Origin of the sequence: Halopseudomonas laoshanensis (assembly GCF_008365385.1) — a bacterium.
GTDB classification, from domain to species: Bacteria; Pseudomonadota; Gammaproteobacteria; order Pseudomonadales; family Pseudomonadaceae; genus Halopseudomonas; species Halopseudomonas laoshanensis.
In genome coordinates, this window is the sequence record NZ_QOVF01000007.1 from 1 (window position 1) to 115,343 (window position 115,343).

Annotated in this window: 92 protein-coding genes, 2 tRNA genes and 2 pseudogenes (1 of these 96 running past the window's edge); 26 read left to right on the forward strand and 70 right to left on the reverse strand. The window is 58.4% G+C overall.

Features of this window, described 5'->3' with window-relative positions; translation table 11 throughout:
* Positions 1–325: 325 nt before the first annotated feature.
* The 5 genes from DT594_RS16235 to DT594_RS16255 form a co-directional block, all read right to left on the reverse strand.
* Positions 326–589, reverse strand: coding sequence for a BPSL0761 family protein (locus tag DT594_RS16235; RefSeq protein WP_096346831.1), 264 nt, complete (start codon positions 587–589; stop codon positions 326–328).
* A gap of 75 nt (positions 590–664) precedes the next feature.
* Positions 665–1,939: a TniQ family protein gene (locus DT594_RS16240; RefSeq protein WP_096346832.1), complete on the reverse strand. Its 1,275-nt coding sequence runs from the start codon at positions 1,937–1,939 to the stop codon at positions 665–667.
* On the reverse strand, positions 1,936–2,994 hold the full coding sequence (locus DT594_RS16245; protein ID WP_149333868.1) for an ATP-binding protein: 1,059 nt from the start codon (positions 2,992–2,994) through the stop codon (positions 1,936–1,938). The genes DT594_RS16240 and DT594_RS16245 overlap by 4 nt, the downstream gene beginning before the upstream one ends.
* On the reverse strand, positions 2,987–5,389 hold the full coding sequence (locus tag DT594_RS16250; protein WP_149333870.1) for a DDE-type integrase/transposase/recombinase: 2,403 nt from the start codon (positions 5,387–5,389) through the stop codon (positions 2,987–2,989). The genes DT594_RS16245 and DT594_RS16250 overlap by 8 nt, the downstream gene beginning before the upstream one ends.
* Before the next feature lie 180 nt (positions 5,390–5,569).
* Positions 5,570–5,827, reverse strand: a complete 258-nt coding sequence (locus tag DT594_RS16255; RefSeq protein WP_149333872.1) for a hypothetical protein — start codon at positions 5,825–5,827, stop codon at positions 5,570–5,572.
* A gap of 275 nt (positions 5,828–6,102) precedes the next feature.
* On the opposite strand from DT594_RS16255, the gene DT594_RS16260 reads away from it, so the two are divergent.
* The gene (locus DT594_RS16260) at positions 6,103–6,981 is read left to right on the forward strand and encodes a hypothetical protein (RefSeq protein ID WP_149333874.1); all 879 of its coding nucleotides are present in this window, start codon (positions 6,103–6,105) and stop codon (positions 6,979–6,981) included.
* A gap of 139 nt (positions 6,982–7,120) precedes the next feature.
* Here the strand turns inward: DT594_RS16260 and DT594_RS16265 are convergent, their stop codons facing one another.
* The 12 genes and pseudogenes from DT594_RS16265 to ilvA form a co-directional block, all read right to left on the reverse strand.
* Positions 7,121–10,213: an efflux RND transporter permease subunit gene (locus tag DT594_RS16265; protein ID WP_149333876.1), complete on the reverse strand. Its 3,093-nt coding sequence runs from the start codon at positions 10,211–10,213 to the stop codon at positions 7,121–7,123.
* On the reverse strand, positions 10,210–11,367 hold the full coding sequence (locus DT594_RS16270) for an efflux RND transporter periplasmic adaptor subunit (RefSeq protein ID WP_218574546.1): 1,158 nt from the start codon (positions 11,365–11,367) through the stop codon (positions 10,210–10,212). Before DT594_RS16270 ends, DT594_RS16265 begins: the two co-directional genes overlap by 4 nt.
* A gap of 157 nt (positions 11,368–11,524) precedes the next feature.
* A complete protein-coding gene (locus DT594_RS16275) occupies positions 11,525–12,934 on the reverse strand; it encodes an efflux transporter outer membrane subunit (protein ID WP_149333878.1) in 1,410 nt (469 codons plus the stop codon).
* Entirely contained in the window at positions 12,927–16,100 is a 3,174-nt protein-coding gene (locus DT594_RS16280) for a multidrug efflux RND transporter permease subunit (RefSeq protein WP_149333880.1), read from the reverse strand. The genes DT594_RS16275 and DT594_RS16280 overlap by 8 nt, the downstream gene beginning before the upstream one ends.
* A complete protein-coding gene (locus DT594_RS16285; protein WP_149333882.1) occupies positions 16,097–17,320 on the reverse strand; it encodes an efflux RND transporter periplasmic adaptor subunit in 1,224 nt (407 codons plus the stop codon). The genes DT594_RS16280 and DT594_RS16285 overlap by 4 nt, the downstream gene beginning before the upstream one ends.
* A 194-nt stretch (positions 17,321–17,514) precedes the next feature.
* Positions 17,515–18,957, reverse strand: coding sequence for a PepSY domain-containing protein (locus DT594_RS16290; protein ID WP_149333884.1), 1,443 nt, complete (start codon positions 18,955–18,957; stop codon positions 17,515–17,517).
* Positions 18,954–20,921, reverse strand: coding sequence for a TonB-dependent receptor family protein (locus tag DT594_RS16295; protein ID WP_246164669.1), 1,968 nt, complete (start codon positions 20,919–20,921; stop codon positions 18,954–18,956). Before DT594_RS16295 ends, DT594_RS16290 begins: the two co-directional genes overlap by 4 nt.
* A gap of 205 nt (positions 20,922–21,126) precedes the next feature.
* Positions 21,127–21,513, reverse strand: coding sequence for a DUF2946 family protein (locus DT594_RS16300; protein ID WP_149333888.1), 387 nt, complete (start codon positions 21,511–21,513; stop codon positions 21,127–21,129).
* A gap of 134 nt (positions 21,514–21,647) precedes the next feature.
* Positions 21,648–21,950, reverse strand: a complete 303-nt coding sequence (locus DT594_RS16305) for a hypothetical protein (protein WP_149333890.1) — start codon at positions 21,948–21,950, stop codon at positions 21,648–21,650.
* A 112-nt stretch (positions 21,951–22,062) separates the two neighbouring features.
* Positions 22,063–22,884, reverse strand: coding sequence for a hypothetical protein (locus tag DT594_RS16310; RefSeq protein ID WP_149333892.1), 822 nt, complete (start codon positions 22,882–22,884; stop codon positions 22,063–22,065).
* A gap of 203 nt (positions 22,885–23,087) precedes the next feature.
* A complete protein-coding gene (locus tag DT594_RS16315) occupies positions 23,088–23,429 on the reverse strand; it encodes an FKBP-type peptidyl-prolyl cis-trans isomerase (RefSeq protein ID WP_149333894.1) in 342 nt (113 codons plus the stop codon).
* Positions 23,430–23,555: 126 nt separating this feature from the next.
* Positions 23,556–24,524 (reverse strand): annotated as a pseudogene (ilvA, locus tag DT594_RS16320) (threonine ammonia-lyase, biosynthetic); the annotation flags it as partial.
* A gap of 340 nt (positions 24,525–24,864) precedes the next feature.
* Here ilvA and DT594_RS16325 point away from each other — a divergent pair.
* Positions 24,865–25,611: an SDR family oxidoreductase gene (locus DT594_RS16325; RefSeq protein WP_149333898.1), complete on the forward strand. Its 747-nt coding sequence runs from the start codon at positions 24,865–24,867 to the stop codon at positions 25,609–25,611.
* Between the two features lie 53 nt (positions 25,612–25,664).
* On the opposite strand, the gene DT594_RS16330 is transcribed toward DT594_RS16325, so the two are convergent.
* From DT594_RS16330 to DT594_RS16345, 4 genes are read right to left on the reverse strand one after another with little or no spacing between them, the layout of a single operon-like run.
* Positions 25,665–26,762: a lipocalin-like domain-containing protein gene (locus DT594_RS16330; RefSeq protein ID WP_149333900.1), complete on the reverse strand. Its 1,098-nt coding sequence runs from the start codon at positions 26,760–26,762 to the stop codon at positions 25,665–25,667.
* A complete protein-coding gene (locus tag DT594_RS16335) occupies positions 26,752–29,238 on the reverse strand; it encodes an ABC transporter permease (protein WP_246164671.1) in 2,487 nt (828 codons plus the stop codon). Before DT594_RS16335 ends, DT594_RS16330 begins: the two co-directional genes overlap by 11 nt.
* Positions 29,235–29,900: an ABC transporter ATP-binding protein gene (locus DT594_RS16340; protein ID WP_149334085.1), complete on the reverse strand. Its 666-nt coding sequence runs from the start codon at positions 29,898–29,900 to the stop codon at positions 29,235–29,237. Before DT594_RS16340 ends, DT594_RS16335 begins: the two co-directional genes overlap by 4 nt.
* An 11-nt stretch (positions 29,901–29,911) precedes the next feature.
* On the reverse strand, positions 29,912–30,979 hold the full coding sequence (locus tag DT594_RS16345) for an AraC family transcriptional regulator (protein ID WP_149333902.1): 1,068 nt from the start codon (positions 30,977–30,979) through the stop codon (positions 29,912–29,914).
* 132 nt (positions 30,980–31,111) lie between these two features.
* On the opposite strand from DT594_RS16345, the gene DT594_RS16350 reads away from it, so the two are divergent.
* Positions 31,112–32,020, forward strand: coding sequence for a TauD/TfdA dioxygenase family protein (locus DT594_RS16350; protein ID WP_149333904.1), 909 nt, complete (start codon positions 31,112–31,114; stop codon positions 32,018–32,020).
* Complete coding sequence (locus tag DT594_RS16355) at positions 32,017–32,805, forward strand: 2-keto-4-pentenoate hydratase (protein ID WP_149333906.1); 789 nt, start codon at positions 32,017–32,019, stop codon at positions 32,803–32,805. The genes DT594_RS16350 and DT594_RS16355 overlap by 4 nt, the downstream gene beginning before the upstream one ends.
* 317 nt (positions 32,806–33,122) lie before the next feature.
* Here DT594_RS16355 and DT594_RS16360 read toward each other — a convergent pair whose 3' ends face one another.
* The gene (locus DT594_RS16360) at positions 33,123–34,910 is read right to left on the reverse strand and encodes an acyl-CoA dehydrogenase C-terminal domain-containing protein (RefSeq protein WP_149333908.1); all 1,788 of its coding nucleotides are present in this window, start codon (positions 34,908–34,910) and stop codon (positions 33,123–33,125) included.
* Between the two features lie 402 nt (positions 34,911–35,312).
* On the reverse strand, positions 35,313–37,103 hold the full coding sequence (locus DT594_RS16365) for an acyl-CoA dehydrogenase C-terminal domain-containing protein (protein ID WP_149333909.1): 1,791 nt from the start codon (positions 37,101–37,103) through the stop codon (positions 35,313–35,315).
* 441 nt (positions 37,104–37,544) lie between these two features.
* On the opposite strand from DT594_RS16365, the gene DT594_RS16370 reads away from it, so the two are divergent.
* A complete protein-coding gene (locus tag DT594_RS16370) occupies positions 37,545–39,341 on the forward strand; it encodes an SLC13 family permease (protein WP_149333911.1) in 1,797 nt (598 codons plus the stop codon).
* 90 nt (positions 39,342–39,431) lie between these two features.
* On the opposite strand, the pseudogene DT594_RS16375 reads toward DT594_RS16370, so the two are convergent.
* Positions 39,432–39,599, reverse strand: a pseudogene (locus DT594_RS16375) (PLP-dependent transferase); the annotation flags it as partial.
* Between the two features lie 155 nt (positions 39,600–39,754).
* Between DT594_RS16375 and DT594_RS16380 the strand changes: the two are divergent.
* The gene (locus tag DT594_RS16380; protein ID WP_178091555.1) at positions 39,755–40,588 is read left to right on the forward strand and encodes a universal stress protein; all 834 of its coding nucleotides are present in this window, start codon (positions 39,755–39,757) and stop codon (positions 40,586–40,588) included.
* 6 nt (positions 40,589–40,594) lie between these two features.
* Here DT594_RS16380 and DT594_RS16385 read toward each other — a convergent pair whose 3' ends face one another.
* The 12 genes from DT594_RS16385 to DT594_RS16440 all read right to left on the reverse strand — a co-directional run bounded on the left by DT594_RS16385 (position 40,595) and on the right by DT594_RS16440 (position 57,177).
* On the reverse strand, positions 40,595–41,365 hold the full coding sequence (locus DT594_RS16385; RefSeq protein WP_149333915.1) for a ParA family protein: 771 nt from the start codon (positions 41,363–41,365) through the stop codon (positions 40,595–40,597).
* A 33-nt stretch (positions 41,366–41,398) separates the two neighbouring features.
* Positions 41,399–42,481 carry a uroporphyrinogen decarboxylase gene (hemE, locus tag DT594_RS16390; RefSeq protein WP_149333917.1) on the reverse strand — a complete coding sequence of 361 codons (1,083 nt, stop codon included), beginning with the start codon at positions 42,479–42,481 and terminating at the stop codon, positions 41,399–41,401.
* Positions 42,482–42,751: 270 nt separating this feature from the next.
* Positions 42,752–44,170 (reverse strand): FAD-dependent oxidoreductase, encoded by a 1,419-nt coding sequence (locus DT594_RS16395; protein ID WP_149333919.1) that lies wholly within the window; start codon positions 44,168–44,170, stop codon positions 42,752–42,754.
* Between the two features lie 102 nt (positions 44,171–44,272).
* The gene (gene gltB, locus DT594_RS16400; protein WP_149333921.1) at positions 44,273–48,721 is read right to left on the reverse strand and encodes a glutamate synthase large subunit; all 4,449 of its coding nucleotides are present in this window, start codon (positions 48,719–48,721) and stop codon (positions 44,273–44,275) included.
* A 263-nt stretch (positions 48,722–48,984) separates the two neighbouring features.
* Complete coding sequence (locus DT594_RS16405) at positions 48,985–50,529, reverse strand: AAA family ATPase (protein ID WP_149333923.1); 1,545 nt, start codon at positions 50,527–50,529, stop codon at positions 48,985–48,987.
* On the reverse strand, positions 50,526–51,605 hold the full coding sequence (gene aroB, locus DT594_RS16410) for a 3-dehydroquinate synthase (protein WP_149333925.1): 1,080 nt from the start codon (positions 51,603–51,605) through the stop codon (positions 50,526–50,528). Before aroB ends, DT594_RS16405 begins: the two co-directional genes overlap by 4 nt.
* Before the next feature lie 99 nt (positions 51,606–51,704).
* Complete coding sequence (gene aroK, locus DT594_RS16415; RefSeq protein WP_096346861.1) at positions 51,705–52,220, reverse strand: shikimate kinase AroK; 516 nt, start codon at positions 52,218–52,220, stop codon at positions 51,705–51,707.
* A 5-nt stretch (positions 52,221–52,225) separates the two neighbouring features.
* Positions 52,226–54,334, reverse strand: coding sequence for a type IV pilus secretin PilQ (locus tag DT594_RS16420; RefSeq protein WP_149333927.1), 2,109 nt, complete (start codon positions 54,332–54,334; stop codon positions 52,226–52,228).
* 56 nt (positions 54,335–54,390) lie between these two features.
* Positions 54,391–54,915 carry a pilus assembly protein PilP gene (locus tag DT594_RS16425; protein WP_149334087.1) on the reverse strand — a complete coding sequence of 175 codons (525 nt, stop codon included), beginning with the start codon at positions 54,913–54,915 and terminating at the stop codon, positions 54,391–54,393.
* 5 nt (positions 54,916–54,920) lie between these two features.
* The gene (locus tag DT594_RS16430) at positions 54,921–55,541 is read right to left on the reverse strand and encodes a type IV pilus inner membrane component PilO (protein WP_149333929.1); all 621 of its coding nucleotides are present in this window, start codon (positions 55,539–55,541) and stop codon (positions 54,921–54,923) included.
* Positions 55,538–56,113 carry a PilN domain-containing protein gene (locus DT594_RS16435; RefSeq protein ID WP_149333931.1) on the reverse strand — a complete coding sequence of 192 codons (576 nt, stop codon included), beginning with the start codon at positions 56,111–56,113 and terminating at the stop codon, positions 55,538–55,540. Before DT594_RS16435 ends, DT594_RS16430 begins: the two co-directional genes overlap by 4 nt.
* Entirely contained in the window at positions 56,113–57,177 is a 1,065-nt protein-coding gene (locus DT594_RS16440; protein ID WP_096346864.1) for a pilus assembly protein PilM, read from the reverse strand. The genes DT594_RS16435 and DT594_RS16440 overlap by 1 nt, the downstream gene beginning before the upstream one ends.
* A gap of 185 nt (positions 57,178–57,362) precedes the next feature.
* On the opposite strand from DT594_RS16440, the gene DT594_RS16445 reads away from it, so the two are divergent.
* The 3 genes from DT594_RS16445 (at position 57,363) to DT594_RS16455 (ending at position 65,009) form a co-directional block, all read left to right on the forward strand.
* The gene (locus DT594_RS16445) at positions 57,363–59,774 is read left to right on the forward strand and encodes a penicillin-binding protein 1A (protein WP_149333933.1); all 2,412 of its coding nucleotides are present in this window, start codon (positions 57,363–57,365) and stop codon (positions 59,772–59,774) included.
* Positions 59,775–60,006: 232 nt separating this feature from the next.
* Positions 60,007–61,698 carry an AMP-binding protein gene (locus DT594_RS16450; RefSeq protein WP_149333935.1) on the forward strand — a complete coding sequence of 564 codons (1,692 nt, stop codon included), beginning with the start codon at positions 60,007–60,009 and terminating at the stop codon, positions 61,696–61,698.
* Positions 61,698–65,009: a carboxyl transferase domain-containing protein gene (locus DT594_RS16455; protein WP_149333936.1), complete on the forward strand. Its 3,312-nt coding sequence runs from the start codon at positions 61,698–61,700 to the stop codon at positions 65,007–65,009. Before DT594_RS16450 ends, DT594_RS16455 begins: the two co-directional genes overlap by 1 nt.
* Positions 65,010–65,042: 33 nt before the next feature.
* Here DT594_RS16455 and cydC read toward each other — a convergent pair whose 3' ends face one another.
* The 9 genes from cydC to DT594_RS16500 all read right to left on the reverse strand — a co-directional run bounded on the left by cydC (position 65,043) and on the right by DT594_RS16500 (position 75,910).
* Positions 65,043–66,692 (reverse strand): thiol reductant ABC exporter subunit CydC, encoded by a 1,650-nt coding sequence (gene cydC, locus DT594_RS16460; RefSeq protein WP_149333938.1) that lies wholly within the window; start codon positions 66,690–66,692, stop codon positions 65,043–65,045.
* Positions 66,685–68,364 (reverse strand): thiol reductant ABC exporter subunit CydD, encoded by a 1,680-nt coding sequence (gene cydD, locus DT594_RS16465; RefSeq protein ID WP_218574547.1) that lies wholly within the window; start codon positions 68,362–68,364, stop codon positions 66,685–66,687. Before cydD ends, cydC begins: the two co-directional genes overlap by 8 nt.
* Positions 68,348–69,349, reverse strand: a complete 1,002-nt coding sequence (cydB, locus tag DT594_RS16470; RefSeq protein ID WP_149334091.1) for a cytochrome d ubiquinol oxidase subunit II — start codon at positions 69,347–69,349, stop codon at positions 68,348–68,350. Before cydB ends, cydD begins: the two co-directional genes overlap by 17 nt.
* Positions 69,350–69,357: 8 nt before the next feature.
* Entirely contained in the window at positions 69,358–70,761 is a 1,404-nt protein-coding gene (locus DT594_RS16475) for a cytochrome ubiquinol oxidase subunit I (RefSeq protein WP_149333940.1), read from the reverse strand.
* A gap of 203 nt (positions 70,762–70,964) precedes the next feature.
* Positions 70,965–71,687, reverse strand: a complete 723-nt coding sequence (locus DT594_RS16480) for an LrgB family protein (protein WP_149333942.1) — start codon at positions 71,685–71,687, stop codon at positions 70,965–70,967.
* Positions 71,684–72,046 (reverse strand): CidA/LrgA family protein, encoded by a 363-nt coding sequence (locus DT594_RS16485; RefSeq protein ID WP_149333944.1) that lies wholly within the window; start codon positions 72,044–72,046, stop codon positions 71,684–71,686. Before DT594_RS16485 ends, DT594_RS16480 begins: the two co-directional genes overlap by 4 nt.
* Positions 72,047–72,182: 136 nt before the next feature.
* A complete protein-coding gene (locus DT594_RS16490) occupies positions 72,183–73,325 on the reverse strand; it encodes an acyl-CoA dehydrogenase family protein (RefSeq protein ID WP_149333946.1) in 1,143 nt (380 codons plus the stop codon).
* Positions 73,326–73,344: 19 nt separating this feature from the next.
* Complete coding sequence (locus tag DT594_RS16495; RefSeq protein ID WP_149333948.1) at positions 73,345–74,523, reverse strand: acyl-CoA dehydrogenase family protein; 1,179 nt, start codon at positions 74,521–74,523, stop codon at positions 73,345–73,347.
* A 211-nt stretch (positions 74,524–74,734) separates the two neighbouring features.
* Positions 74,735–75,910, reverse strand: coding sequence for an ABC1 kinase family protein (locus tag DT594_RS16500; protein WP_246164672.1), 1,176 nt, complete (start codon positions 75,908–75,910; stop codon positions 74,735–74,737).
* A 433-nt stretch (positions 75,911–76,343) separates the two neighbouring features.
* Here DT594_RS16500 and DT594_RS16505 point away from each other — a divergent pair, with 433 nt between their 5' ends.
* On the forward strand, positions 76,344–77,981 hold the full coding sequence (locus DT594_RS16505; protein WP_149333952.1) for a methyl-accepting chemotaxis protein: 1,638 nt from the start codon (positions 76,344–76,346) through the stop codon (positions 77,979–77,981).
* 2 nt (positions 77,982–77,983) lie between these two features.
* Here the strand turns inward: DT594_RS16505 and DT594_RS16510 are convergent, their stop codons facing one another.
* Positions 77,984–78,670: a nitroreductase gene (locus tag DT594_RS16510; protein WP_149333954.1), complete on the reverse strand. Its 687-nt coding sequence runs from the start codon at positions 78,668–78,670 to the stop codon at positions 77,984–77,986.
* A 198-nt stretch (positions 78,671–78,868) separates the two neighbouring features.
* Between DT594_RS16510 and DT594_RS16515 the strand changes: the two genes are divergently transcribed.
* Positions 78,869–79,726 (forward strand): acyl-CoA thioesterase, encoded by an 858-nt coding sequence (locus tag DT594_RS16515; RefSeq protein ID WP_149333956.1) that lies wholly within the window; start codon positions 78,869–78,871, stop codon positions 79,724–79,726.
* A gap of 47 nt (positions 79,727–79,773) precedes the next feature.
* On the opposite strand, the gene DT594_RS16520 is transcribed toward DT594_RS16515, so the two are convergent.
* The 3 genes from DT594_RS16520 to DT594_RS16530 all read right to left on the reverse strand — a co-directional run bounded on the left by DT594_RS16520 (position 79,774) and on the right by DT594_RS16530 (position 81,947).
* On the reverse strand, positions 79,774–80,553 hold the full coding sequence (locus DT594_RS16520; RefSeq protein ID WP_149333958.1) for a DUF4394 domain-containing protein: 780 nt from the start codon (positions 80,551–80,553) through the stop codon (positions 79,774–79,776).
* A 123-nt stretch (positions 80,554–80,676) separates the two neighbouring features.
* Positions 80,677–81,402 (reverse strand): anti-sigma factor, encoded by a 726-nt coding sequence (locus DT594_RS16525; RefSeq protein WP_149333960.1) that lies wholly within the window; start codon positions 81,400–81,402, stop codon positions 80,677–80,679.
* Positions 81,399–81,947, reverse strand: a complete 549-nt coding sequence (locus tag DT594_RS16530; protein WP_149333962.1) for a sigma-70 family RNA polymerase sigma factor — start codon at positions 81,945–81,947, stop codon at positions 81,399–81,401. The genes DT594_RS16525 and DT594_RS16530 overlap by 4 nt, the downstream gene beginning before the upstream one ends.
* Positions 81,948–82,244: 297 nt before the next feature.
* Between DT594_RS16530 and DT594_RS16535 the strand changes: the two genes are divergently transcribed.
* From DT594_RS16535 to DT594_RS19030, 10 genes are all read left to right on the forward strand, one after another.
* Entirely contained in the window at positions 82,245–82,763 is a 519-nt protein-coding gene (locus DT594_RS16535; protein WP_149334093.1) for a Na+/H+ antiporter subunit E, read from the forward strand.
* Positions 82,760–83,008 carry an MrpF/PhaF family protein gene (locus tag DT594_RS16540; protein WP_149333964.1) on the forward strand — a complete coding sequence of 83 codons (249 nt, stop codon included), beginning with the start codon at positions 82,760–82,762 and terminating at the stop codon, positions 83,006–83,008. The genes DT594_RS16535 and DT594_RS16540 overlap by 4 nt, the downstream gene beginning before the upstream one ends.
* On the forward strand, positions 83,001–83,345 hold the full coding sequence (locus DT594_RS16545; RefSeq protein WP_149333965.1) for a cation:proton antiporter: 345 nt from the start codon (positions 83,001–83,003) through the stop codon (positions 83,343–83,345). Before DT594_RS16540 ends, DT594_RS16545 begins: the two co-directional genes overlap by 8 nt.
* Positions 83,332–84,243 carry a hydrogenase subunit MbhD domain-containing protein gene (locus DT594_RS16550; RefSeq protein ID WP_149333967.1) on the forward strand — a complete coding sequence of 304 codons (912 nt, stop codon included), beginning with the start codon at positions 83,332–83,334 and terminating at the stop codon, positions 84,241–84,243. The genes DT594_RS16545 and DT594_RS16550 overlap by 14 nt, the downstream gene beginning before the upstream one ends.
* Positions 84,240–84,524 (forward strand): NADH-quinone oxidoreductase subunit K, encoded by a 285-nt coding sequence (locus DT594_RS16555; protein ID WP_149333969.1) that lies wholly within the window; start codon positions 84,240–84,242, stop codon positions 84,522–84,524. The genes DT594_RS16550 and DT594_RS16555 overlap by 4 nt, the downstream gene beginning before the upstream one ends.
* Positions 84,521–85,945, forward strand: coding sequence for a complex I subunit 5 family protein (locus DT594_RS16560; RefSeq protein ID WP_149333971.1), 1,425 nt, complete (start codon positions 84,521–84,523; stop codon positions 85,943–85,945). Before DT594_RS16555 ends, DT594_RS16560 begins: the two co-directional genes overlap by 4 nt.
* A complete protein-coding gene (locus DT594_RS16565) occupies positions 85,942–87,459 on the forward strand; it encodes a proton-conducting transporter transmembrane domain-containing protein (RefSeq protein ID WP_246164673.1) in 1,518 nt (505 codons plus the stop codon). The genes DT594_RS16560 and DT594_RS16565 overlap by 4 nt, the downstream gene beginning before the upstream one ends.
* A complete protein-coding gene (locus tag DT594_RS16570; RefSeq protein WP_149333972.1) occupies positions 87,456–89,108 on the forward strand; it encodes a complex I subunit 5 family protein in 1,653 nt (550 codons plus the stop codon). Before DT594_RS16565 ends, DT594_RS16570 begins: the two co-directional genes overlap by 4 nt.
* 319 nt (positions 89,109–89,427) lie before the next feature.
* On the forward strand, positions 89,428–91,080 hold the full coding sequence (locus tag DT594_RS16575) for a sodium:solute symporter family protein (RefSeq protein WP_149333974.1): 1,653 nt from the start codon (positions 89,428–89,430) through the stop codon (positions 91,078–91,080).
* A gap of 58 nt (positions 91,081–91,138) precedes the next feature.
* Entirely contained in the window at positions 91,139–91,270 is a 132-nt protein-coding gene (locus tag DT594_RS19030; RefSeq protein WP_218574548.1) for a putative transporter small subunit, read from the forward strand.
* 42 nt (positions 91,271–91,312) lie between these two features.
* Here the strand turns inward: DT594_RS19030 and DT594_RS16580 are convergent, their stop codons facing one another.
* From DT594_RS16580 to DT594_RS16590, 3 genes are all read right to left on the reverse strand, one after another.
* Entirely contained in the window at positions 91,313–92,338 is a 1,026-nt protein-coding gene (locus tag DT594_RS16580; protein WP_246164675.1) for an alpha/beta fold hydrolase, read from the reverse strand.
* A 144-nt stretch (positions 92,339–92,482) separates the two neighbouring features.
* Positions 92,483–92,743, reverse strand: a complete 261-nt coding sequence (locus DT594_RS16585) for a DUF1145 domain-containing protein (protein ID WP_149333976.1) — start codon at positions 92,741–92,743, stop codon at positions 92,483–92,485.
* 27 nt (positions 92,744–92,770) lie between these two features.
* Positions 92,771–94,519: a sulfatase family protein gene (locus DT594_RS16590; RefSeq protein ID WP_149333978.1), complete on the reverse strand. Its 1,749-nt coding sequence runs from the start codon at positions 94,517–94,519 to the stop codon at positions 92,771–92,773.
* 456 nt (positions 94,520–94,975) lie between these two features.
* Here DT594_RS16590 and DT594_RS16595 point away from each other — a divergent pair, with 456 nt between their 5' ends.
* Complete coding sequence (locus DT594_RS16595; RefSeq protein WP_149333980.1) at positions 94,976–96,040, forward strand: glycosyltransferase family 2 protein; 1,065 nt, start codon at positions 94,976–94,978, stop codon at positions 96,038–96,040.
* On the opposite strand, the gene rfbC is transcribed toward DT594_RS16595, so the two are convergent.
* Genes rfbC through DT594_RS16615 form a run of 4 tightly spaced genes read right to left on the reverse strand, consistent with a single transcriptional unit; the run spans position 95,984 to position 99,763 of the window.
* A complete protein-coding gene (gene rfbC, locus DT594_RS16600) occupies positions 95,984–96,532 on the reverse strand; it encodes a dTDP-4-dehydrorhamnose 3,5-epimerase (protein WP_149333981.1) in 549 nt (182 codons plus the stop codon). The genes DT594_RS16595 and rfbC overlap by 57 nt on opposite strands.
* A gap of 33 nt (positions 96,533–96,565) precedes the next feature.
* Positions 96,566–97,873 (reverse strand): NAD(P)H-dependent oxidoreductase, encoded by a 1,308-nt coding sequence (locus DT594_RS16605; RefSeq protein WP_149333982.1) that lies wholly within the window; start codon positions 97,871–97,873, stop codon positions 96,566–96,568.
* 30 nt (positions 97,874–97,903) lie between these two features.
* Positions 97,904–98,677, reverse strand: coding sequence for a glucose-1-phosphate cytidylyltransferase (rfbF, locus tag DT594_RS16610; RefSeq protein ID WP_149333984.1), 774 nt, complete (start codon positions 98,675–98,677; stop codon positions 97,904–97,906).
* A 39-nt stretch (positions 98,678–98,716) separates the two neighbouring features.
* Complete coding sequence (locus DT594_RS16615) at positions 98,717–99,763, reverse strand: NAD-dependent epimerase/dehydratase family protein (protein ID WP_149333986.1); 1,047 nt, start codon at positions 99,761–99,763, stop codon at positions 98,717–98,719.
* A gap of 33 nt (positions 99,764–99,796) precedes the next feature.
* On the opposite strand from DT594_RS16615, the gene DT594_RS16620 reads away from it, so the two are divergent.
* Together DT594_RS16620 and DT594_RS16625 are read left to right on the forward strand one after the other, a co-directional pair.
* A complete protein-coding gene (locus tag DT594_RS16620; RefSeq protein ID WP_149333988.1) occupies positions 99,797–100,009 on the forward strand; it encodes a hypothetical protein in 213 nt (70 codons plus the stop codon).
* Positions 100,010–100,027: 18 nt separating this feature from the next.
* Entirely contained in the window at positions 100,028–100,924 is an 897-nt protein-coding gene (locus DT594_RS16625; RefSeq protein WP_149333990.1) for a LysR family transcriptional regulator, read from the forward strand.
* Between the two features lie 103 nt (positions 100,925–101,027).
* Here DT594_RS16625 and DT594_RS16630 read toward each other — a convergent pair whose 3' ends face one another.
* Positions 101,028–101,405 (reverse strand): hypothetical protein, encoded by a 378-nt coding sequence (locus tag DT594_RS16630; protein WP_149333992.1) that lies wholly within the window; start codon positions 101,403–101,405, stop codon positions 101,028–101,030.
* Positions 101,406–101,978: 573 nt separating this feature from the next.
* On the opposite strand from DT594_RS16630, the gene rnk reads away from it, so the two are divergent.
* A complete protein-coding gene (gene rnk, locus DT594_RS16635; RefSeq protein ID WP_149333994.1) occupies positions 101,979–102,383 on the forward strand; it encodes a nucleoside diphosphate kinase regulator in 405 nt (134 codons plus the stop codon).
* A 56-nt stretch (positions 102,384–102,439) separates the two neighbouring features.
* On the opposite strand, the gene DT594_RS16640 is transcribed toward rnk, so the two are convergent.
* From DT594_RS16640 to DT594_RS16650, 3 genes are all read right to left on the reverse strand, one after another.
* Complete coding sequence (locus tag DT594_RS16640; protein ID WP_149333996.1) at positions 102,440–103,810, reverse strand: DUF1329 domain-containing protein; 1,371 nt, start codon at positions 103,808–103,810, stop codon at positions 102,440–102,442.
* Between the two features lie 132 nt (positions 103,811–103,942).
* Positions 103,943–105,262 carry an amidohydrolase gene (locus DT594_RS16645; RefSeq protein WP_149333998.1) on the reverse strand — a complete coding sequence of 440 codons (1,320 nt, stop codon included), beginning with the start codon at positions 105,260–105,262 and terminating at the stop codon, positions 103,943–103,945.
* A 15-nt stretch (positions 105,263–105,277) separates the two neighbouring features.
* Entirely contained in the window at positions 105,278–106,261 is a 984-nt protein-coding gene (locus DT594_RS16650; protein WP_178091557.1) for an AraC family transcriptional regulator, read from the reverse strand.
* Positions 106,262–106,969: 708 nt separating this feature from the next.
* Between DT594_RS16650 and DT594_RS16655 the strand changes: the two genes are divergently transcribed.
* Positions 106,970–107,341 carry a GreA/GreB family elongation factor gene (locus DT594_RS16655; protein ID WP_149334002.1) on the forward strand — a complete coding sequence of 124 codons (372 nt, stop codon included), beginning with the start codon at positions 106,970–106,972 and terminating at the stop codon, positions 107,339–107,341.
* Between the two features lie 172 nt (positions 107,342–107,513).
* Here the strand turns inward: DT594_RS16655 and DT594_RS16660 are convergent.
* The 10 genes from DT594_RS16660 to DT594_RS16705 all read right to left on the reverse strand — a co-directional run.
* Positions 107,514–107,589: transfer RNA gene (locus DT594_RS16660), tRNA-Thr, on the reverse strand.
* 316 nt (positions 107,590–107,905) lie between these two features.
* Positions 107,906–109,129: a methyltransferase gene (locus DT594_RS16665; protein ID WP_149334004.1), complete on the reverse strand. Its 1,224-nt coding sequence runs from the start codon at positions 109,127–109,129 to the stop codon at positions 107,906–107,908.
* Between the two features lie 8 nt (positions 109,130–109,137).
* Positions 109,138–109,815: an ABC transporter permease gene (locus DT594_RS16670; protein ID WP_149334098.1), complete on the reverse strand. Its 678-nt coding sequence runs from the start codon at positions 109,813–109,815 to the stop codon at positions 109,138–109,140.
* A gap of 20 nt (positions 109,816–109,835) precedes the next feature.
* Positions 109,836–110,528, reverse strand: a complete 693-nt coding sequence (locus DT594_RS16675; RefSeq protein WP_149334006.1) for an ABC transporter permease — start codon at positions 110,526–110,528, stop codon at positions 109,836–109,838.
* 44 nt (positions 110,529–110,572) lie between these two features.
* Positions 110,573–111,322, reverse strand: coding sequence for an ABC transporter substrate-binding protein (locus DT594_RS16680; RefSeq protein WP_149334007.1), 750 nt, complete (start codon positions 111,320–111,322; stop codon positions 110,573–110,575).
* A 12-nt stretch (positions 111,323–111,334) separates the two neighbouring features.
* Positions 111,335–112,102: an ABC transporter ATP-binding protein gene (locus DT594_RS16685; RefSeq protein ID WP_149334009.1), complete on the reverse strand. Its 768-nt coding sequence runs from the start codon at positions 112,100–112,102 to the stop codon at positions 111,335–111,337.
* Positions 112,103–112,398: 296 nt separating this feature from the next.
* Positions 112,399–112,474 (reverse strand) — tRNA-Phe (locus DT594_RS16690).
* 88 nt (positions 112,475–112,562) lie between these two features.
* Positions 112,563–112,835 carry an oxidative damage protection protein gene (locus tag DT594_RS16695; RefSeq protein WP_149334011.1) on the reverse strand — a complete coding sequence of 91 codons (273 nt, stop codon included), beginning with the start codon at positions 112,833–112,835 and terminating at the stop codon, positions 112,563–112,565.
* A 35-nt stretch (positions 112,836–112,870) separates the two neighbouring features.
* Positions 112,871–113,920, reverse strand: coding sequence for an A/G-specific adenine glycosylase (gene mutY / locus DT594_RS16700; RefSeq protein ID WP_149334012.1), 1,050 nt, complete (start codon positions 113,918–113,920; stop codon positions 112,871–112,873).
* Positions 113,917–115,343: the 3' portion of an AsmA family protein gene (locus DT594_RS16705; protein WP_149334014.1), read on the reverse strand. It continues 751 nt past the right edge of the window; the window shows 1,427 of its 2,178 coding nt (coding positions 752–2,178); its start codon lies beyond the right edge, outside the window — the gene reads right to left on this strand; the stop codon is at positions 113,917–113,919. Before DT594_RS16705 ends, mutY begins: the two co-directional genes overlap by 4 nt.

Here is a 115,343-nt window from a genome sequence, read left to right on the forward strand (position 1 = left end):
CTACAACTGGCTGAGACCACATCAATTCAATGATGGTTTAGCACCTGCCAGGGCAGAGGAAAAACTTTATCCACTGTCCGGAATCAGTTGACCACTACAATCCGCGAAAGTACCCGATTCACTGAGCTAGGTTCCCCCTCTTTAGCGAAAAGCGAACCAACGAAAGGTTTCCCCTTCTGCATATGCTTGACGCGGCGGGAAATTCTTTGCCCGATTGTCATAGCAAAACTCTTATCTGGGCGGAAACTGCCTCCTCAATCAATGCGCGGGGATGGCCCGCCTCTGGCGGAAACGATCGCGAGTTCCGAAGCCCAATGCGACCTGTCTAGCTCCCACTGTCGCCACCGCTTCCAAACCTCGGATGGTAGATCGCCATAAAGAGATCCCTCGCCTTGTCATCATGCTGTTCACTAAACAAATAATCTTCCAGCTGCCCGACTCTCAGCACATCTTCGGCAGAGGGATAGTGGCGCAGCAGACGCTTTGCTTCCCTCTTAATTTCCTCCGGCATGCATGGATTCCGAACTAATTCCTGTAGGAATTCTCCGGTTTGCTTGACGCTGCGACTACGTTCACTTGGCAAGGTCATACGGACTCCTTTTTTAGCTCGGACCCTTATGCCAGAGCGATTATTGTTCCGGTAATAATTTTCAATAATTGGGGCTCAGCCGTGTAGCGCCGAATATGCGTCCTGGATCGCGTTCTTCAGCACCCATTTGGGGAGGCCAGTTACGCTTCGTAGCTGTCGATATGCCTGCTTACGAGAAAGCGAGCAACCTCCTGTCAATTCGTCGGCGAAATGCGCAACTGCTGCGTTTCGGGCGGTCAACAGCATCCTTTCTCTTTCTTTCCTTAACAAGTCCCTCCTGACGGCTCGCAGCCTCGCTACAATCGGAGCATACCGATACTCGAGATAGCCGACCGAGACCCATAACCGACTTGCTAATTCTGGAATGGTTGGAGGCAACGCTTCGCTCGCTAGCGCCCGCTTCAATGCACGAAGAATCCTAGGGTGGTCGGTTTGGCTCCTTCGGCGCGTGAGCATGAAGCTTGGCTTTAGCTCGCATACCCAGGCAGCACTCAAAATCCCTGAACAGAGATGCGCTTCCCCAGCCAGCAAAGGGAAGAGAGGGATCCCGAGCATATATGCGAAGCGCCTAGCGCTCTGGAAACTCATCTTTGTTTCTGAATGCAAAGCACTGAGCAGCACGTCTCGTGATAGAAGGTCATATAGCTCCTGCTCCATGTCATATCTCCAGTAGTGATCGAAGATCTTTTCCAAGGAGATTCGTGGCCCTGAATCCGGCAAACTATTCGGGCGACAAGTCGCCAGGTCGATGAAAAGCTGGATGACGTCGTGATCCTCTCGATCAAAATTGGTACCGCAGCTTAAGGCGGGTCGAGACACGGCATGCGCCCAGAGCGAGACGCCACAGAGCTGGCAATGATCCAGAGGCCATTGCTTTCGATAGGTTTCCTGCGGTTCAGCACAGGAAGGGCATGTTTGTTCAAAAGGGGTTTTGTGAGTCGGGCAAGCTACAACGGAAGCCATATGCCATAGGAGCTTGAAATAGGGAGGGATACCAAACGTAGCCATTTCAGAAAAGCAATGGGGGCACCAACGGAACCCAGCGATGACTTCGTCCCCAGAAAGGCTCAATGGCCCGTTCATAAACCACAAAGTACCCTCCGTTAGAGTTACAGACGCAGCCGACTCAAACGCTGCCACCAAAGCTGTCGTCGCCAAACTTGGCCTGACGAGTTCTTGAGGTTTCCTGTAAAAGAACATCGGTTTACGCTCCCCGTCTGTGCGAGTCACGTAGCGAATAATTTCTCCTACATAAACGCCATGCTCTAGAGCTGTACGATGCACATAAGAAGCGAACGATTCGACATCCGGGGAGCCGACGCCCTCCAAAGCCATTCGAAACAAGCTCATACCGCACCCCCGCCGCCAGATCGGTTTCCCTTTTCGTAGCGTTTAGGGTTGCGATTGAATGGCTTCCCTACAGGTTTTTTTGGCGCCGCGGGACTGCTGGTGACAATTTTTGAAGGACTGCGAGGCGAGCTGTAGAGAAGTCTTTCGCCCTCGGCTATTTCCTTTGAGATTTCAAGCAAATCCGAATCAGACATCATGGTTTGTTCGAGCAACCGCAGATCTAACTGGCAGTCGTTGAGATGCGCCAGCGTCAACGCATGCTTCAACCAGCTTTTTAGTAAACCAATGCACCCGCACGTTCGCTCGTGCAAATATTGGGTGTGCGATACGAGCAAATTTGATAGCACACTGTCGCCCATCGCTTGTTCGAAAGCCCGGCAGATTTTCGCAAATTCTAATATCTCTTCTTCTGCTGCCCCGTAGCGTGAGAGGTGGATTTGTTTTTTTCTCCCAAGCATGTGCGGCGAGTTCCGCAACACTTCCAAGATGGGATATGCCCCGACAACCACCAGAACGAGACCAGCAGTCTGTGCCAGGCATTTCCACGAATCCATGACGGCGCAGGGAGCCTGGCTTTGCTTGCTGGCGTATCGGACATGCTGTGCTTCATCAATGAATAAGTATCGTACGCCACGATGTTTTAAAGCCCGTTCTAGCGCTTGCCTGAGTATGCTTTCAGTCGAACGCTCAATCTTGTTGGCGGCGGTTAAGGTTAGGGCGTCGTCTCCGTCCATGCTCAGCATCGGATGCCGCACCGCTTCTAACAATCGCAGAGTGAACGCTTTTGTAGAAAAGGCGCCATTGGGTCCGGCGTTTACTGCTTCCACGCATATCACCGGCAGCAGGCCAGTCTCGGTGAAAGCGTTTCCATTCTCAAGCTGCCGTCTCAGCTCGTGAATCAGCCTAGACTTTCCTGCTCTAGAAGGCCCGACAATACAGACGACGTCACCTGCACTGGCCATGGTAAGAACGGCGAACGCTTCTTTAAAAGCGTTGGTCCATTGCCTGTGGCTAATTTTCATTTCCAGAACATTACCAGCGGGAGGCCTAGTCATAGGAAGCACTCCAGCTATCAACCTCAAGATCGTCAATCGACTCGGAAAGCAGGCTGTCCAGGTCTAGGGGTGCGTCCTCGTGTTGCTCAAAATCGACGCTAACTGCTGGCTCAACCGGAGCGCCGACATCTACGGAATATGAGCGAATAATTCGACAGAGGTCTTCGTCGTCCATCATTCGTATTTTGTTCTTAAGCCCATAGGTCTCGAGTTTGACTAGTCCCTCGCCTAGCTGCTGGGACCCGGATTTGACGTTGTATACTCGCATTCCGGTGCTTTCACAGGTAACCCACCGTTGGTTAATGCACGCATACACTACGTGTGGGTTTTCGGGGTCCAGCCTAACCTGGAGAGAGGACTTTCTTCCGCGGACAGATGCTAGCTCAGGTGCGTAATACCAATCGGTCCCTACATGAATCCCACGTGTCTGATCGACCTTGAAAGCTTTGTAATCCACCGCCGTCATCATCATGAACTCAAGGTCATAGTTGATCTCGCGCGCAACGAACGGGTACAAGGCTTGGCGGCGCTTGAATTCTGTGTCCGCTGCGACAAGCTCACCGCCTCTGAGCTTCCCGTTCCTCCAATTGCAGAAAGCCTTTAGCTCTTCAAATGCCCGAGCTGGAAACATAATGGCTCGCTTCTTTGGCGCACATTTACCGTCAACGCTCCTGGCCTCCTTGTAGTCAGCTAGATTCCCGGGACGCTGCGACAACCATTGTTGTTTGAATTCGCCGAAGAACCGCTCAACCTGAGAGCCAAAACGCGGATGCGAAGCTGGCCTCAGCGTGTAAGTAATTCCGTAGTGAGCCGTGAGAGATGCCATGTACGTCGAGCGGAATTCAGCACCTCGGTCAACTATAACCTCGGCCGGTAGGCGCCGGTGTAGCCGAACGCACTCCCGGAAAATCTTGCTAACGGCACGAGAGGAAGGAGAAAGAAACGAGATGGTTATCGCGAGTACGTAAGAACTGTAGAGATCGATCATGGCAGTAACCCAAGGCCGCTCCACATACACTGTGCCGTCGGACGAGTAGACGACGACATAAATGTCTGCAAGGTAGTGGTCTATGGCGGCACGCTCCCAGGGCAAGCGGGAACGCAAAACACGCTTTTCCGGGTCGGTGGGATCTGCCACCGCGTTGGCCGCGCGTTTGCCCCCCCGCTTCAGGGCGGCGTAGCGAGCAGGCATTTGCCCCAACCTGGTATCGAACGTTTTCTGGCTTACCGGATCCAGCCCTGGATGCACCTCCGCCGCCATGACCCTGTACCTGACGTATGATCGGTACTTCGACAGCCCGGCACTATTCGCATGTTCTCCAGACAGGTATTGCGCTAAAAACTCTTCAACTTCGCGCCCCAGCCGCCGCCTACGGTTACCGCTTTGATAATATTTTGGCAGTAGTGACTGAAACGGGGAGAGACCGCAAACGGCGCCATCCGAAACGGTCTTCTTCGATCGTCTTGTAGACCGATTTTGCGGTCCGTCTTCCAAATCGCTCAGCCTTTTCAGGGCATGTTCTGCATCCCTCAGAGTCGGCACCCTTGTTATGCTGACACTTCGCTGGCTAACCGGCCCCGTCACTTGACCCGCTTTGAGTAGTTCACGTCCCTCTCTTAACAACCTTGAATCGCGCGCCACCACGCAGCCCTCTGCCTCCGAGAGAAGCGCACCGCGCAGATCCGCTACTATTTCACCCTCGTCAATCAGCTTTACGAGTGGTGCGAAGGTGTCTAAACCGACTGCACGACGCAACTCGTCTAGAGTCCAAGCGAACTGCTCTTCCAAAGCCGACACCACTTTCGCTCTAACATGAGCAGGCACCGGAGGACTCGATCGCGCTTGCAGCATGAGTTCGGTATTTGCTACCTGATAGGCCATATCCGTCGAATATACGAACACCTCGAACCGGATGCCTATCTCACTGAATGCTGTTTCCGCTGGAAGATAACCAACTACACCATTGGACCGGCGAACCCAGTCCGAAGGATAGCGACTTACAAGCTCATCGATGCTTTCAGAAGTCTTAACCTCCACGACTAACGGGCCATCCGTAGTCAGCAGCAGGAAGTCCGGATTGTACTGGCATCGGATTTTCCGGCCGTTCTTATCATGCCGCTCAACTTTTCTCGGCTCCGGCTGGTCCCAAAGCTCCAATACGCGGCTGTCATACTCGCTTAGAATGAAAAAGGCCGTTTCCGCCGATCGACTCTCTATCGAAACGGATCGATTAATCTTGGACGAAACCCTCCAACTTACGAGGTTGGATATAGCGTGAGTCCCCACCATTCGTGAAGCTTCGGATTCGCGCGTATTTTGGATGTACTGTTTTGCGTTTCTCGACAGGTTAAAGCTAATGCTCTGGTAGTGAAGCATCTCTATTTCTGTAAGCATAAAACTCCCCCTTGGACGGAGGCCTCGCTAAAAGCGCACGTGCGAGCCTCCGAACCCATTTATTCGGATAGATGGGCTTGACGCGGCTTTAAAGAGGGAGAGATACTGTGGCTACCACACCGGAGCATGTCTCCTTCAAAGAGCCGAGGCCAAGCGATAGCTTGCTTCGGTTTTTTGTTTTTACGTCATACCTTCCCCCTCTTCTTCGTTTGGCTGCTCACGCAGCGAGGCTAGCCAGCGCGCAATGTCTCTGGCTAGAGCATATTTTCCTCTCCGACGCGGTATCTCAAAAATCTCCACGGGCAGCGTTTTCTGTTCGACCGCTTTTCGGAATGCGTGACGCGAAGGGTATCCGAGGCTCCGTATTAGCAAATCGCCAGAAATAAGCGGTCCACCCTCTTTCATCAAAGCGGCTTCGAGCTCTGCAGCAAGTGACATGAGACCCTCCTCAGCATGCGCCGGCCATACTCGCATTCTACCGACAGGCTTTAAGATGAACTAGACTGTCATTTCGCCCGCCAAATCTAATGGAAAAAATTCAAATAATGCAATTAATTCAATCACATAGATTTCCGCGCAACTAGACCGGCATGCTTTTTCGAAGCCGCGCATCCTCTTCGGATTCGCACACAAGATCCCTCCAGACTCGGACTTGGTGCGCCGCGCTCCAAGCTGCGTCACGAATCAAAAGTGGCTGTGGTTTAGAGGCTTTGATGTCAGCTTCATGCATCAAAGCCCGAGAGGACGGCACGACATCCGGATCTGGTCGGTGGCACAAATATCTGCGAGGAGAGATCTATCCTTCTAGACGTACTATTCTTCTTGTAGAAAGTCGTTTCCCAAATACTTCTTTTTGGATTGAAGCGCCGCTATGGCGGTTAATCAGCGACGATCATGTTGAAGAAGAGGTGCTCGCGAACGTGATCGTCAATGCCAGGCCTCACCTAGCGACACATATCAAGCCGCGAGACGCGTCTCTGTCTTCGCCAATAACGATCAACTCTTTGTGGAAGCAGGGCGATTTACCCGCTTTCGAAGCGCTTTTAGGCTTGATTAGGCATGCTGAACTGACCTCGGACCTGGGGCAATACGTTGAAGCATCGTGGGCTGGGCTACATGTAGCATCCTTCTTGAGTATCAGCACTCCATTGGAAGCAGTGCGGGACGAGTTCCTACAACTGTTGTGGAGAAGATTCTTTCGAACTCTTCGGGACATCTTATCGCCACTTGGCGTCGACTATCAGCTCCAAGCAGAAGCGACCCGCCTTAAACGGATCCTTGAAACAGCGACGCGAAACGGCGTAATAACCGGACGCCGCAAAGAGAAAGCTCGCTTCGCATATTGGATAGCCAAGCAAATCCATCAAGCCAAAAATGGTAGTTCGCCATGTGAGACAGACGATCTCTTGGCTCTGTACCTGCAGAAGGGAGCGGCCAAAGCCGCGCTTGGCTCCCAAACGAATTTTATTGACGCGCTTCGTTTGTTCGAATTTAGCAGTTCATTTTCGCTCAACGATGATCGTGACTTAATGGCCATGATCAAGGAAGACGGAAGACACATTTCCAATCACGCTAGGTGTCTTTCCGGCTAAGCCGTGACCTCTTCGGGCGATCGATGTCGACGCCGCCCTGGCTAGGCGTCAAGAGAGAGGCCAAACTATGGTATTAATTTCTGGCCAGACTATGGGTGTAAGAACACTATCAGCAGCATCCTTCCCGCTTTATCGCCACTCATACATCAGCCACCGCCGACTTCTTCGTACGCCTGGCCTGAAGCCATGCGCGGGTATTGTCGCCCAGCACCAGCATGCACGGCGTAATAAACAGCGTCAGTACGGTGGCTATGGTCAGCCCACCGGCAATGGCACTGGAGAGCTGGGTCCACCATTGGGTTGACGGTGCGCCGAAGCCCAGGCTCGGCTCCAGCAGGTTCACGTTGACGGCTAGTACCATCGGCATCAGGCCCAGCACTGTGGTGATGGAGGTGAGCAACACCGGGCGCAGCCTCAGGCAGCCGGTTTCATGCGCGGCCTCGATTGCCGAGGCGCCTGCGGCCCTGATCTGGTTGTAGGTATCGATCAATACAATGTTGTTGTTCACCACAATGCCCGAAAGACCAATGATGCCCATGCCGACCATGACGATACCGAAAGGCTGGCTGTTGATCAGTAGCCCCAGCAGTACGCCCGCGGTAGAAAACACGATAGCCGACATCACCAGCATGGCCTGATACCAGCTATTGAACTGAATCAGCAGAATCAGCAGCATGAGGAAAATTGCGGTCACGAAGGCGGTGGCGAGGAAGCTGGCAGCCTCCTGCTGATCTGCGCCCTCACCCGCCGTGTTCACACGCACCCCGGCTGGAAACTCCAGACCACTATTGAGCAGCGCATTGAGACGTTCGCCCACCTGAGCGCCATCAGCCAGATCAGACTTGATGGTTACTGCGCGGTTGCCATCGATCCGATTGATCACACTGGTTTTAGGCGCAGGCTCCACGGTGACAAAGTTACTGATGGGCACCTGCCCCCTGGGCGTCTGCACGGTTAACCGGGTCAACTCCTCGATGGAGCGCCAGTTTTCCGGGAAACGCACACGTATATCCACTTCATCACTGGCGTATTCCGGGCGGTACTTCGCCAGCAACAGGCCGTTGGTGACCATTTGCACGGCGTTACCCACTGTGAGCACATCGGCACCGAATCGGGCTGCTGCGGCACGATCCACGTTCACCCGCCATTCAATACCGGGAAGACTGCGGTCATCTTCGATATCGACAAAACCGCCAAGGCTGTTCATTTTCGTAACCAGGAGCTCGACCGCTTCGTCGATGGAATCCTGGTCCACTCCCGTCACCTGCAATTCGATCGGCTTACCCGCTGCCGGTCCGCCTTCCTGCTCGCGAAACTCGAGAATGATCCCGGGAATATCTTCGGTCAGAACGCGCATATCATTTAGGATCTCAGCCGCGCGGCGCCGTTCGTGCCACTCGGTGAACTGGAACTGTACGGTCCCAACGACATCCGGAGGCAGCTCACTGTTGGCAGTCGCCAGCGACCGCGCATAAAGCGCCTTGACCTCAGACAAGCCCAGCAAGCGCTGCTCTACCCGCTGCAACAACTCATCGCGCTCATATATGGATAGATCTCCCCTGGCCCGTACCAGTACCTGCGCAGACTCAGGCTCCACTGACGGAAAGAACTCTACCCCGTGGTTGAAGCTGCCATAGGCGATAAAAATGACCACCATCGCCAACAGCATGCCGACAAAGGTCTTGCCCGGCCGCCGCAGAAACTTCGCCAAAAGGTTGCCATAGGCTTTGCCCGCACGGCTGACACCTGCGTCCGTCACCGCTGGCTTGTGCCGTTTGAGTGAGCCCAGCACCGGCAGGAATATCAGCGCCATGACCAGCGAGGCAAGCAGCGCGATAATCACGGTCGCAGGCAGGTAGCGCATGAATTCGCCGACCATCCCGGGCCAGAACAGCAAAGGCCCGAACACCACAATGGTGGTGGCGGTGGAGGCGATAATCGGCCAGGCCATACGCTCTGCAGCGTGGCCCCAGGCCTGCCGGGGGGATTGACCTTCGGCGATATTCCGGTCAGCCAGCTCGCTGACTACGATGGCTCCATCCACCAGCATGCCGGCCACCAGAATCAGCGCAAACAGCACGATCACATTCATGGTGAAACCGATCAGATAAATCACCAGAATCGCCGCGAGAAAGGCGCCGGGAATGGTAATACCCACGAGCAGCGCGGAACGCACGCCCATGGTGGCGACAATCAGAATCAGCACTAGCACTACGGCGGTCAGTACGTTGTTCAGCAGATCAGACAACATGCTTTCGACTTGCGTGGACTCGTCCATGATGTAGTGCACTTCCAGGCCCTCTGGAAAGTACTCCTTGGCTTCATCGATCAATGCGCGGGTCTGTTCGGTAGTCGAGATAATGTTCGCGCCAGCGCGCTTTTTGACTTCCAGCACCATGGCCGGTTGTCCGTTAATCCGGGCAAAGCCCAACGGGTCCTTGAAGCTACGGTTGAGAGTAGCCACGTCAGCAAAGGTCACCACCGTATCGCCATCAACCTTGACCGGCATATTCAACATGTCGTCCAGGTCCTCGACCACGCCCGGCACCTTGATTGACATGCGGCCCTCACCGGTATCCAAGCTGCCAGCCGCCACCAGGCGGTTGTTGTTGGACACCAGGTTGAACAGCTCCATATAGTCCAGGCCATAGGTTTCGAGGGCCTGGGGGTCAACCACGATCTCGAGCAGATCTTCCCGGTCGCCGCCGATTTCCACTTCCAGCACTTCCGGAATACCTTCGATTTCTTCCTGCAGCTGGCGCGCAATAAATACCAACTCACTCTGCGAAACCGGTCCCGCCAAACCCACAGACATCACCGGAAACAGCGCAACGTTGATTTCGTTTACGGTGGGCTCGTCGGCTTCGCTGGGCAGCTTGCTGCGCGCTGCATCGACCTTCTCCCGCACATCGGTCAGTGCCTTGTCAGCGTCGAAACCGGCGTCGAATTCCAGCATCACTGACGCGTGGCCTTCGCTGGAGACCGAGGTCATCTTCTTGACCCCTTCCAATGAGCGCAACTCATGCTCCATCGGCCTTACCAGCAGGCGCTCGGCATCTTCCGGACTGATACCGTCCAGTGTCAGTGACACGTACATCATCGGGATGGCGACGTCGGGATTGGCTTCCTTGGGGATGGCGTTATAGGCAACCAGCCCGCCGATGAACAGAAATACCAACAAGGTAATCACAGCGCGGCTGCGATCAATCGCGGCGTGGATCACTCTACTCATTCAGCGGCACCCATACCGGGCCGAGCAAGGGGCGACACCGCCTCCGATTCCGCGTCCGAGGCGGACACTAGCTTGGTTTCCACTTGCTGCCCAGGCTCTACAAATCCCGCGCCCTGGGTAATCACCTGCAGCTTTTCAGGCAAACCTTCCACCGTGGCGCCGTCATTGGTGATAGCTACTACCCGGACCGGGTAATTGATGACCTGCCCACTCTCGTCCACCGCATGCACGCCCAGCTGGCCGTCCGGGCCGAGCCGGAGCAGCGCCGGTGAAAACTGGTGCGCCAGTACCGGCGGCAACTGAATGCGCAAGGTAGCGCTGCCACCGGCCACGCGCCAAAGCTCGGGGTTCTGCGCCTCGATCTCAACGTAGAAACTGCGGGTTTGCGGATCGGCAGCCAAGCTGATAAAGCGGACCACCCCCTGGAGTTGCCGCCCGCCAGTCACCTCCAGAGTGACCTTTTGCCCCACGGCGACCCTGCTGGCGTCCTGTTGCGGTATGTGCGCGGTGGCCTTCAAGCGCTTCACATTCACCACGGACATAAGCTCGGCACCAGACTGCACCAGCTCACCCACATCGACGTGGCGCCGATCAACCACCCCATCAAACGGAGCAACCGGCCGGTTGTACTGCACGGCCAATTCCGCCGCCTCAAGCTCGGCTCCGGCTCTGGCCAGCTCGCCCTCAAGCCGCACTATTTCCGTTTCGGTGGCATAGTTGGAGGCGCGCAGTTTGCGAGTGCTTTCAAGCTCGGTCTGACGCAGCCGGTAATTGGCTCTGGCCTGGGTCAATTGCATACTGCGCCCTTCATCGGACAGCTCCAGCAACACCTCACCTGCCGACACCTGATCGCCCTGTTGCCTGGACAGTTGTTCCACCCGGCCGGACACTTGGGCCATCACCTCAACCTGCTGCCATGGCTGCAACTGCCCTTGCAGCACTTGCTCTCTGGCCAAGGGCTGAGCCACTGACCAGCGGGTTTCAACCTGATGCAAGGTCTCCTCGGCAGGGGCTTCAACCAATGGAGCCTCGTCCTGCGCGCTGCGCTTCTCGCCCAGCAGCAACCACAGACCCAGCACCAGCGCCATCAGAACGGCGAGCCAAACAGGTGAAATCCGGCGGGAAAACGTGTTCTTGTTGAGAGCAGCACTCACGGAAAATTCCTTACAAAAAAGTCAAACCAGATTGAGCGGCGGCATCCAGGGGCATACAACCCCATCCAACAGGCATGGCGGCGTCAAGCTCATCGGCCGGTATCAAAACGCACTTTTCCTGCGCCCACAACCCCGATAATTAACTGCCGGTAAAGCATCATTGCTCCAAAGTCCCGCCGCCCAGTGCCACGTAGAGATCCACCAGATTCTGCACTTCAGCCCGCCGGGTCTGGATAAACGCCTGCTCTGCGTCGAACAGACTCCGCTCGGCATCCAGCACCTCGATATAGTTGACCACGCCTTCCTGATAACGCTTGCGCGCAAGATTGACCACGCGCTGCAAGGTCTCGGTATTGCGGCGCTGGGCGTCGACCTGCTCGGCCAGATAACGCCGACCTGCGAGCGCATCGGCGACCTCATTGAAGGCGGTCTGAATGGTGCTTTCATATTCGGCAATGGCGATATTGTCGCGCGCCTGGGCGACCGTCAGGTTGCCGCGGTTACGACCAAAATCGAAGATCGGCAGCGTAATACTCGGCCCGATGCTCCAGGTTTCATCACTGCTGCTGATCAGGTTGTCCAACTCGCTGGAGGCATAGCCAAAACTGCCGATCAGCGAGACCTGGGGAAAGAAGGCTGCGCGCGCAATACCGATATTGGCCTTGGCCGCGATCAGCCGCTGTTCGGCGGCGAGAATATCCGGACGGTTGACTAGCAAACTGGATGATAAACCCGCATCCAAGGCCGGCGGGCTGGACTGCTGCTCCAGCGATAACGGCTCTGGCAGAGGTTCTGCAACCACACCCCCGGTCAATACCGCCAGCAGATTCTGATTTTCTGCGCGGGCCAGCATGATACTCGCCAGTTGCGTTTCGGCCTGTGTCAGCAGAGCTTCTGCCTGATTAAAGTCCAGGGCCGACGTGATACCTGCATCCAGGCGTACCTTGGCGATGCGCAACCCTTCGCGCCGGCTGATCACGGTAGCCTCAGCCAGCGCGATACGCTCCACTGCCTCTCGCAGCCCCAGGTAGGTGGTGGCCACATCACGGATCAGCGAAAGACGGAAAGCGCGTTGTGCTTCGATGCTGGCAAAGTATTCGGCGCGGGCGGCGGTGGACAGATTGGCCACTCGACCCCAAAAATCCAGCTCGAATGCCGAGATCGTGGCGCTGACCGAATAGGTTTCGCTGATCGAACCGCCACTGCCTGCTACGCCGGCCGCGGTGCCCTGGTTGAAACGCCCACGGGTGGCATCGGCGCCAATACCGAGCGAGGGAAAGCGCTCGGCGTTCTGTACCCGATAAAGCCCGCGCGTCTCTTCGATACGGTACACCGCGGCCTGCAGATCGCGATTGTTTTCCAGCGCCTGGCCAATCAGCACCTGCAACTGTGGATCAGCAAAAAAATCTTGCCAGGGTAGCTCTGCGGCGACAAATCCGCGCTCGTCCGTTAAAGACTCAGCGTCCGGATAGGACTCCAGAACCGGCGAATCAGGACGCTGATATTCCGGAGCCAATTGACAGCCAGCCAGCGCCAGCGTCAGCACACAGGGAATGAACTTATGCATGCCGTGGCTCCTTTTCATCAGCCGGGCCCGGCTCGTCTTCATCCATCTCGGCGCCTGGTGGCTTCTTGCGGGTCAGCCAACGGCGGACCGCAAGGTAGAACAACGGCGTAAAGAACACGCCCAACACCGTGGCCATAATCATGCCTCCCATTACCCCGGTGCCCACTGCAATACGACTTGCCGCACCAGGGCCGGTGGCGACAATCAATGGCAGCATGCCGAGAATAAAGGTCAGCGAGGTCATCAGGATCGGTCGCAAACGCAGTTTCACGGCGGCCATGGTGGCGTCCATCAGCGACTTGCCCTTGCCTTCCTCCTCAATGGCGAACTCGATGATCAGAATGGCGTTCTTGGCTGACAAGCCGATCACCGTGATCAAGCCGACATTGAAGTAGACGTCCGATGGCAGCCCACGCGTCATCGAAAACAGCACCGCGCCGAGCACGCCCAAGGGCACAACCAGCAACACCGCCAGTGGAATAGTCCAGCTCTCGTACAGCGCCGCCAATACCAGTAGAACGATCAGAATCGACAACCCCATCAAGGCGCCAACCTGACCAGATGCCTGCTGCTCCTCGTAGGACAATCCAGTCCATTCAAAGCCAAAGCCTTCCGGCAGATCCGCCGCCAATCGCTCCATTTCGTCCATCGCCTCGCCGGAAGAGCGCCCGGGCGCCGCGCTGCCGGAAATGGTCGTGGCCGGGTAGCCGTTATAGCGCTGCAACTGAGGCGAGCCCGCCGTCCAGGAAACAGAGGTAAAGGCGCCAAAGGGGACTATATCGCCCTCATCGGTACGCACGGTGAGATCCAGCACATCTTCCGGGGTCATGCGGAAGGGCGCGTCAGCCTGAAGCATCACCCGGTGAATGCGGCCTTCCCGACTGAAATCGTTAGCGTAGGCACTGCCGAAGGTAATGCTCAGCGTGGAATTGATATCACTGATCGACAACCCCAGTGCTCGTGCCTTGATCCGATCCACATCGACGCGCAGGCGCGGGGCAGTTTCTTCACCCTCAGGTCGGACCCCGGTGAGCAGTTCGCTCTGACTGGCCGCAGCGAGCAACTGATTGCGTGCATCCAGTAATGCGTCGGTGCCGGCACCGGAGCGGTCCTGCAACTTGAAGGTAAAACCTCCAGCCACACCCAGAGAGGGAATCGACGGCGGATTCAACACAAAGACAGTGGCATTCTTGATAGTGCTCAACGCCCCCATGGCTTTCTGCACCAGAGTCTGGGCGCTGTTTTCCACGCCTGGCCGTTCATCCCAGGGCAGCAGACTGACAAATGCCATGGCGTGTGCCTGGCCTTGGCCAAAGAAGCTGAAACCCTTGATAAACACCACGTTATCGACCTGGGGTAACTGGTCGTAATAGGCTTTAACCTCTTCCACGACCAAGTCAGTACGGTCGCCGGTAGAACCGGAAGGGCCCTGCACCGCAGTAATCATCGAGCCCTGATCCTCGGCGGGGATGAAACTGCCCGGCAAGCGCAAGAACAGCAGACCGGCGATCACCACCAAGGCTACGAAAAGCAGAAGAAAGCGCAGAGGTCGCACCAGGATGGCGCCCACACCGCCCTGGTAACGCGACGTGGTGCGGTCGATAAAGCGGTTGAAAGGCGCGAATATCCGTTTGCCTAGCGGCGGACGCTCACCCTCCCGAACGGGCGGACGCAATAACGCCGCACAGAGAGCGGGAGTCAGTGACAGCGCCAGAACCGTCGACACGCCAACCGATATCGCCAGCGTCACCGAGAACTGCCGATAGATGCCGCCGGTAGAACCGGGGAAGAAGGCCATGGGCAGAAACACCGCGATCAATACCAGGGTGGTTCCGATCACCGCCGAAGTCACCTGATCCATTGCTTTGACGGTAGCCCTGTAAGGACTCAAGCCCTCTTCTTCCATCAAGCGCTCGACGTTTTCGACCACCACGATGGCATCGTCCACCAGGGTACCGATAGCGAGGATCATCGCGAACAGACTCAGCAGATTGATCGAAAAGCCGAAAAGCCACAGCCCCATGCAGGCGCCAGCCAATGCGATGGGGACGACAATGGTCGGGATAACGGTGGCGCGCCAGCTTTGCAGAAACACGAACATCACCAAAAAGACCAACAGCATGGCGACCGACAACGTGATCAGTACTTCCTTGATCGATGCGCTGATGAAGGGCGTGCTGTCATACGGGACGATCCAGCCGATGTCCTCGGGAAATCCACGTTCCAGCTCAGCCATGCGGTTCTGCACGCCTTCGGCGACTGACAGCGCATTGGCGCCTGGCGTCAGTTGCACCGCCATACCTGCGGCTTCCTGACCATTGATTTCCAGGCGGGTCAGGTAACTTTCCGCTCCCAGCTCAATCCGGGCGACGTCATCCAGACGCACGGCTGAACCGTCGGAATTGGCCCGCAAAATAATCTGCGCAAACTCTTCGGGCGTGCTCATTCGCCCCTGGGTCTGAATGGTAGCGGTGATTTCGATATTCTCGGCGTTGGGCAGATCACCCACGGCACCACCAGCGGACTGGCTATTCTGTTCCCGGACTGCGGCAAGCGCATCGGCCGGCGACAGCCCGAAGCTGGCCAGCTTGTCCGGATCCAGCCAGATGCGCATCGCGTACTGGGTGGAGAATTCCCTGATATCACCTACGCCGGGGACGCGCCGCAGCTCATCGACAACCTGAGAGGAGGCAAAGTTGCCCAATTCCAGCGCCGAGTTTTCACCATTCTTGGACGTCAGCGCGACAATCATCAGAAAGCTGGAAGATGCCTGGTTGACCTGCACGCCCTGGCGCCTGACCTCCTCGGGCAGACGCTGTTCCACGCGGCTGAGGCGGTTCTGCACCTCCATCTGCGCGTTGTCTATATCAGTACCGGACTCGAAGGTCAGTTCAATGGAGGCGCTACCGTTCGAACGGCTTGTGGCCTGCATGTACAGAAAGCCTTCAACGCCGTTCAACTCCTGCTCGATGATCTGCGTGACGTTGGTTTCCAGCACCGAGGCATCCGCCCCTGGGTAGGTCACGCTGATGCTCAGCGAGGGTGGCGCAATGCTTGGATATTGCTCCACGGCCAGATCGTTCAGCGCCAGCAACCCGCCCAGACCGATAATCAGCGCAATAACCCAGGCAAACACTGGGCGCTTGATAAAGAAATGCGGGGTCATGGGGCGTCAGTCCCCTCGCTTTCTGCTCCGTCAACTTCGTCAACGCTGGTCTGGGCTGGCGCCCCGGGCGCATCCGCATTGGACTTTTCAGCTTCAGCAACCCGCACTTTTTGGTCGGGACGCGCCTTCTGCAGCCCGGAAATAATGACGCGATCTCCCGGCTCCAAGCCGGAGGTGATAATCCATTTGCCGTCACGCTGCTCCCCGACCTCGATTGGTCGCACCGTCACGACATCTTCCGCATTCACCAGTCGCACTGTAGGGCCCTGCTCAGTCATCTGCACTGCGCGCTGGGGCAGGATCATGCCCTCTTCGCGGGTACCGGCCTGAATGCGTGCATTTACAAACTGGCCGGGCAATAACAGACGGTCAGGGTTGGGAAATTCTGCGCGCAAGGCTACGGTGCCGGTTGCTTGGTCAATCGTCATCGCATAGAAATTCATCTTGCCGACCTGGTCAAACTCACTGCCATTTTCCAATGTCAGCGTGACTGCGACATCCCCATTCTCCGGACGCGTCAGTTCTCCGGAGGCCAACTGCGAGCGAATGGACAGCAGTTCCGAGCTGGATTGGGAAAAATTCACGTAAACCGGATCGAATTGTTCGACGGTGGTCAGCAATGTGCCGTTGGCGGCACTCACCAGGGCACCTTCGGTCACCTCCGCGCGCCCGGCGCGCCCGGCAATGGGTGAGCTGATCGTGGTGTAATCCAGATCCAGCTGCGCGGCATCAAGCTGCGCCTTGGCCTGCGAGACATCCGCCTGCGCAGTGCGCAGACGGGCGACTGCGGTGTCGTATTCCTGTTGGCTGATCGCCTGCTCTTCTACCAACCCTTTGTACCGCTCCACGTCCTGAGCCGCGTTGGCTTCAGTAGCCTGGGCACGATCCAGTGTTGCCTTGACTGCGCTGAGGCTGGCCTGCATCTCACGCGGGTCGACCGCGAACAACTCTGCGCCAGCCTCCACATCACTGCCTTCACGGTACAGGCGTTGCTGAATAATCCCGTCGACCCGCGCGCGAATTTCCGCTGTGCGCACCGCCTGTACACGGCCCGGCACTTCAATGATGTTGTCTACCGCCTCAGTGCGCATCACCTGAACCTGGACCTCCGGCGCCGGTGGCGCCTGGGCCGCTGCCGGTCCGGCCTCTTCGCTATCACAAGCGCCCAGTAACAAAGCCGAGAGAAGGAGCAAGGCCCTGGAGGCGGTTCGATCGCGCATTGAGTAATCCTTTTGATAATAAGATGGCAGAGCTGTATCGCATGCTGGTGATACCACGCCCAGCCTGGTCAGGAATGCAGCCGCTGCAATTATGCCACTGGCACGCCGGGCAAAACTAGACAATCAACTCTAGTTCTGCCTCCAGACCCGGCTGAGTTGCTACAAGGCGTGTCTGTTTGCGCCACCGCAGCCTATCACGACGCCCTCCTCGATGACCTGCGCAACAGGCTCAAACCGATCACCGCCAACAACACATGCGCCAGTCCCAGCAATGCCACCACAGCGTGCTTGACATTGTTGCCGAACAATCCGAGCAGTTCCCATTTATGTAGATAACCGAAGACCCAGCTTTCAAGCCGATCAGCATCCTGCACGCGGGCTGCCAGCGCGCCGTCCAGCGGGTCGATAAACAGCGTGGTATGGGCAGCGTCGGTGTACTCCCGTTTGAACACCGGCAGACGCTTGAACACAAAGCCGTACTCATGATCGAAACCATGCTGCATCGCCGGCTCGCCGCCCTCGCCCAATCCCAGCGCCTGGGCGTAATGGTCCAGTCGCTCGCTAGCGTAGCGGCGCGGGGTGTCGTCGGTCATTTCATCACCGGCTGCGCTCAGGTAATGCAGGCTGTCCATGACGCCGTACTGATTACCCTGCGCGCGCCAGACCGGCTGGCCGTCAAGCTCGATCAGGCTAAGTTGGTAGAGGCTTTCGCCGGGCAGCAGCCATGCCTGCTCGGGCGCCGCCGCCAGGTCAGCAACAGCAAAGTTGGCGTGAAATGGCCTGGGCATAGGTTCGGCACGCTGCTTGTGCAGCAGGTGGTAGGCGCCGCTGCTGGCAAAGCTTAGCGTTGCCAGTGCCAGGCCGAGCCCGGCCCATCCATGCCAACGGCGTAATCCGCTCACCGCACGCTTGCGCGCGACGAATATACCCAGCCCCAGCAGGGTTGCTGACATAACGCAGGCCAACAAGATAAACATCAACAGCGGCCGCAACGGACCAGCCGCTTCCAGCCAACCGAAACTGTGCAGCGTCTGAAAAAAACCACTGAACCAGGCCTTGCGCTGATCCACCAGTGTGCCGAGCCGGTCATGGTAGAGATCAAGGTACAGACGCAGCCGGTTTTCCCGGCCGGTATCCACCCGCGCCACCGGCAGCAGCCGATTGATAAAGGCATATTCCCCTTTGTAACCGGTCAACGTGCCGGCATAGGCCAAGGGTTCGTCTGATGCCAGATAATGCCTGGCCAGGGCTTCGGCGTGCCGGGCCAACACGTCAGCGTCGTTGCCGTTGCGCGCATGCCAGTAGCGTGGCTCGTCGGCGCTTGGCAGACGCGCCTGATAGTAGGGCTCGCCCTCGATCTGCACCAATCGCAGGCCCTGCACCTTGTCTATACCCGCAGCTCCCAGCACCGCCGCGGGCGAGAGCAATTCCTCCAGCGGCAGGGCCTGTTGCGGTGGCGACATAGTCGCGGGACGCGCCTGCATAAAGCTCATCAATGGGTGGAGCATGCCGCTACCCGCCCAACTGAATATGCCGACACAGGCGAGTATCGCCAGCCTACGATGCCAGGGCATCAACCGCAGCAACCATTGCCGCCAGCGCGGAGCGCGCGCGCCGCTGACGGCAGCGTTGCTCATAGCCGCCACTCCAGGCCGGCGAACAGACCGCGACCGTCGCCGGGCATGAATTGTGCGCTGTCAGCGCCGCCAGCATCGGCCACCACGCCAGTCGTCGCGACGTAGCTGCGATCTGACAGGTTGCGCCCCTCAACAAAGAAGCCCAACCCCTGCCTCTGCCGATAACCCGCTTTCAGACCCCAGGTCGAATACCCCTCGGCGTATAACGTCTCAGCATGATCCACTGCGTAGTGACTTGGCACCCACTCGAAGGTCGGACCGGCATACCAGCCGCGTTGCTGCCACAGCGCCTCGCCTTTAATGAACTGGCGCGGCACGCCAGCCAGGCGGTTGCTGCCATACACCGGATCATCGTCAAAACGGAAGTCGTTGAACAAATACTGCCCGCGTACGACCACCTTGCCAAGCGTCAGCCCACCGCCCAGCTCGATCCCCTGATGCAGCGTGCGATCGGCGTTCACGGTACCCTCAGGGTCGCCATTGGCATCGTTCAACGCCAATAACTCATCACGGATCTCGCTACGGTAAGCGGCCAGATCCAGCTCCAGACTATTTCCGCTCCAGCGCATGCCGACTTCCAGCGTATTAGCCCTCTGCTCGTCGTTGGCACTGATCACCTGCCCGCCGGTCAGCTCGCTAAAGGTCGGCGGTTCGGCGCTCTGGCTGATGTTGGCGAACAACTGCACGCCTTCGGCCAGATCATGCCGCACCCCCAGCCGACCCAGCTCACCGCGGTAGGTGTTGTTGAAGGACTCATCCTGCGGCACACACACCGCGGTGACGAAGGCGTTACACTGCAGCCGATCATCGACATCACGCTCCTGGCGCATCCAGGCCAGCCCGCCGATTACCGCCCAGCGCTCGGCTACCGGCACTTCCAACTCGGCAAAAGCATTCAGGTTGCTGGCGGTCTGGTGTAACGCGTTAACGCGCTGGCCTTTCTGCCCACCCAGATTGATATAACGCTGATCGGTATTGCGCCCTTCCACCACCTCGGCGCCCATGCTCCAACGCCAGCCCGCATCATTAGCCCAACGATGCGTCAGCCGAACGCCCATATCTTCCGTGTCCACGTCCAGAACCTGAAAGATCGGATGAAACAGGGATTTTTCGCTGTAAAAACTGCTCAGCTCGAGGCTGTGCCCGCCGTCGAGGGCCAGGACCGTCATATTGCCCAAGCGGTTAAGGATGAAATCGCGGCGATTGTCGCCCGTCACACTGCCTGGATTTGCCTGGCGCGGGTCGTCACGCAATTGCGCCAGGGTCAGGCTACCGGGCAAGGCCGAATCGGTATCCACATGGGTGAGATAGAAGCGCGTGGCAATGCGCTGGTTAATGCGCCCGCCCAGATTGGCAAATAACCGCTGGTTTTCCTGCTGCGCGTGCTCGCGATAGCCGTCCTGCTCAGAATGCGACAAGCTGACGAACCCGTCCCAGTTGCCAAAATCCTCGGCGAAGGCGCCATACAATCGATGGTAGCCAAAGCTGCCGCCTTCGTAGCGCAAGTCTACTGGCGCAGCGGTTTTGCCCGTCGGGCTGACGAAATTGATCGCCCCGCCGAGATTGGTCGCGCCATAGCGCCAGGCGTTGGCGCCGCGCATCACCTCAATGTGGTCACTCGCCAACGGCTCGATACTCTGGAAGTCGAAACTGCCATCCGCCAGATTGACTGGCACACCGTCTTGCATCAACAACAGGCCGCGGCCGTGGAAGGTGCGCTGCAGGCCTGAACCACGGATCGAAAGCCGCGCCTCCTCAGCACCAAAACGCGGCTGCACGAAAACACCAGCAGTCAATCCCAGCGCATCCTGCAGGGTGCTGCTGCGCCCGGTTTTGTAGGTCTCGGCATCGACGATCGAGGCACCGCCCGGAATAGCCGCGAAGGTGGCCCGCTTGTCTCTGAGCGTGGGTGCGGTCGGATCGCTCTGGCGGCTGGCCGAGACCGTCTGATCGGGTAAACGCAAGATGTCACTTTGCGCCTCGGCGTAAGCAACGGGGTGAATAGCAACGCAGATGCTGCAGGCCAAAAAGCCTGACCTTGAAAGACAATGCATGGTAAATCCTCCATACGCCTGTACCCGCGCTCAGTAGCGCAATGTAGCCAGGCGTTGATTCGCTTAAACCTTTATCAGCAGCTGCCGGGCAAAGCGCCAGACAGCGGTATAGGATTCAGGCGAACAGCGGAGGAGCTCGAGGATTGGCGGGAGGCCAGGCGACACGGTGGGGCTTGTTCGCCAGAAACAGATACAACGCAGGTGGACTATGGCGTAGTGCCAACCAGCCCAGCAGACCAAAAAAAGCGGCAAGCGCCAGCGCTACAAAGGCGGACACCAGGGAGCAGTCGACGCTGGCAGTGGCGCCAACCGCGGAGGGATCGAGTAAAAGATCTACCCCCGACAAGCCGGGGTTATCGGTATTACAAAACAGGATTCCAGAACCATTGAGCTGTAACGCAGACATCTGTCCGTGCCCCATACTGCAATGGAATGCGCTGAGCATGATGCAAAAATACAGCATCAGGGCAACATGGGCGCGTTGGGATCGAGTAATTGTCATGCTCGAAATATAGCACCGAGCATTTCGCCCGCGCTATGACTGCTTCAGCTTCGTTGCTGCTTCAAGCCGGGCCGATTCGGCGCTTTGCCAGGGGCAAATATGAACCTGCGGCAGGTGCCGCAGGCCGACTGAGCTCAGACGTAAGTCTGATCACCAAAGCCTCGAGGCAAGCGCTGAGTACCCGGCATGGCTGTCAGTCTGTCGGTCCAGAAGCCACGCCAATCAAATGTTGGCTGCTGGGTCTCGGTTTTCTTGACTGTCTTGGTCTTGCTGGCAGCGCGGCGTTTAGCGTTGCGCGAGCGGCGCTGCGCTTCCTGGAATGCTTCAGTCCGGCGGCAGTTGCGACATTTGACGCGACTGACCTTATTGGTGGACTCCAGATGCGAACCTTCACTACCACAGGCGAGGTGCCCAGCCGTTTTGTAATGAGTAACCATGGGTGATTCTCCTTCCCAATGCCGTTTTCATGAATCTGGTTCAGCCAATGGGGAGGCTGTTACAGACTCGTCCGTTGAACGGTCACGATCCCGTCATGGGTTGGACAACTCATCACCTGCCCGGTTCGATAGCCCAACTTTGCGGATACTGAAGTGATCGCGGCAGGCGCAGATCAATTACCCGTCGTTCCTCCAGGCTTACCGGCGGTTTCTTTACATCGGCAAAGAATTCGGCCGCCAACTCGGCTATCAACCCCGAATCGCGCGCCTGAACCAGCAAGCCCTGCAGCAGGGTATGTAGCTCGGGATCAGTCGGTGACACGTACATGATGTGGTCCTGGTCGTAAACCAGCACCAGATTGCGCTCTACGTCCAGGTCCGGATGAAGGCGCCATTCCTCCGACATTTCGTGCGCACCGCGTGGCAGGTAATCCATCCCCCGATCCTGCGAGGCGACCATTTGATACAGTCGCTTCCAGTCGCCGCCCATGGTCCGTACCGGCAAATCATTCGCTACCCAGATAGGGTGATCTGCCCAGGCGACGCCCAGGCCGGCGACCACGCCCAATTGCCTGAAATCCTCAAGCGTCTGAACCTTGTCATAGATGACCTGAGCGCCCTTGGGAATGAACAAAATGCGCTGATTGACCAGATCGTCAGTCATGCCCACATTGACCGGCAGGAACCTTCCATCTCGCTGCGGCGTTCGCCCCAGAATAAATGCGCTGATCTCGCCGTGCTCGAGCATGACCTCCAGACGCGTGGTTGGAAAATTGCCCACATTGTGAACACGCACGCTGTGGCCCTGCTGTTCAAGCGTGCGGGTCAGTAAGCTGGAAATATAGGCAAAGGCTGCCGGCGTGCCGCCAAGATGGAGCACCACCTCCTTGGCTGACGCGTCGGCCGAGCGCATCGGCGCAGCGGAACCACTCAAGTCTGTACCGGCTGAGGCAGCGTGGGCGAATGCTGCTACAGATAACAGCGCCAGCCAAGAGCTGGCGACCGATAATATGCGATGGAAAATCACTTCACGTCCTTGATGACAGCCAGTAAGCCAGCATGCGGCTGGCAAGCCGCGCATGATAAGCAGTTTAGCTGGCCAAGTCCCTCTCTGCGTCAATCGGCCGCTAGCGACAGTCAATCCTCGCGGGTCAACACTTCCAGCAGCTCGATTTCAAATACCAGGTTTGAGTTCGGTTTGATATGGGGGCCGAACTGGCTGGCGCCGTAGCCCAGATGCGCCGGGACAAAAAGTTTGCGCTTACCGCCAACCTTCATGCCCATCATGCCCAGATCCCAACCTTTGATTACCCGTCCGGTACCGATGACACACTGGAATGCCTTGCCACGATCATAGGAGGAGTCGAACACTGTCCCGTCTTCCAACATGCCGGTGTATTGGGTCGTGATCAATGCGCCCTTGACTACTTCCTTACCCTCACCAACCAGGATATCGGTTACTTCAAGCTCTTCACTCATACATCACCTATTCATTGGGGTGCTCAAACTGTGACTGGTGGACCGCTACCGTGGTCACAATTAATCCCTGCTCTGCAATTGGGGTCGAGTTTCCCCAGCCAAGTCTGATCAGTCGCTCAGCCCTTGGAGTCCGGCCCGCTCGATAACATAGCCGAGGCTGTCGAAGTTGATATTGGCGCCGGAATTGATCGCCACCAGGACCTGATCACGGCATTGCTCGCGAGCCACGTATTTTTTCAATCCGGCCACTGCCAGCGCGCCAGAGGGCTCAGTGATAGAGCGCGTATCGTTGAAAATATCCCGCAGCGCGGCGCAGGTTTCATCGGTGCTCACGGTAATCACTTCATCCACCCAGTGCCGGCACAGGGCAAAATTGTGCGCGCCGATCTGGGCCACGGCCACACCGTCGGCAAAGGTGCCAACCTTGGGCAATACCACCCGTTTACCCGCCGCCAGCGCTTGCTGCAGGCAATTGGAATCCTCGGGCTCCACGCCAATCACCCGGATATCCGGGCGCAGATACTTCACGTAGGCGGCAATACCGGCGATCAGACCACCGCCGCCGACCGGGACAAATATCGCGTCCAACTGGCCGCTGTGCTGCCGCAACACTTCAACCCCAACGGTTCCCTGACCGGCAATCACTGCCGGGTCGTCATAGGGCGGCACGAAGTTCAGCCCGCGCTCTTCAGCCAACGCCAGAGCGAAAGCCAGCGCCTCAGGAAACGCATCACCGTGTAGCAGCACCTGAGCGCCCCGGGAGCGTACGCCGTGCACCTTGATCGCTGGGGTGCTGACAGGCATGACGATGACGGCGACGATCCCGAGTTTCTGCGCTGCCAGCGCCAGACCCTGGGCATGATTGCCGGCAGAAGCAGTGACAACGCCCCTGGCGCGGGCCTCTGCACTCAATCGCGAAACCTTGGTATAGGCGCCACGGATCTTGAACGAGAACACCGGCTGCAGGTCTTCACGCTTGAGTAATACCTGATTGCCGAGCGCCGCCGTGAGCCGTGCCGCCGGCTGCAACGGCGTTTCGATCGAAACGTCGTACACCGGCGCGGACAGGATTTGCGTGACCGTATCGCGCAGCAGTTGCTGGCGTAGCCCCGGGTCGTCGCCGACCGTATCCGGATCGGAAAGCGAACTCGCGCCCGCAGGCCAGGCTCGAGCGGAACTCAGTTGGAAAGAGGAAAGTGACATGTTGTCTCCCTAATCGATCTTTAGCCCAGGAGACAGAAACAAAAAACCCGCCTCGGAGGCGGGTTTTTCAGTGGCCGAAAGTCAGCCCGCCAGTACTGGAATGGCGGTCATAATCATTCGGCTGAAAAAGGCATTTGTGTAAGTCATGGGATGAATCTACTGCGAGCTGGGGGTAGAGTCAAGATCACCTCAGCAATCCTGCCCACGGCACCCGACCCATTCAGGCGGCAATATGAGCAAGATCATAATCATCACCGGCGGTAGCCGCGGCATTGGCGCCGCTACGGCAATACTCGCAGCGGCGCGCGGCTACGCGGTATGCGTCAACTACCTGCGAAACCACCTGGCCGCCCAGGCCACAGTGGACATCATCCGCAGTCAGGGTGGCAAGGCCATCGCAGTAGCGGCGGACGTATCCCAGGAGAGTGGCGTCGCGCATCTGTTCAGCAGCGTCGATAGCCAGCTCGGTCCGGTGACGGCATTGGTCAACAACGCAGGCATTCTGGAACAACAGACTCGCGTGCAGGATATCGATGCCGCCCGCCTTCAGCGCATCCTCACGGCCAATGTCATCGGCCCCTTCCTGTGTGCGCGAGAAGCGATCAAGCGCATGTCTACCCGCCACGACGGCAAGGGTGGTGCCATCGTCAACGTCTCATCGGCCGCCGCGCGCCTGGGTTCCGCCGGAGAGTATGTTGACTACGCGGCGTCCAAGGGCGCCATCGACACCTTCACCACCGGCCTGTCACAGGAAGTCGCCGCCGAGGGTATTCGCGTCAACGCGGTGCGGCCGGCGTTTATCTATACCGACATGCACGCCAGCGGCGGCGAGCCGGAGCGCGTTGATCGCATCAAGGCATCGCTGCCGATGCAGCGCGGCGGTCAGCCTGAGGAGGTGGCCAACGCGATCCTCTGGCTACTCTCCGAAGAAGCCTCCTATACCACAGGCAGCTTCATCGACCTGGCAGGCGGGAAATAGCGGCAGGCCTTCCAACTCGCCACGACTTGCCGAACGGATCACGCTAGAGACCCTCAGTACCCGGTCATCTCCAGATAACCCTCGCCCTGATGGGAGCCGGCAAACCGCACTGACCCCTCCCAGTAGGGAATGCCGGTGCCCATCCAGGCCTGATCGTTCAGCGCTTCTGTGGTGACATCCAGTCCCTGCGAAGGTACCTGCAGGCGCCAGCGCGTAGGCACCTCGCGCTCGGCCACGGTGACGCTATTGAGCGGCTGCATGCTGATCTGCTCACGGCGCAGCGGCGTGGTTTCACCTGCGGCGGTGATCCAGGTGCCGGAGTAATAGTGGTCGCCTGCATCACTGCGCAGACGGAACAACATCAACTTGTTGCCATCGTCCATGTGCAGTGAAAACCAGTCCCAGCCCTGCTGATCTGGGGCCAGCGGTTGGCTGCTCCACTCCCGGTCCAGCCAGGCCTGGCCGCTGACTTTATGGGTCTGCCCCTGCCATTGAATCTCGCCCTGTACCTGATAAAACGGCTGGCTCATATACCAGGAGGCCTGGTCACTGTCGGACTTGCGGCTATAACCCTCCTCGCCCTGGAGTACCATGGGCAGGTCGGAGGTCAGCTGCAGCTGATAACTGAAACCCTCACCGCTGGCGCTAACCCGCAGGGGGCTTAAGCGCTGATTGGCCTGGCCTTGTAGAGACCAATCGTCGATCCAGGCTTCAAATGGCTCCAGCGTGACCCCCGCCTGTCCGACGCCGCCCCGGGCCAGGCGATCAGCATGTAAATGGCCATCGGCATGGGTCAGGGCCGCATGTCCGAGCCAGATCTGTTCGCTCTGCCAACCGGCCTCTGCCTGCTCCGCAGTCTGTGCGCTCAATGCCTGGCGAAACAACGTCCATTGCGCGCCCCAAGGCTTGCCTTGCTCATCGGTCAGGTTGGCAGTGACGTACCACCACTCGATGCGGTAATCCGGGTGCGCGGCGTGATCGCGCGGCAGCACGATCGGCGCGCCGGGCACAACCTGGGTAAAGCCGTCGGATGCCTGCCCCAGACCGGCAAAGCCAGAGCTTGGCGGGGGTGGCGATTCTTCGCAGCCGGCCAAGGCAAGCAGCATCACAGCGAATCCCACCAGCGTCACACTTCTCAGCTCAGCTTTCATTGGCAAAACTCCTGAGCAGGCTGCCGGGCTGCGCACGTGCAATACGCCATACCGGCCCCAGACTGGCCAACAGCACGGCCGCCAGCGCGAACCCGCCCAGCGTTGCCCACTGCGCCGGGAACCAGTGCCAGGGCAACCGCCAGCCAAACGCCTGTACATTGACCACATCAATCAGACACCAGGCCAATAGCAGCCCTAACGGAATCGCCATCAAGCAGGTGAACGCCGCCAGCACCAGCATTTGCAACAGACTCAGGCCGGCCAACTGCGACGGCCGCAAGCCCATGGCCCATAGCGGCGCCAATTGGCTCAAGCGGCTGTCAGCCAAACTGAGCAGACTGGTCAACAGGGCGATGGCGGCGACGCCCAGCGTCAGAGTATTGAGTGCGGCGGTCGCGGCGAAGGTCTGCTCGAAAACGTCACGCGAGTAGCGTTTCAGCGAGGCCTGATCGATGACCCGATTACCCGCCAGGGCAAAATGACTTTGCAGCTCGCTCGCCAGCTCGGCAGCCCGGCCCGGTGCGCTGAGCACGCCAAGACTGGTAATCGGCTGATCAATCCAGCGCTGCGTCAGCCCCGTAGCCGAGACCAACAGTTGCCCGCGGGGATTGCCGTAATCGGCGTAGCGACCCAGCACCTTCAAGCGCCATTCACCGGCGGGCGTAGTCACCACCAACTGATCCCCCAGCGCCAACCCCAGCCGATAGCCCAGCTGTTCGCTGACCATAGCACCCTGCCCGGCAGCCAGGGCCTTCCAGGCTTCTGGGACAGACTCGAGCAGCGGCCAGGTCTGGGCATACAGCGGGTGGTCAATCACGCCGCTGAGTTCGGCCGGCCAGCCCGCGATGCGCGTGTCCAGTTGCCAACTGGGCAGCTGCGCGCGCACCTCCGGGCGTGCCTGTAACCAGGTCGTGATCTCGGCCGCCTGCTCTTCGCTTTCCGGGCGAATATAGATATCCGCAGCCAGACGCTGATCTAGCCAGCCGGTAAAGGTCTGGCGAAAGCCTTCGGTCATGCTGCCGACGCCGACGTTGGCGGCCAACGCCAACAGCAGAGCCATCAACGCCATACTCAGACCGGACAACTGCTGCTGACTGTCGGCCCAGAACCATTGCCCAATCGGGCCCCGCGCCGACCGCGCGCCAAGCCGCAACATCCCCTGGAGAAACACCGGCAGGAGCCAGGCCGCTCCCAGCAGCAGGCAGGCCAGCAGCGCAAACCCGGCCAGCAAGCCGCTACCAAACTCTATCAGCAGCAGCGCAGTACTCAGCAGCAGCACACCCAAAGCGCTCAAGCGCGCCACCACGCGACCTTGGGCTTCGCGCCAGGCCTGTGGCCGCGCCCAGGCCAGCACCGGCATGCGCAAGGCGGTCAGCACACTACTGCCGCCGGCCAGCAAGGTGCCGAGCAGACTCATACCCAACCCGGCCAGCCACCAGCCGGCACCCAGTGACAACTGCCCGGCCACCTGTGCACCGTAAAGGCCACGCAGACTGGCCGCCACATCCCCCATCAGCAACCCCGCCAGCGCAAAACCGCTAAGCACTCCCAGACTGCCGCCAATTAGCGCCAGCAGCACCAGCTCAACCAAGAGCGCCGCCACCAGCATGCGCAGACTGGTGCCGCAGGCACGCAAGGTCTGCATCACGCCACGGCGCTGTTCCATCGCCAGCCCGGCGGCCGCATGTACGATAAACAGCCCGACGACAAAAGCCAGCAGCCCTAATGCCGTTAGATTGAGATGAAAACTGTCGGTCAGCCGCTGCAGATCCGCCTCGCCCCGGGACTCCCAGATCAGCGGCAGGTCATTGGCAATGGCCGGCTGCCCGGCAGCGAACTGATTGTCGACCAACAGCTCGCTGAGCAAACCCGCCTGGTTCAGCAACTGTTGTGCGCGTCCTATATCCACGACCAGCACGCCGGGCGGCATATCGGCAACCACCTGCAAAGGTGGCAATACCTGGCCTTCAGCGAGCGTCAGCGGAGTGGCGGCGTTCACGCCCAGATCAGCCAAGGTATCGGCTGCAACCCAGGAGCGCCCGGGGGCGCGAATAAATTCCGCCAGGGCGTCGGTACTCTGCATACCAGACGCCAGCGCCCCACCGCTCGGCAAACTCAGAGGGTCGATACCGGTAAGTTGCAGCCGCCGCTCGCCCCCTGGCGTAGCCACGCTAACACTGCCCTGCAAGACCGGCGACACCGGCCAACCAGCGCGCCGCAGTTCGGCAAAACGCTGCTGCGGGATCAGCTGCCCACCCGGGCTGACCAGCACGGACTGGCCGCTGCCGCCGAACAGCTGCGCAGCGCGATCATAGCTGTCACGCGCCTGGCTGTTGAGCGCCTGCACACCGGTCCAGAGCGCGGTCGCCAGCCACAACCCGACCAACAGGCAAGCCGCCTGCAGCGGATGCCGACGCCAGTGACTGAGCAGACTGTGCAGCGTCCAGCCCAGACGTCCGAGCACGCCGCCGCTCAACGAACAGCTCCCTGCACGCGGCCGTTGCTGAGCAAGATCTGTTGATCGAGTCGGCTCGCCAACCGCGAGCTGTGAGTCACCATCAACAGGCTGGAGCCGACCTTGTCGACCAGCGCCAGCAACAGGGCCATTACCTCATCGGCGGTGCGCTCATCCAGGTTGCCGGTGGGTTCATCTGCCAGGATCAAAGGTGGGCGCAGGGCCAGTGCGCGGCCCACCGCGACCCGTTGCTGCTGGCCTCCGGAGAGTTGTTCCGGGTAGCGCTGCAGCAACGCCTCCAGGCCAAGCTCTGCCGTCAGCGAGGCCTGCCATTCGGCATCCAGCCGGCCTGCCAGACGTGCCTGAAAGGCCAGATTGTCGGCAACGGTTAGCGAGGGAATCAGATTGAATTGCTGAAAAATTACCGCCACGCTGTCACGGCGATAAGCCGCACGGGCCGCTTCGTTCAGTGCGTCGAGGCGCTGCTCACCGACCCGAATCTCGCCACTATCAGCCTGATCCAGCGCGGCCACCAGATGCAGCAGCGTACTTTTGCCGCTGCCGGATTCACCCATCAGCGCCAAGGTCTGGCCGCGCTGCAGCTGCAGATCAATTCCATCAAGAATCTGCAACCGGCCCTGGGGACCGCTGTAGCTTTTACGCAGACCGGTAATCTCAAGCATGCCGGTGGGATTCATAAGCGGTTCTCGTAAGACATGTCTGCCAGCGCGCCTGCCAATGCACTCAAAGGCTGGGTGCTGCGTTGGCGCCGCCATTGATCAGGGGAGCATCCAGCCCAGCGTTTGAACGCCCGAGAGAAACTGGCGGCCTCGGCATAGCCCAATTGCTGAGCGATGCTGTCCAGCCCCAGGGTGGTGTCGCCCAGTAGCCGTTCCGCCAGATTGCGCCTTACCCGCTCATCCAATTGCCGGAATGGATGGCCTTCTAGCGCCAGACGCCGGTGCAACGTGCGCTCGGACAGGCCCAGCCAACCGGCCACGTCTCGCGCCGGATGAATACGCCCGGAGTGACTCATCAGACTCTGCAGTACCTGTCGCGCCAGCGGCGCCTGAATATCATCCAGGCTGTCACATAAATGCTGGCACAGGTTGGCGCAAGTGCGCTGGGTCATGGCATTGGCTAGCGGCAGGGCGCTATGCAGATCCTCCCAGGCTATCAGCATCGCATTGCGTGCTGCGTTCATATCTGCCGCACATTCGAAGTGCGCGTTATACAGCTCGGCCGGCCCGGCAGAAGGAACACAGATTTCGATGGCCAGGGGCACAAACGGCCGCTGTAACAGCTCACTGTACACGCACTTCCATGCCGCCATACCACGCTCGACCACCAGGCATCGGGCATCTTCGGGTAACACACTGGCGTCCAGCACCATCCATAGCCCAGACTTATCCGGATGCAGACTGACAGGGCAGATCGACATCGCCAGCGGCCGAAACTGGCTGGTGATTTCGATAGCATCCATCAAGTTGCGGCTGGCCAACATGGTGTAACCGAGCAAGCCCAGACTGGTCAAATGATAGCGTTGACCGAGCCGCAGACCCGTACCCGGCTGACTATGCTGCGCGACCAGATTGCGAATCACCGCCAGCTCCTGCCACAGCTGTAGAGAGCTGAGCTCCTCAAGCGGGCGATCCTGCAGGCCGGTATTGGCCAGACACTGCCGGGCAGGCACGCCCAATTCCGCTGCGAGCTCCAGCAGCAACCTCACGTTGGTATTGTCACGACGCTGTCGCCAGTCCATCCGAGTATTCCGTTTCGTCGTCAAGAAAGAATATGGCAGTAAATGTCATAGCATGGCAGAAGTTATCATGGCCGCAGTATAGGCGTTGGCGCATGCTGATCTGGCAAAAACCTATAACAAGAGGTAACCGCCATGCCCGAGTTTTTCTACACCACCGCGCGTAACAACCAAGCCCGGCCAACTCAGCACTTCCGTGTCACGCCGGTCGCCGGCTCGCTGGGCGCGGATATTCATGATATTGACCTGAATGACCTGTCCGACGCGGGCCAGGCCGATCTGCGTCAGGCGCTGATGGATCATCAGGTGCTGTTTATCCGCGATCAATCGCTGAGCGTGGAACAGCTAAAGGCTGTTTCCCTGCGCTTCGGCGAATTTGGCGTCGAGCCCTACGTCAAACCCATGGCCGACCATCCGCACGTGGTGCACGTAGTCAAGGAAGCCGGCGAAGGCACGCCTTTTGTGTTCGGTGGTGCCTGGCATTCCGACTGGACCTTCCAGGAACGTCCACCCGCATTCACCTTGCTCTATGGCCATGATGTGCCTGAGATTGGCGGCGACACCCTGTTCAACAACATGTACCTGGCCTGCGAATGGCTGTCACCGGCGCTGCGCAAAATGCTGCTTGGGCTGAACGGCGTCAACAGTCCGGAATTCGGCTATGGCCCGAATGCCAAGCACAACGCCGGCCTGGAGAGTATGCAGATCCTCTACGGGGAAAATGTCGACCATGATGTGCGCAGTCACCCACTGATCACCCGGCATCCTGAGACTGGTCGCAACGTACTCTTCGCCAACCCGGCCTATACCCTGGGTATCGAAGGCATGAAGGCCGAGGAAGCACGGCCGATACTCGACTACCTGTTCAGCATCGCCACCGCCCCGGCCTTCACCGTACGCATGCGCTGGACCCCCGGCACGCTGGCGATCTGGGATAACCGCTGTGTATGGCATCAGCCGGTATCCGATTATTTTGGTAACCGCCGGGAGATGTTCCGTACTACCGTAGTGGGCGACAAACCACAACGCGGGAGTGAGGAATGAAGGCAGATCTGTTCAACGCCAAGGGCGCGGCAGAGGTATTATTCACGGCGCGGCAGAATGCAGCGCCGTGCGATCCGGTGGCCGGTCCTTTCGGCATTGAGACACTGGAGCAGGCTTATGCAGTGCAAGCGGAACTGGTCAGCCAATGGGGCTATAACGACCAGACCCAGGCGGGCTATAAACTCGGCGTAACCGATACCCGCGTGCAGGAAGCCATGGCGCTGGATCATCCGCTCTTTGGCCACCTGCTGTCGGGCTGGGATTATCTGGACGGCGATACTATCCCCGCCTCGCGCCTGATTACCCCCAAGCTGGAAGGGGAAGTGGCATTCCTGTTCAGAGCCACGTTGGACGACCCGAAGCTAACCGAAGAAGCACTACTCGATGGCCTGAAAGGCGTATTACCCGCACTGGAGATTTGCGATTCGGCCTTTGCTGGCTGGCCAAAAAGCCTGTTTGACGCTGCGGCCGACAACCTTTCTTCCGGCCTTTACGTGCTGGGTAGCGAGCTGAAGGACCCGCGGGAGCTGGATCTGGCCAATCTGGAAATGAAGCTATACCGCAACAATGATCCGGTGGTGACCGGCCATTCTCGCCAGTGCATGGGCAATCCACTTACCGCCTGTTTGTGGCTGGTGCGCGAGCTGGCACGCAGAGGCACGCCGATTCGTGCTGGCGAGTTGATTCTGTCTGGCTCACTGGGGCCGATGGTCGAAACCAGCGCGGGTGACAAAATACGGCTGGAAATAGGCGCGCTGGGCAATCTGGAGTGTCGTTTCAGCTAAAGCTGAGCCGAATGGATGGATGCCGGCGTTGAAAACAAGTGGAGGGAATAAAACAGGACAGGCAGATAAAAGAAAACCCCGCCTAGGCGGGGCTTTGCAGAACTTTGTTCCTGATCATCCTTAAATCGTGGTGCCTCCAGGCACTGTCCCTGCTCCGTGTTATTTTTTGGCGCTTCCTGCGTTGCTCCTAGCGAACACAATGTTACGCAAAACAGCAGGTTGCGCCCATAGCTGATTGCCACCAGGGCATGTAAGCCATAACTTACAATTTGATACATTCAAGCTAATCACCCGGGCTTGCGCCCGGGAAATCCGGATCAGAACTGCGCCGCGTCCAGCTCATACAGTGATTCACTACCAGCCCGCACGGACTCGCTCAGCGAATGAATCCGTGGCAGCAGACGTTTGACGAAGAACCGCCCAGTGCCGATCTTGGCCAGGTAGAAACCGTCGCTGTCGTCGTTCAGACGTGCATTGGCGGCTTTGGCCATCTTTGCCCACATGTAGGCGTAGGCGGTATAACCGAACACATGCAGATATTCGACCGAGGCGGCGCCAATTTCATTCGCGTTGGTCTTGCTGCGGTCAATCACCACGCCCGTCAGCTGTTCCAGATTATCAATAGCCTTGGCCAATGGCTCCACGAACTCGGCAAGCGCCTGATCTGAATTCTCGCTGATAAAGTCGCGCACTTCCTGGATAAACACATTCACAAAGGCGCCGTTGTTAGCCACGGTCTTGCGCCCCATCAGATCCAGCGCCTGAATACCGTTGGTACCCTCGTAGATCTGCGCAATGCGTACGTCACGTACCAACTGCTCCTGACCCCACTCGCGCACATAGCCGTGGCCACCAAACACCTGCTGGCCGTGCACGCAGTTTTCCAGACCTACATCGGTAAAGAACGCCTTGGCTACCGGCGTCAGCAGCGCAACCAGGTCTTCACCCTTCTTCTTGATCTCGGCATCATCAGCATACTTGCTGATATCCAGCTGCGAGCCTACATAGGTAGAAAACGCGCGACTGCCTTCGGTCATCGCCTTGATCGTCAGCAGCATGCGACGTACATCCGGGTGCACGATGATCGGGTCAGCTGCTTTCTCTGGCTGCTGAGCACCGGTCGGCGCGCGGCTCTGAATACGATCACGGGCATAGGCCACGGCGCTCTGGTAGGAAGCCTCGGAGCAACCAATGCCCTGAATGCCGATTGACAGACGCTCATAGTTCATCATGGTGAACATGGCATTCAGGCCCTTGTTCACTTCACCGATCAGATAACCCTGGGCGCCATCAAAGTTCATCACGCAGGTAGCAGAGGCCTTGATGCCCATCTTGTGCTCGATCGAACCGCAGCTGACCGGATTGCGCTCGCCCAGACTGCCGTCTGCATTAACCAGAAACTTGGGTACCAAAAACAGCGAAATACCCTTGGGACCGGCCGGTGCGTCAGGCAGCTTGGCCAGTACCAGGTGAATGATGTTATCGGTCAGATCATGCTCGCCGCCGGTGATGAAGATCTTGGTACCGGTCACTGCGTAGCTACCATCCGCCTGCGGCACTGCCTTGGTACGGATGATGCCCAGATCGGTGCCGCAGTGGGGCTCAGTCAGACACATGGTGCCCGCCCAGGTACCCGCGTACAGATTTGGCAAATAAGCCTGCTTGAGCTCTTCACTACCATGGGCGTCAAGCGCCAGACAGCAGCCAGCCGTCAAAGCAGGATAAAGCGCAAAACTGTTGTTCGCGCCGTAGACCATTTCCTCGACCTGCACGCCGAGGGTCTTGGGCATCCCCAAACCACCAAACTCAGGATTGCCGCCCAGACCTACCCAGCCGCCCTCGGCGTAGGTGCTGTAAGCCTGCTTGAAACCAGCGGGAGTGGTGACCACGCCGTTATCCCACTTGGCACCCTCTTCATCACCGCTGCGGTTCAACGGCGCAATGGTCTGCGAGGTGATCTTGCCAGCTTCTTCCAGCATCGCGTCTGCGGTTTCCGCATCTATCGCGCCGTCCAGCCCTGGCAGACTCTGCCACAACTTGTCGGCTTCAAATACTTCATTCAATACGAAACGAATATCACGCAGGGGTGCTTTGTAGTCAGCCATGGAAACTCCTCTTGCCGTCATTGCGCCCGGGACAGTCCGGAACATGAGACGATTGTAACGCCGCAACGATTTTGGTTACAGCGTCTTTAAATGACTACTTTGTAAAATCCGGTCACAGCAGAAAACCTCCGCGCTGGGATTCTCCCGCCAATTCGCCCACGCACCGAGAAAGACTTTTAGCTGCCCGCACGAAGACCGGCTGCCGCAGCACCAACTGGTCTGCAGATGACCGTCAGAGCACAGGGATGTGCGATGACGAGCCCCAGGGAAGGCCCCGGAGCGTGTCATCTGCAGGCCAGTTGGTGCTGCGGCAATCACTCCCAGCCATTGCCAGACATCAAAAACAACAAAGCCCCGAACCAGTCGGGGCTTTGTTTATAGCTTGCAGCTTATAACGAGAACTTAGAACTGCTCAGCCGTCATCTGCATCAATGAATCAGCACCAGCTTCCAGTGCTTCGACGTGTGCGCGGGCACGCGGCAATAAACGCTTGAAGTAGAACTCCTGAGTCGCCAACTTGGCCTTGTAGAAGTCCTCCTCAGAGGTTCCTGCATCCAATGTTGCCTGAGCAGCGACCGCCATCTTCAGCCAGAAGAACGCCAGCGTCACATAGCCTGAGTACATCAGGAAGTCCATGGCCGCCGCGCCGACTTCTTCGCGGTTCTGCATCGAGCGCATGGCGATTTTCTGCGTCAGCTCGCCCCACTCGGCATTCAGCTTGTTCAGCTTGGTAACGTACTCACCCAGTGTGGCATGGCCCTCGTTGGCCTGGCAGAACTGATGCACTTCCTTGGTGAAGGCGCGCTGCATCTTGCCCTGGCTCATCAGCACCTTGCGTCCGAGCAAATCCAGCGCCTGAATGCCGTTGGTGCCTTCATACAGCAAGCTGATACGGCAGTCGCGCATCTGCTGCTCCTGGCCCCATTCACGGATGTAACCATGGCCGCCGAAAATTTGCATACCGTGGTTGGTCACTTCCAGGCCGGTCTCGGTCATGAAGGCTTTGCAGATCGGCGTCAAGAACGCCAACTGATCCTCGGCATTGGCACGTACCGACTCGTCTTTGGAATAGTGTGCCTTGTCCAGCAACTGCGCGGTGTAATACGCCAGCGCACGGTTGCCTTCATTGAAACCCTTCATGGTCAGCAACATCCGACGCACGTCAGGATGCACGATAATCGGATCAGCAGGCTTGTCCGGCGCCGCCGGACCCGACAATGCACGCATCTGCAGACGGTCTTTGGCGTAGGCGATGGCGGTCTGGTAGGAAGCCTCACCGTGACACAAACCCTGCATACCGGTACCCAGGCGAGCATGGTTCATCATGGTGAACATGCAATTCAAACCCTTGTTGATCTCACCGATCAGGAAGCCCGTGGCACCGTCAAAGTTGAGCACACAGGTGGCGGACGCCTTGATGCCCATCTTGTGCTCCAGGGAGCCGCACTTCACACCATTGCGCTCACCGACCTCGCCATTGGCGTCGGGCAGAAACTTCGGCACGATAAACAGCGAGATGCCCTTGGTGCCGGCCGGGGCGTCAGGCAGCTTGGCCAACACCAGGTGCACGATGTTTTCGGCAAAATCATGCTCGCCACAAGAGATAAAGATCTTGGTGCCGGTGATTTCGTAGGTGCCGTCCTCGCGGGGTACCGCGCGCGTTTTGGTCAGACCCAGGTCGGTACCGCAATGCGGTTCGGTCAGGCACATGGAACCAGTCCAGGTGCCGGGCACCAGCTTATTCAGATACAGCTTTTTCTGCTCCGGACTACCGTGCGCACGAATGGCCGCCGAACAGCCCTGGCTCAAACCCGGATACATGCTCCAGGCATAGTTTGCCGATGCAGTCATTTCCGCCACCACCAGACCCAGCGACGCGGGCAGACCCTGCCCACCGTATTCAACCGGACCGGTCATCGAGCCCCAGCCATTGTCTACATACTGTTGATAGGCTTCTTTGAAACCCTTGGGCGTGGTAACGACGCCATCATCGATATGACAGCCTTCCTCATCACCGCTACGGTTCAACGGCGCCAGTACTTCACCTGCGAACTTGGCACTTTCTTCCAGAATCGCGCTGACCATATCCGGCGTGGCGTCGGTGAGACCATGAGTTTCATAACCCGTGGCGAAATCAAACACTTCGTCCATGACGAAGCGCATGTCACGGAGGGGGGCTTTGTAAGTCGGCATGCTATTTGTCTCCAGAGATCGGCCGGACCATACCGGCCGATGCGAATTCATACAGTTGTTTGAACATACGGCCAGGCTGCCAGCAGGGTCAAGCTATTGGCCTGCGCATTACATTGATTGATACAAAGTCATAAGGTAACTGGCAGCCCCTCCGCTGCCTGGTTGTATCGGGTTCAAGACAGTTATAAACCGATACTGAACTGCATCCTGAACGCCGTCCGCAAAATCACTGTTAGCAACCGACTCTTGCCTGATTAGGGGCAGCGCTGCGAAGCCCAGGCTGCGGCGCTGAAGCTCCATTATCCATTCAATCTCTTATTCCATAAACGAATATGAAAATCAGTTTTCGTGCTTGGACAGCCTTAACAATCCCTTTTATTGTGGCGGCCTGATGGGTTCCGGTACGCGGACCCGATACCTCATACGAGATTCAGGTTACCGATGAACTGGGATTCCCTGCCAATGATTGGCGTCGCCGCCCTGCTGTGCTGGGTGTTCTATGCCTTTGCCCGCGAAAAGTTCAGCCCGGACATAGTGGTCGGCATAGCTGTAGCGGTGCTTCTGGTTAGTAGCCTGCTGACCCCTGGGGACGTGCTCAGCGTTCTGTCCAACAGTGCTCCGATTACCATTGCCTGCATGTTCATTCTGTCCGCCGCGCTGGAACGCACCGGCTGTGTGGATGCGCTGGGCAAATGGCTGGCAAAGCTCGGCGGCGGCAGCCCATTACGCACGCTGTTCAGCCTCATGATCACGGCTCTGGTGCTCTCGACCTTTATCAATAACACCCCGGTGGTCGCTATCCTCACGCCAGTCGCCGTTACGCTGGCTGCCCAGGTTGGCAGCAAAGCGTCGAAGCTACTCATTCCGCTGTCCTACGCCACTATTCTGGGCGGCACCATGACCATGATCGGCACTTCGACCAACATCCTGGTCGACGGTGTGGCGAGGGAGGCCGGCATGGAGCCCTTCGGCATGTTCGACATCTTCCTGCCGGGGCTGATCATGGCGGTCATTGGCGTGGGTTTTATTATGCTGGTTGGCCACCGGCTGCTGCCGGACCGGGAAAGCCTGTCGAAGCAGTTGCGTCCGGACCAAAGCCGGCCGTTTATGACCGAACTGCTGGTGCCACATGACTCGCCGATCATCAATCAGACGATTGCCGACGCCAAACTCAACGGCAACAGCGGCATTCAGGTACTGAAGATCTTCCGCGGCGATGAAGAGCTCTCAACGCCGTTGAACAGCACTCTTCTCAACGCCGGCGACCGCTTGGTACTGCATACCAATATGAAGGATTTTATGGAGCTGCGGCAGAACGGTCTGCTGACCTTCAACCGCGACCAGGCCGCCAACTTTGAGACCATATCCACCCGCGACGTCGTGCTGGCCGAGGCGATTGTCGGGCGCAACTCACGTTACAGCCATCGCCCCATGCGCGACCTTAACCTCACCGCGCGCTATGGCATGCACGTGCTGGCCATCCATCGCCATAACGAAAACATTCAGGACAACCTGGACGACTTCCAGTTGCAGTTCGGCGATGTGATGCTGGTTGAGGGCTCGCCAACACAGATTCGCAAATTTGCTGACAACGGCGATCTGATCAGCCTGAACACTGTGCACGAACGCGCCTATCGGCGTGACAAGGCGCCAATCGCGATCGCGGCTGTGCTGGCGGTGATGCTGCTGGCTGCTTTCAAGATCATGCCCATTGAAGGCCTGGCCATGATCGCCACTGCCATTGTGCTGGCGACCGACTGTCTGGACACGGAAGACGCTTACAAGGCGATTGACTGGCGAATTCTGACGATCATTTTCGGCATGCTGGCGATCAGTATCGCCATGAACAAAGTCGGGCTGGTGGACACGGTAGTAGACCAGGTCATGAGCCTGTCGCCGCTATTGGGACCACTGTTCATGCTCTCGTTTATCTACCTGCTGACGTCGATTCTGACCGAGGTAGTCAGCAACAATGCGGTCGCAGTATTGCTGACACCCATCGCGATTGGCGTGGCGCAGCAGCTCGGAGCCGACCCGCGGCCCTTCGTGATCGCGGTGATGTTCGCCGCCAGCGCCAGCTTTGCCACCCCCATTGGCTATCAGACCAACACCTTCGTCTACAGCGCCGGGGGCTATAAATTCACCGACTTCATGCGCATAGGGGTGCCCATGAACCTGATCATGTGGGCTACCGCTACTCTAGTCATCCCCTGGATATGGCCGCTATTCCCGGCTTGAGTCCTCAGCCGGCTCCACGGTGCAAAGGAGAGGTGTAAACCGGAGGCCGTCACCAGCCCGCCCTCAACAGTTGGCCATTGGCAGGTGAGGAAGGTCGTTGGTCGGATTCATAATCCGCGAATAGATATTGAACATATCTGCGCTATGCTGAGTGCTGTCAACGGCATAGGACATGGTTTGATAGATCGGCACCGCCACTGCTCTGGTGGTAGGGTCCAGGGAATGACCGGCGTGTATTGCGAGGGTTTCGAGCTTCATGCTCTCTCATGAGGTTCACCCCACGCATGCCCATCCCGGCGTTCGCAGTTCAAGATGCGCGATGGGTTAGATCAACCGGCTTTGCTCTAGGTCAAATATCTAGCTCGCTAGTGCGGGGACACGGCGATGCGCATCCGCTCCAAGGAGCTAACGCCATGTCCCCCATCATTGTCGCTACCGATCTCAACCCTGAGTCTGACCTCGCCCTCAGCCGTGCCAGCGCCATCGCACGTGAGCTGGACGCGCCGCTCATCGTAATGCATACCGTTGATGATCAGCTGCCGCTATTGGCAAGGGACAACGTATGCAAGGAAACCAGGCGGTTGCTGGAGGATCAGCTCAGCCGCTGTGTGCCAGACAGTAGCGTGCATACACAACTGATCGTGAGCCCAGGCCGGGTGGCGGAAAGCACACTCCGCTTGGTCAGCGAGGAACGTGCCCAGCTTCTGGTATTGGGCAAGCATCATCAGCGCAGTCCGGAGCGGGTTGTTTACACGACGGCAGAGCGTGTCAGTCGGCTCTCCTGTGCGCCGGTACTGACGGTGGCGACGGCTGGTGGCAAGTATCAAAGTGCGCTGTTGGCACTGGATTTTTCCGCCTGTGCCAGCGAAGCGTTGCGCTGCGCAGCGCGCCTGCTTGATGGCGGCAGGCTACACGCCTTGCATGTGTGCAATCCGCCGCTAGCTAAGCGTCTAGCCGGGCCTGCCGTGCAACGGGCGTATATCGATGAACAGAGTGAGATGCTGGATTATCTGCTGAAGGACGAATTGGAAACTCTGAAGCTGATCGGAACAACCGCACCGCAGATCGAACTACAAATCACCTGCGGCGAGATGCGGGAACAGTTTGACCAGGCGATCGCCCAATTTTCCCCCGGCTTTGTCGCCCTGGGCAGCCATAGCCGCGATGGCTTGACCCACGCGCTACGCGGCAGTCTGGCCCAAGCTTTGCTTCGCGATTCGCCGTGCGATGTGTTGATCGCGCACTAGGCCAATCTATCTGTTTTCGATATGGTCGTGCAGAGCGATAAACTGCTGGGTCAGTTTATGCCGGCCATCGAGGAAGATCAGCGGTGTATTCACCTGGTGTGACTCACGCATGCGTACCGAGCTGGACAGATACGCGGGCAACACCGGCAACCCCTCTGCCACCAGTTCATCCAGCATCTGTTGCGGCAGGCTGGCGCGGGACTGGAACTGGTTGACGACGATGCCCTCCACCTCCAGATCCTCGTTGTGCTCCTCGCGAATATCTTCCAGCTCCTTGAGCAAGCCGTACAAGGCCTGGCGCGAGAAGCTGTCACAGTCAAAGGGGATCAGGCAGCGGTCGGCAGCAATGAGCGCAGAGATGGTGTAGAAATTGAAGCTGGGAGCGGTGTCGATATAGATACGCTCGTAGTTGCCATCCAGGTCTTTCAGCAGCTTGCGCAGCTTCTGGATCTTGTAGCGCGACTCAAGCTTGTGCTGCAGCTCCGCGAGTTCTGGAGCGGCCGGCATGACCCAGAGATTTTCAAAGGGCGTTTCAGTGACGAACTGCTCAGCCTTCTTGTTGAACAGGCTGGTGGAAAGCGTCTGGGCGAAAAAGTCGGCAATGGTCAGGTCGACATCCTGCAAGCCATCACCCAGCAGGTAGTGACTGGAGTTGGCCTGCGGATCCAGATCAACCACCAGGGTCTTGTAGCCCGCTGCGGCACTGACGGCGGCCAAGTTGCAGGCGATGCTGGATTTACCCACACCACCCTTCTGATTGAAGATCACCCGACGCATGACACCCCTCCCCCGAATCTGTCCGAAACCAACTCAGACTACGATAGCAGAGGGATCATGATAGATCGCAGACATTTCATGTACTGCTTCGATAAAGGCGCCGGCATGCGCTGGATCGACCTCCGGGGTAATGCCATGGCCCAGATTGAAAACGTGGCCGTTGCCCTTGCCGTAGCTCTTGAGAATACGCGCGACTTCTTCGCGAATCGCAGCGGGTTTGGCGTAGAGCACGGTGGGGTCCATATTGCCTTGCAAAGCGACCTTGGAGCCTACGCGCGATCGCGCCACACCCATATCCATGGTCCAGTCCAGACCCAATGCATCTGCACCGGCGTCGGCAATACTCTCCAACCATAGCCCACCGTTCTTGGTGAACAGAATGACCGGCACGCGACGACCCTGATGCTCGCGGATCAGCCCCGACACGATCTTGCGCATATAGGCCAGGGAAAACTTCTGGTAGGCATCGGAAGACAGATTGCCGCCCCAGGTATCAAAAATCTGTACCGCCTGAGCACCTGCCAGAATCTGGCCGTTCAGATAGGAGGTTACCGACTCAGCCAGTTTATCGAGCAGCATATGCATGGCTTCAGGCTGGTCATAGAGCATGGCCTTGGTCTTGCGGAAGTCCTTGGAAGAACTGCCTTCAACCATATAGGTCGCCAGCGTCCAGGGGCTGCCGGAGAAACCGATCAGTGGCACCCGACCATTCAGCTCGCTGCGGATAGTCCGCACGGCGTTCATCACATAACCCAGATCCTGCTCCGGATCGGGCACCTTGAGCGCTTCTATATCAGCGGCGGTATCGATACGCTTGCGAAAGCGCGGGCCTTCACCGGTTTCAAAATACAGACCCAGGCCCATCGCATCCGGGATAGTCAGAATGTCGGAAAACAGAATCGCCGCGTCCAGCGGGTAACGCTCCAGCGGCTGCAGCGTCACTTCACAGGCCATCTCTGGGTTGGTACACAGCCCCATGAAATCGCCAGCCCTGCTACGTGCTTCGCGGTACTCAGGCAGATAGCGCCCGGCCTGGCGCATCATCCACACCGGGGTAACGTCCACAGGTTGGCGCATAAGGGCACGGAGAAAGCGATCGTTCTTCAATTCGGACATGGAGTAGGTATCCAGTTGCGGGATCAGCGGGCATTGTACCGGGAAAAGCACGGAAGATCAGGCTGGTAACGTCTGTTAACGACTCGGTCGATCAGTGGCTGCGGGGCAAGGCCCTGACGGGACCGTCGGCGCACAGGGACGTGCGCCGACGAGCCCTAGGGATGGCTCGTAGCGTGTCCCGTCAGGGCCTTACCCCGCAGCCAACCCAACCAGGAGCCAGAAACACAAAAGGGCGCCCGAAGGCGCCCTCTTTTTACATTCTGAAACGGCTTAAAGCTCCAGATACTCGATAATACCTTCCGCAGCCTGACGACCTTCCCAGATCGCCGTCACCACCAGATCCGAGCCACGTACCATGTCACCGCCGGCAAAGATCTTCGGGTTGCTGGTCTGGAAGCGATAGCGCGCCTGCTCTGCAGCCACTACGCGGCCCTGGCTATCGATATCCACTTTGCTGCCTTCAAACCAGTCAGCCGGGCTGGGACGGAAACCGAAGGCAATGATGACCGCGTCAGCGGACAGCACTTCTTCAGAACCGGGAATCGGCTCCGGGCTACGGCGACCACGGGCATCCGGCTCACCCAGGCGTGTTTCAACCACCTTGACGCCCTCAACCCGATCTTCACCGACGATGGCGATAGGCTGGCGATTGAACAGAAACTTCACGCCCTCATCCTTGGCGTTTTTCACTTCCTTGCGCGAGCCCGGCATATTTTCTTCATCGCGACGGTAAGCGCAATGTACCGACTTGGCGCCCTGACGAATCGAAGTGCGGTTGCAGTCCATCGCGGTATCACCACCACCCAGCACCACCACTCGCTTGCCCTTCAGATCGATAAAGTCATCGGCCGATTTCTCGAAACCCAGGTTGCGATTCACGTTAGCCACCAGGAAATCCAGCGCGTCGTAAACGCCCGGCAGATCTTCGCCGGGGAAGCCGCCCTTCATGTAGGTATAGGTGCCCATGCCCATAAACACCGCATCATAATCGGCCATGAGTTCGTCAATGCTGACGTCCTTGCCGATCTCGGTATTCAGACGAAACTCGATACCCATGCCTTCAAAGATCTCCCGACGACGGGACATTACCAGCTTTTCCAGCTTGAATTCGGGAATACCGAAAGTCAGCAGGCCACCAATCTCCGGGTAGCGATCAAACACCACCGGCTTCACCCCAGCACGGGCCAGCACGTCAGCACAGCCAAGACCGGCCGGGCCAGCACCGATGATCGCGACCTTCTTGCCGGTCTGGACCACATGGGACAGATCCGGGCGCCAGCCCATGGCGAACGCTGTATCGGTGATGTACTTCTCCACCGAGCCGATAGTCACAGCGCCAAAGCCATCGTTCAGCGTACAGGCGCCTTCACACAGGCGATCCTGCGGGCATACGCGGCCACAGACCTCCGGCAATGTGTTGGTCTGGTGCGCCAGTTCCGCGGCCTCAAGGATGTTGCCCTCGGACACCAGCTTCAACCAGTTGGGAATGTAGTTGTGCACCGGGCACTTCCACTCGCAATACGGGTTACCGCACTCGAGGCAACGGTGAGCCTGATCGGCTGCCGCCTCCGGCTTGAACTGCTCATGAATTTCAACGAACTGGGTTTTACGCTGGCGCAGCGGACGCTTCAGCGGATCCTTGCGGCCCACATCGATAAACTGGAAGTCGTTACTTAAACGGTCAGCCATATTCAAACCTCTAAACAGCAGCGGCGAGCTTCAAGCTGCGACTGCAGGACTCATCAGGGCAAGGCAGCAGACCTGTCGAGCAGGTCTGCCATCGGCCTCTAGTTATTGCGGGTTGGCGCGGGTGCTGGTCAGCAGGGCGCGCAGACTGGCGGCCTTGGGTTTGACCAGCCAGAAGCGGCGGATGTAATTATCCAGATTCTCCAGCACTTCCTCCCCCCAGGCACTCCCGGTCTCGGCGACGTAATCAGTCAGCACCATGGTCAGGTGACTGCGATAAGCTTCCATCGACTCGCTGCTGATCCGGTGCAACTCCACCAGCTCATGGTTGAGCTTGTCGAAGAAGCTGTTGTCCTGATCCAGCACAAAGGCGAAACCACCGGTCATACCGGCACCGAAGTTGTGCCCGGTTGGCCCCAGTACGCAGACCATACCGCCGGTCATGTACTCGCAGCAATGATCACCAGCGCCTTCGATGACTGCATGCGCGCCCGAGTTACGCACCGCGAAACGCTCGCCTGCGGTGCCCGCCGCCAATAGCATGCCACCGGTGGCGCCATACAGACAGGTGTTACCGATAATCGCCGTTTCTTCGGAGCGGAACGGGCTGCCCTTAGGCGGCACGATGACCAATTTACCGCCAGTCATACCCTTGCCGACGTAGTCGTTGGCGTCGCCTTCCAGGTACATGTTCAGGCCGCCTGCGTTCCATACGCCGAAGCTCTGGCCAGCGGTACCCTTGAAGCGATAGGTGATAGGCGCGCCGACCATGCCCTGGTTACCGTGCACACGGGCGATCTCGCCGGAAACCCGGGCACCGATCGAGCGATCACAGTTGGTCAGGTTCATCTCGAAGTCGCCACCGGTCAAACCGTCGATACTGGCGCGAGCCAGCTCGACCATCTTCTCGGCAGTCAGACCTTTGTCAAACGGCACGTTGCGCGGCGACTCGCAGTACTGCGGTTTGTCCGCGGGCACATCCTTGCTGAACAGCAACGGCTCCAGATCCAGGTTCTGCTGCTTGCTGGTGGCGCCTGGCAGAATCTCCAGCAGATCAACGCGACCAATCAGGTCCTGCAAGCGGCTGACACCCAGTTGAGCCATCAGCTCACGAGTTTCGGTCGCGACGTAGGTGAAGAAATTCATCACCATTTCCACGGTACCGATGTAGTGGTTGTCACGCAGGTGCTTGTTCTGTGTAGCCACGCCGGTCGCGCAGTTGTTCAGGTGACAGATACGCAAGTACTTGCAGCCCAGGGCAATCATCGGCGCGGTACCGAAGCCAAAGCTTTCTGCGCCCAGGATCGCGGCCTTAATCACGTCCAGACCGGTCTTCAGACCGCCATCGGTCTGTACCCGAACCTTGCCGCGCAGATCGTTGCCACGCAGGGTCTGGTGCGCTTCGGAAAGACCAAGCTCCCAGGGCGAGCCGGCGTAACGGATAGACGTCAAGGGTGAAGCACCGGTGCCGCCGTCGTAACCAGAAATGGTGATCAGGTCGGCGTAGGCCTTGGCCACACCGGCAGCGATAGTACCAACACCGGGTTCGGCTACCAGCTTGACCGAAACCAGCGCGCGCGGATTGACCTGTTTAAGGTCAAAAATCAGCTGCGACAAATCTTCGATCGAATAGATGTCATGGTGCGGCGGTGGCGAAATCAGCGTAACGCCGGGCACCGCATAACGCAGGCGGGCAATCAGCTCGTTCACTTTACCACCGGGCAACTGACCGCCCTCGCCGGGCTTGGCGCCCTGCGCGACCTTGATCTGCAGCACTTCGGCGTTGACCAGATACTCCGGCGTAACACCAAAGCGACCAGAAGCGATCTGCTTGATCTTCGACATGCGCTCGGTACCGTAGCGGGCGGGATCTTCCCCACCCTCACCGGAGTTGGAGCGCGCACCCAGGCGGTTCATCGCCTCGGCAATGGCTTCGTGCGCTTCGGGCGACAACGCGCCCAGCGAAATACCCGCCGAATCAAAGCGCTTGAAGATCGACTCCAACGGCTCAACTTCATCCAGCGTAATCGCCTGCTGATCGCCACGCACTTTCAGCAGGTCGCGCAGCGAGGCTACCGGGCGGGTATTGACCAGGGCCGCGTACTCCAGGTACTTGTCATAGCTGTCGCCCTGCACCGCGTCCTGCAGCGCGCGCACCACATCCGGGTTGTAGGCGTGATATTCACCGCCAAACACGAACTTGAGCAAACCGCCCTGCTGGATGTTCTTGCGCGGGTTCCAGGCTTCGCGGGCGAGCAGCGACTGCTCAGCCTGCAGGTCGCTGAAACGCGCGCCCTGGATCCGACTGGCAACGCCCTTGAAGCAAACGTCGACGATTTCATCAGCCAGACCTACCGCTTCAAACAACTGCGCACCGCGGTAAGACACCACAGTGGAAATCCCCATCTTCGACAGGATTTTCAGCAGCCCTTTGGAGATACCCTTACGGTAGCTCTTGAACACTTCATACAGATCGCCGATCACTTCACCGGTACGGATCAGATCACCGAGGATCTCGTAAGCCAGGTAGGGGTAGACCGCCGTCGCGCCAAAACCGATCAGCACCGCATAGTGGTGCGGGTCACGCGCCGTGGCGGTCTCGACCAGAATGTTGCAATCGCACCGCAGGCCTACCGCAATCAGATGGTGATGCACCGCACCCACGGCGAGCGCAGCATGCACCGGCAGCTTGCCTTCGGAGATAAAGCGGTCGGTCAACACCAGCAGCGTCTTGCCTTCACGCACGGCCGCTTCGGCCTGCTCCGCAATCGCTTTGACGGCTTCGCCCAACGGCATGTCGGCCGGGGCGTTCAGCTCAATGCGTTGATGCGCAAAGCCCGGACGCTCCAGATTCATCAGCGTCCGCCACTTCGCCGGAGAAATGACCGGGCTGCTGAGAATCGCACGGTTAGCGTGATCAGCCGTCTCTTCAAAGACGTTCCGCTCAGCACCAATACAGGTTTCCAGCGACATCACGATAGCTTCGCGCAGCGGATCGATGGCCGGGTTGGTGACCTGGGCGAACTGCTGGCGGAAATAGTCGTACACCGAGCGCACACGGGTCGAAAGCACAGCCATCGGCGTGTCGTCGCCCATGGAGCCCACCGCTTCCTGGCCATTTTCGGCCAATGGACGCAGTACCTGGTCGCGTTCTTCGAACGTGACCTGGAACATCTTCATATACTGCTTGAGCTGTTCCGGGCTGAGGAAGTCGGAGCCATGATCACGGTCGTTCATGGTCGCCTGAATGCGCAGCGCATTTTCCTTCAGCCACTTGCGATACGGGTGCCGCGACTTCAGACGGCCTTCCACATCGCTGGTGTGCAGCACTTCACCGGTCTGGGTATCGACCGCCAGAATCTGACCCGGGCCAACACGGCCCTTGCTGATCACATCTTCAGGCTGGTAATCCCATACACCTATCTCGGACGCCAGGGTAATGTAGCCATTCTTGGTCACTACATAGCGCGCAGGACGCAGACCATTACGGTCGAGCAGACAGACCGCGTAGCGGCCTTCGGTCAAAACGATACCGGCCGGACCGTCCCAGGCTTCCATATGCATGGAATTGAATTCATAGAATGCCTTCAGATCGGCATCCATGGTTTCCACGTTCTGCCAGGCGGGCGGCACAACCATGCGAATGGCACGGAACAAATCCATGCCACCGGCAATCAACAGCTCGAGCATGTTGTCCATGCTCGAGGAGTCGGAGCCGGTTACGTTGACGATCGGCGAGATGCTTTCCAGATCCGGCAGCATCTCGTTGGTAAATTTATTGCGCCGGGCATGCGCCCAGTTGCGGTTGGCAGTGATGGTATTGATTTCACCATTGTGCGCGATCAGCCGGAACGGCTGGGCCAGCGGCCACTTGGGCAGCGTGTTGGTGGAGAACCGCTGGTGGAACACGCTGATAGCGGTTTCCATGCGCTCATCGCTCAGATCCGGGAAGAACTGCCCCAGATCGGCGGGCATCATCAGGCCTTTATAGGAGATGACCTTGTGCGACAGGCTGCAAACGTAAAAATCCTGGTCGGCCTGCATGGCGATTTCGGCCTTGCGGCGGGCGTAGAACAGCTTGATGCCGAACTGCTGCTCATCCAGGCCTTCACCGGACACAAACACCTGCTCGATACGCGGCATGCAGCTCAACGCCAAAGGACCCAGCACGCTGCTGTCGAAAGGCACTTCGCGCCAGCCAACCAGCGGCAAACCCTGATCTACAAGCGCAGCTTCGAAAGCTTGACGAGCAGTGGCCGAAGCCGCCTGATCGACGCCCATAAACACCATACCCACAGCATATTGCTCAGGGAGCTCGGTACCCAGAGACTCTTTGGCAACCGCACGCAGAAACCGATCGGGCTTCTGAATCAGCAGGCCACAACCGTCACCGGTCTTGCCGTCGGCGTTGATGCCACCACGGTGTGTCATGCATGTCAGGGCTTCAATGGCCGTCAGTAACAGGTGATGACTGGGCTCACCCTGCATGTGGGCAATAAGGCCAAAGCCACAGTTATCCTTGAACTGATCAGGCTGATATAAACCTGCTTTCATAGGCACACTCTCAAAATGCTATAGGATTCAGGCGCTTACGAGACTCAAACAAGACTGGATCTGGCTCGGCGCCGGACAAAAGGGGAGTAATTGTACACAGCAGCAACAATGCCCACAATTTTTTTTCGGGCCATCGTGCCGCAAAATCATATCCAAATGTCGTAAATAGGAAAGCTTTTCACTAGTGCGGCGAGCAAAAGAGCTGGGGCGAGACCTCGCGCATGAGATTCCAGCCCCCAAAAAACCGAGGGCTGGACCGCCATTTAACGCAAGGACTGTTTGATCGCGCCAACGCCCTTGGGCCAAGGGTTCTGTCGCCGCAGCGCTTCCGGCAATGCACTGACGCCTTGCTGCGCCTGTTGGCGAGTGCCGTATAGGCCCTGGGTTACCACAAACCAGGGGCGATCTTCATGCAGTGTTTCGAAGTAACCAATATTTTCCAACCCTGATTGCTGCTTGATGAAACTCAACGCCGCGTCCCGACTGCGCGTACCCAATAGCTGCAAAACAAATGCGCTGGAGTCTAGCTGGCGATACCAATCAGCCGTACGCATCGCTTGTGCCGCCGGGGCTGCAGCAGGTGCGACCGATGTTGGTTCTGGCTCAACTGCCACGGGCGCCGCTTGTGCCGACGGAACAGGCGCAGCCGGAGTAGCATCCACAGGTGCCTGCGCCAGATCTACCGGCTCCGCCGGCTCGGGCGCTACCGTTACCTGCTCAGGGGAAGCTGAGGAAGTGCTTGGAGCCTCTGCTTCCGCCTCGGCGACGTCAGCGACCGGTGGCGCAGCGATCTCAACAGTCTCTGGTTCAAGGGTAACTGCATTCAGCTCCGTCAATTCGGCCAGTTGCCGATCTTCTTCGACGTTGACCGGATTCACTGGCTCCGGTAGTTCAAGCACGGTGCGGGAAGGCTCATCGACAGTCTCGTTGCTGCCCATCAGCCAAGCGACACCGATACCTACCGCAACCAGCAACACGGCAATCATTGAGCGTACTGGCACCACTCCGCCTGAACGCCTGCTGGGGCGAGCTGCTGGCTGCTCCATCGCATCTTCCATAACCTGTCTGGCGACAGTATTGATGCGCCCAGGCCAACCACTGCTGCGGCGATGAATTTCTTGCAACTGCTCGTCATCCAGCAAAGCCAGTTCCTGGCCCGCCGCTTCGAGGCGCTGAGCAATATAGTCGCGCGTCTCCTCAGGTGAATAGGGGTCCAGATCAATTCGATGCACCCACTGTTCTGCAACACCATCGGTATCAATCTGCGGCAACAACAGGGAAATATTTTCGTCAGCAAACAGGAAGATCCTGACCGGCGAATCCGCGCCTGCGCTCAAACCCAGGTCAGCCAGATCCTGCAGGGCCTGCAATTCCAGCAACTGGGCATCATCAACGATCAGATACAATTGCACGCCGCTTTGCTTCAGCTGCTCGGCACGTTCAAGCAATGCGTCCGTGGAACGGCCCTTGCCGTTGACTGCCTGACAAAGGTAACCAATCAACGCGGACTCTTCGGAAAATTCGCGAGCGGTGGCCACCACACACTGGGTCGTATCCTTGTTGCTACTGGCCACCAGCACCTGGCGCAGCAAGGTCTTGCCACTTCCCTGAGGACCGGTCACCAGTAGAAGACGGTCACCAAAACGGGCCAAATGGTGCAGCTGTGCCAATACCGTTTTGCGTTGCGGTGTAAAAAAACGAAATCCCGGCGTGCGGGCCGCAAAGGGATCATGGCTCAACTGATAATGATCAAGAAACTCATCGAGTCCGCCCGCGGCGCTGATATTGATATCCGGTTCAACTGTCATGACTGATCTGCCGCGAGTGTTGCCTGCAAGGAAGCAGAATCGAATTCTGCGCTGACGACGGCCTGCCCTAACGCCTTGAGCAAAACCAGGCGCAACTGTCCGTCGAGTACTTTTTTATCTACTGCCATCAAATCCATAAAATCGTTGGCCTGCATATTCCCGGGCGGTGAAACCGGCAAACCCGCAGCAGCAATCAACGCTGTCGCTCTATCGACATCGGCCCGGCTAATCCAGCCCTCCCGACAGGACATATCCAGCGCCATGACCATCCCAGCGCCCACCGCCTCGCCATGCAACCACTGACCATAACCCTGATGCGCTTCGATCGCGTGGCCAAAAGTGTGACCCAGGTTCAGAATCGCGCGAACACCACCCTCACGCTCATCCGCCGCCACTACTTCGGCCTTGATCTGACAAGAGCGGGCAATGGCTTCGGTAACCAGGCTCGGATCGAGAGCCCGCAGACCGCTAATATTGTCTTCAAGCCAAGCTAAAAACGCGACGTCACGAATCAGCCCATATTTGATAATTTCAGCCAGGCCGGCACTGACTTCACGCGCAGGCAGGGTTTTCAGGCTGTCGGTGTCGATCAATACCGCTTTGGGCTGATAAAAAGCGCCAAGCATGTTCTTGCCCGCCGGGTGGTTAATCCCGGTCTTGCCACCCACCGATGAGTCCACCTGGGACAACAGCGTAGTCGGCATCTGGATGAAATCCACACCGCGCTGGTAACAGGCAGCAGCGAAGCCAGTCATGTCGCCGATCACTCCTCCACCGAGCGCTATCAGAGTGGTCTTGCGGTCATGCCGCGCAGCAAGCAGCGCGTCAAATACCTGCTGCAAAGTCGACCAGGTCTTGAATGCTTCACCGGTCGGCAGCACCACTTGTAGAACTTGATACCCCTGGAGGGCCTGACACAGCGCATCAAGGTATAACGGCGCTACGGTGTCGTCAGTCACAACGCACACCTGTTTCCCACTGATATGCCGAGCAAGCAACCCTGACTGGGAAAGCAGGTCGCTACCTATATAGATCGGGTAACTGCGATCACCCAGTTCAACGTTTAATTGCTGCATCAATTTCTCTCCGACACGACTCCGGCAAGAATACAACAGGCGCACATATTGTGCTCAGCCCGAATGCGACTCATGAATGGAATTGGATACTGGAACGATCTAGTCGTCAGTGCCTTGCAACCGGCTCAGAATGGTATTGACGACAATTTTAGGTCCGCGCTGGTCGGTGTCGATAGTGACGTCGGCTATCTCGCTGTAAAGCGGGTCACGGCGTGCCATAAGATCGCGCAACACCTTCTCTGGATCAGCATTCAACAACAACGGACGCTGCCGGTCCTTGGAGGTGCGTTGCAGCTGCTGATCGACACTGGTACGTAGATACACGACCAGGCCGTTGGCACTCAGGGCTCGCCGATTCGCCTCGCGCATGACCACGCCGCCACCGGTGGCCAGGATGATCCCGTGCTCTTGCACCAGCTCGGCAATCATCGCTTCTTCACGCTCGCGAAAACCCTCTTCGCCTTCCACGTCAAAAATCCAGGGTATGTCGGCGCCAGTACGCGCCTCGATCTCCCGGTCCGAGTCCTTGAAAGGGTATTTGAGTTCTTTGGCAAGCAGACGCCCGATGGTGCTTTTTCCAGCGCCCATCGGGCCGATCAGAAACACATTACGCAAGGTGATTACCTGGCAACCGTAATAGCTCCATTGTTGATGATACGAGGCGTCAGGAAGATAAGCAGTTCCGACTTGTTTTCCAGAGAGACGTCACGACGGAAGACTTTGCCGAGAACCGGCAGGTCGCCGAGGAAAGGTACCTTTTCACGAGTAGTTTGAGTTTCGCTGGAAAACACGCCACCGATCACGATTGTTTCACCATCACCAACCAGGATCTTGGCATTGACCTCATTCTTGCGAATCGTCGGCACGCCGTTAACCTCGTTGGTAAAGTCCGGCTCATCCTTGGTCACCACAACTTCCATGATCACCTGATTGTCCGGGGTAATCTGCGGCGTGACTTCCAAAGACAGCACGGCTTCAGCGAAGGCTGTAGTAGTCGCGCCGCTGGAGCTGGCTTCCTGATAGGGGATCTCCGAGCCCTTGAGGATCTTGGCAGTTTCCTTATCAGAGGTAACCACTTTCGGCTGGGAGATAATTTCACCGTTACCGGTGCTTTCCATCGCTGACAGCTGCAGGTCAAGAATGGTGTTGTTGGTGATAAAGCCGATACCGATACCCGAAGTCGCGCCCGCTACACCCATATCAACAAAAGGTGAGTTAGCTGAAGGGGTGGGCATCTGGCCCGTGCCGCCAGGATTACGCCCGAACACATCGAAGCGATCACCGGCATTGATGCTGCCGCCCCAACGAACGCCCAGCGCCTTGTCAAAACCGACGTTGGCTTCAACGATGCGAGCCTCGATCATTACTTGGCGAACCGGGATATCCAGCTGCACGACGATACGACGCAGCTCGTCCAGCTTCTGCTGCGTCTCCAGTGCGATGATGCTATTGGTGCGATCATCGACCGTAATCGAGCCGCGTTGCTCACCGTCACCGGCGGTCACTGAAGCAAACAGGCTGGCGATGTCGGCAGCTCGAGCGTAGTTGACCTGGATCAGCTCACGCCGCAAGGGCGCCAGCTCGGCAATTTGCTGCTGGGACTCCAGCTCTTGACGCTCTCTGGCGGCAATCTCGTCTGCCGGAGCTACCAAGAGCACATTACCTATCTTGCGCTGGTCCAGACCCTTGGTTTTCAGTACCAGATCAAGCGCCTGATCCCAAGGCACGTTCTGCAGGCGCAGCGTAATACTGCCTTGAACCGTGTCACTGGCGACCAGATTCAGATCGGTAAAGTCGGCGATCAACTGCAGCACCGAACGCACTTCGATGTCCTGGAAATTCAGCGACAGCTTCTCGCCAGTGTAGGAAAAAGCCTCAGAGCGACGCTGTTCGACTTCGGTCTGGGTCAACGGCTTGAAACTGACAATCAAGCGATTATCCGCCTGGTACACCAAATGCTCATAAAAGCCGGCTGGCTCAATGTTGATCACGCTGTTGCCGCCGCTGGTGGTGGCGTTAACGAAATTCACCGGAGTGGCAAAGTCCTTCACATCCAGGCGCACGCGCAGCGCATCAGGCAACTGAGTATCTGGGAATGTCAGCCTGACACGCCCGCCCTGCTCAGCCACATCAACCTTTACCGAAGGATCGGACAAGTCAACGATGACGTTGCCTTCGCCCTGCTCACCACGACGGAAATCCAGGCTGGTGATAGAGCGTCCTGCCATGGCCGCCGGGCTGGTGACGGCAGGCTCTGACGTGGCGCGCCAGTCAGTGGTGGCCGCTGGAACTGGCTGGGCTACGCTGGCTGCTGCAGGCTGCGGTGCGGCCTGGGCATAACCAGGGGCACTGTCGGAGCCGACCATGACATATAGATCGTTGCCATCTACTCGGGTGGCGTAAGGCACCAGATCGGTAAGGTTAATGATCAGACGGGTACGGTCGTTAGCCTCTACCACAGTCACGCTACGCGCATTCCCCAACCCCAGATCTCGGGTACGCTCACCGAGCTCGTTCTTTACACCAGGCAAATCGATAGCAATCCGCGCCGGCTGATCAATGGTGTAACCCTTTGGCGCCGAGTTTATTGGCTCGTCAAAAGACAGTTTCAACTCAACCCGCTCCCCAGGCAGAGAGGCAACATCCAGATTCTCAAGATTGGCGGCCAAGGCCAAGGGGCTAAGCAAGGCCACCATGGCAGCAAGCGTAATTTTTTTGGTTAAAGGCATTTGATTGCGTTCCACGCGTGACTGTTTGCAGTTCATTTTGTCTCTCCCTGGTTGACTTATCCGCGCTCAGGCAAGCTGAGCGTTCGCGGGCGCTCCAACCAACCACCTTCCCCGTCCGGGACGATTTCGACTACGTCGACACGGCCTTCTTCAATACTGGTAATACGGCCGTGGTTACGACCCAGATAGTCACCAATCCTTACCCTATGCACGCTGCCCGCCCCGCGGACCAAAGCCTGCATACCATCCTGATTACTCAGGATGCCAACCATCTCGAATGCCTCGATATTGAAGCCTTCCAGAAACTGTTTTACCCGATCTTCATCTGGCTTCAAATCCTGCGTCCCACGCTCGCGCTGACTCAAATCAATCTTGATCGGCGGCTGGAAGGGGCTACGCAACGAGGTCGCACTGTAAGTGAAGGCCTCGTAGGGCGCAAAACGGGGCAGCGGCTCGATATTGCCAGCGGGCCGTGCACGTGTTTCCGCCATGAAGGCTTGCAGATCACTGAAGCTACCGTCACTACAACCGGCCAACAGCATTGGCAATGCGAGGGCGAGGCCCAATACGCGCTTTTGCATGATCATTATTGGCCCCCTGCTTCGTTGTAGCGATAGGTTCTCGCAAGAATGTTCATTTTCAGCAGATCAGGGTTGCCCTCGGTAACCGGAACAATGTCGAAATCATGCAGCGTAACAATACGCGGCAGGCCTGAGACGCTGCTGACAAATGTGGCAATGTCATGATAACTGCCTTGCACCACGATTCTGATCGGCAGTTCGATATAGAACTGCTGAGCCGACTCCGGTTGCAGGGTAATGGATTCGAACTCCAGACCGCTGTTAAGGCCCATCTGGGTAATGTCTTCAAGCAGACCGGGCACTTCGGTGTCGCTGGGCAACTGCTTCAACAGGGCACCGAAGCGCTCTTCGATTTCAATCAACTGTTCCTTGTAGGCTTCCAGATTGGCCGCCCGAAAGGATTTATCGGTAAAGTCCTGGCGCAAAGCCACTTCTCTGGCTTCGGTCTGTTCCAGACTGGCCTTCATATCTTTCAAATGAAAGTGATAGCCAGCGAACAAAAGGGCGATGAACAGGAGCAGGCCGACGATAAACTTTAACGCCCCAGGCCAGACTCCGACATTGTTGAAGTCGATATTATTGATATCGATCTTGCGAAAACTATCCTTGATTTGAGACATACTCATTGCTGCTGCGCTCCCTCAGCAGAAGCCTTCGGCTCAGTCTGACGGACTGAGAGCTCGAAAACGTTAGCCTGATCAACGCCGCCCGAAGTAACCGCGCGCACAGCAGTCAGGTTCGGCGAAGTCATCCATTCAGAGGCATCCATCTGACGCATCAGATTGGAAACCCGACTGTTGGATTCGGCACCACCTTTGATATTGACGGTCGAGCCACGCATGTTGACCGAGGTAAAGAACACGCCATCTGGCAAAGTCCGCGCCATCTCGTCAAATACCCTAACGATGATTGGACGATTACCCTGCAGATCCTGAATGATCTTCATGCGGTCAAGCAGTTGCGTGCGTCGCGCCTGCAGCTGTTCGATTTCCTTGATGCGCGCTTCCAGCAGCGTGATTTCGTCCTGCAGGAATTTATTACGCGCGTTCTGATGATCAATTTTGCCAGCGTAAAAGCGGTCGCCGAGGAAGATCAGTGCACCCGCCACAATCACGATCAAAGCCAGAATGGTCAGAAACTCTTTCTTGCGCTCTTCCCTGAGCTGCTCGCGCCAGGGTAATAGGTTAATGCGAGCCATTAGTCGAAACTCCTCATTGCCAGACCACAGGCAATCATCAATGCCGGCGCATCATTACTAAGCGCCACTGCATTGACTTTGTTTGACAGGGTCATGTTTGCAAAGGGGTTGGCGACCAGCGTGGTGGTACCAATCTTTTGCTGTATCAGATGATCAAGTCCCGGTATGGAGGCTGTACCGCCGGCAAGGAGGATGTAATCCACATCGTTATACTGGCCACCGGCAAAGAAGAATTGCAGAGAACGAGATACCTGCTGAACCACTGCGTCCTTGAAAGGCCCCAGCACTTCACTCTCGTAATCATCGGGCAAACCACCCTGCTTTTTAGCCAGACCCGCCTCTTCCTGCGACAAACCGTAGCGTCGCTGAATCTCGTCAGTGAGCTGCTTGCCACCGAACAATTGCTCGCGGGTATAAATGATCCGACCCTTGCTCAATACGCTGAGAGTCATCATGGTGGCGCCGATATCGATCACCGCAACGGTCATCTCATCGCGGTCACCATCGAGCTGATCGATGACCAGATCACAAGCCCGCTCCATCGCGTATGCCTCGACCTCGACCACCCGTGCGCCCAGTCCGGCAAGCGCTAGCGCTGCCTCGCGAATATCGACGTTCTCACGGCGACAGGCGGCCAGTAGCACTTCAGCTCGATCGGGATTGCGCGGTGACGGCCCCTGTACCTCGAAGTCGATCGCAACCTCATCCAGTGGATATGGAATGTACTGATCAGCTTCTAGCTTGATCTGCTCTTCCATTTCCTCTGGGTCGAGGTCCGCATCCATTTCAATGGTCTTGGTGATCACCGCAGAACCGGCGACCGCAACGGCGGCTTGCTTAAGGGAGCTGCGCGACCGGGCAAGGACTTTTTCCAATGCCTGGCCAACACCTTCAAGCTCGACGATGTTTTTTTCTACCACCGCACTAGGTGGGAGAGGTTCAACCGCATAGGCCTCGACCTTATAACGGTTACCTGAGCGACTGAGTTCGAGCAGCTTCACCGTAGTGGAGCTGATATCAATGCCCAGTAGCGTATTCGCTTTTTTCTTTATGAGCCCTAGCACAGCCAATTTCCTATCAGCATCCGACACTTACGGACGGTTTATGTTTTCCTACATTAAATAACAGTCCTTGTACAAGCGCAAATAGCTAAAACAAAAAAAATACGCTTATAATGCAGACTGTTAACCCGTTCTCATCGCACCACACAGCTAACCAATTCATTTGTCAGGGAATTTGCCTGTCCCTTATGCGCTTTCTAAAAATTCTATTCTGGTCTCTACTCGCCCTGATAAGCGCCCCAATCATGGGCCTTACCGCTATTGCGCTGTATCTGAGCCCCGGCTTGCCGGACGTTGAAACGCTGCGCGATGTGCAATTGCAGACGCCGTTGCGGATATATAGCACAGATAGCAAATTGATAGCAGAATTCGGTGAAATGCGCCGCATACCTATCAGTTACGGCCAAGTGCCGGAAAACTTTATTAATGCAATTCTCGCAGCCGAGGATGACAACTTCCTCAATCACCATGGTGTGGACCCCATGGGCCTGCTGCGCGCCGTTACCGAGCTGGTGCAAACCGGGAGCATTCAAACCGGCGGTAGCACCATCACCATGCAGGTCGCAAAAAATTATTTTCTCACCAGCGACAGGGTCTTTTCTCGCAAACTCAACGAGATACTCCTGGCACTGCAAATCGAGCGATCACTTAACAAGCGCGAGATTTTCGAACTCTACGTCAACAAGATCTATCTCGGCAACAGAGCTTACGGCATAGAAGCTGCCGCTCAGGTTTATTACGGCACCTCGATAGACCAACTGCCACTCTCCGACCTGGCCATGATCGCCGGCCTGCCCAAGGCGCCATCACGCTACAACCCGATCTCCAACCCCGAACGCACGTTGTTGCGCCGCGATTGGATCCTGGGTCGTATGCTGAGTCTGGGGTATATAGACCAGGCCGAGCATGACGAAGCTGTTGCCAGCCCCATCACGGCTACCAACCATGGCTCCAATCCCGAGCTGGAAGCGCCCTATGTAGCTGAAATGGCACGCCTGGAAATGCTCAGCAAGTTCGGCGACAAGGCTTATACCAATGGCTATCACGTGTACACCACAGTCGATAGCGAGCTGCAGGCGTTAGCCAACGTATCACTGCGCACCGGCCTGATGAGTTACGACCAGCGCCATGGTTACCGTGGCCCCGAAGCGCGGCACCCGGACAGCAAGCCTGACGAGTGGCCAGCACTGCTGAAGGATTACCGCGGCCTGGGCGGCCTGCTGCCGGCAATAGTAACCGGCGTGGCCGATGACAAGGTGACGCTGCTGCTGCGTGGCGGAGTGCTCGGCGAAATCAGCTGGGAAGCGATGCGCTGGGCTCGCCCCCACCTCAATGCCAACAGCATGGGACCCAACCCGGATAAACCCGCCGATGTATTGGCAGTGGGCGATATTGTTCGGGTAGTACCGATCGAAGGCATACAATTCCGCCTCACCCAGGTACCCGAAGCCCAGAGTGCGCTGATTTCCATCTCCCCGCAGGATGGCGCAATTCAGGCTCTGATCGGCGGCTTCTCTTTCGTTGAAAGCAATTACAACCGGGTCACTCAAGCACGCCGCCAACCCGGATCGAGCTTCAAGCCATTCCTCTATGCCGCCGCGCTTGATAACGGTTACAGCCCGGCAAGCATGGTCAACGATGCACCACTGGTGTTCTTCGATGACTACCTGGATTCTGCCTGGCGACCACAAAACTCCGGCGGTGATTTCCTCGGTCCGATACGCCTTAGAGAAGCCTTGTATCGCTCGCGCAACCTGGTGTCCATCCGCTTGATGCAGGACCTGGGGGTAGACAAGGCTCTCAGTTATATCGAGCGCTTCGGCTTTAGCCGCTCGGACCTGCCACGTAATCTGTCTGCCTCATTGGGCACGCCCGAACTGACACCGTTGCAGATCGCCCAGGGCTACACCGTCATCGCCAACGGCGGCTACGCCGTTAAACCCTACCTGATTGAGCGGATCGAGGATTATAACGGACAGATACTGGAGGTCACCGCCGCTGCAGTGACGCCAGCAGCCCGTGAACGCCATGAGGAACGGTTGTCGCGTTACGCTCAGGCGGCCAATTTTACCGATGCCGATTTTACTATTCCCGAGCTGCCCATCGCGGAGGAAGTCGTCGACCCACGCACGACCTATCAGCTCACCAGCATGCTGCAGGACGTCATTACCCGCGGTACGGCAGTACGAGCAAGAGCGCTTCAGCGCAAGGACCTGGCTGGAAAAACAGGCACCACCAATGACCAGAAAGATGCCTGGTTTGCTGGATACAACGGTGATTTCGTAACCGTCGCTTGGGTCGGCTTCGACCAGCCAAGTACGCTTGGCCGCCGCGAGTACGGCGGCACCGCTGCGCTGCCGATCTGGATGGAGTTCATGGCTGGCGCATTGGATGGCAGGCCTGAGCACAGTCAACCCATCCCCGAAGGGCTGACCAGCGTACGCATAGATCCGGCCACCGGTCGCACCTCACGACCCGGCGCCTCCGACGGTTTCTTTGAGATATTCAAGGAAGAGGACGCGCCTCCGGCCTGGGACGAAATTGAAAGCGGCGCCTATCCGTCCGGCGGCAGCGACTCACTGCCCCAAGGCTTGTTCTAACAACGTGAAAATGCCTGGTCGAGCGGACGCGCGTCTGCTCGACCAGGCGGCCCACCTCAAGCATGCTCTGACCTGCAACCGCTGGTGACAGGCAATCCATTCGGTCAGACGATAACGTCTTATTCCTTTCACTCATGTCTCTCTGCTAAACCAGCACCCATTGCAATAAAGCCGTAGGATTTCCCTTATCGGAAACAAATGATCGGCAAAAAAACAATATCAGGTGTCCGCCATGCATGAACCAACCTACCTCAGCGAGCTGAAACTAAAGCAGCAACAAGCGTGGCCTGCGCAGAGCGCGAAGGCGCCCGTATACCCGCTGGGTGAAAAGTCACTGACCGAATATCTGCGACATTGGGCCGAAACAACGCCGGACAAACCGGCCGTGCGCTTTTACGGCCATGACCTCAGCTATGCCGAACTGGATGATCTGAGCGATCGCTTTGCCGCGTTGCTGATCGAACAGGAAGTGCGCCCCGGCGATCGGGTGGCAGTGTTCATGCCCAACTGCCCGCAGCTAAATATCGCCTTTTACGGCATTCTCAAGGCCGCCGCCATCCATGCTCCAGTCAGCCCCATGGCGATGCCGATGGAGCTCAGTTACCAACTCAAGGACAGCGGCGCCAGCGTGATTGTCTGCTTCGATCAGTTGCTGCCGGTGTTTCGCGAGATTCGCGAACAGACCCAGGTGCGGCTGGCCATTGCGACCAGCCTCTCCGAGATCTGTCCCGCAGAGCCGCCGATTCCGGTGCCCGACCTGCTGCGCGCGCCTAAACTCGCGGTCACCGATTACATCGACATGCTGCCCGCGCTCAAGGGTATCCAACCGGCAACGGATTTGCCGCGACCGGCACTGGACGACATTGCCGCGCTGAACTACACCGGCGGCACCACCGGCCTGCCCAAAGGCTGCATCCATACCCATGGCGATATGCTTTACACCTGCGCCAGTTTTGTTCCTGCCGCATTGGGGCTGGACAGCGAGCGAGTCAGCCTGAACTTCATGCCCGAGTTCTGGATTGCCGGCGAAAACGCAGGCCTGCTGTTCCCGGTTTTCTCCGGCACCACGCTGGTCCTGCTGGCCCGTTGGGACGCGCTAACCTTCATGAGCGCGGTGCAGCATTACCGGGTCAATCACACCGGGCTGCTGGTCGATAGCGCCTCGGAAGTGCTCGATCACCCGCAGGTCAGCGAATTCGATTTCAGCTCACTGCAGATTACCAGCTGCGTGTCCTTTATCAAGAAGCTCACCCCCGAGTACCGCCAGCGCTGGCGCAAGCTGACCGGGTGCACGTTGTTTGAAACCAGCTTTGGCATGACCGAGACGCATACCTGCGATACCTTTACCGCAGGCCTGCAAGACGACGACTTCGATCTCAAGTCGGCGCCGACCTTTGTTGGCCTGCCGGTACCCGGTACCGAGTTCAAGGTCTGCGATTTCGCCACGGGCGAGTTGTTGCCGTTGGGCAGTGAGGGTGAGCTATGTGTGCGTTCACCTTCGCTGCTCAAGGGCTACTGGAACAAACCCGAGGCCAGCGCAGAAGCGCTGCGTGATGGTTGGCTGCATACCGGCGACAGCGGCGTGATTACCGAACAGGGTTTTATCCGCTACCTCGGCCGGCGCAAGGAAATGCTCAAGGTCAACGGCATGAGTGTGTTTCCCAGCGAGCTGGAAGCCATGCTTGGTCAGCATCCGGCGATCCTCGCTTCCGCGGTAATCGGCCGCCATGACGACAAACGCGGCGAATGCCCGGTGGCCTTCGTGGTGAAAAAACCCGGCAGCAATCTGGATGCGCAGCAACTGGTGGATTGGTGCAAGCAGACGATGGCCATTTACAAGGTACCGGAAGTGCGACTGGTAGAATCCCTGCCGATGACCGCCACCGGCAAAGTGAAAAAGAACGAACTGCAGGGCTGGCTCTGATGACCTTCAAGAAAATACTGATCGCTAACCGTGGTGAAATTGCCATCCGTCTGGCCCGCGCCGCCGCCGAGCTGGAGATGCTCAGCGTGGCGGCATTTGCCGAAGACGACGCCCAGTCCCTGCATGTGCGCAAGGCCGATCAGGCCGTGGCGCTCACAGGCCGGGGTGCCAGTGCTTACCTGGATGCCGAACAACTGGTCCGGCTGGCGCAAGAACATCAATGCGATGCAATTCATCCCGGCTACGGCTTCCTTAGCGAGAACGCGCGGTTTGCCAGACTCTGCGATGAAGCCGGCATTACTTTTATCGGCCCGGCTGCGAGCGTACTGGAGACTTTCGGCGACAAGGCCAGCGCCCGGCGGTTGGCGCTGGAGCACAATGTGCCACTGGTACAGGGCACCAACCAGAGCACCAGCCTGGAGCAGGCGCAAGCCTTTATGCAGGAGCTCGGCGCAGGTAGCGCCATCATGCTCAAAGCCCTGGCTGGCGGCGGCGGACGGGGGATGCGTGCGGTGCTGGATATCGCTGATCTGGAACAGGCCTTTGCCCGCTGCAGCTCCGAAGCCAAGGCGGCCTTTGCCAGTGGCGAGCTCTATGCCGAAAGGCTGATTCGCAATGCGCGCCATATCGAAGTGCAGATCATCGGCGATGGGCGGCAGGTCAGTCATCTGTGGGAGCGCGACTGTACCCTGCAGCGGCGCAATCAGAAGCTGCTTGAAATCGCCCCGGCGCCTAGTCTAGACCCGGCCCTGCGCCAGCGCATGCTGGAAGCCGCGATCAAACTGACCGGCGCGGTGGCCTACCGCGGACTCTGCACTGTGGAATTTCTGCTGGACGAGGACACTGGCGACTTCGTCTTTATGGAGGCCAACCCGCGCATTCAGGTCGAACATACCGTGACCGAGGCCGTTACCGGCATCGACCTGGCACAGACGCAGATCCGCCTGGCTGCCGGAGCCAGCCTTGAAGAGCTGGGACTTACCCAAGCGCAGATCCCCGCCGCCCAAGGCTACGCCGTGCAACTACGGATCAATCTGGAAAGCATGGGCAGCGATGGCAGCGCCAAGCCGGCGGGGGGCACCCTCAGCGCCTATGAGCCACCGAGCGGCCCTGGAGTGCGGGTGGATGGCTATGGTTACAGTGGCTACACCACCAGCCCTAGCTTTGATTCACTGCTGGCCAAACTGATCGTGCATGCCAACGCCGACTATCAGGCAGTGCTACGCCGCGCTTATCGAGCGCTCTGTGAATTCCGCCTGGAAGGCGTCAGCAGCAATCTGCATTTTCTGCAGAATCTGCTCGCCCACCCGCAGGTGCAGAACAATCAGGTAACCACCGGCTTTATTGAAAACCATGCCGCGGAATTGATCGCCGCTCGCGCTGGCGAGAGCAAGCAGGCCCACCCCCATCTGTATTTTCAACACGCAGGTCATGCCCTGTCAGCGCCAGTAGCGGCAGTGGATGCGCCGGCCGGCACTGAGCCGCTGAACGCCCCGGTGCAGGGCGTACTGATCAGCCTCGACGTGCAACCCGGTGACAGCATTGCCGCTGGTCAGCAAGTCGCGGTGATGGAAGCGATGAAGATGGAATTCGTGGTCAAGGCCGAGCGCAGCGGTATCGTCCGCGTGCTGGCCTGCGCTCCGGGCGACAACCTGTTTGAAGGCAACCCGCTACTGTTTCTGGAGCCGGCTGACGTTGAGGGTGGCGAGGCGCTGAATGAGGAGCAGATCGATATTGCGCATATCCGCGCCGACCTGGCCGAACTGCTGGAGCTGCACGCCAATCTGACCGATGAGCGCCGCCCTGACGCCGTAGCCAAACGCCGTAAAACCGGGCAGCGCACCGCGCGCGAGAACCTCGCCGACCTGCTCGACGAAGGCAGCTTTATGGAATACGGCGGCCTGGCCTTGGCCGCGCAGCGCACCAGGCGCAGCCACGAGGATCTGCTGAAGATGAGCCCTGCGGACGGACTGATTACCGGCATCGGCACGGTGAATGCCGACCTGTTCGGCGCCGTGACCGCACGCTGCATGGCGATGAGTTACGACTACACGGTATTCGCCGGCACCCAGGGCGCGATGAACCACAAGAAGACCGACCGCATGCTCGAGCTGGCGGAGCAATGGCGCCTGCCGCTGGTGTTTTTTACCGAAGGCGGCGGCGGCCGGCCCGGTGACATCGACAAGGTCGGCGTCGCCGGACTCGATTGCACTACCTTTATGCGCATGGCGCGGCTGAGCGGTCAGGTACCCCTGGTGGGCGTGGTCTCCGGCCGCTGCTTTGCCGGTAACGCGGCGCTGTTGGGTTGCTGCGACGTGATCATTGCCACCGAGAACGCCACCGTGGGCATGGCCGGCCCGGCGATGATCGAAGGCGGCGGCCTGGGCAGCTATACGCCCGAGCAGGTGGGTCCGATGAGCATGCATGGGCCTAACGGCGTGATCGACGTGCTGGTCAAGGACGAAGCCGAAGCCACCCGGGTAGCCAAGCAGTATCTGGCGTATTTCCAGGGTGATCTACCAGGTAGCGACCTGCCCGGTGGCGACTGTGCTGATCAGCGCAAGCTGCGCCACCTGATTCCGGAAAACCGCCTGCGCGTCTACGACATCCGCGAAGTCATTGAAACGCTGGCTGACACTGGCTCTGTGCTGGAACTGCGTCGGCAGTTCGCGCCTGGCTTGATCACCGCGCTGATCCGTATCAACGGCAAAGTCTTCGGTTTGATCGCGAATAATCCCATGCATCTGGGCGGCGCCATTGATGCCGTGGCTGGCGACAAGGCCGCGCGCTTTATGCAGCTGTGCCAGGCCCACGGCCTGCCGATGGTCTCACTGTGCGACACGCCCGGCTTTATGGTTGGGCCAGAGTCCGAGCGCCAGGCCACGGTGCGCCATGTATCGCGCATGTTCGTGACCGCGGCGAGCCTGAAAATACCTTTCTTCACCGTGGTGCTGCGCAAGGGCTACGGCCTGGGCGCGCAGGCGATGGCGGCAGGCAGCTTTATGGCGCCGATGTTTACCATCGGCTGGCCGAGCAGCGAGTTTGGTGCCATGGGACTGGAGGGCGCGGTCAGACTGGGCTATGCAAAGGAGCTGGCGGCCATCGAAGATGAAGGCGAGCGCCAGGCGCAATTCGACAAGCTGGTTGCCGAACTCTATCGTCGCGGCAAGGGCGTGAGCATGGCCAGTTTCCTGGAAATCGACGCGGTCATCGACCCGATGGAAACCCGCGACTGGCTATTGCGCGGCCTCAGCTCCGCACCACCGGAATCCTTGTCCAAGGGTACGCGGCCGTTCGTCGATACCTGGTAGCGCATAAGGCTGCTGCGCGTTTTTTGCTGCGGGTTAAAGCGAGTCCAGGGCGATCACCTGATCTGCCCTGGGCAGCAAGGCCGCATCATGACCCAGAAACAGCGCCGTTCTGCCCTCTAGCCAGGGCTCCAGGCGCTGACTGACGCGCTCGCGCGTGGCCGCATCCAGGCCGCTGAAGGGCTCATCCAGAATCACCAGCGGCGCGTCCTTGAGCAATACGCGCGCCAGGGCCAGGCGCCGCCCTTCGCCACCGGACAGCTGTTTACCGGACTCCCCGACCCAGGTGTTGATACCGGCAGGTAATGCGCTGACCATTTCAGCAAGGTCGACCATTTCCAGCATCTGCCAAAGCTGCTGGTCGGTGGCTGCCGGATTGGCCAGCAAGAGGTTGGCGGCAATGCTGTCATGCAGCAATTCGGTTTGTTGGGTCAGATAGCCGACCTGCGCTCGCCATTCGCTCAGCGACAACTGCTTCAACGGGGTGGCCGCCAGCATCAATTGCCCTGCATCAGGATCGATTAGCCGTGCAGCCAGCGCGGCCAGGGTCGACTTACCGCTACCGGAGGGCCCGATTATCGCCAGCCGCTTACCCGCCGCCAGGGTCAAATCCAGCTGCTGCAGTCCCGCGTACTTCACGCAGACATCCCGCCAGTGCAGCGTCAAATTTGCTGGCAAAGCCGCTGGCTGGGCCGGGTCCAGCAGCGCCGTGCTCATCGCCGTCTGCTGATTCAAGCGCCTGGCCGCCGCGCGGGTGCCGCCAAATTGCGCAAAGGCCGCCGGCAGGCCGGCAAACCCTTCGCTCAAGGCCATCAACGCAAGCGGAATCATCACCATGACCGGCCCGGACAACAGTCCGGCAATATAAGCCTGAATAGTGCCAAACAGCCCCACCACCACTGTGCCCATCACCCCGAGCGTAGCCAGCACCTGACCAAAGGCAATGCGGCCCTGCAGCACCAATTGATCGTCCAGCATGCGCTGGCTGGCTGACAGCAATTGCTGTCGATGTGAGCCCAGCGTGCCGGCGGCGCTCAGCTCGGCCAAACCCTGCAACTGCTCGACGGCCAGTACCCGCAGGCCGTCCAACTGCTCTACACGGCGGGCGCTGTAGTGCAAGCCTAAGCGCGCCATCCCCAATGTCAGCGCCAACAGCAGTGCCAGCAGCAGAGCACCAATCAACAGCGCCAGTGATGCATGGAATATCGCAATCAACCCGCAGACCAGCACAACCCCCAGCAATGCCACCAGCGGGGGCGCCAGCAAGCGCAGATACATGGTGTCTAGCGTGTCGATATCGGCGGTCAGACGGTTGAGCCACTGTGATGCCCGCAGCCGGCCAAGGGTCGTGCCGTCCAGCGCTGCCAGCGCCGCGAAGTGCTTGCCGCGCAGATCCGCAAGCAGACTCAGCACGGTATTGTGATTAAACACCCGTTCAAAATACCGCGCGACGGTGCGCGTCAGAGCGAAGAAGCGAATGCCGCCGCCGGGCATATACACATCGAACATTACCCGCTGGCCCGCTGCCCACAACAGCGCTGTTACACCGGTGGCAGTAATAAACCAGCCTGACAGCGCCAGCAGCCCTACTGCGCTGAATAGCGTCAGGGCCAGCAGCAACGCGCCAATCCACAAGCGTGCGCGGCGCTGCATGATCAGATTCAGCCAGGGTTTGAGTTCAGACATGCGTCAGTCTCCCCTTGACCAGGTCGACGCGGCGATCCGCCAACGCCATCAGCGCAGGGTGATGGGTTGCAATAACCAGCGTTTTGCCACTGCCCGCCAGCGCCCGCAACGCCTCTATCACTTCGGCTTCACTGTGCTCGTCGAGGCTGGCGGTGGGCTCGTCGAGCAATACCAGCTCGGCGTCAGACAACCAGACCCGCGCCAGCGCCAGGCGCTGCGCTTGCCCACCGGACAGACCGCGCCCGCCTTCGCCCAGCTGGGTGTCCAGGCCATCGGCTTGAGTTGCCAGCAAGGTGCCGAGACCTACAGCCTCAATCGCGCGCAACATGCCTGGCGCCTCCGCCTGTGGCGCAGTCAGTCGCAGGTTGTCGGCCCAACTGCCTTGAATCAGAAAGGGCCGCTGCCCCAGCCAGGCAATCGGCTGTTGACCCGGTGAGCCTCCGAACAAACTGATCACGCCCTCGTCGGGCTGTACAAAGCCGGCCAGGCAATGCAGCAGGCTCGACTTGCCTGAGCCCGACGGCCCCACTACCGCCACAACCTGGCCACGGGCAATAGCTAGATTGATCCGATCAAGCACACGGCCGCGGCCGGGATAAGCAAGCACCAGATCCTGGATATGAAGGTGGCCGGCATCCGCGGCAGATGCACCTTGCTCAGGCTGGAACAAGCTGGCCGCTTCAAGCTGCAAAGCGCCCAGACTGTCCGCCGCGGCCAGCGCCGCAGCCCGATCATGATAGGCCTGCGCCAGGCTACGCAGCGGCTGAAAGAACTCCGGCGCCAGCAGCAGAATAAATAGACCGGAAAACAGCGTCAGTTCCGCTGCCGGCCCATACTGGATATAGCCGAGCAAACCAAAGCCGATATACATGGCCGCCACCGCTATCGCCACCGAGGCAAAAAACTCCAGCACCGCAGACGAGAGAAAGGCCACGCGCAGGGTGCGCATGGTCACAGAGCGGTAGCGCTCGGCCGCCTCCTGCACCGACAGGGTGGCCGCGCCGACCTGACCGAACAGCTGCAAGCTAGTCAAGCTGCGCACCCGATCAAGAAAATGCCCGGCCAGTCGGCCGGCTTCGAGTACGTGTTGCTGGCTGACTTTCTCCGCACTCATGCCCACCAGCGCCATAAATAGCGGAATCAATGGCGCCGCGAATAGCAGGAACAGTGCCGCAAGCCAGTCGAGCCAGAACACCAACGCGAGTATTAGAAGCGGGGAAAGCAATGCCAGCCATTGCTGCGGAAGGTAGCGCGCGTAGTAACCGTCCAACGCTTCCACCTGCTCGACCCATTGATTGGTCAGAGTCGCGCTGGAGCGATCTGCCAAACGCACCGGCCCCAGGTCGGCCCAGCTGCTGGCGATCTGCACCCGTGCCTGCTGGCGTACCTGGGCGCTGGCACGCTGACCGCAACGTTCCTGGGCGCCCTGCGCCAGCGCGCGCAACAGAATGGCCAACGCCAAACCAGCGCCCGGCCATAAGAGATTGAAATAGGGCACGTGCGCGACCAGCAGGGCATGTACCAACCAGGCAATCAGGCCCATCTGGGCCATGACTGTCAGGGTATGCAGCAGCCCCAGCAATACCGCAGCGCGCAACCAGGGCCGGACTGCAATTCCCTGGAGCCGCAACCAGTTGCGGCTACGGCGGCCGGACTCAGTGATAGCCTTCACCCACGCGGACCTTGCCGCGGAATACCCAGTAGGTCCAGGCCGTATAGGCGAGGATGATGGGGATCACGAACAGCATTCCCAGCAGCAGGAACAGCTGCGATTCCGGCGCCGAGGCCGCATCCCACAGGGTGAAGTCAGGTGGGATCACATAGGGCCAGCGGGTCCAGAGCAGACCGAAGTAGGTCGAGGCAAACATCGCCATGGTGGCGATAAAGGGCAGGACCTCCTTGCGCTTTCTCAGGCCACGCCAAATCTGGAAGGCAAAGAACAGCGCCAGCACCGGGAAGATCCAGATCCAGCGAATCACCGCAAACCAGCGCTCAAAGGCGGCAGGGTCAACTGAAGGCGTCCAGATGCTGATGATCGCAAACACCGCCAGCACCGCACCGAGTAACCAGGGCGCGAGGCCGTAGGCCCATTCCTGAATATAGCCTTCGGTTTTCATGATCAGCCAGGTGCAGCCAAGCAGCGCATAACCGGCCATCAGCCCGATCCCGGTCATCACCGTGAAAGGCGTCAGCCAGTCAAACGCACCGCCAGCGTAGGCAAGGCCTTCAGTCTCATAGCCCTGAATATAGGAGCCGACCACCACGCCCTGGGCAAAGGCGGCGAGAAAGGAACCGCCGGCAAAGGCCCAGTTCCACAGGTAACGCGAGCTCTTCGCCTTGAACCGGAACTCGAACGCCACGCCGCGAAAGATCAGACCGGCAAGCATCAGGAACACACCGATGTACAAGGCTGGCAAGAGAATCGAGTAGACCAGCGGAAACGCGCCCAGCAACCCTGCGCCACCCAATACCAGCCAGGTCTCGTTGCCGTCCCAGACTGGTGCCACCGAGTTCATCATCACGTCGCGGGCGTCCTCATCCGGCGCGAAGGGGAACAGCATGCCCACGCCCAGATCGAAGCCATCCATCAACACATACATGATGACCGCGAAGGCGATAATCATGGCCCAGATCATCGACAGGTCGAAGATTTCCATTTCCATGTTCAGGACCCCTTCTGTTCAAAAGATACGTCGCTGCCGGAAAATGGCCGCGCCGGCCGGTGTACATCATCATCCAGCTCGGTAACACGCTCTGCGACTTCCAGACCGTCCTGCAATACGCGCATCAGGTAATACAGGCCCGCGCTGAAGATCATCGCGTAAACCAGGATGTAGCCGAGCAGGGTAAAGAGCGCCATGCCGCCAGTCAGCGAGGGCGTCACCCCCTGGGCGTGGGTCATCAAACCGTATACCAGCCAGGGAGCACGCCCGGATTCGGTGACGATCCAGCCAGCCAATACCGCAATAAAGGGCGTTACGCTCATAAGCCGCAACCCTTGCAGGAACCAGGGCGTCTGCCAATAGCGCTGCTTATAGCGCAGCACCAGCCCGGTAAAGGCGGTAGCTATCATCAGCAGCCCCAGACCAACCATCACCCGGAATCCCCAGAACACCACAATCACCGGGGGCTGTTCTTCAACCGCGACCTCATTGAGCCCCGGCACCTCTCCGTTGAGATCATGGGTGAGGATCAGGCTAGCGAGTTTGGGGATCGCGATTTCAAAGCGGTTGCTCTGGGCTTCCTGATCGGGCCAGGCAAACAGCAGCAAGGGCACACCGGAGGCAGTTTCCCAGTTGCCTTCCATTGCCGCCACCTTGGTCGGCTGATGCTCCAGCGTGTTGATACCATGGAAGTCACCAATGACCGCCTGGGTGGGCGCCAGAATCAGAATCAACCACAGGCACATGGACAGCGCCTTGCGATTGACCTCGATCTCACGTCCGCGCAGCAGGTACCAGGCGCTAACCCCCGACACCACAAAAGCCCCCGTCAGGAAGGACGCAACCGCCATGTGCGCAAAGCGATAAGGGAAAGAGGGATTGAAGATCGCCTCTGTCCAGGAGGTAACAAAAAACACCCCGTCGCGCAGTTCGACACCGGCGGGTGTATGCATCCAGCTATTGGCCGCCAGAATCCAGAAGGCGGAAATGAAGGTGCCCAGCGCCACCATGCAGGCAGCAAACAGGTGCACACCCTTAGGCACCTTGTTGCGACCAAACAACAGCACACCGAGGAACGCCGCCTCGAGGAAAAAGGCGGTGATCACCTCATAGCTGAGCATCGGCCCGAGGAAGTTGGCGGCTGCGTAGGAATAGTTACTCCAGTTGGTGCCAAACTGGAAAGACATGACGATGCCCGAGACCACGCCCATGGCGAACACCACGGCAAACACCTGTACCCAGAACTTGGACAAGCGTTCCCAGACCGGATTGCCGGTCTTGAACGACAGCGCTTCGAGGAAGGCAATAAAAGATGCCAACCCGATGGTAAAGACCGGAAATATCGCGTGAAACGACACCACAAATGCAAACTGGATGCGTGACAGCAGGAGAGGATCCAATTCCATGCGCACAGCTCCTTAATGGAAAAGTTGATGCCGCTTATGCGGTAAATGACAGCGGGTCAGTTAAAACGGAACGAGGCTGTGACCGCATCTAGGCCAGGAATGTTCCAAAACCGAATATGACCCTGGAACATGCTCTAGGAGATAGTGTGGCCCCACATCGCTGTGAGGGCCAGGTGGTGAATTGCCGCAGCTTTAAGCCTGAGTTAGACCAGCACCCACAGCGTCACTGCCAGCGGCAGCAGGATGGCGGTGGTAATGCCCATCAAACTCATGCCCAGGGCTGCGAACGCGCCGGCTTCTTTGCTTCTTTCCAGCGACAGCGCCGTACCTATGGCATGGGCGCAGATACCCATGGAAAGCCCCCAAGCGGCCTCGGAGCGAACACCGACAATGCGCAGCAGCCAGGGGCCGAATACCGCGGCAATAACCGCGGTGATCATGACGAATACCGCTGCCAGGGCAGCGATACCGCCAGTCTGTTCAGCGACCAGCATGGCGATCGGCGTGGTGACCGACTTCGGCGCCATGGTCATGACCAGCGAATGTTCGATGCCCAGACCCCAGGCAATGACGATGGTCGCCAGCGTGGCGAAAACGCCACCCACCAACAGCGTAATCAGCACCGGCGAAAGAAACTCGCGAATACGCTTCAGGTTTACATACAGCGGCACGGCCAGGGCCACGGTTGCCGGGCCGATCAGCACCATCAAGGGTGTAACGCTTTGATGGTAAGCACTCAGCTCCCCGCCCAGCAGCAGGATGATGCCGATCAACAGGAGAATGGATACCAGCACCGGATGGAACACCGCCATGCCACTGCGCTCGTAAAGCGTCACACCGCTCTGGTAAGCCGCTAGCGTGACGCCAACCCAGAACAAGGGGTGATCCATAATGGCCTGCCAGGCCAACAGCAAACTGCCGCTCATGATTGCGACTCCCGGGCCAGCTTGCGACGCATCAGGCGCTCCATGATCCATCCGCACAGCGGCAGTGCCAGAAACAACGAGACAAACAGGGTGACGGCCATGGCCAGACCGTAACGGGCCATCTCGGCGCCGTAGGCCATTACGCCGACAGCGGGCGGCACAAGAATCAGGGGAAGATATTTCAACAAGCCGCCAGCTGCATGCTCAAGTGGCTCGCCCACCTCGCCGCGCACCACCAAATAGATCAGCAGCAACACCATACCAATGATAGGGCCGGGTAAAAACGGCAGGAACAGAACGTTCAAACCAGTACCGAGCAACTGAAAAACGATGAGCCAAGTCAGTCCGCGTAACAGCATAAGTAAATCCACTTACTAGCAGGTAACCCGCAAGGTTAAACACAGAACTCGCTAGTGCCTAGTCCCAGGTTGCGCCGGAGCATAAAAAAGCCGGGCACAGGCCCGGCTTTCTGTAGCGCTTGCTTGCTTTAACGGATCAGTAGCCGCGCAAGCTGGCGAAGCGATCGGCATGATAACGGTAGTCACCGAACAGCAACTGCGCCGCCCGCGCCCGCTTCATGAACAGGCCGACATCGAACTCGTCGGTCATGCCCATGCCGCCGTGCATCTGCACCGCCTCGTTAGTCGCCAACTCCGCCACTTCACAGCTCTTGGCCTTGGCCAGGCTGACCAGTTGCGATGCCTCTTGGGCGCCCTCATCCAACGCCGCCAGGGCCTTGAGCACCACCGACTTGACCAATTCCAGCTCGCTGAACAGATGTGCGCAGCGATGTTGCAGCCCCTGGAATGAGCCCAATACCACGCCAAACTGCTTGCGCTCCTGCAGGTATTTCACCGTCACTTCGAAAGCCTGCGATGCGATGCCCAACAGCTCTGCAGCCAGCTGTGCGTTCGCTACATCCAACACCTTGTCGAGAATCTCAAAACCCTGACCCTGCTCGCCGAGCAGCGCACCTGCATCGACCTGCACATTATCGAATCGCACAATCGCGGCGTTGCAGCTATCGACCATAATGGTGCGTTCAACCTTCACCCCAGCCGCCTGACGATCCACCAGAAACAGGCTGATACCCGAGCGGTCGTTCTCGGCACCGGCGGTGCGCGCCGAAACGATCAGCTTGTCCGCGGCGTGCCCATCGATGACGAAGGATTTTTGCCCGTTGAGCACGAAACCCTCGCCCTGCTGAGTCGCCTTGGTAGCGACTTGTGCAGGGTTATGCCGCGGCGCTTCGTCCGCGGCCAGGGCGGTCAGCAACTTGCCTTCGGCGATTGCGGGCAGTAGCGTCTGCTTTTGCTCAGTGGAGCCGGCCAACTGCAGTGCACACACACCGATTACCGCCGTAGAGAGCAGCGGGGCGACACTGAGGTTACGCCCGGCCTGTTCAAATACCTGGCCCATGCCGACGTTGCCGAAGGCCGAGCCGCCAAATTCTTCCAGCATCAGGGTGCCGACAAAACCCATCTCGACCATGCTCTGCCAAAGTTCGCGGGAGAATCCGGTCTCATCGCGGCTGTCGCGCAGTTGGCGCAACTGACTGATCGGTGCACTCTCGCTCAAGAAGCCCTTGGCGGCGTCCTTGAGCATTTGCTGTTCTTCATTAAGTACCAAAGCTGCCATCGTCTTTACCTCGATTCGGTCACTGGAGCCCAAGAATGTTGCGGGCGATCACGTTGAGCTGGATTTCCGAGGTACCACCCTCGATGGAGTTGCCCTTGGAGCGCAGCCACGCACGCGGCAGCGCACCCTCTTTCCAGGCTTCGCCTTCCCAGACAAGCGCATCGCTGCCACGCAGCGCAACCAGCAATTCCTGCCGACGCTTGTTCACTTCAGTGCCGTAATACTTGAGCATCGCCGATGCCGCGCCCACGCCCTGCCCGGCCTTGGCTTCATCCAGCACCCGCTCTGAGGTCAGCTCAAACGCCCGCGCATCCAGCTCCCAGCGGGTCACTTCACTGCGCAGGTAGCCATCGGCCAGCTTGCCGTTGTCCAGGCCTATCGCTTCAACCGCCACCTGCGGCAATGTTTTCTGGCCAGCGGCGGTCTTGCCCATACCGCCAATCATCTCGCGCTCGTGGGTCAGCAGGTATTTGGCGATAGTCCAACCGGCATTGATTTCACCCACCACCTGGTTCTTCTCGACCCGCACGTTATCCAGGAAGGATTCACAGAACGGCGAGTTACCGGAGATCAGCTTGATTGGGCGGGTAGACACACCCGGCGTGGCCATATCAAACAGCACCAGGGTAATGCCCAACTGCTTCTTGGCTTCGGGATTGGTCCGCACCAGGCAGAACATCCAATCAGCCTTGTCGGCGTAGGAGGTCCAGATCTTTTGGCCGTTGACGATAAAATGGTCGCCCTCATCCACCGCCTTGGTTTGCAGCCCGGCCAGATCGGAGCCGGCACCCGGCTCACTGTAGCCTTGGCACCAACGGATCTCACCGCGCACGATGGGCGGCAAATGCTGACGCTTGAGCTCTTCGGAACCGAACTTGAGAATAGCCGGGCCGATCATCCATACCCCGAAGCTCGACAGCGCCGGGCGCGCCTTGATCCGCGCCAACTCTTCGCGCAACACCTTGCACTCGGCGTTGCTCAGCCCACCGCCACCGTATTCCTGCGGCCAGTCCGGCGCCGTCCAGCCTTTCTCGGCCATGCGCTCCAGCCACAAGCGCTGGTCTTCGCTCTTGAACTTGAAGTTGCGGCCACCCCAGCACTGCTCATCCTCAGCAGTAAAAGGCGTGCGCATGCTCTGCGGGCAATTCTCTTCCAGCCAGGCCCGGGTTTCCTCGCGGAACGCGTGCAGATCGGTCACGGGAAAGTCTCCTTAATTGATCGGCTAATGGGACAAAAACGCAGAATACCCTAGTGGCTGACGCCCGGCGTTTTACTTGACCGGCGGAATGGTGACCCATCAGTCAGGGAAATAGCCTTAACCGGCACCGCGTTGTTGCCGGTAACTCCGCGCGGGGGCATATCTCTCCAGCGCTCCATCCAGACGCTGCCGAGGCGTGTCACTTGCTCATTCAGGAGCTGGGTGACTCTCGCGACGCTATTCCAGTTTCCAGCAGGTCTGCCAAGGGCAGGCTGATAGCTAATCGACTGAGGTTCCAGTAATGCCCTTCCAGTGTACGGTTAACCAGGAGCGTGGCCGGAGCTGGCTGCAGGCTGTCCTGCGCGGTAAAGGCAGAAGCGATCAGGGGTCCCGCCTGCTCGTGCAGCGATTCCCGAGCAAAGTCCCAGTATTTGCCCGGCTGTAGCAAAGGGCCGATTATCGATTGCAACTGACGATACAGCTCCCAGGGTATGGCTGACCGGGGTTGGCGTGTACCCAATGCCTGAAAGCCTCGCTCAAGTGCCTCAGCGCTGCCTGACTGCAACGCCAGGAAGGTTTGCACGTACGCGCTCAATAGCGAGGGAGCCATATATTGGGTACAGCCGAAATCATAGACAATTAACTGCCCCTCTGGGGTAAAAGCAAAATTGCCTGGGTGCGGATCAGCATGTACCTCGCCGAGCTCAAAAGCCTGACTGATTAACCAACGTACCAGAGTCATCGCTAAGCGTTCGCGCATCGCCGGAGCAGCCTCCCCCACCTCCGCGAAGCAATCGCCCGGCTCCTCGGTCAGCGCCAGCACACCGTCGCGACACAGATCCTCCCTTGGCTCCGGTAAGCGCAGATCTTCCCAGGCAGCGAAGTGACTACGTTGACGCTGCAGGCTTTGCAGCTCCGCGGCATAATCCAACTCCCGGTCGATGGTGTCCGACAGCTCCTGATAGATGTTTTCCAACTGCTCAGCTGAAACACCAAATAGCCGCCCCAAGGGCAGCAGTCGGCGCACTTGTCGTAGATCAGCCGCGCAAATCGCCTTGATACCGGGGTACTGGATCTTGAGTACCAGCGCTTTGCCGTCCAAAGCCACTGCGCGATGCACCTGCCCCAATGAAGCAGCAGCAAAAGGTTTCTCTTCAATATGCTGAAAGAATTGACCGAGATCAGCACCGTAGACCTCGCGCAGGTGGCTCTGCAGATGCACGAAAGGAAGCGCCGGCACTCGATTCTGCAAACTGCCCAGAGCCTGGGCAACAGGTTCAGGTAATACACCCTGCCACTGCGACGCCATTTGCCCAAGTTTCAGTACAGGCCCCTTCATATCACCCAATACCTGCGCCAGCAAATGGCCTACGGGTTGCCAATCCATACCCGAGCTCCCTCGAAACAAACGTTGCCCAAGCAAGCTGCCACCGATCCGCGCGGCGGCGGTGCCGAGCGTGAGAAAGCGGCGCAATGAAGACGCCGAGGGGGTAGGAGAGGACGATTTGGCCATGGAAAAGATTCTGATAGGGATCTTTGATACTGCGTGGCACTAAGCGCGTCAGCAAGCACGGCTTCGTAAGCAAACATAACCGGCTGCCATCGTCGAACGAGGCGATCATCTTGCCATACATGAATTTACTGATGGCAGATTCAGCCGGAGCCAGTAACCAAGAAAATACAAGACAAATAGCAAAGCGCCACTATTTTAATTGTACACCTAATATTTTTTGTATAAGGTATGCATAGATTTTTGGCGCCAGCTTATTTACTTCGTAATCCGGCTAGCTCGACAAACAATGAACAGGATCGGATTTACCATGTTTAAGCAACTCACGATTGGCCAGCGACTGGGAATGGGCTTCGGATTGATTCTGTCACTGATGATCCTGATCACGCTGATTGGCATTAACCGCGTCGGCGTGATCGACGATACCCTCACCTCCGTCAGCGACAACGCCACCGTTAAACAGCGCTACGCGATCAACTTCCGCGGCAGCGTCCACGACCGCGCGATCGCCATTCGCGATCTGGTTCTGGCGCCCAACAATCAGGCAGCCTCCCGCCAGTTGCAGCAGATCGACCAATTGAAGGCTTTCTATCAGGATTCAGCTGCAGCCATGGATGCACTGTTTGCGTCGAGCGACCCGAGCGCCGATGAGCGGCGCTTGCTTGCCGCAATCAAAGATATCGAGCGAGAGGCGCTGGCGCTTACCAACCAACTGATCGAACTACGGCAGAACAATCAATCCGACGCAGCGCGAACTCTACTGATTGCAGAGGTGTCGCCCGCTTACACCGACTGGTTGGCGCGGGTTAATGCCTTTATTGATTTTCAAGAACAGGTGATCGGCGAGGAAATCGGTACCGTTCGTGCCGTTGCCGGCGGCTTCCAGCTACTGATTCTGGCCGTCACCGGCATCGCCGTGCTGCTGGGTGTGTTGGTGTCGGTACTGATCATTCGGCAGATTCGCTCCACACTGGGCGCAGAACCTCATGAGGTGGCCGAAGTGATTCGCCGCCTAGCCAATGGTGAGCTGAATCAACGCATCGAGACCCGCTACCCGAACAGCGTTATGGGCGCGACGGCGGCCATGATCAAACACCTATCCGACACCATTGCCCAGGTACGCAACGCAGCCGTGGAGCTCAGCGTGTCCTCCGCGCAACTCTTGGCCACCTCGGAAAACAACAACCAGCAGATTCACCTGCAATCCCGTGAAGCTGAACAGATGGCAGCGGCGGTCAACCAGATGGCGGCAACCGTGAATGAAGTGGCCGGTTATGCAGCTAGCGCCGCCTCGGCCACCCGCAACGCCGACAGCGAAGTGGAAACCGGCAGCCGCATCGTCACCGCCACCGCCGGTGCCATCCAGAATCTGGCCAGCACCCTGGAAACGGCTGCAGACACCGTGCAACAGGTCTCCCGTGACAGCGCCAGCATCGAGAAAATCACCGCGGTAATCAACGCCATCGCCGAACAGACAAACCTGCTGGCACTGAATGCTGCGATTGAAGCAGCGCGGGCTGGCGAACACGGCCGCGGCTTTGCCGTGGTCGCCGATGAGGTGCGTTCATTGGCCACCCGTACGCAGGATTCAACCCGCGAGATTCGCGACATGATCGGCACCCTGCAACAGGGCGCAGGCAACGCTGCCGACGTAATGGAAACCAGCCGCGAGCTGGCGCAAAAAACCGTCGAGCAGATTCTGCTGGCCGAAGGCGCACTGCAGCAGATCAGTCATGAAGTGGGCGCGATCAACGATATGAACGCGCAAATTGCCAGCGCATCAGAAGAGCAAAGCGCGGTAGCCGAGGAAGTGAATCAGAATATCAACCGCATCCATGACGCCACAGTGGAAACCTCCGCCGGCTCCAACCAGGTAGCGTCTTCCAGCAAGGTGCTGGCGAAGCTGGCGGATCAGCTCAAGGAGCGTGTCAGCTTCTTCTCGCTCTAGGCTCAGATCCCGCGAAACCGCGCAAACTCTTCCAGAGGCGCGCGGCGACTGCGCAACTGATTAGCTGGGGCGCCGGTATCGGCATAACCAATCGACATGCCTGTGAACAGCATCAGCTCTTCGGGCGGCTCAAGATAGTCAGCGAGAGTGCGGTGATACAGCGACCAGCACTCCTGCGCGCAGGAATCCAGGCCCTCTTCACGCAGCAACAGCATCAGGCTTTGCAGAAACATGCCCAGATCCGACCACTGCGGCGGCCCCATGCGGCGGTCAACGTAACAAAACAGTGCCAGCGGTGCGTCGAAGAACTGGTAGTTCTGCGCAAACCAGGCCATGCGCCCGTCCTTGTCTTCGCGCGGAATACCAAGCTCTGCGTAAAGATCTTCCCCAAGCTGAAAACGATAATCACGGTAAGGCGACACCAGCTCCTCTGGGTACACGGCATACTCCGGCTCTTCACCCCGAGGCGCCTCTTGTACACGCTTGCGCATGATCGCCTTGAGGCGTGTGAGCTCATCACCGCCCACCACAAAGATCTGCCATGGCTGCAAGTTACCGCCCGACGGCGCGCGGGCTGCAGTGCTCAGCAGCCGGCGAATAACGTCGCCACTAACCGGCTGCTGGGTGAAGGCGCGCACCGAACGCCGCGATAACATGGCTTCGGTAACGGTGCTGGCTTTGTTGCTCATGCTGGACTCCTCAATACTGCCTTAGGCGGTCAAATTTCGAGCATGCCGATATGCCGCGACGAGCGCAACTATCTGAAATGAAGCTGCATTTGGCATATCTATCGAGCCGCCCTTCTCGTTGCGCGGCGCGGGCGAAATGCCGATGATGCGTGAACGGTGATTCACCGATTGCGAACCTGAATGAGATGCCCTGCACCCATGCCCGACTCCAAAGCCACGGCCCATGCGGCCTTTGAATGCGCCATCACCCCACGCTATACCGATCTGGATACCTGGCGGCACGTCAACAATTCACGGATTTACCAGTTGCATCAGGAGGCACGCATCCTCGCGCATATCGACCGCTTCGGCGCTGAGGCCTGGTTTTCCGACGATGTCAGAATCCGCCCGCTGCGCAGCATTACCCAGTACCGTGAGGTGACCTGGTACGGCAGCGATGTGCATGCGCGAGTGCAGGTGCTCAGCTGTGAACGGGATACCTACCGGGTGCGCAGCGAGTTGTCGCAGAACGGTCAGCATGTCGGCTCGCAGGAGTGCGTCATGGGCGCCTTCGTCAAAGGCCAGCGGGTCGATCTGCCGGAGCATGTTCGCGAGCAGCTACAGGCGGCTGCGACTGGCACGGCCGAAAAGCTGGCGCCGGATGACTATATCGAGGTGGCCAAGACCGTAACAGAGTGGCCCATACGCCAGCAGCTCAGTGCCCGTTATGCCGACCTGGATGCCGACAGTCAGCGCAGCGAGGCGGCACTGGCCCGCTACATGGAGCAGGCGCGTTTCGGCGCAATACGTGGAATAGATCTGGGGGGACTGGGCATTCTGATTGCCGCAGCCGACATCAGTTTTCTGCACTATCGCCCCGGCTGGAAACCGGTGGAGCTGGGCTCGGGTATCACCCGCATGGGCAATACCTCGTTTGTGTTCACCGGTTGCGCGATCAGCGAGCACGGCCTGCAGGCGGTAGCCAACAGCGTGATGGTGGTGATCGATCAAGCCAGCGGTCGCCCAGCGCCACTGACTGACGCCATCCGCGAACAACTAACCAAACTGAAGCTGTAAAAAAACCCCTGCATGCTTCTGCATGCAGGGGTTGTTCAGCTACTGAATTACATGGCCGGGAGTACGGCGATATCAATGATATCGTCCGGCAGATCAGCCACTTCGCCCAAGGTGGTCGGCGCGCCGGTTTCCAGGTTCACTGTGTGCAAAGTGGTGCCAGTCAGTACATAGGCGACGTTACCGCCCTTGCCGTCGCTGGCGATATCCATCGCTGCGCCGTCCAGGCCCTTGGCCAACTCACCTACAGTCTTCTGCACGCCATCATTCGGCGGATCCTGCAGCATCAGGTTGCCAGTCGCCAGATCAACGTTGTACAGCGAGGTCTTCTCGGTTCCGGCGTAAGAGTTGGTGTAAGCGCCAGCAACGATCTCGGCTGTGTCACCGGCGTAATCACCGTCTTTGGCATAGGCAACTTCGCCATCGGTGATCACTTCACCTGTGTCGACATTGACGCGGAAGTTGGTGCCATCGTCAGCCAGCAGACGCAGGCGGTCGGCCACCGGGTTGAAGTCCACTACCGCCTGGCCGCTGCCGGGCAGTTCCATATTCAGTTTTGCGCCAGCGGTAGCTGCACCGGAGGTCAGATCAACGGTGTATAGCTGATCACCACCGCCCAGGGCATACAGGTTGCCATTGGCCGGACGCACATCGATGCCGCGCAGATCATCAGCGCCTTCGACGTCCATGCTGGCGGTTACGGTCAGTGCGTCACTGTCGATTTTATACAGCTTGCCATCTTCACCCAGCGCCAGAAGGCTGGCCGCGCTGACGGTACCGGCAGCAAGAGTCAAAGAAGTAGCCAGGATCAGTTTATTGAAAGTATTCATCAGTGATTCCTCGTAAGCAGTTAGCGATGGGCTTGGCCCATCCAGACAGGTGCTGTTTGCAAGTCACCTGTCTATCAATACCCACGAGGATCACCTTTGGATGTCCCGGAATGAAAATATTTTTTAGTTGCTCGCTGTCAGCACTGCCCGGCCGATGTACAACACCTCGCCAGTCGGCCTGTCGAGCGGAGAACCGCCTGCCGGCTCCAGGGTCAGCTCGAACAACTGCCCGGCCTGTACCGCACCAATCTGCTCGGCATTCAGCGTGACCTGTTCACCCGGCTCGATCAGACCCAGAGAGCGCGGACCCTCCGCAGGGTCGATCAGTGTCCAGAACTGCACCGAGCGATCCTCCGGAATCTGATCCTCAACCAGAGACACCAGACTCAGCGTACCCTCGGCATCGATATTCACCACCCAGCCCGGGCTGGCAGCCTCACCCGGCTGCTGCAGCACGGCGGTATAGGTTGCGCCAGCGGGAGCCTGGTCGCGTAGCACGCCCGGCAGCCAACTGAGCAACACCAGCAGCGCCAGTGCGCCGGTCGTCAGACGCCAGAGGCCGAGGCTGTTCCACCAGCGTGCCGCGGGCGAATCAGCCGAACGGCTACTCTCGGCCGGCAGCCAACCCAGGCTCTGCTGTATGCGCTCCCAGGTATTGGGCGCGGGTGTTTGCGCCGGCAATTCGTCGGCCAGCTCAAGCAAATGCCGCTCCCACTCCAGCGCCATGCGCGCGGCATCCTTGTCGGCCTCGATCAGCTCACGGACTTCAGTCGCTTCCGGTTCGCCGAGCAGCCCCAGAACATATTCGCCGATCAACGCACGGCGATCTGCGGGTGATGTTGGAATCATGCTTGCAAACACTCCTGCAATGCGCGTAATCCAGCGCGAATACGGCCCTTGATGGTGCCCAACGGGATGGTCAGGCGCTCGGCGATCTGGTCATGGGTCAAGCCGCGGTAAAACGCCAGCAGGATTGGGTGCCGGCGCGGCCGTTCCAGTTGCTGCAGGCAGCGACGCAGCTGCTTGCCCTGCCATTGCTGCGCGGTATGCTCTTCGGCTTGCGGACTGTCGTCCGCCATCTGCTCGATAAAACCATCGTCAGCACTCACCAGCCGACCGCGGCTGCGCAATTGATTCAGCGCTCGGTAGCGCAGAATGCTGTAGATCCAGGCACGTCCCTGACCCAGCGTCCGATCAAAGCGGTCCGCGTTACTCCAGATTTTGACGAAGGCGTCATGCAGGCAGTCCTCGGCATGATCGCGGCGACCCAGGAGGGTGATCGCCAAGCCTAGCATCTGCCCGGCCTCCTGTTGGTAAAGCCGCTCAAAGGCTGCCTTGTCCCTGCGTGCACAGGCTTCCAGCACGCTGTCGTAATCAAATCCGTTATCCGCCATGCTGTGTTCCTGTGCCGAGCGCTTCGCTTCCCCGTCCCTTCATGGCTATACCCGCGACCATGACCTCTGGATGTCCATTACCTGAAAATAACACTTTGCCGCCGCTACCGAATATTGCTTATAGCCTATCGCTTTGGACCTTAAGGGACTTTTGCTGAGGTTGCACTGTCTGATTTGGCAACCTACCCGGTTTGAGCCCGGGCGGCGCTTCTCTTAACATTGACAGTTAACTTGGCAGCGCTATCAGCTTCAGGAGTACCAGTGCCCCCAGAACCCAACAGCGCGTCGCTCTCTTCAATGCCCTCGCCAACGCCCGCACCAGCCGTCCGCCCGGGTAGATCGCGTATCAGGCAATTGCTTGGCTTTTTGTTAAGTCTGGGAGCCTGGCTAGTATTGTGGGCACTGCTCAGCGGCAACCAGGGTTGGGCATTCGGGGCGCCTTTGGCTGTACTTGCAGCCTGCGTTAGTTGGCAGGTAAGCCTGCATGCAGAGCCTGTGCATCTAAAACATCTTCCCGCCTTTCTCGGCTTTTTCCTCGCTGAACTTTTTGTCGGCGGCTGGGACGTCGCCCGCCGTGCATGGCATCCACGCCTCCCGATCAAGCCGCAATGGGTGCACTACCAGATGTCCAGCACCGAGCCGCGGGTACAGTTGTTGCTTTCGGCAATGGTCGGATTGTTACCCGGCACATTGGCATCGCACTTCGACGGCCAGAGGTTACACCTGCATGCCCTGGACCATCGGCAGAACTGGCACGAAACCACAGCGCGGCTGGAACGCAAGCTCGACCGGTTGCTTAAGAAGTCTGATCCATGACCTGGCTGGCAAGCATCCTTCTGCTCAGCGTCGGTGCGGGCCTGTGGCGAGCCTGGCGCGGCCCCACGCAGGCTGACCGGTTAATGGCAGTGCAACTGTTCGGCACCAGTGGCGCGGCGATTCTAATGCTCCTGGCTCAGGCGCAAAACCTGCCAGCCTTACTGAATGCGGCCTTGGTTTTGGCACTGCTCGCTGCAGTGGTCTGCGCCGCGCTGGTCCAGCTGCTGAGGAGACGTCATGACTGAGTGGCTGATCTGGCTCAGTTGGCCCTTGTTGCTGGCGGGAATGTTCTTTTTCATTTCCGGCACGCTCGGCGTGTTGCGCTTTCCCGACGTTTACAGCCGCCTGCATGCGGTGACCAAGGCGGACACTCTGGGTCTGGGGCTACTGGCCTTCGGTCTGGCCCTGCGCAGCGACGGCTGGCAGCCGGCATTGTTGATGCTGCTGATCTGGCTACTGGTGATGGTTTCGAGCGCGACCGCCTGCCAGTTATTGGCGCGTCACCAGCGTGAACTCGATAGCGATGGCGGTGCCGATACCAGCGCCAGCCAGAAGCCTGAGGAGCAGCATGATCAACGCTGACCTGCTGTTCGATCTGACGTTGATTCTGCTGTTACTGGGGCTCGCAGTAGCGGCCATTCATGCTCCGAAGCTTTACACCAGCATAGTGATGTTCATCGTCTTCGGGTTGATGCTGGCGTTGACCTGGGCGCGGCTGGGCGCGACGGACCTGGCGCTGGCCGAAGCCGGAATTGGTGCCGGGCTGATCGGCGTCATGCTGCTCAGCGCCTTGGGCCGCTGCCCTCCAGAGCCACCTTCCCGGTCACGGCCGCTTCAACATATCGCCAGCCTGATGCTGGCTGTACTGGTGTTGTTACTGCTGACCCGGGCGGCCATCCCCTTGCTGGATGCCCCGCCCCTCCTGCCACAACAGGTCGCGCAGGAGCTGGACAACAGCGGTGTCAGCCACCCGGTAACTGCGGTGCTGCTGAACTTCCGCGCCTGGGATACCTTGCTGGAGCTGGTGGTACTCCTGCTGGCGCTGCTTGGGGTACGTCAGTTGCAACCGTCCACCGGCCCACGGCCGCAAGCCTGGCCGTTACTGGTTGCCTGGAGCCGGGTGATCGCGCCGTTAGTGGTCATGGTCGGGGGCTATCTACTCTGGAGCGGCAGCCATGCACCCGGCGGGGCTTTTCAGGCCGGGGTGGTCCTGGCCGCCGGCGTGGTGACGCTTCACCTGAGCGGCTTGCTGCCCAACATCGGCTGGCATCAATGGCCTTTGCGCGCGCTGGTGCTTGTAGGTGTGGCGTTGTTCAGCCTGGTTGCCGCGACCAGTGCCTGGCTGGGCGATGGCTGGCTGGTTTATCCGCGAGCGTGGAGCGGCGGGCTGATTCTGTCGATTGAGATAGCCGCAACGCTATCCATTGCTGCGGCACTGACATTGCTGGTGATCGGTGATACCGAGGAGCTAGCCGCATGACGCATGCCCTTTTGTATCTCCTGACCGGACTCGCTCTATGGCTGCTAGGCTTGCATGGACTGCTCAACCAGCGGCATGCACTGCGGCGCATTATCGCAGTCAACATAATGGGCAGCGGCGTGTTTATGCTGATGGTCGCGCTGGCCAATCGCGTACAACCGATTGACCCGGTACTGCAGGCGTTGGTAGTCACCGGTCTGGTCGTCGCGGCCAGCGCCACCGCCTTCGCGTTGCGGCTGGCTACCGCCAGTGCGGATAGCTCCGATCAGGAGCCGCAATGAATTTCGCATTGCTTAGCCTGCTGATTCCGCTGACGACCAGTCTGCTGTTGTTGCTTTTGCGCTCGCGTGCCGGCGCGCTGGTGATTCTGGCCAATACGTTCAGCCTGGCTGCAGCGGGCTTTGCCTTGTACTCGGTAATTGAACAGGGGACCCAGCAACTGGCGCTGGGCGGGTGGGATACGCCGTTGGGCATTCGCTTCGAACTTGGCCCACTGACCGCCGTACTGCTGGTGTTCACCGCCCTGGTCCACCTGCTGGTGGCGGTATATGCCGAACGCAGCCGCCATAGCCAGACTCGTGATACCGACTTCTGGCCGCTCTCCTGTCTGCTGCACGCCAGCCTTGCGGCGCTATGGCTGTCGCGCGACCTGTTCAACTGGTACGTCACCCTTGAGTTGCTCGGGCTGGTCGCCGTGGCCATGGTGATTCTCTCGGGGCGCAAGGCCCACGTCCCCGCGTTGCGCTATCTGCTGCTCTCGCTGGCTGCCTCGCTGTGTTACCTACTCGGCGTGGCCTTGCTGTATGGCGAATATGGGGTGTTGGATCTGACTTTACTGGCCGAGGTAACCAGCAACACCGCCACCACACAAACGGCGCTGACGCTGATCACCCTGGGCCTGATGCTCAAGGCCGCGTTCTGGCCCCTGCACCTGTGGCTACCGGCCGCGCACGCCGCGGCACCGACTGCCGTCAGCGCGCTGCTCTCGGCATTGGTAGTCAAGGGGCCGCTGTTTATTCTGTGGCTATTATGGAGCCGCATCGCGCCGGTCGAGTTTGCCCAACAGGCAGGGCTGCTGTTTGCGCTGGCGGGCATTATCGCGCTGGTGGCCGGTGGCTGGTCGGCGCTGCGTACACCCTGGCTGAAAGTGCTGGTCGCTTACTCGACGGTGGCCCAGCTGGGCTATGCGTTACTTGCGCTGGGGCTGTTGCTGCATTGGCAACAAAGCGAACTATCGATTGCCCTGTGGCTGTTCGTGCTGGCTCACGGGCTAGCCAAGGTCAGCATGTTTCTGGCCGCGGGCGAGATGCAGGCCACCCTGGGCAGCAAGCGCGTCAGCTCGCTCAAGGGCGCCAGCCAGACCATGCCGCTGGCGATGTTTGCCTTTGCCGTGGCGGGCGGTAGTCTAGTCGGCCTGCCGCCCAGCGGCGGTTTTGTCGCCAAGTGGGTGCTGCTGCAACCACTGTTTAGCGAACCGGCCAACTGGCCCTGGGCCTTTGGCGTGCTGCTCGGCACGCTGGCCAGCGCCGCCTATGTCTTTCGCGTGGTGGCGATTGCTTTTGATCGCGCCGATCCCACGCCGCCGGATTATAATCCGGATGCTTTCGCCCAGTGGCTGGCGATGCTGCCAGCCGTGGTGGTCTGGGCCATGGCGCTGTTAAGTGAACCGCTGATCACCTGGTTTACGGAGGTCGGCCTGTGAACCTGTCGTGGACCACGCTATTACCGCTGCTGATCATCCTCAGCTCGTTGATACCCGGGCTGATCATTTTCAGCCTGCGCGAGGATCAGGTCCGCCTGCGTATCGCCCTGAACCTGACCGGCGCGCTGCTCAAACTCAGCCTGGTAGGCTTGATGTTGCTGGGCGTCAGCCAGGGTCTGGAATTCCGTTTCAGCGTCCCCTTTCTGCCCGGCGGTGGGCTGGTATTGCAGGGCGATGCGCTGGCATTGCAGTTCATTACACTGTCTTCAATCCTCTGGCTGGCGACAACCGTCTACGCTATCGGCTACCTCGAAGATTCGCCCCTGCGCTCTCGTTTCTTCGGCTATTTCAGCCTATGTGTCAGCGCTACCGTCGGCGTGGCACTGGCCGGCAACCTGGTGACCTTCCTGCTGTTTTACGAGCTGTTGACGCTGGCGACCTTCCCGCTGGTAGTGCATCGGGGCACAGCTGAGGCGCTGCGCGCAGGGCGCATCTACCTGAGTTACACGCTGGGCGGTGGCGCGTTTTTGCTGATGGGTGTGGCGCTGCTGCACAGTTTGACCGGGAGCCAGGATTTCGTCCCGGGCGGCTACCTGCAGCCGCTGCTGCAGAACCACAACGCCAGCCTGATGCTCGCCTTCGGCTTGTTGATCGCCGGCCTGGGCGTGAAAGCTGCATTGTTGCCACTGCATGGCTGGCTGCCCCAGGCGATGGTCGCACCGGCACCGGTCAGCGCGCTGCTGCATGCGGTGGCCGTGGTCAAGGCCGGCGCCTTTGGCATTGTGCGCGTGGTTTACGATGTCTATGGCGTGGAACCCATGCAGGCGCTCGGGCTGAGTGTGCCGTTGATGGCGCTGGCCGCAGCGACGATTCTGTACGGTTCGTTCAAGGCTTTGCAGCAGCGCGAAATCAAGAAGCGCCTGGCCTACTCGACGATCAGTCAGGTGTCTTACATCACCTTGGGCGTGGCCATGCTCGGCCCTATTGCAGGGGTCGGCGCGCTGGTCCACCTGGTGCATCAGGGGCTGATGAAGGTCACCTTGTTTTATTGCGCCGGCAATTTCGCCGAAACCCTGGGTATCCATCATATTCGCGAGATGGACGGTGTCGGCCGACGCATGCCGCTGACCATGACCGCATTCACACTGGGCGCACTGGGGATGATCGGTGTACCACCCACCGCGGGCTTTATCAGCAAATGGTACCTGGGCTATGGCGCACTGGATGCAGGCCATGACTGGGTGGTGTTGGTGTTCGTGCTGTCCGGCTTGCTCAACGCAGCCTACTTCCTGCCGCTGCTGTACCGCGGCTGGTTTGCCAAAGCGCCGACAACATGGCCGGCTGAATCCAATCTGGGTACCGGCAAGCCCGGCTGGGGCGAGACCCACTGGATGCTGCTCGCGCCGGTGGTATTCATTGCTGCGCTGGCATTGTTGGTGGGCATCTTCGCCGGTACTACGCTGAGCCCGCTGTCCTGGAGTCAACTGATCATCAACCGGGAGTTCGGTCTATGACGCCCCTGTGGTGGATAGTTGTTCCGCTTGTTCCCTTATTGGCTGGGGTGTTGCTGTGGCTGCGTCCAGAACGTGTCGCGCCCTGGTATTGGTTAGCCTGCATGCCCGCACTATTGCTGAGCATATGGCCGGCGCCAGCGCTGGAATTGTCGCTGCTCTGGCCCGGCGCCAGTTGGGGCGCCGATGACCTGCTGGCGCGTGCGTGGCTGGGCTTCAGTGCGGTGTTGTGGGCCTGCGCCAGCCGCTTTGCGGTCGCCGACCTGAGCGACGGCCGACATCTGCAGCGCTTCTGGCTGTTCTGGCTGCTCTCGTTGACCGGCAATCTGTTGCTGGTGATCGCTCAGGATGCAGCCAGCTTCTATATCGGGTTCACTCTGATGAGCCTCAGCGCCTACGGGCTGGTGGTGCATCTGCGCGGCCCAGCGCCCCGTCAGGCCGGGCGCATTTACCTGCAGCTCGCGGTGCTCGGCGAAATGCTGATCTATGCCGGAATGCTGCTGCGCATGCATGAAGCCGGCGGCCTGCTCGATTTTGTCGACTGGCAGAGCATCCCCATCAGCGCCACGACCGCAGCTCTACTGCTTGGCGGCTTTGGTCTGAAGGCGGGCTTCTGGCCGCTGCATGTGTGGCTGCCACTGGCCCATCCAGCCGCTCCCGCCGCTGCCAGTGCGGTACTCTCCGGCGCCATGATTAAAGCCGGAATACTCGGTATCTGGCGCTTTTTACCGGCGCAGGATGCGCTGCTGCAACACTGGGCTGTGTGGTTGCTGGCCATTGGTGCCATCAGTGCCTTTTACGGTGTGCTACTCGGACTGCTGCAACATAAAGCCAAGGCTGCCCTGGCTTACTCGTCGGTCAGCCAGATCGGCTATCTGCTGATCATCCTCGCCCTTGGCTGGCACCAGCCTGAAGCCCGGCCAGCCGCTGCTTTGATGTTGGCGCTGTATGGCGTGCACCATGGCCTGGCCAAGGGCGCGCTGTTTATGGGCGCCGGGCTGAGTGCGCATGCGCGGCTCAAAGGCTGGCACTGGGTATTAATGGCCATACCCGCGCTGGCGTTGGCCGGCTTACCATTCACTAGCGGCGCCGCGATCAAGGTATTGCTCAAGGACAGCGTCAAGAGCAGCCTGCCGGAAATCTGGCTTACCGTCCTCAGCGTTGGCTCCTTGGCCACGCTGCTGGTGGTGGCGCGCGCACTCTGGCTGATGCGCCAGGCGCAACAGAATGATGAGCTACCGGTCGCGCAGGTCAGTCAGATTTTGCCCTGGGCCTTGCTCTGCGTCACGCCCGTCGCCCTGCCCTGGCTGTGGCCTGAAATGCGCGAAGCGCTACTGCATAGCCTGCCTGGCTATGCGCTCTGGGCCGCCACCTGGCCGTTGGCGCTGGGCCTGGCGTTGAGCCTGATGGCCATACGGTTCAACTGGCGTATACCCGCAGCCCTGGAGCATCTGCCAAATCCCGCCAGAGCGGCATCAATCCGCTTTAAACGCTGGATGAGTCGCCCGCCCAAACCAGCCGCGACTCCAGCGAACCGAGCACAACGCTGGCGCAATCTGGAGCGCCGCTGGAATCGCTTTTTTCACCCTGACGCGGTGGCCGCCAGCGCCTGGCTGATAGCTGCGCTACTGCTGCTCGGATGGCTTATCTGAGTGCACTTCTTCAGTGTTAAACGGCGCCTCTGCGGGGAATGATGCCTGGACGGGGCAGATCCAAGACGTTAGGGTAGCTGCCACCGGATCGACCCTTTCAGCGCTTTTTGCGCTTGACTGCTTGCGTTGATCTGGCCGCTGTACCTCGGCGCTTGACGCCGAACTCTTGCACTACCAGGCCGCTAACGACGGCCTTTATCTCGCTACAGACATTCCTAGAAAGATGTTCTGTTTTTGCTTACGTCCTGCGGTGGCCGCTCCGAATCGGAATTCTGGCCCCTGCGAAGGATGATCGGGCTGTATTGCCTATGGGTACTCAATGAACGAACAAAACTTCTATCAGTTCTCGACACTGACCGTACTTGCCTTGCTTGTCGCCTTTTACGGCGGCACTTACCTGCTGACCTTGCTGATCAAAAAGAAAAAGGAAAATACCGACGCCTTTATGGTCTCCAATCATCAGATTGGCTTTGGCCTTGGCGCCGCCAGCATGACCGCGACCTGGATCTGGGCTGCATCGTTCTACGGCGCCGCCACCTCGGGTTACACCTACGGCATCTCCGGGCCTTTGCACTATGGCCTTTGGGGCGCCTTGATGATTCTGTTCATCTATCCGTTTGGTCGGCGCTTCCGCGAGCTGGCACCCAATGCGCACACCTTGGGTGAGCTGATCCATGCACGGCATGGCTCGTCCAGCCAACTGATTCTCGCGTCGTCGAATATCCTCGGTAGTATCATCAGTCTGATGGTCAACTTTACCGCCTCGGGCGCACTGGTGTCAGTACTCTCGCCGCTATCCTTCCAGGCCGGAGTAGTCATCGCCGGTGTCGGCGTACTCTCCTACACCCTGTGGTCAGGTTTTCGCGCCTCGGTACTCACTGACTTCGCCCAGTTGATGGCAATGATGGCCGTGGCGATTCTGATCATCCCTGCGGTGCTGTTCGCCCTCGGCGGGCCGAGCACCCTGTCGGACGGCATGAGCCTGCTGACATCAGAGCAAGCCAACCTGTTCTCGATGGATGCCATCCTCAACCAGGGCGCGCCGTTCTTCGTTGCGGTACTGGCCTATGCGATCGGCAACCAGACTATCTCGCAGCGGCTGTTCGCCGTGCGTGAAGACCACATCAAGCCGACCTTTATCACCGCGACCATCGGCTACGGTGCGATCGTGATCGGCCTGGGTATGATTGGTCTGATGGCCTTGATGACCGGTATGGAGCCGATTGATGGCGACATGAACAACCTCATTCCCCAGATGGTATCGTTGTATCTGCCGCCGGTATTTATCGGGTTGTTCTTTGTGCTGGTGATTGGTTCGCTGTCCTCGACTGCCGACTCTGACCTGTCTGCGATGTCAGCCATCGTTATGGCCGATGTGTATGGCAAGAATATCGCCAAGAATAAGCCCGACCCAACCAAGATGCTGTTTATCGGCAGGTTGACGATGATAGTCGCGACGCTGATCGGGGTGATTCTCGCCAGCTTCTCGATGGACATCCTGATCATGCTGGTCTTCGTTGGCGCACTCTGGGGCGCCATTGTGTTCCCGGTCATCGCCAGCTGTTTCTGGGACCGGGTGACCAACGCGGCCTTCACCTGGGCGGTCGTCGCCGGTCTGCTTATGTTCTGTATCGCCCGCTTCGAGCTACTGCCCATGGTCAGCGTGGTGGCGGTACTGTTTGAGTTACTGGCTGCCGTTGGTGGTGGCGTGGTGCTGGGGTTGATGGCATTCGGCTTTTGCGGACGTCGCATCGGCCTGATCGTCGCCGCCCTGAGCGCCATCGCGCTAGCATTCTTCTGCGTCGGCTTCCTGCGCGACTACACCGTCCTGCTCGCATCGCTGATGGCCTACGGCGTCAGCACACTGGTCTGCGTCGGCATCAGCCTGCTGAGTTCGAGCAAGTTCGACTTCACCCAGATTGATCAGAACGTCATCAACTACGACCCGGTCAAGCTGCCCCAGACTGACTAGAAATTACTCCGTGCGCAGGTGAGCTGTTCAGCGCACCTGCCAGACAAAGGAAACACTCATGCAAACATTTATTCTGGCGCTTTACGTATTGATCTGGCCGCTGGTATCACTCGCCGTATTCGCGGTTATTGGCCTGGCGACCTTGAAGGATATCCGCGTCGCACGGCGCGAGAAGCGCGAACTGGTCTAACCGCTCGCGCTCACCCGCCGGGCATCGGCTGCAACAGGCTGGTTACTTATCTGCCAGACCTTTGAGCAAGGCTTTGTGGAAGCGCTCGGGCTCCTGGATCTGCGGCGAGTGGCCCAGATCCGGGAACTCCACCAGCGTAGCCTGGGGGATAGCCTCGGCGGCTTTCTCACCCAGCACGTCATAGCGACCCAGGGTCTTCTGAATATCCTTGGGTGCCTGTGTCTTGCCAATGGCGGTGTTGTCCTTCTCGCCAATCAACAGCAAGGTCGGCATCTGCAATTGGTCGAACTCATGCACAACCGGCTGGGTAAACACCATGTCCGAGGTCAAAGCCTGGTTCCAGGCGACCTGTTCCTTACCCTCACCCGCATACATACCCGCCAGCATCTCGACCCAACGATCGTATTCCGGCTCCCAGGTATTCACGTAATAGGTCGACTTCTGATAGGCGCGAATGCCTTCGGCGGTCTTGCCCAGTTCGGACTGATAGCCATCGTCGATATTCTGGTAGGGCACGCCGAGAGCTTTCCAGTCTTCCAGCCCAATCGGGTTGACCATCACCAGCTGTTCGGTTTGCTCGGGGTACATCAGCGCGTAACGCGTCGCCAGCATACCGCCCATGGAGTGCCCCATAACCGTGACCTGCTCCACATCAAGCTTCCCCAGCAACGCATGCGTGTTGGCAGCCAATTGGTGGAAACTGAACTGGTATTGCTGGGGTTTGGACGACTTGCAGAAACCCACCTGATCGGGCGCGATTACCCGGTAGCCAGCCTCATGCAGTTCGGCGATGGTGCCTTCCCAGGTGCCGGCGCAGAAGTTCTTGCCATGCATCAGCATCACCGTTCTGCCATTGGCGTTGTCCGCGTCGGGCGGAACATCCAGATAGGCCATTTGCAGGTCCTGGCCCTGCGAGCTGAAGGTGAAACGCTCGACCGGGTACGCATATTCAAAGCCAGACAGCTCCGCGTCATACGTAGGCTTGCTGTCAGTATTCTGAGCCGCGGCACTACCGACGAAGCCGACGGTCGCGACACCGGCGATACATGCTGCCAGCAGCCTATTGATCATCAAGGGACCTGCCATTGCCTTTCTCCTGTATTCAGTGGACCACATGGCCCTGAACAGGATGACAGCATTTACCGCGCAGGATTCCATTCTGGCGCATTCTGAAACATCTGCGCACTGCTTCCCTCGGTAGTACCTCCGTTGTCAGGTCGGTTCCGTCTTGCTCAACCTGCCCCAGTGAAAATAGCCGAACAGCAATACCTGCAAGCGGTGCCATAGTGGATTGGGCTGCTGCCGTAACCGCGCATCGACAAAGACCAGCTCAATCACATGAATGACCAAGGTGACGATCGCTACCTTGACCAGCATGCCGTCTCCCGTAGCCATGGACGGGAATAGCGCGACCACCAGCGCCGAGACCCAAACCAGTGCCAGCAGAACCTTGCCTAAGGTGAAAAATGTCATTTGGTTTTCCCTTCCCTATTGATCAATTTAGCTATACAGAAATGCCGGTCCAGGGTGTTCACGACCATCATCGACACCCACCTCCAACGCTACCAACTCATTCAGTCGAGCATTCAGGCCCTCGATCAGTTGGCGATGGGCCTGCGGGTCGTTGGCCAGGTTAACCAGCTCATCCGGGTCGCTTTGCAGGTCATAGAGCTCAAGATCGTTGTGCGCGATCAGGGTCTCGATGTCCGCGGGGGTATGGTGATTGCTCGGGGCGAAATAACGGGCGAATTTGTAACGCCCATCATGAATGCCGCGAAACAACGCGCGATTGTCCCGCGACGGGCCCAGCCGCCCCTGGCGCAGTGATTCGCGGATAAGCGTCCAGGGCGTGACCTTGTCGGCATTGAGCATCACCGACTCGGTGAACTCCGGATCCAGATACATGCTCACGCCATAGTTAAACAGATGGCCGCGTTCATCCCTGGCCGAACGCTGACTGGTGCCACCCAGACTGCTGGCCAGACTCACACCAACCAGATCGGGGTAGCGCTCAGCTTGCTGCGCAGAGGGCAAGCCCGCCAGCTCCAGCAATGTCGGCACTACATCCACCGTCGAACCCAGCGCAGGGGTATCACGGGCATATTCAATATCCGGGTGGCTGACAATGAAATTGACCCGAGTATTTTCCTTGTACATGTGCGGGCCCTTTTGCCGCAGCTTGTGCGCGCCGGCCATTTCACCGTGGTCAGCCGTAAGGATGACGATGGTGTCCTGATCCCTCCCGCTGGCTTTGAGCGCCCCCAACACCTGGGCGATCGACTGATCGACATCGCGAATGCAGTTGAAGTAGTAACTCTGCAAGCCCTGCCAAAGCTGTTCGTCTTGCGGATCAATATGGCCGTAGACCTGATTACAGATATGCACATCGGTCTGGTGCGCCCAGGGCTTGGTACGCAGATCTTCACGATAGAAACTGGTCGGCAGCGGCACATCCCAATGCTTGGCATAGACGCCTGTCGCCGGGCCGGGGGAAATCGGCCCCAGGTAATTTTCGCGCAAGCGGCTGCGTTGCTGGGCCGGGCCCGAGCTGTAGAACATGATGTCGTGCGGATTGACGAAATTGACCGCCATAAACCAGGGTTTCTGGTCATCGCGGTGCTCATGCAGCCAACTGACAGTGTCGCTGGCGGTAACCTTATCGAAGATAAACCCGCTCATATGCGAGCCATGCGGATCACCATTGAGGTTGTAATCCGCAAACCCGAAAGGCAGCAGCGCATCGGTGGTGGTCTTCACCTCGCCATAGGTCAGGTCAGAGGCTTCGGTGATATGCGACAGATGCCACTTGCCCTTGTAGGCCGTGTGATAGCCAAGCTCTCTGAGCATATGCCCCAGCGTCGGCATCGATGAAGACAACTCATTGAATGGCGGCAATCCCAAATTGGCGACGATGCCGGTTTTCTGCGTGTGCTGGCCGGTAAAAATCACCGAGCGCGATGGCGAGCAAGGCGTGGTGTTGACGTGGAAGTTACCCATACTCACGCCGCACTGCATCAGCGCTTCATGGCCGGGCAATTGCAGCACGCTTGGCAAGTCGGCCATGGCCCGTTCCTGGTCGGTGACGATCAACAGGATATTGAGCTTTTTCCCGGCGCGGGCGGAAGTCGCTACCGCACCCTGTGTGGTAGATGTCTGAGTACTTTTCCCAGCCGGCTGCGCACCGAGCGATTGAGCCAGGCCGGCAGCAGATACTGCACCAGCCAACTTCAACAGTTCACGACGCTTCATCCTTGGCTCCTTGCACCAGGGGTGCATTAACTTTTGTGATTGTTCGAAGGACAGAGGCCAGATTTACAAAGGTATTGGAATAATACCAATGCATTTTAAGTCGAGAGTCGATGCGCCTAGCGCATTGAAAAACCGGCGTTCGGGAGGGGTCCAGCATGGTGGCAATAAAGAATGTTGAAACAATCCCACTGGCAGACGTCCAACAGACTTAGGGCAGGATTATTTCCTCATATGTGATGCGGATCACAGAAGAAATATTTATAAGCGATCTTTACCACCTGCCAGAAATATTCAGCAACTATTTGTATCCATTCAAATTTAAACCGCACGGCCAATTGATATTATGTTGGCATCATAAAAAGACGGTTCCAAAGCGTCATTTCGCCCCCTTGCCTTGCCTTCTGAAATCTGTTCTTTTTGCAGATAAGGAAGACTCATACCACTCAGGGAACTGAAATGAAAAAGGTATACGCCGTAGTACTCACCTACAATCGAAAGGATCTGCTCAAACGCAGTCTAGACGCCATTTTCTGTCAGACCCGGTGCTGTGATGGGGTCATCGTTATAGATAACGCCAGCAGCGACGGCACCGAGTCCATGCTGATGCAGGCTGACTATCCCGGTCTGCAACTCTACGTTCTCTCGCATAACATAGGCGCCTCCGGCGGGTTCAACGCGGGGTTCCGCATGGCCTTCCAGCAAGGGGCCGATTTTGTCTGGATGATGGATGATGACGTCATCGCCGCGCCCGATGCCCTGGCCCAGCTTCTGGAGGCCGACGAGTTACTGGAAAGCAACTCCACCGAACGCGCATTTCTGCTTTCGACGGCCTTCACCGAGAGTGGGCTGATCACCAACGCGCCGAGTGTCGACACCCGGCGCAACCGCATTGATTATGAAAGCTGGCCGCTGACTCTGGAGCATGGCGTGCTGCCAGTGCGCCGGGCGACCTTTGTATCGATCCTGGTCCCTCGCGCTACGCTGGAAGAGTACGGTCTGCCCATCGCGTCCATGTTCATCTGGGGAGAAGATACCGAGTTCACGCTCAGGGTCACGGCTAAAGTACCTGGTTACATCGTCGGCAAGAGCAAGGTTGAACATCTGCGGCAAGAGAATGGCGCCATCAGCATCATGGCGGAAACCAACCCTGCCCGGCTCAAATATCATCGCCATTATTTCCGCAATGAGATATTTGTCGCGCGCAAATATTCCCGCAACCGGCGCCTGATCATTTCCATATGCAAACAGTTGGTACTGATGGTCAGATTGCTGCGCATGCATCAGCCACAAAAAGCGCGCATCGTGTTGCAGGGGTTATCGGAAAGCTGGCGCTTCAACCCCGGGATCGAATCGGCATCCTCGCCGATTGAGGATCTGGGGGTAACCGTGCGGTCACCGACGTCCTACTTCGAACCCACTGAGGTCGAGCACAAGGACTTCGCGCTCGACTCTCTGCCACTGAATTCAGAAGAGCTTTTCGACCCGCTCATCGATCAGAGGCCAGGACCGATCCTTGTCTGACATGGTGCTGACCGGCAACGGCCAGACGATCCCGAGGCGTTCATCGTTGAAACGTAAACCACGCTCCGCATGGGGCGTGTAGGGCGCAGAAACCAGATAGCTGACTTCGGTATCATCCACCAGGGTCTGGAAGGAGTGGGCAAATCCCGGGGGCACATAAAGCTGATGGCGGTTGCGATCCGTCAGCTCGAACGCTTCGTGTTGCAAGTAACTGGGAGAGTCTTCGCGCAGATCGACAATAACGTCCACAATCGCCCCCCTGATACACCTGATCAGCTTGGCTTCGGCATAGGGCTGAATCTGGTAGTGCAGCCCGCGCAAGGTGCCTCGCTGGGCGGAGACCGACGTGTTTTGCTGAACATAATCGCCGGCCATTCCGTGCTGCAGAAATTCTTCGCGGCACATGCTGCGAGCAAAAGAGCCGCGCTCATCACCCCGGGGCTCCAGCTCGATCAACCAGGCATCCTTCAGAGTAGTTTCTCGGTAAATCATGCAAAACTCCTTTTCAATGGCTGCCACAGGGCTTCAAGCAAACAGGTGTTCCTGCTCGGCGTATAAGGCATCCACCAAGCGCCCGGGGGGTACGCTGACATCGTCAAAGGTCAGCGGTGTGTCCTTGGCGACCGGGCGTACCAGCGTGCAGCCCAACGCCAGACCGACTGGCAGCAGGTTGTCGCGGCGCACCGCGTCCATATTTTCCGCTACGCCGTAGACCTCATAGCCGCCGAAATCCTCAATCACCTCCCCTGGCTGCAGGTGCTTCTTGGCCAATGCAATCACACCCACCGTGGGCCCTCCCTTCGGCGTCAGTACCGCGTCGTTGAACAGCACCGCCCGCGCGACCGAATTGGGAACTTCGAAATGGCAAAGGTGATAGGGCGTATAGAAGCAGTAGTACGGCCCCTTGCCGAGCTTGTACAGCTCGAGATAATGCCGCTGCCGAGGGTTGTCCAGCGTGCCCAGAACAAAGATGCCAGGGCCCGGTCGCGCGCCTACCACATAGTCAACGAGCCCTGGGCCTGTAGGATCCAGATGCGGTTCAAAGGCCGCAAGAGTTTCTTCGATGGGCACTAGCGGAGCGCCCGGATCACCACCGGAAAAGTCTGGCCCGAGCATGCCGCGGCGAGCTACCCGCATACCGGTACCGTTGGCCACGATAGCCTGCTCGAAGGAAATCTTGGTGCCATCGGCAAACGAGGCGACCATCGCCGCCTTCTGCCCCCACCGTTTGGCGAAACTTTCCTGAGTGGTTGGATTGCGATATGGGTCGTGCAAGCCTTTGATGTTACCGCACAGAACAGGCTTCAAACCCAGTCCGGCAACGAACCGGTACTGGTTCATTTGCACACCTGGCTGATCGCCATCGGAGAAGCTGTAAACTACTCCGGCAGCGTCCGCGCGCTGCTTGAGAATCGGGCCAATTGTGCCGTCCAGCTCGGCGTTCATCTGCACTACATGCTTGCCGCTTTCCAGTGCCGCCAGAACGGCATGGGCAGCAAATTCGATCGACCCGGTCACTTCAATGATTGCATCCAGACCATCCGCCCGCGCCAGCGCCTGAGCATCCTCGGTAACCGCCGGGCGGCCGGCGGCAATGGCGCTCTCCAACTGCGCCTGGGTGTCGCAACGCACAGGCTCAACGCCGACTTGTCCGTATAGCGCAATGGCCGGTGCCAGGTGCCGATTGGCTACCGCGCACAACTCCATCCCCTGAGTGGCGGTCATTATCTGCAACGCAATACCGCTGGCCTGAAAGCCCGCGCCAATCATGCCCACGCGAATGGGCCGCCCTTCTGCCTGACGCTTGGCCAGGGCGCTGTCGACGATGATCATTGCTCTTCTCCGAATCTTGCGCTGACGTGATCAGTCCCAAAGCTTCCAGGGCGCACCGGCGGCCCAGGTCTCTTCCAGTACCACCTTGTCGCGAAGCGAGTCCATGCTCTGCCAATATCCCTTGTGGTGATAACTACCCAGCTTGCCGGCTTCAACCAGACGGTTCATCGGCTCGTTTTCCCAAACCGTCTGGTCGTCGTCAATCAGATCAAACACCTTGGGCTCACAGACAAAAAAACCACCGTTGATCAAACCACCATCAGCAGCGCCCTTTTCGCGGAAACCTTCCACGTGACTCAGCTCTTCATTCAAGCGCAGCGCGCCGTAACGGCCCGGCTGTGTCACCGCGGTCAAGGTGCACCAATGCCCGGACCTACGGTGGGCCTCGACCAGCGCAGTAATATCCACATCACTTACGCCGTCACCATAGGTCAAGCAGAAGGGTCCGTCAGAAAGGTATTGCTGAGCACGCTTGAGGCGCCCCCCGGTCATGGTGTCGCCACCGGTATCAAGTACGGTGACCTTCCACTTCTCCTTCAGCTTGTCATGCCATTCGATACTGCCGCTTTGCAGATCAATGGTGTAATCGCTGCGGATGCCGCGGTAGTTGAGAAAGTACTCCTTGATAAATGCGACCTTGTAACCACCCAGCACCACAAACTCGGTAAAACCATGATGGGCGTACATTTTCATGATGTGCCAGATGATCGGCATGCCACCAACTTCAACCATCGGCTTGGGCCTGACGGCTGTTTCCTCACTCAATCGGGTACCAAACCCGCCGGCAAATATCGCTACTTTCATATAGCTACACTCCTTGGCTGCTACGGAAAAATAAACCGCTTAACGCTCAAGCCAGACCAGATTCTCGGATAGCCGCTGTTCGGCAATATGGCTTTGCAGCACATGCAGACGCATTAGCGGTGAAGAGCGGAAATCAGCGTCGTTGAACTTCATCCGTGTCAGGCCCTCGATCAAGCGTTTGATCGAGTCGGACAAGGTCATCTGCGGCTGATGATCTGGCGCCAAACGGGCGAAGAGGCTGAAGTCCACCTTGTATGAGCGGCTGTCGACCGGTGCATCGGTATTGATACTGACCGTGGTGCCAGGAACGGCATCGGCCACCGCCGCCGCAAGATCGCGCACCTGATGATTGCGCGCGTCAGATCCGGTATTGACCGTGAGGAACCGGCCGCCGTTATCGGCTTGCCGCTGCACGGCCCAATCGATAGCGCGGGCCATGTCTGCCACATCAATCAATGGCCGCCAGGGTGAACCATCGCTGAGCACGGTGATCCGCCCCTCGCTCAGCGCGCAGGCAACAAAGTCATTGAGTACCAGGTCCAGCCGCAGGCGGTCGGACATGCCACAGGCAGTAGCAAAACGCAGGCAGGTGATGACCATGTCGGTGTCTATCTCGGCCAACGCTTGTTCGGAACCGATTTTTGATTTGGCATAGGCCGTCATGGGGGCCACGGGATCAGACTCGCAACGCGGCGCGCCGTCAGCTACGCCGTAGACGCTGCAGCTGGAAGCAAACACAAAATGACTGACTCCCACGGCAGCGCAATTTTTAGCGATGGCCAGCGTTGCGTCCTGATTGATCTCCCGTGTCACCGCGGCGAAGCGGTTGCCCATCGGATCATTGGAAACGGCGGCCAACTGGACCACCGCGTCGTAGCCCTTGAGCTCGTTCTCAGTGATCGCTCGCACGTCACCAAAGAATTGTTGATGCAGATAGCGCTCCGGTGCGCTGATGGCACCGGTCAGGCAGTGAGCGAAGTAGGCATTGTCGTAACCATCGATTTGCGCCTGGGGATGCCGCTGAGCAAGCTCGCGCACCACTGATGGGCCGACATATCCCAGGTTCCCCAACACAAGTATTTTCATGCAGCTTTCCTTAGCAGAGGGCCCGATAATATTTTGAAACAAGCTAAAAAATGGATCCAACAGCGCAATCAGGTCAAGAGCTATTTTTCAAACAAGAAAGATTCCGACGAAATGCTCGGACACAGCGTATTCGGCGCACGAGCTCAGCACCCCAATGCTGCCACCCAGGCGACCGGCCGGCAGATTGCCGACATCACTGGCGTTTCTTCGCCTGAGAAGCATAGACTCCATGCACTACAAACTTAACAGTAATGCAGGGGGCGCATGAGCAACCTTCAGCAACTACGTCATTTTGCCGCCTTGGCTGAACACGGCAACTTCGCCCGGGCAGCCGAAGCGGTGCATCTCAGCCAGCCCGCGCTGAGCCGCAGTATTCAGGGACTCGAAGCAAGCCTGGACTGCCGCCTGCTCGACCGCCACAGCCGCGGCATCAGCCTGACCGTGCATGGTCAATTAGTGCTTGAGCACGCTCAAAGATTATTGGCTGGTAGTCATGCATTGAAAAACGCGGTCAGCCAACTGGGTAACCTGGAAGCTGGCGAGCTGCTGCTGGGCAGCGGCCCTTACCCGGCAGCGCGTTTGATTCCGCAAGCTATAGGCAAACTTGCCAGCGCCTACCCGCGTGTAAGAATTCAACTGCTGATCGACAACTGGCTGGGTCTGCGCCGCCGGTTACTCAACGATGATCTGGAGCTGTTTGTCGCAGACATCCGCGATCTGGAAGACGACCCACTCCTGCATATTGAGGCTCTGAGCGTGCATCGCGGCGTGATCTGCTGCCGGCCCGACCATCCTCTCAGCCGCAAGAAGAGTCTCTCGATTGAAGAGCTGTTGGCCTATCCCTTGGCGGCAACGCATTTGCCTCAGCAAATCAGTCAGGAGCTCAACAGTCTGAGTGGCAAGGAACAGCCGATCAGCATTCAGTGTGACAACTTCATGGTACTCAAAGCGCTGGTAGCGCAGAGCGACGTACTGACCATGGCGTTATGGGATGTGGTCGCAGAAGATGTGGCCGCCGGCCGACTGAGCGTACTGCCGCTGGCCAACGGTATGTTTCAGCAGACCTCTGCTTATGGATTGGTTAGCCGCGCAGGTCACACGCTCTCACCTGCTGCACAGATTCTCAGGCAGCACGTGCTGGAAGATGAAAGGACAAGTTAGCTGCGGATCAAGCTGGAAGGGATAGCCAGAGGGAGAATGGCGAACCCGACCGAACAACTAACACCTTGGCAGGCAGCAGCTGAACAGGCCGGGCTCTTGCAGCTCATGAAAGGGTGCTGACGCTAGGCGACACACCCCGTTCGGCATCACGTAACAGATCCCTCAAGCGCTCAGAGCCATCCTCAGCCAGAAAGCCTTTGTGACTCTCATCCGCAGAAGGTCCGAACTGCGATGCACCCTGTAACAGCTCACGCAAACGCTCGGAGCCGTCCTCTACCAGATAGTCTTTCAGGTCACTACCTGTAGAAAAGCCAAGTTGCGATGCACTGTTTGCTCTGCTTTCTACCGACTTGGTACGCAGATCGATAAGACGCTCCGCACCGCCCTCAGCATGGGCAACACCGAAAGAAGACCCTACCAACACAGCGGCTGAGACCAGACCCGCCAACACATTAGAAGACAGACGATTTGATACTTTCATTTTGCATACCTCCAGAACCGTTTTATGACTTGAGGCGGGCTTGAATATGACCGCCTTCAAGATTCCTGCAGAACAAGCCCATTGGCTCTCTGCATGGTTCGTACGATAAAGATCTGGAGGAAAATGCGGTACACACATACTGTCAACTTATTGCCCAATTCTGCATGCACCCTTATTGAGCATCCTTCATCACCATTTACAACCCCTGAAAAATGGGGCTTCTATAACAAATAAAACAATCCTGTAAGATTATTGCCCATTCCTACTTGCCTGGTTATCCGATGCACACGGCGCACTCTTGCATTAGCTGCCAGAACGATTATGGTAGAGAGTATTCCCGTCTGAAAACCGCAATCGCACATGAAGCAGCCTCATTCCACCTCTAGAACGCCTCAGGACTTCCTCGTTTAAGCCGGGACGTTTTATACGTACCCGGCCGTGTCATTTATCGCCCGTCTCCTAGGTCCTGCCCCATACAAGATGGTTTGAGTCGCTCGGCGCAGCCGAAGCGCGACCAAGGTCTGTGTCCGGTCTGAGCATGAAAAAATTGAATCAAACGGAAGAATACTCAGTATGAATATGCCCAATATTGTTATCACCCGCCTGGACGCTCAGCGTCTGGAAAAGCTGTTCGACCCGATGACGTACCCGCTCGACAGCCTTGAAGCATTGGAAGCTGAAATGGCCCGGGCGCGGGTCATCAGTCACAAACGCATTCAACCCGATGTCGTCACCATGAACTCCACCGTGCGGTTGCTCGACGAAACCACCGCGCGCGAGTTCCTGGTGACCCTGGTGTACCCGCATAACGCTGGGGCACCTGACACCGTCTCGGTACTCGCTCCGGTGGGTATGGCGATCCTGGGACTCAAGATCGGCCAGAGTATCGAATGGTCGTCAGCGCATTGCCGACCACTGAAACTGACAGTGCTGGACATTCCCTACCAGCCCGAGGCTAATGAGGAATATCACCTCTGAGGTGCCGAACGTGATGAAGGGGTACCAAGTACCCCTTTCCTTCGCACAAATAATCGCTAACGCACGCCCGACGCCCGTAACGCCGCCGGAGTAAATTGGTTGTAACTGGGCTGGTAATCATACTGCGGGGCGGACTCTTCTTCGGTATACATGCCCAGTGCGATATAGCGACCGGCCAACAGGTCGTACAGCGTTTCGATCGCATACCCCGCAGTCTGGCGCTTGTAATTAAACGCAATGTGCCCCTCGCCTACGCGCCAGAGCGTGCCTCGGCCGTCGTAATGATCGGCAAGACTGATCATCCAGGAGTCTTCATCAACAAAGAAATTGCGCTGAGCATAAACGTGCCTCTGGCCCTGCTTGAGACTCCCTTGCACCTGCCAAACACGATGCAACTCAAAACGCGTATGCTCGGGATTGATGTGCCCCGCCTGAAGAACATCCTCATATTTCACCTTGCGATCCGCCATCCGATAGGCGTTGTACGGGATATAGACTTCCTGCTTGCCTACCAGCTTCCAGTCATATCGGTCGGGGGCACCGTTGTACATGGCAAAATTGTCTGAGGTGCGCAGGCCATCGGATGCAGAGCCCTGACCATCGTAAGCGACCTGCGGAGCCCGGCGAACCCGACGCTGGCCTGCGTTATAGACCCAGGCCATACGTGGTTCCTGTAACTGATCCAGCGTGTCATGCACTAGCAATACATTTCCAGCCAGACGTGACGGCGCATTCACGCGCTGCTTAAAGAACAGCAGAGTGTTGGGCATGCTCGAAGCGTCCACGTCAGGCATGAACTGCGGATAGGCGACCTCCTCTTCCATTTTGATCAACGTGTAGGAACCATTGGTCTGCGGCATTGCCTGCATATACCAGCGTTTGTAATTCAGACGATAGCGGGTGTGATGGTTCCATATCACCTCGGCCCCAGACTTGGGAATCGGAAAGGCGAGCACATCGTGGGCAAAGTTTTCAATGCCATCACCGCCGTTGACCAATCGAGCCTGGCCGGCGGTCCGCTTGACCTGTTCATATACGGCGTCAGGATAACCAACGGTCCGCTTGGATTGGAAAACCGGCATGCGATAAGTGTCTGGGTAGCGCTCGAAAAGTGCCATTTGGCCAGGCGTCAGGTGTTCGCGGTGCTCCTGGTAGTTTTGCGCTGTAATGACAAACTCGGGTTGTTCGCCTGCAAAAGGATTGCTTTGGAAGTTGTTATCCAGAACCTCCCCTGCGTCCGAACCAAGCCCGCCCGTCCACTCCGGAATAGTGCCCGCTGCATTGCCCGCTCTCTCAGCACCGATCGGCGTCAGCTCGGCACCCAGCTTGTCTATTTCCTGCTGAGTTAACGACTGGGCCAAGAGGCCCGAGGTCGACAATCCCAGCACCACACCCATCGCATTGATAACCGTATTTTTCAATCGCATATTATTATTTTCCTTGGATAAATGCTGCCCACAGACAGCCGTATGCCACCCCATGCATTGCAGCAGCGGTAAATGGTGTTTTTAGAAGGTATTGGTGGAGCAATTAGGTAGCCGGGCGCCGCCCGGCCAGGGTCAGTCCGTGGCCTGCAGATAATCGGTCGTCAGCGCTGAAAGCGCCTTGATACCCGTCAACAGCGCCTTGTCATCTACCATAAATTCCGGTGAATGATTCGGCGCCGCCTTGCCCATATTGTCCGCCGGAGTCACGCCCAGGAAGAAGAACAGGCCCGGTACCTTCTGAGCGAAATAGGAGAAATCTTCGGAGCCAGTCACTAGCGGTGAGGGGAAGGTCCGGCCATCCGTTACCCTCTGCAGCGTGGGCAACATGCGCGCGGTTAGAGCTGGCTCGTTCACCGTCGTGGCGTAGTTCTCGATGATCTTCACCTCGGCCTGCGCGCCGGACGCTTGAGCAGTGTGCTCAGCCGTCTGCGTGATTTGCGCATTCACTTCCTTCTGCACCGCATCATCAAAGGTCCGTACCGTACCGGTCATCTTGACCTTATCGGGAATGATGTTGTGGCGCGTACCGCCCTCGATGGTGCCGATGGTGACCACCGCTGGTGCCGGCATGATATCGGTTCTACGGCTGACCACCGTTTGCAGGCCAGTGATGATCTGCGCACTGGCGACGATCGGATCAACCCCATTCCAGGGCTGCGCCCCGTGCGTTTGCTTGCCGGTTACCGTGATATGCAGATCCCCGCTACTGGCCATGGTTGGACCGCTGCGGTAGCCAATCACGCCAGTTGGCGCTGCAGCCGTCACGTGCAGACCAAAGATCGCATCCACCGCCGGATTCTCCAGCACGCCTTCCTCAACCATCAGGCGCGCGCCGAAATAGCGTTCGCCGTCATAAACATAATCACTCGGACCCTCTTCCGCCGGCTGGAATATAAACTTCACGCTGCCGGGCAACTCCTCGCGCACCGCTGCCAGGTTTTCCGCCACTGCCATCAGTATCGCCACATGCGCATCATGCCCACAGGCGTGCATCACCGGCATCGACTTGCCGAGGTATTCCTGCTTCACCGCGGATGCATAGGCAAGGCCGGTATTTTCTGCCACTGGGAGTGCATCCATATCGGCCCTGAGCGCCACCACCGGGCCTGGCTTGCCACCCTTCAACATGGCCACCACACCGGTAGTACCTACACCCGTCTCGACCGTCATGCCCAACTGGCGAAGATGCCCGGCAATCAGCGCGGCCGTTCGGGTTTCCTGATTACCCAACTCCGGATGCTGATGAATATCATGCCGCCAGCCGATGGCTTTCTGCTCAAGCTGCGCTGCATTGTCGATTACCCGGTCGGTAAGCGATTGCGCCGCCAATGAAGTCAACGGCAGGCCCGCGACGAACATAAGGCTGGCGCCCAGAAGCAAAGTCTTGGTCATCGTGTTATCTCTTTTTTAGGAGTTTATTGCCGACTGGCTTAACTGAGCCGAACGGTAGTGCGTTGGCGAGCAACCAAACCACTGACGAAACGCACGGTAGAACTGTGCCGATTGCCGATAGCCTAACAGGGCGGCAACAGCGTCCAGCGAATAGCCCTGGAGCAGATAGCGCTGAGCCTGCTGCTTTCTAGCCCGCTCGATCAGGCCTCTGAATGCAGCACCTTCTCGCTGAACATTGCGCTGCAACGTACGTCGGCTCACCGCCAACAGAGCCGCACACTGATCAATATCGACATCGCCCTGGCGGCATAGCAGTGGCAGCAGCGCCATGACCGAATCGCACCATTCCGGCTCCGGATTCAGGCGCATCAGATGCCGTTCACGCCTGGCAATCTGCTCCACAGAACAGCTCGGCCAGCCTAGCGGAAGGTCAAGTGAGCCCTGACCAATATGAATCTGCGCCTGACCTGGCCCGTCAAAAAGAACCTTCACAGGGAACAGTGTGCGGTAGTCCTGCTGCACTTGAGCATCAGGGGTGTAAGCAAGGCTAACGTGTTGAATCTCGTTGATGCCCAGGCTGAGTAACGTTCTGGTCAGTCCATAAACAATGGCATCGCGCTGCAGGCAGGCGGCGGCCGAGCGGCCCGCGGCCGCGACGCTCAATACGCAAGCGTCCCCTTCGCCGCCAAGCGCCAGCGCTACACCCTCGTTGTTTACCTTGAAGTAGCGGCAAAGCAATACCAGCGCATCGCGCCGGGTGAAGGCACTGGCGAGGTAGGTTTTGCGCAGAAAACCAGCTTGATAATTGAGACCGGCGTACGCCCTGACCAGCAACAGCGGATCGCCCACCGCATGCAGTAAATCAGTCACCAGTTCATCCATCTCGGTGAGTGCGATGCGCTGATAGGCAGACTGGCGCTGTAAATGGGTAACCTGACCCGAGACCGACTCAATCACCGCACTCGGCAGCGCAAGCTTGAGCGCCTTGACCGTAGTCATAAAGTGCTCAGGCGAAACGGATCGCGCAGTTGCGCTTACCTGATTTCCCTGCGACCAACTGGGTGGGTGGATGGGCATTGTCATGACTGCGTTTTTGAATAGGGGTGAACTGCTTATTGTTCCCTGATTCTAGAGGGCAAGCAGATCAGCACAAGTGCAATCGGTGCCAAAGTCAATCCTCCTACCCCATAACTGCCCAAGACTCAATTTTGAATAAAAAGTCCTTGGTGAGCTCAACCGCTGGGTGCACCTATCTCATCTGCCGATCCAGCTACTAGGATTTACGGCGTCGCCAAGAAATTTCTGTGGACCGAGGCTGTTGAACAACTAGATGTGCGACAGCTTCGCGTGGCGTTATCGCCTTAATGCCACAGCCTTGGCAGCTTCCTCGATGGCGCATCATCGTAAGGCGCAATGCCCACTACCAGCCCCGATGCACTCCATTATTTTGGAAGTAAGCTGCTCCGACTTTAAGCCCGCAGTGCGGGCTTTTTTACAGGACTAGGTTTCTCACGCTGCATAGGGCCCGGAGTTGTCTTTATTCCTAGTTAGCTTATGGTAGTTAGCGTTGAACATGAGAAAAGACCATTTTGCCATGCCCATGACAGATAGACATACCACAAGACCTTTCGCCTTCCTGAATTAAGCCGGGACGGGGCAACCGTACCCGGCTGAGCGCAAATCTCACACATCACATAGGATTTTGAAATGTCGTCTATTATCGGCGCGCGCTCACATGTGCGCGCAAAAATGATCAGGGGCTCCTCCTGCCTGATGATCGGGCCGCGCGAACTAGCTACTGTAATCGGCAAGCTGGAAACTTTAGGTCTGGATGGAGGATGTGTAAATAACGATCCTCGCGCACGGATCAACAGCACCATTGTTCTCTTGGATAGAGAAACTTTGGAGTTCCAAACGCTGACTTTGACTGCGCAAAGTTACAGCAAAGGATCTACAATTTCGATTTTCTCACCTCTAGGTTGCGCCCTGTTGGCGTGCCTGCCAGGACATAGCCTGACGATTCCCGGCTATGCCAGCGGGTATCGGTTTTTAGTTTCGAGTGTTAAACACCGAGAATAAGAAACTATCACCAGGGCTCTCACAGCGAGAGCCTTACTACTGCTGGGAGTTAGGTTAAAGACACCTTCCGCTCCACGGTCGCAGAAGGCTAGCTCCGAGGGTGTCAAACTCCTATCCGAAACCGAAATTCAGGCAAAAAAAAGGCCCTCTCTTTCGAGAAGGCCTTTCAAAGTGGTGCCGGCACCAAGAGTCGAACTCGGGACCTACTGATTACAAGTCAGTTGCTCTACCAACTGAGCTATACCGGCATGGGCACGCATTATATAGAGCTTGGCCTCTGTGTAAAGCCATCCACAGCGCTTGTAGGTAAAAAGTCTGTATTTTCTGCTGATTTAGGCGAATGCCCAGCTTGTGCATGAAATCTCTACCAGCACTTGACAAAGACGCCTCAAGCCGTTGTTTACAATAAGATATCCACTTTGGTTCGTTTTTGATCAACGCGCTGCAAAGCACGGATTTCGGGGCTCTGGTGAAACTACCAAGAAGTCATCAACATTGTTATCCACAGATGGCGGGGATAAGTTTTGCTTGAGCATCTTGTGGATAAGTCTGTGTGCAACCGGTTCACAGACTGGTGATGGCCTGTTCAGTATTTCGCTCGGCCAGCAGCAGAAAATTACGCGGCGTCAGGTGGGCCGGGGCGAACAGGCCGAGGTTTACGGTATAACCCGCCTCTTGTAGATAGAGTGCGCGGTCAAGCAATAGCCAGAGCTCCAATGGCCGACGAAACACGCCGCCAACCAGCTCCAGATTGCGCACCTCGGCCAAGCGTTGCCAGCCACGCGCTTCCAGCGCCGCCCAATCGATAGCGTTGGGCAGTATCAGGTCGTGATGCGCGGCCAAGTCTGTACAGAATGCAGCAACGCCCTGCGCCATTGCGCTCTCCGGTCTGGAGGGCGTGGGCAAGTACAGGTCGCGCCCGCTGGCCTCGCGCTGCCACAGATCAAATGCCAGGCGCCAGGCCATGGATTGGTCGCGCAGCCGCCGCGCGCGCTGGCCTGCGGTATAGGTAGCTTGCAGCGGCAGACTGAGGTCGTGCCTGTTGAGCTGCAGGCCGGACTGCTGAGCGAGTGTGGATAATGGGTGATAGCTGTCCCCGTCAATCCGGTTATAGCAGCACGGCGACAGAGCTATCTGTGCGCAACCCGCGTGCGCGGCCTGTTGCAGCAGGGTCATATGCAGCTGGCCGCAAGCATGCAGCGCGACCAGACTATGCTCAGGCCGCAACTGGCGCCAGGCTCTTGGAGTCAGCACGTCGCAGTCCAAGTGCGTCGCGTCCACCTGCAGCGTCTGGCTGAGTATGCGCCCGTCGTGGTTGAGCTGTGCATCCTGTTCCAGACAAGTCAGCGGCTGACCGCCTTGCCACGCCAGTAAGCGCCCGAGGTGCCCCTTACCAGCGCACCAATCCAGCCAATGCTGTGGCGGCCGGCTCCAGCCGCGCTGACTGGCCTGGGTAAACCGGGTGATCTGCTGCCATTTGCGCCCGGGTATATGCCGCTGCAGCAATTCCGGCCAGCTTCGCGTCGGCTCCGCAGACCAGTCTGGAACCTGGCTCAAGGTTGCTGCTTGTTCACACAGCTGGCGAAAAGGGTCGGGGGCGTCGAGGGCTTGCAGTTGGGTATGGGCTTGCTCGGCCTCACTCAGGCTACGTAAGCGCAGCCAGGTGGCCAATTCCGGCCACTCCTGCTCCCACGATAGGTTGAGCTGGGTAAAGGGCTTGGCGCGCCACACGGACTGATGCTGAACCAGCCAGGCATCCAACTGCTGGAATCGCTCAACATAGTCCATGGTGGCTCTCAGCGCTTCTGGCTGGCCTCAATCTTCAACCAGCGCTCGACCAGCTTGAACAGCTGCGTGAAGGCAATGGTAATGACCAGATAGATGACGCCCGCAACCAGATAGAAGAGTTCGAACTGATATGTCTGGGAGTTGATGCCCTTCACCACGCCCATAATGTCCATCACCGTAATGGTGTAGACCACGGCGCTGGCCTTGAGCATCAAAATCACTTCGTTGCCGTAGGCGGGCAGCCCAATGCGCACTGCGCGCGGCAAAATGATGTATTGCAGGGCCTGCCGACGAGACATACCCAAGGCGCGAGCCGCCTCGACCTCACCACCGGGTACCGACTGAATGGCACCGCGCAGAATCTCGGCAATATAAGCCGCGGTGTGCAGTGTCATAGTGATGAGCGCGCACCAGTATGGCTCGCGCAGGTAGTGCCAGAACATGCTCTCGCGCACGGCCTCGAATTGCGAGATGCCGTAATAGACCAGAAACAACTGCAGCAGTAGCGGGGTACCGCGGAAGAAGAACACATAGGTATACGGCAGCGCGCGAACATACCAGTGGCGAGAGGCGCGGGCGATGCCCAGCGGTATCGCGAGGATCAAACCGACCACTAAGGCGACGGCGACCAACTCCAGCGTCACCAACATCCCATCGAGCAGAGCGGGCAGGAACCGCGCAACCATTTCCCAGCGTTCGGCCCAGCTCACAGTTCAGTCCTCACGAAGCCCCGATTCGCTCGACGCTCAAACACATGCAGCGCGGCCATAATGATCACTGTCAGTCCCAGGTAGATCATCGCGGCGGTAAAGTAAAAGGTGAAAGGTTCCTTGGTCGCGTTCGATGCCACCTGAGCCTTGCGCATGATTTCTTCCAGGCTGATGAGCGACACCAGGGCGGTATCCTTGAGCAGGATAAGATACAGATTTCCCAGGCCAGGCAGCGCGACGCGCCACAACTGCGGCAGCGTGATGCGCCAGAAAATGCGCGGGCCAGACATGCCCAGCGCCAACCCCGCCTCTTTCTGACCACTGGGAATGGCCAATAATGCGCCGCGAAACACCTCGGTAGCATAGGCACCAAAACACAGACCCAACGCCATGGTGCCCGCAATGAAGGGGCTCAGCGTCAGGTAGGGGTTACCAAAAAAACTACCCAGGTAATTGAAAATGGAGGTGGTGCCGTAATAGGCCAGCAACACCCAGAGCGTTTCAGGAATGCCACGCACAACCGACGTATAGAAGCCACCCACGCCACGTAACAGTGGGTTTCCGGATATCTTGGCACTTGCACCCAATAGGCCAAGCAGCAGCCCGAGTGCGACAGATGCGAGGGATAAGCGGATGGTCATCCAGGTCCCTTCAAGCAGGGCTGGACCAAAACCTTGTAAATCAAGCATGGGCAGGTATCAGTTCCGGGCCCCGAGGGGCCCGGCCAGTCAGGTCAATAGATGCTGAAGGGGAAGTACTTGTCGTTGATCTCGGCGTAGGTGCCGTCATCAATGATTTCCTGCAGAGCCTTGTTCAGGCGCTCACGCAGCGGGTCGCCCTTGCGTACAGCGATGCCGATCTTGTCGTTGTCGAATACTGGGTCACCCTTGAATTCGAAATTGGCACCGGCTTCACTTTGCAGCCACTCGTACTGTACGAAGTTGTCCGCCAGCACGCCGTCAATGCGACCGGAGTTCATGTCTAGGTAAGCATTTTCCTGGGTGTCATACAGACGCACGTCAACTACGTCACCCATGTTTTCTTCCAGCCACTGGCCAGCGATAGTCGCGCGCTGGGCGCCAATGGTCTTGCCTTTCAGGCTGGCTTCGTCAGTCTTGAAGTCAGAGTCCTTCGGCGCAACAAACTGCAGCTTGTTGGTGTAATAGGGCTCGGTGAAGTCAACGGCCTGCTGGCGCTCTTCAGTGATCGACATGGAAGCGACCAGGAAGTCGAAACGGCGGGTGTTCAGCGCGGGAATGATACCGTCCCAATCTGAAGTCACCACGGTGCACTCAGCGTCCATTTTTTCACACAGAGCCTTGGCGATGTCGATGTCGAAACCGACCACTTCACCGCTCTTGTCGATCAGGTTGAAGGGAGGATACGCCCCTTCGGTGCCGATACGCAGCTCATCGGCCAGTGCCGGAGCACTGATCAGCATGGCGGTAGCGGCGGCTAACAGAACCTTCTTATAGCTTTTCATGGGTACTGCTCCTTACTTTTGGCTGGACATGAATTGTCTACAACGTTCCGACTTGGAGTTATCAAACACTTGCTCAGGGGTGCCGATTTCCTCGACCTGACCCTGATGGAGAAAAACCACCTGGCTGGACACTTGCCGGGCAAAGCCCATCTCATGGGTTACCAACAACATAGTACGCCCTTCCTCGGCCAGCGCGCGGATCACGGTCAGCACTTCATTGACCATTTCCGGGTCCAGCGCCGAGGTTGGCTCATCAAACAGAATAACCCGCGGTTGCATGGCCAGGGTGCGAGCAATAGCTGCACGCTGTTGCTGGCCGCCGGAGAGCTGTGCGGGAAACGAGTGGCGCTTGTCGGCGATGCCGACTTTCTCCAAAAACAGTTCCGCTGCGGCGATCGCATCTGCCTTGGGTTGACCCAGCACCCGGCGCGGCGCCTCGATAATGTTGTCGAGGATGCTCATGTGCGGCCACAGATTGAAACTCTGGAACACGAAACCGACCCGTGCGCGCAGACGGTTGATCTGTTTGCTGTCAGCTGCAACCAGTGCCCCGTTACGACCGGGCTTGAGCTTCATTTCTTCGCCGGCGACGATGATCTGTCCGGCGTGGGGGTTTTCCAACAGGTTGATACAGCGCAGCAAAGTACTTTTGCCGGAGCCGGAAGAGCCGAGGATGGAGATGACGTCGCCGTCGTGGGCAACAAGATCAACGCCCTTGAGAACTTCAAGGTCGCCGTAGCGTTTATGCAGATTACGCACTTCGAGAGCGGGCGGTGTCACGTATCGTTTCCAGTCAGCGCAAAAAGCACCTGTGTACAGGCACTTGATTATGAATGACTACCGGTCGGACCGGCGTTCCGGTGGGCCGGCATACCGGATTCCGGCGTATCGACAGATCCATCTGCAATAATCCTGTCATGCGGCAAAGCTAGCACAGCTAATGCGCATGACCAAGAACCCTCTTGGGGTCATGTCCCGAATATGCATGCAAAAGTCTTTCCAGATTAAACCCGGCAGAGACATTTCGTACGGACATAAAAAAACCCGCCAAAGACGCTAGCGGGTTTTAACAATAATGGTGCCCAGAGACGGAATCGAACCGCCGACACGAGGATTTTCAATCCTCTGCTCTACCAACTGAGCTATCTGGGCAACGGGGCGCTATTAAACGGTTTAAGGATGTATGTGTCAAGCGCCGCAGGAAAATATTGTTCCGTTGTTTCAGCCGCTTACCGATCATTTATTGCTCAGGTGGCACGTAACCCTCGGCCTGAGCGTATTCTTCGCCGGAAAGGAACTTGTCCATTTCTTCCTGAATAAAGCGCCTGTCCTCAGGATCCATCATGTTAAGGCGGCGTTCGTTGATCAGCATCGTCTGGTGCGCCTGCCATTCGTCCCAGGCTTTCTTCGACACTTCATTGAAGATTTTCTCGCCCTTGGGGCCTGGGTAGGGAGCGCGCTCCATACCAGGCAGCTGTTCTTTATATTTGCGGCACATCACCATGCGGGTCATGGGCATCTCCTTGAATGAGGCAATCAAACGCCAGGTCAGATAGTCAATTCAGCTCGCGCCAGCAGCTTTTTTACCGGAGCAGCAAGCCCCAGGCGCGATGGTTGGCGCAGGTTATACCAGACCTGGCCCGGCTCGGCCACGCTATGGCCTGCCATCACCCGCACCAGCAGCGGCTGAATATCCAGATGGAAGTGGCTGAAGGTATGACGCAGCGGCTCCAGCAGCTCCGGCGCTTCTGCGCGCCAGCCCTGTTGCTCGATCAAACGGGCCAACTGTTCGCGATCATCCAGCTGCGGCGGACACCACAGACCACCCCAGAGACCGGAATCCGGACGACGCTGCAACCAGATATCACCTTCGGCATTCATCACCAAGGGCATCAGGCATTGGCGCACGGGTATCTGCTTGCGCGGCTTGGAGTGCGGATATTGCGTTGGCTGACCCAGCAGACGCGCCTCGCAGCCGGCCTGCAGCGGGCACACCAGGCAGGAAGGTTTGCTGCGCGTACAAAGCGTGGCGCCCAGATCCATCATCGCCTGAGTATAGTGGTTGACCCTGCTGTGCGGGGTGTAACGCTCGGCAACCACCCACAATCGATCGTGCACGGCCTTCTCGCCCGGCCAGCCCGCCACCGCGTGATAGCGCGCCAGTACGCGCTTGACGTTGCCGTCAAGAATCGGCGCGCGCAGACCCATGCTCAGGCTGGCAATCGCCCCCGCAGTGGAGCGGCCGATGCCCGGCAGGCTGATCAGCTGATCAATGTTCCGGGGGAACTCGCCAGCAAACTCGGTTACTACCAGCTTGGCGGCTTTGTGCAGATTACGCGCCCGGCTGTAGTAACCCAAACCGGTCCACAAATGCAGTACCTCGTCGGGCTCGGCCGCCGCCAGCGCCCCAACATCGGGCAGCGTCTGCATAAAGCGCTCGAAATAGGGGATCACCGTAGCGACCTGCGTCTGCTGCAGCATAATCTCCGAGACCCAGACCCGGTAAGGGGTCATATCCTGCTGCCAGGGCAAATCCTTGCGGCCGTGCCGGTCATACCACTCCAGCACCGCCGCCGAGAAGTCAGCCGCGCTATTCACCGGTCGAACAGGCTCCGAATGGCATCGCGCACCGCAGGAGCTTTATCACCGAGCTTTTCTTCCAGCTTTTCCTCGACCTTGCGCTGCGCTTCATTGCCCAGCAACTGCCCGGCGATGCGCTGCACGCCATCGCGGTCGACGTTGCAGCTACTGGCCGCATTGTGCAAAAAGCCCTGACAACGCACTGGCCATTCAACATCCACATAGCGCTCGTTCACCGCACAGGCAGGGTCCGGCATCGCGGCGCTATCGCCTTGAATCAGTAAGCCCAGACGGTAATCCATACGCTGCTGTGGCAGGTCCACCTCGCCTGTGCCTTTCACTGCCAGGCCCGGCAAAGCCGCTAACAGGTCGTCATTTCTCACTTTGCCATCGACGATGCGGAAGCTGCCGCCCAGAGCCGAGAAAGGCGTATCCTCGGCGCCGCGAGACTCGCTCAGCGTTTTGCGATTAACCAGGGCAATGGCCTCGCACATCTGCTGTTCCAGGTTCACACCAATAAGCGCTCCCTCAAGCACGTTGAAACGGGCGCTGCCGTTAAGCGTATCCATCCAGCGCTTGATGCTATTGCCGCTGGCACTGACATCCAGATTGAAATCCAGTTTGCCGCGCATCTGCTCGCCCATATCGTAGGCTTGCTGAATGGCCAATGAATCCATGCCGGTCAACTGCTTGGCCACTGAGAGACTGACTGGCGTGCTGGTGGTGTCAATTTCTGCTGTCACACTGAAGCGGCCGCCAAATACGCCGCCATCGAATTGCTTGATTTGAATTTTGCCATCACGGGCAACCACTGCGGCGATGAACGGGTTGATCGTTTGACCCGTCAGTTGTACCTCATCCAGCGCCAGCTTGCCGTCGACATCCAGGCCAGCCAGTGCTTGCAACGGCAGCACCTCCTCATCGCTCCAAGCCTCAGGCGCGGTGTCGGACCGGCTGCCGCCAGACGGAGCCTGGGGCGCGGCTTCAGCCGTAGCGGGCTCTTCTGCTGGCGGCAGATAATCATCCAGATTCAAAGCGCCTCCAGACAGGTCAAAGCGCAACGCCTGGCGCTCGAAATCGGCAATACCAAGGCTCCCAGTGAGTTCAGTACCGTCCACCAGCAACTTCAGTTCTTCCAGCATCAGGCTGGTAGCTGAACCGCTAATGACCGAGCTTAATGCGACCGATTCAAGCGCGCCGGTCCTGGCGGTTTCCGGCACTTCCTGACCTATGGCAGCGAGCAACGCACGGGCATCGAAATCGGCTACATCGAGGCGGCCGTCCAGCCGCATATCACCTTTCAGCTCGCTGGCTCTGACCTGCCCCGTGGCGCGCAAATCAGCTACAGACAAACGCATCTGATTGAACTCGGCAATGTTTGCACCCAGATCCAGCAACGCATCGCCCTGCAGCTGCATAGCCAACGCTCGCCCGGAGAAGG

Coding starts and splice junctions, on each gene's coding strand:
- DT594_RS16365 (WP_149333909.1), bottom strand. CDS start 37,103: ATGCCGACTTACAAAGCCCCCCTCCGTGACATGCGCTTCGTCATGGAC.
- DT594_RS16535 (WP_149334093.1), top strand. CDS start 82,245: ATGCCCTCGCCAACGCCCGCACCAGCCGTCCGCCCGGGTAGATCGCGT.
- DT594_RS16345 (WP_149333902.1), bottom strand. CDS start 30,979: ATGGACTGGCGACAGCGTCGTGACAATACCAACGTGAGGTTGCTGCTG.
- DT594_RS16655 (WP_149334002.1), top strand. CDS start 106,970: ATGTCGTCTATTATCGGCGCGCGCTCACATGTGCGCGCAAAAATGATC.
- DT594_RS16285 (WP_149333882.1), bottom strand. CDS start 17,320: ATGCGCGATCGAACCGCCTCCAGGGCCTTGCTCCTTCTCTCGGCTTTG.
- DT594_RS16435 (WP_149333931.1), bottom strand. CDS start 56,113: ATGGCTCGCATTAACCTATTACCCTGGCGCGAGCAGCTCAGGGAAGAG.
- DT594_RS16665 (WP_149334004.1), bottom strand. CDS start 109,129: ATGGACTATGTTGAGCGATTCCAGCAGTTGGATGCCTGGCTGGTTCAG.
- DT594_RS16250 (WP_149333870.1), bottom strand. CDS start 5,389: ATGCTTACAGAAATAGAGATGCTTCACTACCAGAGCATTAGCTTTAAC.
- DT594_RS16695 (WP_149334011.1), bottom strand. CDS start 112,835: ATGACCCGCATGGTGATGTGCCGCAAATATAAAGAACAGCTGCCTGGT.
- DT594_RS16585 (WP_149333976.1), bottom strand. CDS start 92,743: ATGACATTTTTCACCTTAGGCAAGGTTCTGCTGGCACTGGTTTGGGTC.
- DT594_RS16340 (WP_149334085.1), bottom strand. CDS start 29,900: ATGCTTGAGATTACCGGTCTGCGTAAAAGCTACAGCGGTCCCCAGGGC.
- DT594_RS16480 (WP_149333942.1), bottom strand. CDS start 71,687: ATGAGCGGCAGTTTGCTGTTGGCCTGGCAGGCCATTATGGATCACCCC.
- DT594_RS16380 (WP_178091555.1), top strand. CDS start 39,755: ATGTCCCCCATCATTGTCGCTACCGATCTCAACCCTGAGTCTGACCTC.
- DT594_RS16430 (WP_149333929.1), bottom strand. CDS start 55,541: ATGAGTATGTCTCAAATCAAGGATAGTTTTCGCAAGATCGATATCAAT.
- cydB (WP_149334091.1), bottom strand. CDS start 69,349: ATGGAAATCTTCGACCTGTCGATGATCTGGGCCATGATTATCGCCTTC.
- DT594_RS16515 (WP_149333956.1), top strand. CDS start 78,869: ATGCCCGACTCCAAAGCCACGGCCCATGCGGCCTTTGAATGCGCCATC.
- DT594_RS16605 (WP_149333982.1), bottom strand. CDS start 97,873: ATGATCATCGTCGACAGCGCCCTGGCCAAGCGTCAGGCAGAAGGGCGG.
- DT594_RS16385 (WP_149333915.1), bottom strand. CDS start 41,365: ATGCGTCGGGTGATCTTCAATCAGAAGGGTGGTGTGGGTAAATCCAGC.
- rfbC (WP_149333981.1), bottom strand. CDS start 96,532: ATGATTTACCGAGAAACTACTCTGAAGGATGCCTGGTTGATCGAGCTG.
- DT594_RS16680 (WP_149334007.1), bottom strand. CDS start 111,322: ATGAAAAGCTATAAGAAGGTTCTGTTAGCCGCCGCTACCGCCATGCTG.
- DT594_RS16355 (WP_149333906.1), top strand. CDS start 32,017: ATGAAGGCAGATCTGTTCAACGCCAAGGGCGCGGCAGAGGTATTATTC.
- DT594_RS16395 (WP_149333919.1), bottom strand. CDS start 44,170: ATGGCTGACCGTTTAAGTAACGACTTCCAGTTTATCGATGTGGGCCGC.
- DT594_RS16575 (WP_149333974.1), top strand. CDS start 89,428: ATGAACGAACAAAACTTCTATCAGTTCTCGACACTGACCGTACTTGCC.
- aroB (WP_149333925.1), bottom strand. CDS start 51,605: ATGCAGCAATTAAACGTTGAACTGGGTGATCGCAGTTACCCGATCTAT.
- DT594_RS16530 (WP_149333962.1), bottom strand. CDS start 81,947: ATGGCGGATAACGGATTTGATTACGACAGCGTGCTGGAAGCCTGTGCA.
- DT594_RS16260 (WP_149333874.1), top strand. CDS start 6,103: ATGTCAGCTTCATGCATCAAAGCCCGAGAGGACGGCACGACATCCGGA.
- DT594_RS16245 (WP_149333868.1), bottom strand. CDS start 2,994: ATGACTAGGCCTCCCGCTGGTAATGTTCTGGAAATGAAAATTAGCCAC.
- DT594_RS16545 (WP_149333965.1), top strand. CDS start 83,001: ATGACTGAGTGGCTGATCTGGCTCAGTTGGCCCTTGTTGCTGGCGGGA.
- DT594_RS16305 (WP_149333890.1), bottom strand. CDS start 21,950: ATGGTTACTCATTACAAAACGGCTGGGCACCTCGCCTGTGGTAGTGAA.
- DT594_RS16275 (WP_149333878.1), bottom strand. CDS start 12,934: ATGCATAAGTTCATTCCCTGTGTGCTGACGCTGGCGCTGGCTGGCTGT.
- DT594_RS16450 (WP_149333935.1), top strand. CDS start 60,007: ATGCATGAACCAACCTACCTCAGCGAGCTGAAACTAAAGCAGCAACAA.
- DT594_RS16280 (WP_149333880.1), bottom strand. CDS start 16,100: ATGACCCCGCATTTCTTTATCAAGCGCCCAGTGTTTGCCTGGGTTATT.
- DT594_RS16550 (WP_149333967.1), top strand. CDS start 83,332: ATGATCAACGCTGACCTGCTGTTCGATCTGACGTTGATTCTGCTGTTA.
- DT594_RS16330 (WP_149333900.1), bottom strand. CDS start 26,762: ATGAAAGCTGAGCTGAGAAGTGTGACGCTGGTGGGATTCGCTGTGATG.
- DT594_RS16645 (WP_149333998.1), bottom strand. CDS start 105,262: ATGACCAAGACTTTGCTTCTGGGCGCCAGCCTTATGTTCGTCGCGGGC.
- DT594_RS16445 (WP_149333933.1), top strand. CDS start 57,363: ATGCGCTTTCTAAAAATTCTATTCTGGTCTCTACTCGCCCTGATAAGC.
- DT594_RS16670 (WP_149334098.1), bottom strand. CDS start 109,815: ATGGTTGCGCGGTTCCTGCCCGCTCTGCTCGATGGGATGTTGGTGACG.
- DT594_RS16505 (WP_149333952.1), top strand. CDS start 76,344: ATGTTTAAGCAACTCACGATTGGCCAGCGACTGGGAATGGGCTTCGGA.
- DT594_RS16560 (WP_149333971.1), top strand. CDS start 84,521: ATGAATTTCGCATTGCTTAGCCTGCTGATTCCGCTGACGACCAGTCTG.
- DT594_RS16360 (WP_149333908.1), bottom strand. CDS start 34,910: ATGGCTGACTACAAAGCACCCCTGCGTGATATTCGTTTCGTATTGAAT.
- DT594_RS16500 (WP_246164672.1), bottom strand. CDS start 75,910: ATGGATTGGCAACCCGTAGGCCATTTGCTGGCGCAGGTATTGGGTGAT.
- DT594_RS16350 (WP_149333904.1), top strand. CDS start 31,112: ATGCCCGAGTTTTTCTACACCACCGCGCGTAACAACCAAGCCCGGCCA.
- DT594_RS16420 (WP_149333927.1), bottom strand. CDS start 54,334: ATGCCTTTAACCAAAAAAATTACGCTTGCTGCCATGGTGGCCTTGCTT.
- DT594_RS16485 (WP_149333944.1), bottom strand. CDS start 72,046: ATGCTGTTACGCGGACTGACTTGGCTCATCGTTTTTCAGTTGCTCGGT.
- DT594_RS16595 (WP_149333980.1), top strand. CDS start 94,976: ATGAAAAAGGTATACGCCGTAGTACTCACCTACAATCGAAAGGATCTG.
- DT594_RS16570 (WP_149333972.1), top strand. CDS start 87,456: ATGACGCCCCTGTGGTGGATAGTTGTTCCGCTTGTTCCCTTATTGGCT.
- DT594_RS16650 (WP_178091557.1), bottom strand. CDS start 106,261: ATGACTACGGTCAAGGCGCTCAAGCTTGCGCTGCCGAGTGCGGTGATT.
- DT594_RS16490 (WP_149333946.1), bottom strand. CDS start 73,325: ATGGCAGCTTTGGTACTTAATGAAGAACAGCAAATGCTCAAGGACGCC.
- DT594_RS16240 (WP_096346832.1), bottom strand. CDS start 1,939: ATGAGCTTGTTTCGAATGGCTTTGGAGGGCGTCGGCTCCCCGGATGTC.
- DT594_RS16540 (WP_149333964.1), top strand. CDS start 82,760: ATGACCTGGCTGGCAAGCATCCTTCTGCTCAGCGTCGGTGCGGGCCTG.
- DT594_RS16625 (WP_149333990.1), top strand. CDS start 100,028: ATGAGCAACCTTCAGCAACTACGTCATTTTGCCGCCTTGGCTGAACAC.
- DT594_RS16555 (WP_149333969.1), top strand. CDS start 84,240: ATGACGCATGCCCTTTTGTATCTCCTGACCGGACTCGCTCTATGGCTG.
- DT594_RS16630 (WP_149333992.1), bottom strand. CDS start 101,405: ATGAAAGTATCAAATCGTCTGTCTTCTAATGTGTTGGCGGGTCTGGTC.
- DT594_RS16405 (WP_149333923.1), bottom strand. CDS start 50,529: ATGACAGTTGAACCGGATATCAATATCAGCGCCGCGGGCGGACTCGAT.
- DT594_RS16615 (WP_149333986.1), bottom strand. CDS start 99,763: ATGAAAATACTTGTGTTGGGGAACCTGGGATATGTCGGCCCATCAGTG.
- DT594_RS16640 (WP_149333996.1), bottom strand. CDS start 103,810: ATGCGATTGAAAAATACGGTTATCAATGCGATGGGTGTGGTGCTGGGA.
- DT594_RS16265 (WP_149333876.1), bottom strand. CDS start 10,213: ATGAGTAGAGTGATCCACGCCGCGATTGATCGCAGCCGCGCTGTGATT.
- DT594_RS16255 (WP_149333872.1), bottom strand. CDS start 5,827: ATGTCACTTGCTGCAGAGCTCGAAGCCGCTTTGATGAAAGAGGGTGGA.
- DT594_RS16475 (WP_149333940.1), bottom strand. CDS start 70,761: ATGGAATTGGATCCTCTCCTGCTGTCACGCATCCAGTTTGCATTTGTG.
- DT594_RS16455 (WP_149333936.1), top strand. CDS start 61,698: ATGACCTTCAAGAAAATACTGATCGCTAACCGTGGTGAAATTGCCATC.
- rnk (WP_149333994.1), top strand. CDS start 101,979: ATGAATATGCCCAATATTGTTATCACCCGCCTGGACGCTCAGCGTCTG.
- DT594_RS16510 (WP_149333954.1), bottom strand. CDS start 78,670: ATGAGCAACAAAGCCAGCACCGTTACCGAAGCCATGTTATCGCGGCGT.
- DT594_RS16235 (WP_096346831.1), bottom strand. CDS start 589: ATGACCTTGCCAAGTGAACGTAGTCGCAGCGTCAAGCAAACCGGAGAA.
- DT594_RS16370 (WP_149333911.1), top strand. CDS start 37,545: ATGAACTGGGATTCCCTGCCAATGATTGGCGTCGCCGCCCTGCTGTGC.
- DT594_RS16425 (WP_149334087.1), bottom strand. CDS start 54,915: ATGCAAAAGCGCGTATTGGGCCTCGCCCTCGCATTGCCAATGCTGTTG.
- DT594_RS16325 (WP_149333898.1), top strand. CDS start 24,865: ATGAGCAAGATCATAATCATCACCGGCGGTAGCCGCGGCATTGGCGCC.
- DT594_RS16520 (WP_149333958.1), bottom strand. CDS start 80,553: ATGAATACTTTCAATAAACTGATCCTGGCTACTTCTTTGACTCTTGCT.
- rfbF (WP_149333984.1), bottom strand. CDS start 98,677: ATGAAAGTAGCGATATTTGCCGGCGGGTTTGGTACCCGATTGAGTGAG.
- DT594_RS19030 (WP_218574548.1), top strand. CDS start 91,139: ATGCAAACATTTATTCTGGCGCTTTACGTATTGATCTGGCCGCTGGTA.
- gltB (WP_149333921.1), bottom strand. CDS start 48,721: ATGAAAGCAGGTTTATATCAGCCTGATCAGTTCAAGGATAACTGTGGC.
- DT594_RS16315 (WP_149333894.1), bottom strand. CDS start 23,429: ATGAGTGAAGAGCTTGAAGTAACCGATATCCTGGTTGGTGAGGGTAAG.
- cydC (WP_149333938.1), bottom strand. CDS start 66,692: ATGTCTGAACTCAAACCCTGGCTGAATCTGATCATGCAGCGCCGCGCA.
- hemE (WP_149333917.1), bottom strand. CDS start 42,481: ATGTCCGAATTGAAGAACGATCGCTTTCTCCGTGCCCTTATGCGCCAA.
- DT594_RS16590 (WP_149333978.1), bottom strand. CDS start 94,519: ATGAAGCGTCGTGAACTGTTGAAGTTGGCTGGTGCAGTATCTGCTGCC.
- DT594_RS16675 (WP_149334006.1), bottom strand. CDS start 110,528: ATGCTTGATTTACAAGGTTTTGGTCCAGCCCTGCTTGAAGGGACCTGG.
- DT594_RS16290 (WP_149333884.1), bottom strand. CDS start 18,957: ATGAGCAACGCTGCCGTCAGCGGCGCGCGCGCTCCGCGCTGGCGGCAA.
- DT594_RS16525 (WP_149333960.1), bottom strand. CDS start 81,402: ATGATTCCAACATCACCCGCAGATCGCCGTGCGTTGATCGGCGAATAT.
- DT594_RS16300 (WP_149333888.1), bottom strand. CDS start 21,513: ATGACAATTACTCGATCCCAACGCGCCCATGTTGCCCTGATGCTGTAT.